The sequence below is a fragment of the Kosakonia sp. WA-90 genome, from assembly GCF_039871955.1.
Taxonomy (GTDB): domain Bacteria; phylum Pseudomonadota; class Gammaproteobacteria; order Enterobacterales; family Enterobacteriaceae; genus Kosakonia; species Kosakonia oryzendophytica.
Window position 1 is genome coordinate 57,672 of the sequence record NZ_JBDPLJ010000007.1, and the last position, 115,343, is coordinate 173,014.

Sequence of the window (115,343 nt, forward strand, 5' to 3'; positions counted from 1 at the left end):
AACCCGCTGAATTTATCCCCTCAGCGCCGGATGCTGATTATTACCGGGCCGAATATGGGCGGTAAAAGTACCTATATGCGTCAGACTGCATTGATTGCACTGCTGGCGTATATCGGTAGCTATGTTCCGGCACAGAAGGTCGAGATTGGTCCCATTGATCGTATCTTTACCCGAGTCGGCGCGGCGGATGATCTGGCCAGCGGGCGCTCGACTTTTATGGTGGAGATGACCGAGACCGCCAACATTCTGCACAATGCCACCGAAAACAGCCTGGTGTTGATGGATGAGATTGGTCGCGGGACATCCACCTATGATGGTCTGTCGCTGGCCTGGGCTTGCGCAGAAAATCTGGCGAATAAAATCAAGGCACTGACGCTGTTTGCCACTCACTACTTTGAGCTGACGCAACTGCCCGAGAAAATGGAAGGCGTGGCAAATGTGCATCTGGACGCACTGGAGCATGGCGATACCATTGCCTTTATGCACAGCGTGCAGGATGGTGCGGCCAGTAAGAGCTACGGGCTGGCGGTTGCCGCACTGGCTGGCGTGCCGAAAGAGGTGATCAAGCGGGCGCGTGGTAAGCTGCGCGAACTGGAAAGCCTGTCGCCGAATGCAGCAGCTACGCAAGTCGATGGTACGCAGATGTCGCTGCTGGCGGCTCAGGAAGAGACCAGCCCGGCTGTTGAAGCGCTGGAAAATCTTGACCCGGACGCGTTAACACCGCGTCAGGCGCTGGAGTGGATTTATCGACTGAAAAGTCTGGTCTAGGTTGCCCTCACCCCGGCCCTCTCCCCCAGGGAGAGGGAGAAAACCGAGCACTGACCCCGCCCCTCTCCCACAGGGAGAGGGAGAAAACCGAGCACTCACCCCGCCCCTCTCCCCCAGGGAGAGGGAGAAAACCGAGCACTCACCCCGCCCCTCTCCCCCAGGGAGAGGGAGAAAACCGAGCACTCACCCCGGCCCTCCCCCCAAGGAGGGAGAAAACCGAGCATTCACCCCGGCCCTCCCCCCAAGGAGGGAGAAAACCGAGCATTCACGCAGGTTTTCTCACACTGGGAGAAGGGCCCCCTCATTCCTCCTGGAGGAAATGAGGGGAACGACTCATTTCGTCAACAGTGGTGGAATGGTCGGGACTTGCGGCGCGTTATCAATATCCTGTTGCGTCATCCGAAACGCTTCCGGGTAGTGTTCACGGCTGGTGCGGCGCAGTGGCTCAGTATCTCGCCAGGTATATAAACAGTGCTGGCACTGATAAACCGTCCAGACCCCTTTGACTGGCGAGGTCGCCATCACTTCAATCTGCTCATCGGCACAACGTGGGCATATCATCATTCGCTCCTTATCGACGATTCGCCAGCATGGCGGTTAGTTTTTCGGTCCAGGCTTTGGTCTCCGGCAGATCGCGCACCGGCTGGCTATAGTGACCGCGGTTATCCGGTGCGACTGGCGTGGTTGCATCGATAATCAGTTTGTCGGTGATCCCTGCCGGGCTGGATCCCGGATCCAGCTCCAGTACCGACATATTCGGCAACTGAACCAGATCGCCTGCCGGGTTCACTTTTGACGACAGTGCCCACATCACCTGCGGCAAGTTAAACGGATCGACATCTTCATCCACCATGATCACCATCTTCACATAGCCCAACCCGTGCGGCGTGGTCATGGCGCGCAACCCAACGGCGCGGGCAAAACCACCGTAGCGTTTTTTTGTTGAGATGATGGCCAGCAACCCGTGCGTATACATGGCGTTCACCGCCTGGACTTCCGGAAACTCGGCTTTGAGTTGCTGATACAGAGGAACACAGGTGGCAGGCCCAATCAGATAATCAATCTCTGTCCAGGGCATGCCAAGATAGAGTGATTCAAAAATCGGCTGGTTGCGGTAAGAGACTTTATCAATGCGCACCACCGTCATATTGCGCCCGCCGGAATAGTGCCCGGTGAACTCACCAAATGGCCCTTCGATTTCACGCTTACGCCCTTCTATCACCCCTTCGAGGATCACTTCAGACCCCCACGGCACATCGAAACCAGTCAGCGGCGCGGTGGCAATCGGATACGCTTTTTCGCGCAGCGCTCCCGCCATTTCATATTCCGATTGATCGTATTTCAGCGGCGTTGCGCCCATTAGCGTGATGATCGGTTCATTACCCAGCGAAATCACTATGGGTAAATCTTCACCGCGCTCTTCCGCTTTATGCAGGTGCAGCGCGATGTCATGCATCGGCACCGGTTGCAGGCCCAACTTGCGTTTACCTTTGACTTCCATGCGGTAGATACCGACATTCTGTTTACCAAAATGGTCGGGATCGGTCGGGTCGCGAGAAACCACGCAGGCTTTATCGAGGTAAAATCCGCCATCGCCATCGTTGAGGCGGAACAGCGGCAGAATGTCGAATAAGTTGATGTCGTCACCGTCAACGCAGTTCTCCGCCCATGGGGGATTGTCGCGGCGTTCTGGCGCAACCGGGAAGGTATCCCAACGGCGAATAAATTCATCAATCTGCTGCTTCACGGGGGTATTGGGTGGTAGTCCCATGGAAATCGCATGGTTTTGCCACGAACCGATGGTATTCATGGCTACGCGGGCATCCACAAAGCCGCGAATATTATCGAACCACAGTGCGGGCGCGCCTTCACCGATGCGGCCTGTCGCGTTCGCAGCGGCGGCCAGGTCCGGCTCGGCATTGACCTCTTCACTGATCCTGAGCAGTTGTCCCTGGTCTTCCAGCGCGTTTAAAAAACCACGCAAATCATCAAAAGCCATTATGCATTCTCCTGTGAAAAATTCTGTGCCGCCTGCAAGCCGGCCCAACGTTTGGCCTGCGGCAGCGACAGACCAAACTGATCCAGCACGCGCGCAACAATATGCAGCGTGATGTCTTCAACCGTCTGCGGATGGTTGTAATACGCGGGCATCGGCGGCACCATGGCGACGCCAAGTCGGGACAGCGCTAGCATGTTTTCCAGATGGATGGCGCTCAGTGGCATTTCGCGCGGGACCAGCACTAACTTACGTCCCTCTTTCAGCACCACATCGGCGGCGCGTCCTACCAGCCCTTCAGCATAACCCGCGCGAATACCAGCCAGTGTTTTCATACTGCAGGGGATAATGATCATGCCGTCGGTATGGAAAGATCCAGATGAGATCGTGGCTGCCTGATCCGCCGGGTTATGGCAGTAATCCGCCAGCGCGGCGACATCGCGGGCGCGAAAAGGCGTTTCCAGCTCAATGGTGGTTTTTGCCCATTTCGACATCACCAGATGGCTTTCGACGTCTGGCATCGCTTGCAATGCCTGCAATAGCGCCACCGCTAATGGCGCGCCCGTTGCGCCGGTCATTCCTACAATCAGTTTCATCTGGCACCTTATTTTGTTCGTACACGAACATTGTGCCAATAACTTACGCTTGCCCCAAAAGAGTGACAAGAGAGTCACGGCGTTAGTCGCATAAAAGGTTAAAAACAGAGGCGTTATAAAGCGGCGCGGAAGCCGCTATGATAAAAGGAAGATCATGATGTGGAGTGCACATGGAATTAAGAAACGAAGCGTTTCACCTGTTACGCCAGCTCTTTCAGCAGCACACAGCGCAATGGCAGCAAGCGTTGCCAACGCTGACAAAGCCGCAGTATTCGGTGTTACGCTCCATTGCCGAACATCCGGGGATTGAACAGGTGATATTGACGGAAGCGGCGGTCAGCACGAAAGCAACGCTGGCGGAGATGCTCAGCCGCATGGAGAGCCGTGGGCTGGTGCGTCGGGAAAGCGATCCTGCGGATAAGCGTCGACGGTTTGTTTATCTGACGAAAGAAGGCGAAACATTGCTGGCGGCGAGCATTCCTGTTGGCAACGACGTGGACGAAGCGTTTTTAGGCCGACTTACCGCTGAGGAACGACAGGCGTTTTCGCTGCTCATCAGGAAGATGATGGCAAAAGCGTAATGCCAGAAATGAAAAAGGCCGGGTCATCTGCGACCGGCCTTTTTGGCTTGAATGGGTGCTTATTCGCGGAACAGCGCTTCGATATTCAGCCCTTGCGTTTGCAGGATTTCGCGCAAACGACGCAGACCTTCAACCTGAATCTGGCGAACACGTTCACGAGTGAGGCCAATTTCGCGGCCCACATCTTCGAGCGTCGCAGCTTCATAACCCAGCAGACCGAAACGACGCGCCAGCACTTCACGCTGTTTGGCATTCAGTTCGAACAGCCATTTGACGATGCTCTGTTTCATATCATCGTCCTGCGTGGTGTCTTCCGGGCCGTTATCTTTCTCATCGGCCAGGATATCCAGCAGCGCTTTTTCAGAATCACCGCCCAGCGGTGTATCAACTGAGGTAATGCGCTCGTTGAGACGCAGCATACGGCTGACATCATCAACAGGTTTATCAAGCTGTTCGGCTATCTCTTCCGCACTCGGTTCATGGTCCAGCTTATGGGACAACTCACGCGCGGTGCGCAGATAAACGTTCAGCTCTTTCACAATGTGAATCGGCAAACGAATGGTACGGGTTTGATTCATGATCGCCCGTTCAATGGTCTGACGGATCCACCAGGTGGCGTAAGTCGAGAAACGGAACCCACGTTCCGGGTCAAACTTCTCAACGGCGCGGATTAACCCCAGGTTGCCCTCTTCAATCAGATCCAGCAGCGCCAGACCACGATTGCTGTAACGACGGGCAATCTTCACCACCAGACGCAGGTTACTTTCAATCATGCGACGGCGTGAGGCTACGTCACCTCGTAATGCACGGCGTGCGAAATAGACTTCTTCTTCGGCCGTCAATAGTGGGGAATACCCGATTTCCCCAAGGTATAGCTGAGTTGCGTCTAAAACACGCTGGGTAGCACCCTGCGATAACAGCTCTTCTTCCGCCAGGTCGTTATCACTGGGTTCCTCTTCTACTAAGGCTTTTTCGTCAAAAACCTCTGCTCCGTTCTCATCAAATTCCGCATCTTCATTTAGATCATGAACTTTCAGCGTATTCTGACTCATAAGGTGGCTCCTACCCGTGATCCCTGGGCAAAGCACCGGAACACTCATCACTGTGCTCATTGCAGCGGCATCTGCGCACGCTGCAATGGCTCAAATGGGGAGTGCTTCAACCACTTTGCACCGATTTATCGCTGCGGCAAATAACGCAGCGGGTTTACGGATTTCCCCTTGTAACGAATTTCAAAATGCAAGCGTGTAGAACTGGTGCCGGTGCTACCCATGGTAGCTATTTTCTGCCCCGCCTTAACTTCTTGTTGTTCCCGGACCAGCATCGTATCGTTATGGGCGTAGGCACTCAGGTAATCATCGTTATGTTTAATGATGATGAGATTCCCGTAACCGCGCAGCGCATTACCGGCATAAACGACGCGCCCATCTGCGGTCGCGACAATAGCCTGTCCTTTGCTACCCGAGATATCGACCCCTTTATTGCCACCTTCGGTAGCAGAGAAGTTGTCGATAACTTTGCCGTCAGTCGGCCAGCGCCATGCTGAGATTGGCGAGCTGGTTGATGTACTGCTGACAGTCGGTTCGGTCGTGCTGACAGAAGGTGCCGTAACAGGCGCTGTGACCACGGTCGCAGGCTTGTTGTTAGGCAACATTTTATTAGCACTTTGTTCACCTGAATCTTCAGAATACGTAATTGTCGGTTTCGAAGCAACCACCACGGTTGAATTTTGTGCAGGTTTTGAGACGATTCCTTGCGCAGATGCATCAGCCTGAGTTATTGCATTACCACCTGTGATTGGCGCACCAGATGCATTACCCACCTGGAGCGTTTGTCCGACTTCCAGACTATACGGCGCAGCGACATGATTGCGTTGCGCTAAATCACGGAAATCGTTCCCGGTGATCCACGCAATATAAAACAGCGTGTCACCACGTTTAACGGTGTAAGTACTGCCGCCGGCATAGCTGCCTTTTGGAATATTGCCGTACTGGCGGTTATAGACAATGCGCCCGTTCACGGTCTGCACAGGCTGCTGGGCGACCGGTTGGATTTGCGCAGGCTGAACGCTGTGGCGCTGAACCGGCTGGATTGCCGGTTGCTGCTGCGATGCCGAGCCAATTTTGGGCGGCGGTGTGATGAGCATTCCTGAACCGGAATGGGAACTTGTACCGGCGTTACCGCCAACCGAGCTCACTGGCGCAGGCGCGTTAGTGGAATTTGAACACCCTGCCAGCCAAAGTGAAACCAGCGACAATGCCGCAATACGACTTACGGTGAATTTAGGGCTTCCCGTGCTCATTTTTCCCCCAACAATATGTATGATACCAATGACTTAATAATTACCGTGTACGTCAGCGGCAAATTTGCCCACCATACGCTGTTATCGCCTGAAAAACCCAGGAAAACTCTGTTTCTCAGGCCAGTTCGCCCCGCACCAGCGGGACAAAACGTACGGCTTCCACGGTATCGATAATAAATTCGCTGCCCCGCCGACGAACACGCTTCAGTTGTTGGTGTTCGTCGCCCACGGGCAAAACGAGAATTCCGCCTTCATCCAGTTGCGCCATCAGCGCAGCCGGAATCTCCGGCGGTGCGGCGGTCACGATGATGGCATCAAACGGCGCACGGGCCTGCCACCCTTGCCAGCCATCGCCGTGACGTGTAGAAACATTATGTAAATCAAGCTGTTTCAGGCGGCGACGCGCCTGCCACTGTAGCCCTTTGATGCGTTCAACTGAACAGACGTGGTGCACCAGTTGCGCCAGAATCGCCGTCTGGTAGCCGGATCCGGTGCCAATCTCCAGCACGCGGGAGGCGGGCGTCAACTCCAGCAGCTCCGTCATACGCGCCACCATGTAAGGCTGGGAAATGGTTTGCCCCTGGCCAATCGGCAGCGCAACGTTATCCCACGCTTTGTGTTCAAACGCTTCATCGATAAATTTCTCGCGCGGCACGCGCGACAAGGCCTCAAGCACTTGCTCGTTTTTAATGCCCTGCGCACGTAATTGCGTGAGAAGATCCTGAACGCGTTTGCTTACCATTGCCTGTTCACCCCGGCTCGCTCCAACCAGCCCGAGACCACATCATGCGCGCTGTAAGCGGTTAAATCCACATGCAGCGGCGTCACCGACACATACCCCTCGTCGATGGCAGCAAAATCGGTGTCCGGTCCGGCGTCACATTTTTCCCCCGGAGGGCCAATCCAGTACAGCGTGTTGCCACGCGGATCCTGCTGCGGAATCACCTGATCGGCGGGATGACGGCTGCCGCAGCGGGTCACGCGAATGCCTTTGATCTCCTCAAGCGGAAGATCCGGCACATTGATATTCAGGATACGACCGGTACGCAGCGGCTCACGGTTAAGTGCACGCAGAATTGAGCAGGTGACGGCCGCCGCCGTTGCATAATGGGTATGCCCGTTGAGCGACACAGCCAGCGCCGGGAATCCCAAATGACGACCTTCCATTGCAGCAGCAACGGTGCCGGAGTAGATAACATCATCGCCAAGATTCGGCCCGGCATTAATACCGGAGACAACCACATCCGGACGCGGGCGCATCAGCGCATTCACGCCCAGATAGACACAATCCGTTGGCGTGCCCATCTGTACGGCGATATCGCCGTTATCAAACGTGAAGGTGCGAAGTGAAGATTCAAGCGTAAGCGAATTAGACGCGCCGCTGCGGTTACGATCGGGTGCGACAACTTGTACGTCGGCAAACTCCCGGAGAGCCTTTGCCAGCGTCTGAATGCCCGGCGCATGGATCCCGTCATCGTTACTCAGCAATATTCGCATAATCACCCGATGTGTTGATAAGTTCCCTGACCACACTGGTGGCAAAACTTCCCGCCGGGAGCCAGAAACGTAACTCGACGGTAACGTCATCCCACCAGTTCCAGCGAAGCGACTGCGGGTAAAGCAGCATCGCGCGGCGCGCCGCCTCGACTTTTTCCCGCACCAGCAGCGCCTGTAATTCCGGCGCGTCGGCGATAGCGTGTTGCTCAAAGGCCAGCGCCTCACGCTGCGCTCCCCATTCGCCGCAGCCAGGCAGCGATGCGGTGATCATTAACGCTTTGGCATCCACGCGAGCCTGCACGTCAGCGCGTTCGTCCTCGGTTGCGACGAACCAGCTTCCGCGCCCCGCTAATTGTAGCGCATCGCCGTCAACAACTTGATTAAAGTCCGGTTTTTTCAGACGCTCGCTAACCATTTGATTAAACAACGCACTGCGGGCCGCCGACAACCAAAAACTGCGTTTGTTGCGATCGCGCACCGGGGCATTGCTTTGCGCCCAGCGCAACGCGCCCTGGACGTTGCTGCCGCCAATGCCAAAGCGCTGAGCGCCGAAATAGTTCGGCACACCGCGCTCCGCAATGGCCTGCAAACGTGATTCGACATCCGCGCGATCGCTCACCTCACGCAATACCACCGTAAACGCATTACCCTGCAAAGCACCGAGGCGCAACTTACGTTTATGACGGGCATACTCCAGCACTTTGCACCCTTCCAGCTCAAAGGCGCTGAGATCCGGCATGGCATTCCCCGGCACACGAGCGCACAACCACTGCTCTGTGACAGCATGCTTATCTTTCTGCCCGGCAAAACTCACTTCCCGCGCGGGAATTTTAAGGAATTTTGCCAGCGCATCCGCAACAAAACGCGTGTTACAGCCGTTTTTCAGAATACGTACAAGAATATGCTCGCCCTCGCCGTCTGGCTCGAAACCGAGATCTTCCACCACCACAAAATCTTCCGGGTTGGCTTTTAAAATGCCCGTCGCTGTCGGTTTGCCATGCAACCAGGTCAGATTCTCAAAATCGATCATTTTGCCGCCTTCACCAGCAACACCACCGCTTCACAGGCAATGCCTTCGCCACGACCGGTAAAGCCAAGCTTTTCGGTGGTCGTGGCTTTCACGTTGACGTCATCCATGTGGCAGCCAAGATCTTCGGCAATAAACACGCGCATCTGCGGAATGTGCGGTAACATTTTCGGCGCCTGGGCGATGATCGTCACATCGACGTTGCCAAGTGTATAGCCTTTGGCCTGGATGCGACGCCACGCTTCACGCAGCAGCCCGCGGCTATCCGCGCCCTTAAACGCCGGATCGGTATCCGGAAACAGTTTACCGATGTCGCCCAACGCCGCTGCGCCAAGCAGGGCGTCCGTGAGCGCATGTAGCGCGACGTCACCATCGGAATGCGCCAACAGGCCTTTTTCGTAAGGAATGCGCACGCCGCCGATGATTATCGGGCCTTCGCCGCCAAACGCGTGTACGTCAAAACCGTGTCCAATGCGCATTTATGCTTTCTCCTGGAGGTCTGAATGGGTCAGATAGAATTCTGCGAGTCGTAAATCTTCAGGTCGGGTGACTTTAATATTATCCGCACGCCCGGCAACCAATTCCGGGTGAAAGCCACAATGTTCCAGCGCGGAGGCCTCATCGGTGATGATAGCCCCTTCATTCATCGCCCGAATCAGGCAATCGTGAAGGAGTTCCAGCGGGAAAAACTGCGGCGTCAGCGCATGCCATAAATCATTACGTTCAACCGTATGGGCAATGGCGGTTTTACCTGGCTCGGCACGCTTCATGGTGTCGCGTACGGGGGAGGCAAGAATACCGCCGACGCGGCTGGTTTCGCGCAGTTGCAGCAGGCGGTTTAAATCATCCTGACACAGGCAAGGACGCGCGGCATCATGCACCAGCACCCACTGCGCGCCCACGGCGGCTTTCAAACCAGCGAGCACGGAATCGGCGCGTTCAGCGCCACCGTCCACGACGGTGATCTGTGGATGACGGGCGAGCGGTAAGCGGGCAAAACGTTCGTCGCCAGGGCTGACGGCGATGATCACCCGGCCAACGCGCGGGTTAACGAGCAGCGCGGAAACCGCATGCTCAAGGATCGTTTTATCGCCAATGGAGAGATATTGCTTAGGACATTCCGTTTGCATGCGGCGGCCGAATCCGGCTGCCGGCACCACGGCACAGACGTCCGGTATCATTGCTGACATGTCGTAAACCCGGGACTGTTAAGGTCTGTTTTGTGTATTTTGTGAATTCTGCGTGTTTTGCGTTGACCCCGGCGCGCGTTTCGATGCGTCCGGCACCAGACGATAGAATGTTTCGCCCGGTTTGGTCATGGTCAATTCGTTGCGTGCGCGTTCCTCAATCGCTTCCTGACCGCCGTTGAGATCGTCAATTTCGGCGAAAAGCTGATCGTTGCGCGCTTTTAATTTGGCGTTAGTCGCCTGTTGTGCCGCTACATCTTCGCTGACGCGGCCGTAATCGTGCAGACCATTCTTGCCAAACCACAGTGAGTACTGTAGCCAGACCAGCAAAGCCAGCAATAGCAGCGTTAGTTTACCCATCCTGCCCCCTGAAAAACGGCATCATCATCCCATAACTTTTCGTCAGACTCCACTCCGGGGTCTGGTGATACCGCACAAGCGCCAGACTTTAGCATATTTCACTGCCGAACCGTAGCCCACCCCGTATCCCGGATACATTGTCTTAACATGCGTTACGGTTTGACGTATGCATGCCCTCAGCCGAGCAGCCACATAAACAGCACGCCGAACATGGCGATCACGGTCAGCAATGTCGCCACGCTACTGTACAGCAACTTACCGTCGAGCAGTGAATGCAACGCAATGCCAACCACCACCGAAACGGGCATCAGCGCAAGGAAGAAGGGCCAGGTGTAGAGAAAGAAAAAGAGCGTGTTGGGGCCGTAAATCATAAACGGGATCGCCAGCGCCACCAGCCATGCAACGAACCCCACAACGGCCCCAGGGAGCGACCATGTGGTTTCGTCGGCGGTCGTCGTAGAAAGCGACTCCGACCTGGAGAGGGTGATGTTCTGACTATTACGCATATCTGATCCTGTTACCTTAACGACCGGCAAAGGGGGGATACGCGCAATCATCAGGCAACGTGGAAATTAATGCCGGGTCACCTGATGACGACGGGTATCGCCAGTACCGTCTCAGGATCTGATAATATCGCCCTGTCGGAGGAGATCTAATAATTGGCTTACCAAATTTGTTACCAATTGTTCACCATCGAGATGAACCTCCGCAGAGAGCGGCGCTTCATAAACCGAGTCTATACCGGTGAAGTTACGCAGCTCGCCAGCACGCGCTTTTTTATATAATCCCTTAGGATCGCGTGCCTCGCAAATTGCCAATGGCGTATCGACAAACACTTCGATAAAACGCCCTTCCCCAAGCCGCTCGCGCACCATCTGGCGCTCCGCGCGGTGTGGAGAGATAAACGCCGTCAACACCACCAGCCCTGCGTCGACCATCACTCTGGCGACTTCACCCACCCGGCGGATATTCTCTTTACGATCGGCATCGCTAAAGCCCAGGTCGCTGCACAACCCATGGCGAACGTTGTCGCCATCCAGCAAATAGGTGCTCACGCCCGCGCGGTGCAGCGCCTCTTCCAGCGCCCCGGCGACGGTTGATTTACCCGAGCCGGAGAGCCCGGTAAACCACAGTACAACACCACGGTGACCGTGGAGTTGTTCGCGCTGCTCAGCCGTAACCGGATGTGCATGCCAGACGACATTTTCGTCATGCTGCGCCATTACTGACCTCCCAGCAGATCGCGTGCGCCCCAGTGCGGGAAGTGCTTGCGGATAAGCTGGTTCAGCTCCAGCTCAAAGGCGCTGAATTCAGAAGTGCGGGTCTGTTGCCCGGCATGAACTTCACGCACCATGCCAGCCCCAACGGTTACATTACTTAGACGGTCAATAAAGATAACGCCACCGGTAACCGGGTTCTGCTGGTATGCATCGAGCGTTAGCGGCTCATCAAAGGTGACATCGACAAGCCCAATGCCGTTCAACGGCAGGCTTTCCACCTGGCGCTGAGTGAGGTTATTGATGTCAACCTGATACTGGATGTTATCCACGCGCGCGCGGGTCTTTTTACCGGCGACTTTAATGTCGTAGCTTTGACCCGGTTGCAGCGGTTTTTCTGCCATCCACACCACATCGAGCGAAGCACTCTGCACTGCTGGCAGGGTTTCCTGCGCATCGAGGATCAGATCGCCGCGGCTGATATCAATTTCGTCTTTCAGCACCAGCGTAATCGCTTCACCGGCGGCCGCTTCCGGTAAATCGCCATCGAAAGTGACGATACGGGCAACTGACGACTCCACGCCAGACGGCAGGACTTTAATGCGCTGACCCACTTTCACAATACCGGACGCCAGCGTACCGGAAAAACCACGGAAATCGAGGTTCGGGCGATTCACATACTGCACCGGGAAGCGCATCGGCTGCGTATCCACCACGCGCTGGATCTCAACCGTTTCCAGCACTTCCAGCAGCGTCGGACCGCTGTACCATGGCATTTGCGGACTCTGGCTTGCGACGTTGTCACCCTCCAGCGCCGAGAGCGGCACAAAACGGATATCCAGATTCCCTGGCAGTTGTTCTGCAAAGGTCAAATAGTCCTGACGGATGTTCTCGAAGGTCTCTTCGCTAAATGCCACCAGGTCCATTTTGTTGACCGCCACCACCAGGTGCTTAATACCCAGCAGCGTGGAGATAAAGCTGTGACGGCGCGTCTGATCCAGCACGCCTTTACGGGCATCGATCAGCAGGATCGCCAGATCACAGGTCGAGGCCCCGGTCGCCATATTACGGGTGTACTGTTCATGCCCTGGGGTATCGGCAATGATAAATTTGCGTTTTTCGGTGGAGAAATAGCGATAGGCCACGTCAATGGTGATGCCCTGTTCACGCTCTGCTTGCAGGCCATCCACCAGCAAGGCCAGATCGAGCTTCTCACCCTGCGTACCGTGACGTTTGCTGTCGTTGTGCAGCGTAGAGAGCTGATCTTCATAAATCTGGCGGGTGTCATGCAACAAGCGGCCAATCAGGGTGCTTTTCCCGTCATCGACGCTGCCACAGGTCAGAAAGCGCAGCAGGCTTTTGTGCTGCTGAGCATGCAGATACGCTTCGACGCCGCCTTCATTAGCAATTTGTTGTGCGATTGTGGTGTTCATGGCGGCTCCTTAGAAATATCCCTGACGTTTTTTCAGCTCCATGGAGCCGGCCTGGTCGCGGTCAATCACGCGGCCCTGACGTTCACTGGTGGTGGAAACCAGCATCTCTTCGATGATCTCAGGCAGCGTTTGCGCATCCGACTCCACGGCACCGGTGAGAGGCCAGCAACCCAGCGTACGGAAACGTACCATTCGTTGTTCGATCACTTCGCCCGGTTGCAGATCGATTCGGTCGTCATCGATCATCATCAGCATGCCATCACGCTCAAGCACCGGACGTTCCGCCGCCAGATACAGAGGAACAATCTCGATATTTTCCAGGTAGATGTACTGCCAGATATCCAGTTCGGTCCAGTTTGACAGCGGGAACACGCGAATGCTTTCGCCCTTGTTAATCTGGCCATTGTAATTATGCCACAGCTCCGGGCGCTGGTTTTTCGGGTCCCAACGGTGGAAACGGTCACGGAACGAGTAAATACGCTCTTTGGCGCGGGATTTTTCTTCGTCGCGACGCGCGCCACCGAACGCAGCATCAAAACCGTATTTGTTCAGCGCCTGCTTCAGCCCTTCGGTTTTCATGATATCAGTATGTTTCGCACTGCCGTGCACGAACGGGTTAATGCCCATTGCCACCCCTTCCGGGTTCTTATGCACCAGCAGCTCACAGCCGTAGGCTTTCGCGGTACGGTCACGGAATTCATACATCTCACGGAATTTCCAGCCGGTATCTACATGCAGCAGTGGGAACGGCAGCGTGCCCGGATAGAAGGCTTTACGCGCAAGATGCAGCATCACACTGGAATCTTTGCCGATGGAATACATCATCACCGGGTTGGAAAATTCGGCGGCCACTTCGCGGATGATATGGATGCTTTCCGCCTCCAGTTGTCGCAGGTGGGTGAGTCGTTTTTGGTCCATAACCATTCCTTAAGCCAGATTAATCACAGAAGCGTCAAACGCGTCCGTTCCTGTCGTATGCCGGAACCAGGCGAGTTCGCGATGAAGCCCAACCACCTCGCCCACCACTAACAAGGCGGGCATTGGGGCGGCTTTCGCCAGTTCCTCAAGTTGTTCTAATGTGCCAGTAGCCACATGCTGATCCGTGCGCGTACCGCGGGAGATGACCGCCACTGGCGTAGTGTTATCACGACCGTGGGCGATCAGTTGCGTGCTGATTTCCGCGGCCTTCATCGTCCCCATATAGATAGCCAGCGTCTGGCGGCTTTGCGCCAACAGCGACCAGTCGAAGGGGGTGCTATCGGCTTTATAATGCCCGGTAACGAACGTCACGCTCTGCGCGAAGTCCCGGTGCGTCAGTGGAATACCCGCATAGGCGGTCGCACCGGATGCAGCCGTCACGCCCGGCACCACCTGAAAAGGAATTCCCGCTTCCGCTGCGGCCTGTAACTCTTCTCCACCGCGACCAAAAATAAACGGATCGCCTCCCTTCAGGCGCACTACCGTTTTGCCCTCGCGGGCGGCATCCACCAGCATGCGATTGGTTTCATGTTGTGCAACCGCATGTGCCCCGGCGCGTTTACCTACACAAATTTTTTCCGCATCCCGGCGGGTCAGCTCCAGCACCGCATCGCTGACCAGATGATCGTAAAACACCACATCGGCTTGCTGAATCACCTGCAAGCCGCGCAACGTCAGCAAGCCTGCGTCGCCCGGCCCCGCGCCGACCAGAATAATTTCCCCACTCGCTGAGCCCGGCTGCGTCAGTTCCGCTTCCAGCGCTTTCTCCGCTGCGGGTTCATCACCTGCGGCCATCAGGCTGGCAAAACGCCCGCGAAAGGCGCTTTCCCAAAAACGGCGACGTTCATCGGTGGTCCGACGAAATGCTTTAATACGTGTGCGCCAGCGCCCGGCGACGTCCGCCATGCGCCCCAGATTGCCGGGTAACAACGCTTCAATCTTTTCACGCAACAGGCGCGCCAATACCGGTGCGTTACCGCCGGAGGAGATCGCCACCAGTAGCGGTGAACGATCAACAATCGACGGGAAAATAAAGGAGCACAGCGGCTGATCGTCAACCACATTGACCAGCCGGTGGCGCGCGTTGGCGGCATCAAATACCCGGCGGTTCAGCGCGGCATCATTGGTGGCGGCAATCACCAGAAAAACGCTGTCCAGTTGTGACTCGTCAAAGGTTGTCGCCACCCAGTGAATAGCCTGCCGTTCAGCAAGCTGTTGCAGCGACGCATCCAGGTGTTGCGCCACAACCTTTACCTGTGCGCCTGCACGACGCAAAAAAGCGATTTTGCGCGCGGCAATTTCGCCACCGCCAATCACCAGAACGGGGCGGTCTTTTACAGCAGCAAACAGCGGAAGGTAATCCACAACGCAACAACTCACTCGTAGCCAGCAATACAGGGACTATAGGGGGCGGTTTAGAACGAATGAAATTACGAATTGGAATGAGTAGTTCCGCAAAGGAATAACGCCTGTGCAAAGCAAATATCAAAAAGTGCTTAACGCGTGTCTTTTCGCACGGTTAAGAAGAAATGAAATTGTGTAAACCCGGTCACAGTTTCATACTAAGCGCGTCAAAATTTTTGCTGCATAAAGGACTCTCTATGTTTTCCGCATTGCGCCACCGTACCGCTGCCCTGGCGCTCGGCGTATGCTTTATCCTTCCGGCGCATGCCCGCCCTTCCCAACCCGGTGAGTTTGCTAATGAGCAGGCACGCCATATTGCCACTCTGTTTCCAGGCCGAATGACCGGTACACCTGCGGAAATGCTCTCTGCCGACTATTTGCAGCAGCAGTTCATGCAGATGGGTTATGAGAGCAATATCCGTAAATTTAAAACCCGTTACAGCTATACGGCGAAAGATAAGCAGCAGAGCTGGCAAAACGTTACCGGCAGTACGGTGATCGCCGCGCATGAAGGCAAATCGCCGCTGCAAATTATTATTATGGCGCATCTCGACACCTACGCGCCGCGCAGCGACGCCGATGTGGATAACAATCTGGGCGGCTTAACCTTACAAGGAATCGATGATAACGCCGCCAGTCTGGGCGTCATGCTGGAGCTGGCGCAGGCGCTCAAACAGGTGCCGACGCAGTACAGCATTCGTTTTATCGCTACCAGCGGTGAAGAAGAGGGCAAGCTCGGCGCACAAAACCTCCTCGATCGCATGAGTGAAGCTGAGAAGAAACACACCCTGCTTCTGATCAATCTGAACAACCTGATCGTCGGCGATAAACTCTATTTTAATAGCGGTAAAAACACCCCGGCTTCGGTGCGTAAACTGACGCGGGATCGTGCGCTGGCGCTTGCCCGTACGCAGGGTATTCTCGCCATGAGCAACCCAGGGCTTAACGCCAGTTATCCTAAAGGCACCAGTTGCTGCAACGATGCAGAAGTGTTTGATAAAGCGGGGATCCCGGTGCTGTCGGTGGAGGCCACGAACTGGTCGCTGGGCAATAAAGATGGTGAACAACAACGCGCAAAATCGAAAACTTTTCCCGACGGCGTCAGCCATCACAATCCGCGACTGGATAACCAGCAATATATTGACCGGGCGCTGCCAGGACGCATAGAACGCCGCAGTCGTGATGTTATGCGCATCATGCTGCCGTTAGTGAAAGAACTGGCCAAAGCCGGCAAATAACACGGACAAAAACGCCTGCCTATGCAGGCGTTTTTTCAGACTGTTCAGGCAACAAGCGCACCTGATGATGTGAGACTAACGCTCGTCGCGTCGCCCGCCGACCGCGGCCCACATCCGGCGTACATGTACCGTCACTTCTTCACGATCGTGGTACAGCTGTCGCGCCTGAATCTGCGCGGCGACACCGTGTTCATCAAGCTGCGCCTGAATATACGCCAGGTTGTTGGAGACCTCTTCGTAGCGTTTTTTCATCGGCAGTTTAAGGTTAAAAATGGTTTCGCGGCACCAGCCTTCAGTCAACCATTGCGCCATCAGCGCAGCGACTTTCGCCGGTTTCTCCACCATATCGCACACCATCCATGAGATGTTGTTGCGATTGGGGCGATAGCGGAAGCCATCTTCCCGCAGCCAGGTCACCTGACCGGTATCCATCAGACTTTGCGCCATCGGGCCGTTATCCACTGAGTAAACCCACATGTTGCGTTTTACCAGCTGATAGGTCCAACCGCCAGGGCATGCGCCAAGATCGACAGCATACATTCCATTGGCCAGGCGCTCGTCCCACTCATCCTCAGGGATAAAGACGTGGAACGCCTCTTCCAGCTTTAACGTTGAGCGGCTCGGCGCGTCGGATGGAAATTTCAGACGCGGGATGCCCATATAGAACGGTGAGTTATTAAAAGAGTAAGAATACCCGGTATAGCAGCAGCCAGGCGCAATAAAAAAGACATGCACCACCGGACGTTTTGGCGAATCACTGCGCGCCAGCACGCCCGCTTCACGCAACGCTGAACGCAGCGGCACGGTGAATTTGCGACAGAACTTCATCAGCTCTTTGCTTTCGTTGGTGTCAGCCACTTCAACCCGCAGATCGCCGCCTTTCTCCACCACACCTTGCAGCATACCGACAATCGGCGTAATACGATCCTCTGGCGGCAAGTCCTTCAGTAATTCCCCCACCACAAACATCTGACGGGCGAAAATCAGGCTATTAAACGGCAGTTCGCGCGCCAGCTTATCTGCATCGCTTTCCTGATAACATTCAAAAACAACATAGCCCGCGTTTTCTTTTACGCGCGCAAAACCGAACACCTCAAGACGCCCGGCCTTATCGGTAATTTCTGCTGCGCACTCTTTCTCAAAACCCGGGCGGCACAGCAACACCACTTTATTCATGAACAACGCCCTTACGTTTCAGACGGATCGCGCCAGTAAACATCAATGCCCAGCCGATTAAAAAGCAAACGCCACCGACTGGCGTAACAAACACCCACAGGCGTAAGTGAGAGAGCGCCAGGCAATAAAGGCTGCCGCTAAACAGCACGGTACCCAATGCCAGGAAAACGCTGCTCCAGTAGAACCAGATGCTAATACGGCGCTGCATGGCAACCGCCAATCCCAGCACCGCAAGCGTATGAAATGCCTGATAGTCGAGGCCGGTCTGGATCCAGCTCATATCCACCGACCCCAAAGATTTACTCAAAACATGTGCGCCGAATGCGCCCAGCGCGACATAGACAAAACCGCTCACCGCGGCGAAAATCAGCATAAAACGGCTGGTCATGAGATTACCCTAAAAGTCATACGCGCCGTTGCGCGCGAATTATTGTTCGTAACGGAAACGAAATTTTTCCTGTTCGTTTGCCGCTTTTGCCAGTATCCACTGTCGAAAGGCGGCTATTTTACCCAGTTCTGCCTGACTGTCATGACAAACCAGATAAAACGCATTTTTACTGACCAAAACATCGTTAAAAGGACAAACCAGCCGGCCTGCCTCAATTTCGGACTGCGCCATCACATTATTCGCCAGCGCGATCCCCTGTCCGTGGATAGCCGCCTGCAGCACCATCGAGCTGTGGCTGAATATCGGCCCTTGCTGGACATTAAGATTAAGACCTAACTGGCGCGTATAAGTTTGCCAGTCGCGACGGGATGCGTCGTGTAATAACGTGTGCTGCGCCAAATCATCTGGCTTTTTCAAGGGCTTATCGCCTGTAAGTAACAGCGGAGAACAGACCGGAAGCAGATATTCGGCGTACAATTTTTCCACGCGCAGCCCTGGCCAGTTGCCGCGACCGTAAAAAATGGCTACGTCGACATCGTCAGCCAGTTTATCTTCTTCACGATCCACAGCCTGAATACGCACATCGATTCCCGGATAAGCTGAGTTAAAGCTGGAGAGTCTTGGCACCAACCATTGAATGGCAAAACTGGGTAACAAACTGACCGTCAGCGCACCTTTGGCGCTGCGCGCCTGAAGCTTACGCGTCGCCTCATTAAGCTGTGAAAATATCTCTTTGATGTCCTGAAAATAACTCTGCCCCTCTTCAGTAAGCAGCAGAGAACGGTTACGTCGGCGGAAGAGTTTCAGCCCGAGAAAATCCTCAAGAGACTTGATTTGATGGCTTACTGCGGCCTGCGTCACAAAAAGCTCATCGGCAGCGCGAGTAAAACTCAAATGGCGTGCAGCGGCATCGAAAACGCGTAATGCATTTAGTGGTGGTAATCGCTTTGACATGGTTATCAGGCTTAGATGTTAACTCAATTTAACAAACAGGAAACAAGGGTTAACCTATTAGTTTTTTTTATCTGAGCCATTATAAATTGTCCGTTGAGCTTCTACCAGCAAATACCTATAGTGGCGGCACTTCCTGAGCCGGAACGAGAAGCTTTTTTTGGAATGCGTGTTCTGAAGGGCTTTTGGCTTACGGTTGTGATGTTGTGTTGTTGTGTTTGCAATTGGTCTGCGATTCAGACCCCGGTAGCAACGCTACCCCTTTTTCACTTCCTGTACATTTACCCTGTCTGTCCATAGTGATTAATGTAGCACCGCAAAATTGCGGTGCTTTTTTTTACCCAAAATCCGGCCTATTTTTTCTCCAGAGCGACCATCTCTTTCACGTCTGAACGGTTAATCTGCTGCTCATTACCATTCGCATCTTTATAGGAAATCATCCCGGTCTGATCATCTGTTTTCGGTTTCCCTTCCGAGACGATGGTGCGTCCATCATTGGTGTGTAACGCGTAATTCGGACCAGAACAGGCGCTCAGGGTAAAAGCAAACATACATGCAGATATAATTGCGGCAGTCTTTTTCATGTTCTTCTCCTTCTGGCAATTAATGCTGTGAAAACCTCTTTCAGGAAGAGGCCAAAACATTTACCTAACACTATTCAGCATAACCTGCTTCTCCGGCCCTGCCAGGACAAACAGACTATTCCGATGGAGCGCAACGTTCTTGCTACGCCGGACAAATTGCGCGACGATCCGGCTATTGGTATGAGGAGTCCCATGAACGCATTTAACCCATCGCTATTTCGCGCCCAGTTTCCGGCGCTGGCTGACGCTGGCGTCTATCTGGACAGCGCCGCCACCGCTTTAAAACCGCAGGCAGTGATCGATGCCACACAGCAGTTCTACAGCCTGAGCGCGGGGAATGTGCACCGTAGCCAGTTCGCGCAAGCACAGCAGTTAACCGCCCGCTATGAAGCCGCCCGCGATCAGGTCGCCGCGCTGGTGAATGCACCATCCGGTAAGAACATTGTCTGGACGCGCGGTACAACGGAATCCATCAATATGGTCGCTCAGTGTTACGCCCGCCCACGCCTGCAACCGGGCGATGAGATCATCGTCAGCGAGGCCGAGCACCACGCCAATCTGGTGCCATGGCTGATGGTGGCGCAGCAAACCGGCGCACGGGTCGTCAAACTGCCGCTGGGCGCTGATCATCTGCCGGATATCGCGCAACTGCCGCAATACATCACCTCACGCAGCCGTATCCTCGCACTGGGACAGATGTCGAACGTCACGGGCGGCTGCCCGGATCTGGCGAAAGCCATCACGCTTGCTCATGCGGCTGACATGGTGGTCATGGTCGATGGCGCACAAGGCGTGGTGCATTTCCCGGCGAATGTGCAGAGCCTGGATATCGATTTTTATGCGTTTTCCGGCCACAAGCTCTATGGCCCCAACGGCATTGGCGTGCTCTACGGAAAAACCGAACTGCTGGATGCCATGTCACCGTGGCTCGGTGGCGGCAAGATGATCACCGAAGTGACCTTTGACGGTTTCACAACCCAGCCAGTCCCTTACAAACTGGAAGCGGGCACGCCTAACGTCGCCGGGGTAATTGGCCTGAGCGCGGCACTGGAATGGCTGAAGACGCATGATATCGCGCAGGCGGAAAGCTACAGCCGCGGGCTGGCAACCCTTGCAGAAGAGCGCCTGGCGCAGCGCCCTGGGTTCCGTTCCTTCCGTTGTCAGGACGCCAGTCTGCTGGCCTTCGACTTTGCTGGTGTGCATCACAGCGATATGGTGACATTGCTTGCGGGGTACGGCATTGCGCTGCGCGCCGGTCAACATTGCGCTCAGCCGCTTCTGGCGGCGCTTGGCGTCAATGGCACATTGCGGGCATCTTTCGCTCCTTATAATACGCAACACGATGTGGATGCGCTGGTGAACGCCGTTGACCGCGCCCTGGACATACTGGTGGATTAATGACAAACCCCGTTTTTGCCGGACATCCGTTCGGCACTGTGATCACCGAAGCAACGCTGCGCCAGACCTTTGGCGTGCTGACCCAGTGGGAAGATAAATACCGGCAATTAATCTTGCTCGGAAAGCAGTTACCTGCGGCAACGGACGCGCTGAAAGCACAGGCGCGGGAGATCCCCGGTTGCGAAAATCGTGTCTGGCTGGGAGCAATGCCCACGGCAGATGGCACCCTGCATTTCTTTGGCGACAGTGAAGGCCGAATCGTACGCGGGCTGCTGGCGGTATTACTGACCGCCGTAGAAGGTAAGCGCCCGGCGGAGTTGCTGGAACAGGATCCGCTGGCGTTTTTTGATGAACTCGGCTTGCGCGCCCAGCTTAGCGCTTCACGCAGTCAGGGGCTGGCGGCGTTGGCTGCCGCCGTACAGGATGCTGCCCGTCAGGCGTTGGCCTGACGTTCTGCTTTTGCCATCAGTTTTTTCAGTGCGTGGGACACCGCAACAAAACCAAAGCTGGCGGTAACCATTGTCGCCGCGCCAAAACCGGATGCGCAATCCATGCGTTTTGGCCCTTCTGCCGTGCTTTTCATCGCGCATACGGAACCATCCGCCTGCGGATAAACCAGCGCTTCAGTGGAAAAAACGCAGTCCACACCAAGCTTGCCTTTGCTGTTTTTTACCACGCCGAAATCGCTTTTCAGCCGCTCACGGAGTTTCGCCGCAAGCGGATCCTGGATGGTTTTCGCCAGATCGCTTACCTGGATCTGTGTTGGATCGATCTGCCCACCCGCACCGCCGGTGGTGACCAGTGGGATCTTGTTTCGACGACAATATGCGATCAATGCGGCTTTCGGACGCACGCTATCGATAGCGTCAATCACGTAGCTGAAGCCCTGATCCAGCAGTTGCGCCACGTTGTCGGCAGTGACGAAATCATCGACGACCGTCACCACGCACTCCGGATTGATTTGGCGGATGCGATCAGCCATCACTTCCGCTTTTGCCAGACCCACATTGTCGCGCAAGGCATGAATCTGACGGTTGGTATTGGTCACGCACACATCGTCCATATCAATCAACGTAATCGCACCGATTCCGGTTCTCGCCAGCGCTTCCGCGGCCCAGGAGCCGACACCGCCAATGCCCACCACACAAATATGTGCGTCGGCAAACCATTGCAGTGCATTTTCACCGTACAAACGCGCCGTACCGCCAAAGCGCTGGCGCCAGGCATCGCTGATGACTACAGACATAAGACCTCAGAAATGAAGAATAAAGACAGGAGTTCCCCTCTCCCGGAATCGGGAGAGGGGGAAGTTTATCACACTCAGCCGCTGAACACGCCGCCAGCGCCCGGTGCATTTTTCAGCACCCAGACGCGGCCATAATGGTTATACCATCCGGCACGGTGACCGGCATCCGGGCCAATGCCCTGATAAATATCAAAATGCTGCCCTTTAATCGCACCGCCAACATCCAGCGCCACCATCAGGCGCAGCTCATACTGGCCATTAAATTTGCCGTTGTTATCAAGCTGCGGCACTTCCGCCAGTAGCGTCGTACCCGGAGGGATCACGCTACGATCGGAAGCCACAGAGGCACGGCCAACCAGCGGCACTGCACTGGCACCTTTCACCGGTGCCCAGGATTGCGGCTTAAAGAACACGAATGAGGCGTTCTCTTCCAACAGTGCACGCACTTCTGATTCACTGTGCTTCGCCCCCCATTCCCGGATGGCCTGCATCGACATGTCTTCTTTCTTCACTTCACCACGGTCGATCAACACCTTACCGATACTGCGGTAGGGATGACCGTTTTTACCGCCATAGCTGAAGAAGTTAAGTGGGCTACCGTCGCCAAAATCGATATAGCCGCTGCCCTGCACGTCCATAATAAAGTTGTCCATCAGCGAGTTGCTGTAAGCCAGCACATAGCTGTCACTCAGCGCACCGGCATAGATTTCGGCACGGGACGGCAACCGTCCGCGTTTGGACGGCATACGATAGATAGGGTACTGGAATTCGCCCTGGCGCGTGTGTCGCGCCTGTATCACAGGGGTGTAATAACCGGTGAACTGCACGTTGCCGTAGTTATCCGTGCCTTCCATCTGCCAGGCGTCGAGGCCGTATTGACTTAAAGTGCGAGTATCGCCTCCGGCTCGCAGCCACTCCTGGATAGCGTTATACACGTTGCTTTGGCTGCTATAGAGGCGCGGCGCGGCGCTGCGGATCTGGCTCACCTGCTCGGAGAAATCACCGGCATTGATTGGCGCGCCAACGGCGTCAGGCTGGTTGACCAGGGAAAACGGCTGGGAAAATTTCCCGTCTTTATACTGCTGACCGCGATCGGTCGGTTTAGAAGTACAGGCTGCGAGGATAGCAACCATCGCTCCCGTGAGTGCATACTTAACCCAACGTCCTTTCATTCTCTCTCATCTTCTGAATTAACCCGGAGCGAAGTGAAGATAACAAACCCCACTCGCTAATGAAATGCGCCAGCGCAACCCAACACAAATTTCGTTCAAAAAACGAACTGATTGTATTGTTTTTACGCATAATCTCCGCAAATTACGTATTGGGGCAAAAAAAAGGTTGCATCAAAAAGTTTGCAGCGTATAGTGCGCATCCACGGACGCGGGGTGGAGCAGCCTGGTAGCTCGTCGGGCTCATAACCCGAAGGTCGTCGGTTCAAATCCGGCCCCCGCAACCAATTAAAATGTGAAGAAAAACGTTTACATGATGGAAGTGTAAACAGACGGACGCGGGGTGGAGCAGCCTGGTAGCTCGTCGGGCTCATAACCCGAAGGTCGTCGGTTCAAATCCGGCCCCCGCAACCAACACAATAAACACCTTAACGGGTGTTTTTTTGTTTCTGCGTTGCAGTAAACGAAACATGGCACGCTGCGGTGCCATTTTGTTGTCGCGTTGCTCACCTTTCGTGCATCAGGACGTCTTATTTCCCTTTACTCTACCCCTCTTACGTGGCGACACTCGCTTTGCATCCTTTTCCGTCGCTAGTCTGGGACGCAAATCAACTCCCTTAACCTTGAGCTGCATTCCATAGCCCAGCTTTTCAACCAGACGCATTGCCTCATCATTCAACCATTCGATCAGCTGCGCGAAATCCATTTTCTTGCCGTCCTCGGGTTTTTTCCAGTTTTTGTCGCTGGCAATGGTAATCATCAAACACCCTGCCCGACACTCCTCCGAAGCCATGTACTTATTGACGAGTTGATCCGACAAGGCGGCACGTAAGTCATTTGCGGAACGGGGCTTTTCACCAATTTTAAGTTCAATAACAGCCTGTGGCCCAGCAAGCGATCGCAAGCGAATGTCGGTCTCTTTCTCATCCGCAGTTGCTGATTCTTGATCGACGGTATAGCTATTTCTTGCACTATTACGCAATTCACGCGCAATTTCGCGTCGCATAACGCGCTCATCACGGATGCCAGCCCAGCTTTCACGTGGAGAAACATCTGACAGCAAAAGTTCATCCAGATCATCCAGACGATCGCATAGCAGAGCAAACATACTTTCACTGCTGGCTGGAGGGAGGTCGTGGCCGCCATAAATCCCGGCAATATCACCTTCGCTTAACACGTCGCTATCCGCTTCCTGGGCAGCCTTCTCCAGTGCGATAGCTAATGCTCTTGCGCTAAAATCAGCAAACAAAGGATCCTGACTCAACGCGATGCGGGCTGACCATGCAGATGACCCCGTGGTATTGAGTAAGGCAGACAGGATCACACCCCTACCACTTTGCGCGTAATCACGACGATCGGGTGTCCAGCTTCCTTCGTGCCAGGGATCATCCTCCCGGCGGATATGTGTATACGCGAGTCGGACCAGGCGCAGTAATAACTCCGGTGTGAACCCCGGCTGCGACAGATTCACCGGAGCATTGAGATGATGCGTGTCGAAGAGTTCGCCAAACCAATCAAGCGCAGCAGAATCTTTGCTCACAGGGATCTTAGCCAGAATACGTTCCAGCTTTTCCACCCCGGTAGTCGGTTCCAACTGCAATAACGCAGCCACCCAGACGCTTTCAAACCTGACACCAGTGCGTCGAAGCCGTTTACGCGCCAGTAAACGGATTTGCTCAACCACCTCTGGATCACCATGTTGGATCAATACGTCAAGAACGCGCTTTAAGCGTTGTTTTGCCCGCGTCGGGTCTTCTTTATTACCCGTACTGCTGGCATTCTGCTCAAGCCACTGGCGTAAACAAGGCACAAAAATCGCGGCGATTGCTGGCGTCGCATATTCGAGTCCGTGAAGAATGTGCGAGGGCGAAGGTAGCGTTAATTCGAACGTCAGCTGAGCCCCTAACGTACTGCTGACCGCCGTTGGATGGGCAATCACCAGCGCCTCAAGCCATGAGGGAAAGCTGCCATACCCAATCGGCACATAACGCGCGGCGTTTTCGGCTTCAGCAGGCGAAAGCTTTCGTGCCCAGTCGGGGTCTTCGGATTCAGCAAAAATGGCGGCGAAACCCAATTGCCACCGTCTGTAGACCACATTTCTGTCTTCGGGTTTAACCTCCATACCCAAACCGAGCCGTTCTCGTCGCCAACACGGTATCAGCGCAGCCCGAACCCGATCGGCTGTCTCTTTACCAAAATGATTTTCCAGAAAAGCACGGTTCCACCCGGTTGCCCGTCCATGACTTTCAGTGCTTTCCATAACATGCCACAGTTTTTTTATTGTGGTATCGACGCAATCCTGGCTAAACGCCCGGTCCGGGTTATCGCTGATCTCATTCCACAGATCAATCCAGCTCGCCATCGCTTGTGCTTTGCGATCATTGCGTTGCTGCTCATCAAGGGCAGATTGTCGTTCAGACTCGGCAAATACAGGATCAAACACATGCCTTCGTTGTAACACCTTGTCGAGATCAGCAACAAGGGCTGGCGTATCGGCGACGCAGGACTTGAGGTGTTCCACATATTCATGAAAAGAGAGTGCCGTTGGGTATAAAAAGCGGATTGCCACTTCCAGCAGCATCTCCCGATCTTCTAACGGGCGTTGCTTGTCTGTCAGGCAGGCGATAATCCACTCGCTATCCCGTTCAGGCTCTGGTGTGATTGCCCCCCCACTCGTCGCAGCCAGCATCCGTTGAAAAGCGTCTTCTTCTGGGTGAAAAACCTGACTTAAGGCATCACTGGCCCAGAAAAGGGATTCGCGCTCGCGACCGGAAAGCGTATCAATAGCCGCTCGCAGGTTTTGATAAGCGTCATTGCGATAGCGATATTCGTCCCGCAAGTAGAACGCCACCGCGACGGAACGAAAAATATGTTCTTTACGTTCACCGTTCTCAAGCAGCCGGGAGCAGACTTGTGCCAGTGCAGCAACCAGGTGCACACGCGGTACCACCTTACGCCGGGCTGTTTTGTCCCATAAAGCGCCATCAAGGATACATTCGGTCAAACGTTCACGTAGAGGCTCCAGTATTGACTCCGGAAAATCTTTTGCCGAAACAATGCCCGGCAGACGCCAACTGAGATCGCTAACGACATGTGCGCTTGACTCGGTTCGCATCAATAACGGAAGGAGTTGGTCCATATCCATATGACCGGGGAACAAACGGCAAATCATATGCTGGAGCATATGGCCATTCCAGATATCAGGCCGTGTCTCCAGCCTTAAGACGACAGGCTGCAAGGCGGGTGAATTAAGCGCAACCAGCGCATCGACTGCGTCATAACGCTCGTCTATGGCCGTTTCATCCGCCAGTGCGACTTCCCGGGGAATATGTTCGCACGCCGGGAGCGGCCCAGCTTCAATCAGCTTCAGTAAAAAGACCCGAATCTCTTTATTTTCAATGCCTCGTTGCCAAAGTTTATTAATCAGCTCACTCAAATCGGTAGAGACAAAACGGCGGGCGTTGATTTCAGGAACCTCAAGCCCACGCCATCCGCCACAACCGTAACGATCAACATAAGCTTGTAGCGCTTTTTGTCGCTGATGAGGATCGAGCTGTTGCGGATCGGCAGAATTCAGTAAGACTTCAGGCTCACGTCGAACCACTTCATCAAAAAAGCGAGGATCACAACCGGCCAACCATGCCGCAACAGGACGCATTGTAGGGCGTATAATTTCATTACCCTGCATCGTTCTCGTGAACAGCAACCGTTTTGCCGCTTTCACCGTTAGCCCTTTTTCAAGCAGGACGCGAATCTGTTCTGCCGCAAGGTATTCGATCACTGAACGATGATGAAAACGTACCCGCCCATAACTGGCGAAGCCAAATAATGGGCGCTCAAGCAATACCTGCCGCTCATCCTTTGTCCAGTCGGAGAGAAGAGTGTTCACATCCAGCGCTTGTTCTCCCGCATCTCCCAAATTTGATTCAGCGCTGTGACGGAGGGTCAACTTCCGGCTAAGCAGGGCTGCCAGTGCCAATTTGCGCGCGCCTTCCAGTGCCTTGTCGTCTGATAACGCAACGTGTTCAGAACGGTCTGGATTAGGCCGTAGTTTTATCGCAATGTCATGTGCAACCTGTTCCCGATGTGTCCGGATACGCCGGGACTCAGCCCAGCTGCTGCAAAGTTCAATTAAGTCCTGCGGGCGCCGTGCAAACTCCTCAGCGTTTCTCCGCTGAATATCCTCCATGAAGCCCTCAACATCGACAACGCGCTGTCTGATGGCCATCTCGCGTATTTGAAGGTTATTCAAAGGCATTAAACCAACATGCAACCAAGTGGATACCTCTTCCTTCTCCTCCCTGATTTGATGCGGGTCGATAGCAATGGCTGCAAAAGTGCTGGCGTTATATTCAGCCGCGCTTTTTGGCACCGGCAAATATTTTTCGATGAGTTGTTGTTCAATACGAATCGGACGCGTCGTGATGACTATTCTGGCCCGCGCAAGTTGCCCTTTCAACGCCCGGTTTAGCCGACGTAATGCCTGTTCGAAAGAACCAAGGGTAAGTTTTAACTCGTCAATCGCATCCAGAAAGAAAGTGGCGATAGCCGATTCTGAACTCAGCCAGGTCTCAAACTGTTGATGCCCTTCATGATCAAACATCTCCAGCAGTTCTGTTTGTGCAAGAACAGCAAGCTCAAGAAAAAAGGCCGGCTCTCCTGCCGCTTTTAACGCCTCTTGTTGCTGTTGGCACTCATAGGTTTTTCCTGCTCCGGCTTCGGCAATGATAAGAATACGCGGGGACTGAAGAAGCACTGACCATGTCATCACACCAGGCATGCCAGGAGATAACAGTGCCGCGAGGCGATGGATATCCGTCGCATCCTCGGCGGAAAGTTTACGGAAAGTGCGTTGAATGGCTTGCTGGTTACCTTTTTTATTATCGCTACGCATAGTGGCGGGTTCCTGCTTAATCCTTTCGTTGCCGGGTCACTTATTGTTATAAACACGTTGTTATAAAAATGGCGCCTTAGGGCGCCTGTTTTTTTATTGCCTTCTTGCCAGCGTCGCGCCATCCGCGAAATAGGCCTTTATCCCCGCCAGAATCGACTCTGCCACTTCCTGCTGGAACTTCGCGGTCTTGAGCTTACGCTCCTCTTCCACGTTACTGATAAACGCGGTTTCGACCAGAATCGACGGAATGTCCGGCGCTTTCAGCACCGCAAAGCCTGCCTGTTCCACCTGGTTCTTATGCAGGTTATTGACCGTGCCAAGACGGTTAAGCACCGCTTTGCCAAACTTCAGACTGTCGTTAATGGTCAGTGATTGCACCATATCAAACATGGTGTGGTCCAGATAGCGATCGCCGCTCTTACTGACGCCGCCTATCAGGTCAGCCGCGTTTTGCGTATCGGCGAGGTACTTCGCGGCGGTACTGGTCGCTCCTTTGGTGGAGAGCGCAAACACCGATGAACCGCTTGGCTGTCGGCTACTGAATGCATCTGCATGTATCGAAACAAACAGATCCGCGCGCTGTTTCTGCGCTTTGGCAACACGCACCTTCAACGGAATAAACACATCCTCGTTGCGCGTCATGTAGGCCTTCATATTGCTTTCTTTTTCGATCAGCGCATGCAGACGACGAGCGATTTGCAGCACCACGTCTTTTTCGCGGGTGTGATATTTGCCCGTTGCGCCCGGATCTTCGCCACCGTGTCCTGGATCGAGCATGATCACAATCGGACGATCGCGTCCGGCTTTGCCCGGCTGCGGACCGCTTTCCGCTGGTGGGACCTGGTTATCAAGATCGCCTTTGTTGTACTCTTCCAGCAAGGCCAGCAGCGGATCCTGTACATCTTTCGCATTCGCCGGATAAAGGTCCATCACCAGGCGCTCTTTAAATCCGGCAACCGGTGCCAGCGCAAACAGCTGCGGAGTGATGTTTTGCTTCAATTCAAACACCATCCGCACTGTTTGTGGATCGAACTGACCAACGCGAGCCGATTTAATATAGGGATCGTCACTGCGAATTTGCGCGCCCATGCCTTTCAACACGGAATTAAGATGCACGCCTTCGAGATCCACCACCAGCCGGTCAGGATTACTCAGCGCAAACTGCTTATATTTAATGACCTGGTTAGACTCCACCGTCACGCGTGTGTAGGTCGAGGCGGGCCACACGCGAACCGCCACTACCTGGCTGACTGCGGCCAGACTGACCTGGCTCAGGCTTAATAACCACATGGCCCCCGCCCCTTTTAATAATCTGCGGCGGCTCAGCGCTGATTGACTTCCCGACATGCTTCTCCCGAGCAATTAAACTGAAATAGTAATGAACGTCAGAATTGACCGAAAACTTTAACGAATGACGCATAAACTGTCATCTATTAAAGGGTAAACATATGTCTGGCTAATGGCTTTGTGGGCGTAGGTTTATTGTTTACTGAAAAATTTTGCACTTGCGCGCGGCACCAGAAAAGAATAAAAATACACAAATTACGAATAATCATGCAGTGAGGGTAGGCCGTGGTAAAGGAACGCAGAACCGAACTGGTACAGGGATTCCGCCATTCAGTTCCCTATATTAATGCTCATCGGGGAAAAACGTTTGTCATTATGCTTGGCGGTGAAGCGATTGAGCATGAAAACTTTTCCAGCATTGTCAATGACATCGGTCTACTGCACAGCCTGGGTATCCGGTTGGTGGTGGTCTACGGCGCACGCCCGCAAATCGACGCGAATCTCGCCGAACACCATCATGAACCGATTTATCATAAAAATACCCGTGTTACCGACGCCAAAACGCTGGAACTGGTGAAACAGGCTGCCGGCCTGTTGCAACTGGATATTACTGCCCGCCTTTCTATGAGCCTCAACAACACGCCGTTGCAGGGGGCGCATATAAATGTGGTAAGCGGCAACTTCATCATCGCGCAGCCGCTGGGCGTGGATGACGGTGTGGATTATTGCCACAGCGGACGTATTCGCCGTATTGATGAAGAAGCGATCCACCGCCAGCTCGATAGTGGCGCGATTGTTCTGATGGGCCCGGTCGCCGTTTCGGTCACTGGAGAGAGCTTTAACCTCACCTCTGAAGAGATCGCCACTCAGCTTGCCATCAAACTGAAAGCGGAAAAAATGATCGGTTTTTGCTCCTCGCAGGGCGTGATGAACGACGAAGGCGAAATCGTCTCTGAATTGTTCCCAAACGAAGCCCAGGCACGCGTGGACGTGCTGGAAGAGCGTGGAGATTACTACTCCGGCACCGTGCGCTTCCTGCGCGGCGCGGTGAAAGCCTGCCGTAGTGGTGTGCGGCGTAGCCACTTAATCAGCTATCAGGAAGACGGCGCCTTGTTGCAAGAGCTCTTCTCGCGCGACGGTATTGGTACGCAGATCGTGATGGAGAGTGCCGAGCAAATCCGTCGTGCAACCATTAACGACATTGGCGGTATTCTCGAGCTGATCCGTCCGCTGGAGCAACAAGGCATCCTAGTACGCCGCTCCCGCGAACAGCTGGAAATGGAGATCGACAAGTTCACCATTATTGAGCGCGATAACCTGACCATCGCCTGCGCGGCACTTTATCCGTTCCCGGAAGAGAAGATTGGCGAAATGGCCTGTGTGGCGGTGCATCCGGACTACCGCAGTTCTTCACGCGGCGAGATGCTACTGGAGCGCGTGGCGGCACAGGCGAAACAAATGGGACTGGCGAAACTGTTTGTCCTGACTACCCGCAGCATTCACTGGTTCCAGGAGCGCGGGTTTACGCCGGTGGATATCGACTCCCTGCCGGAAAGTAAAAAACAGATGTACAACTATCAGCGTCGCTCAAAAGTGCTGATGGCCGATCTAACCTGAACCTCGCCCCCGCGTCATGCGGGGGTTACATCATCCGACGAAATAACGCCTCCAGGCCGCTGCGCCTCTCCGTACGGGAGGTGATGGCCTGCATCAACACACGCTCGTCCGCATACAGCGATAAGCGCTTGCGCGCGCGGGTAATCGCGGTATAGACCAGCTCACGCGTCACTACCGGTACGATCTGCTGCGGCAGGATCAGCGCGGCGTGATCGAACTCTGATCCCTGCGATTTATGCACGGTCATCGCCCACGCAGTGTCGTGCTCCGGTAAACGCCCTGGCTGCACCGATTTAATGGTGCCATCCGGCAGCGGAAACCAGACGCGGATCCCCTGCCCCTGCTCAAGCGCAATGCCGATGTCACCGTTAAACAGCCCCAGCGATGAGTCATTACGCGCGATCATTACCGGTCGCCCGTGATACCAACGGGAGTGCGGCAATCGCGTAATCTGCCGCTGGCGTAATAACGCTTGCTCAAGTCGCTCATTCAAGCCGCTTACGCCGAATGGCCCTTCCCGCAATGCGCACAGCAACTGGTATTCGCCAAACGCTGCGATCACCTCTGCAGGCGCCGCATTGCTGTGTACCAGCGAGAGATAACGGGCATAACCGGCAAGGGCATCATCCAGCATCTGCTGATACTCTTCCGTCGACTGTAACGGCTTACGCTCAATATCGCTAAACCCCTGCCCGAACACGTCCCGGGTGGCGGATTTATCCCCCCGGTTTACCGCAGCAGCAAGCTGACCAATGCCGGAATCACTGCCGAAGCGATAGCTTTTTTGCAGCAGACACAAACTGTCACGCAGTGCGCTGGCCGCGCTCCCGTCTCCCGCCGGTACCGCACAGCCGGTCAGGCGCGTCAATTGTGCTGCGCGTTCCGCCGTGTAACCAGCATTAACCCAGGCGCAGATATCCCCCAGCACAGCGCCGGCCTCCACCGACGCCAGTTGATCGCGATCGCCAAGGAAAATCACCCGGGCATGCGGCGGTAGCGCCTCAATCAACCGCGACATCATCGGCAAATCGATCATAGAGGCTTCGTCAACGACCAGCACATCCAGATGCAGCGGGTTACCCGCATGATGGCGCATGCGCTGGCTCCCCGGCTGAGCGCCCAATAATCGGTGCAGTGTGCTGGCCTCATCGGGCAGCATCGCTTTTTGTTGCTCATTCAACGACAGCTGACGCAGCGCATTACCCAGCGACTCGGTTAATCGTGCGGCGGCTTTACCGGTTGGCGCCGCGAGGCGGATACGACACTTGTCGCCATCAACCATCTGCACCAGCGCAGCAAGCAGTTTCGCCACGGTGGTGGTTTTGCCGGTCCCGGGCCCTCCGGAAATCACCGAAATCCGCCGGGTTAACGCAACGGCGGCGGCCACTTTCTGCCAGTTGACGTCATCGGTAGCCGGAAATAGTGATGTAAGGGCCTGCGTCAGGCGCACCTCGTCAACCGCCAGGGGCGTGTTCTCTTGCGCAAAGAATGCAGCGACCTGCCGTTCGTTGCACCACATTCGGTTCAGGTAGAGACGCCCGTCGGAGAGGATCAATGGCGTGGGGGCATCTCCCTCACTCACAGCGGGAGAGGCCAGTAGAGTTGCCTGCCAGTCATCCGGTTGCCCGGCGCATTCAAACAATTGCGCTAATAGCGTCGAGGGGTGAGCGAACGCCTCAGGCGTAAGACGCGCCAGCGGCAGGCAGACATGCCCTTCCCCCGCTTCATGGCTGAGCAGTGCAGCCGCCAGCATGACGGCTGGCTCATCTTCGGTGGTCACAGTAAGGGCGAACTGAACGTCCAACGGACGCAGCAACTTCTGCTGCGCCGCTTCACGTAATAAGGTCGTCATGCTCATGGCGTCATCTCCTGCTCCAGCCCGGCAAATAACGCATCCATTTGCGCAATCAGCGCGCCATCAGGACGGGTAGCAAAAATGCCCTGCTGCGGGTTTTGGGCTTCCACACCGCGTAAAAAGAGATAAATCACGCCGCCGAAATGGCGTTCATAGTCATACCCTGGAATGCGATGGCGCAAATAACGGTGCAGTGCGAGCGTATAGAGCTGGTATTGCAAATCGTAACGATGCGACTGCATCGCCGCCGCCATCGCCTCTTGCGTGTAGGCCTCTGCGCTCTCACCCAGCCAGTTAGATTTATAATCCAGCAGGTAGTAGCGCCCGTTATGGCGAAACACCAGGTCGATAAAGCCTTTCAGCATGCCGCGAACATCGCGAAAATCAAGCGGCGGGCAGCCTGCCGATAGCGGGTCGTAGCGGCGTATCAATGCATCCAGTGCAGGCGCGGTTAATGTCTCGCTGATGGGGAGATAAAACTCCATCTCCACCTGTTTATCTTTGCCGCTCAACTGGCGCAGACACACGCCGGACTGTGCCAACGGCGCGCGCAATACCGTCTCCAGCCAGTCGCTGAATACCGGTTGCCAGTGCTCTTCATAGCCGCCCGTAAGCAATTTTTCCGTTACCCACGGCGCAGAAACCGGTTGGGTAAAATCCATCTCTTCAAACAGACTGTGCAAAAACGTTCCCGGCGAAGCGCCACGAGGAAACTGGTGCGGTGTTAACATCGGCTCTGCTTGTGGCTCCCGCTCTCCGGCTGCATCCATATCCAGACGCGGCAGTAAATCCAGAGCGATGCCGTGAGCACGCTGCTGTAACCCGGAGTAGCTGGTGACGCGCCAGTCATCGGCAATACGCCGCTGCATGTCACGCGCACTCAATGCGGGTGGTCGCACCTGCGGCATCTGCCAGGGTTCACCGTCCGGCGTTTGCGGCACACAGACGGCAATATCGTCATTGCACAGTTGCTGCAATGCGTTTTGCAGGGCGGTGGCATCCAGCGCCTCGCCTTTTTGCAGTAACCGGCCAAGCGCGCTTAAGTGGAAATCCGACGCCCCGGCTTTCTCGCCACGCCGACGGAACAGCGGCGCAATGCCTAGGCTGCAATGCCATATGGAACGCGTCAGTGCGACATACAGTAACCGCAGATCTTCCGCCAGCCGTTCCTCCTCCGCCAGCGCAACGCTGTCATCAGCATGGCTAAGGTCAAGCACAGCCTGAAAAGCGTCGCGATCGTGATAAAACCCCTGATCCTGCACACGGAAATTCGCAATAAATGGCAGCCATACCAGGGAATATTCCAGGCCTTTCGATTTATGGATCGTGACAATTTGCACCAGATGTTTATCGCTCTCCAGACGGAGTTGCTCGCTGGCGGCGTTGGTGTTTGGCTCGGCTATGCGTTGCGTTAACCAGCGCGTAAGCGCGTGCTCACTCTCCAGTTGCGTCCCCGCTTCCTGTAGCAGTTCACTCATGTGCAAAATGTCGGTCAAACGGCGCTCGCCGCCTGGCGTCGCCAGCAAGTTTTCCGCGATATGGCGTGCGCTCATCAGGGTGCGTAGCATCGGCATGACACCCCGTTTTTGCCACAGCTCCCGATAGCGGGAAAACTCTTCCACTACCGCATCCCACGCCAGCTCATCGAGATTCAGCGCTTCAATGTCCTGCGCCGTCAGTCCCAGCATCGATGTTGCCAGCGCGCTGCGGAGCGTACTTTCACGCTCCGGCGCCAACACCGCCTGCAACAGCCACAACAGCTCCTGTGCTTCAGGTGTTTCAAACACGCTGTCGCGGTTGGAAAGGTAAACAGAAGGAATATTCAGCAGCGTTAGCGCATCGCGGATCAATGACGCTTCGTGGCGGCTGCGCACCAACACTGTAATATCCGAGGCTTTGACCGGACGGGCTTTTTCCCCTTGCTGCAACAGCGCCTCCCCCTGCTGTCCGGCGCTTAACCAGTCACGGATCTGCGTTGCGCACAGTTGCGCCATAAAGCTTTGGTAATCCCCAACGCCGACGCCGTCACCCTCCATCAGCCACAGCTTCATCGCGGGCTGCGTTTCGCCCCGAAGCGTAAAACGCAGAGACGCATTTTTAGCGGCGGATTTGACCGGCAAAAAGGGGATCTGCCGGAACATAAAAGCATCATCCATCTGGCTGAACAGCCGGTTAACGCTGGCTACCATCCCCGGCGCCGAGCGCCAGTTAGTATCCAGCGTATAGCGGGCGCTCACTTCGTCCCGCGCTTTCATATAGGTGAAAATATCCGCCCCGCGAAATGCGTAAATCGCCTGTTTCGGATCGCCAATCAGCAGCAAACCACACGCTGGTTGCCCCAGCCAGATACGGCTGAAAATACGATACTGTTGCGGGTCGGTATCCTGGAATTCATCAATCATCGCCACCGGGAAGCGGTTGCGAATAGCAGCGGCCAGCGCTTCACCGTTCGGGCTTTGCAGCGCGCTATCCAGCCGACTCAGCATATCGTCAAAACCCAACTCGCCGCGACGGCGCTTCTCTTTGGCTACCGTTTCACGAATTTCACGCATAGCGGAGATCAGCACCAAATCGTTAAGCGTCAGAGGCTGTGCCAGGAGATCGTCGATGGCGACAAACAGAGCATGCTCCGGCACCACGCCACCGGCTTTGGTACGCTGGGCCAGAAACGACTGGGCAAACTTTTCCAGTGCGTCCGGTAGCAGATAACTTGTTGTCTCTTCCTGCGCCCAGGCGGTGATCTTCTCTGTCCATTTCGCCTGGTTGCCACGGTTGAACTTACGCCTGTCGATGCCGGAGTTTTCGAGCAGCGGATCCAGCTCATCCAACGCGGCATTCCACTGGCGCTTTACGGCTTCGATTTGCGCAATGATTTTCTGATGGCGAGAGGCCAGCGTTTCATCTGCAGCTGGCAGAACTTTGATTTGCGGTGCTTCGCCTTGCAGATAACGATCAATCGACTTCAGCAGGTCCTGAGGGCCTTGCCACACCGCGTGGATTGCCTGGGCAATGTCGCGCGGCAACGGGTAGCAATGGCGTCGCCAAAAATCCGCACAGGCCTGATAGCGCAACAGTGACTCGTCTTCCACCAGTTGCTGCTCAAACAACATGCCGGATTCAAAAGCATTCAAGCTCAGCATCCGCTGGCAAAAACCATGGATAGTGAAGACAGCCGCTTCGTCCATCTGGCGTTCAGCCAGTAGCAGCCATTGCGCCGCCTGCTGTTTATCGTCGATCTCATCCAGCAAACGGGCATACAGAGGGTTGTCGGTGGATTCCCGCAGGCAGGCAATGCGCAGCTCGTGAATATTGCTGCGAATGCGGCCACGCAGCTCTTCTGTGGCCGCTTCGGTGAATGTCACCACCAGCAGTTCTTCAACGCTAAGCGGACGCGGGAAGGCGGCACTGCCGCCCAGCCCTAATAACAGCCGCAGGTAAAGCGCGGCAATGGTGAAGGTTTTACCGGTTCCCGCCGAGGCTTCAATCAGGCGCTCGCCAGTAAGCGGCAAGCGCAGGGGATCAAGGGGCTCAGCGGTGGCTTCATTCATCTTTCTCGACCATCATGGGTAAGGATTGCTGCAACGCGCTGACGCTGTCCCAGACCTTCCAGCCCTGCGGTCGGGCGTATTCGACTTTCCCGCTCTGGCTACCGGAGATCTGCGACAAAATCGCCATACCTTGCGGCTCAACCACCGCCTGATGGAAGAAGTCGGCAAGTTTTTGCGGCGTCAGCTGTTTTATCTGGGCCACTACTTTATCACGTGAATCGAAACGCATATTACCGCGATCGAAATCTTTGCTCAGTTTGGAAGCCTCTTCACCTAACGTCTGCGGCGCTTGTTCAATTTGCGCAATCACACCCTGCTGAATTTGCGCGAACTCTTCCGGCTTCATGGCGCGCAGCCGCGTTTCCGCCGTCGGGAAGAATGCCTTATAGCGATCCCAGAGATACGCAGGCTGTTTACCGTTGCTTTGCAGCAGGAAACCCATTCCCCACTGGCGGCCAACACTCATCGGGAAGGCGAAAACCGCATAACCCAGTTGTTCTTCAGTACGCAGTTGGTTATAGAACCACGGCTGGACAATCTGCCCCAGCATCGTGCTATATGCAGAACTGCTGTATTCATCGAAACCAGGAGGAACAAATACAGCCGCGAGTGCGGAGTCAGTGCTGTTACCCGCTTTTTCAAAGCTTACATTCTGCTGTTTATCCACCAGCACGTCTTTATTACGACACCATTCCGTGCCTTTTGCGCCGAGCTGTTTCTGCACGTTATGAGCCAGATCTTTCGCCTGCTGCTCGCCGAGATTACCGATGACCAGGAACTCAGGACGTGCGTTGGTTTTCAACGTTTCGCGGTAGTTCAGAATGTCCTGCAGGGTAATGGAAGGCAGCAGGTCACGACGGGTTTCACGCTGAAAATAGGGCACCTGTGAGAGCATCTGGACCGGCATAATCGCCAGATCGAAGGCTTTGCCCTTCTCTGCCGAATCCATCATCTGCGTGTACCAGGATTTCGCCTGTGCCAGTTGTTCTTCCGTCGGCGTATAGCTGAAATACCCCGTTAACAGCGCCTGGAAGAGCTGAGGTAAACGTTGCGTGTAGCCATTGGCATTCAGCATCAACCCGTTGTTAGCATTGGTGGAGAAACTAATACCGCCGACCGACGCCTGATTACTGAGCTGATCGAGAGCCAGCCCGGCCAGGTAGTCATTGAGTGCAAACAGCACCTGATTTTTCGCGCTATCCATGGCTTGCGGGTTGCGCAGCACGACGCTGACATCAGCCTTCGGTTCGCTGGCGAAATAATGGCTTGGCATATACACCACGCGTAACGTGGGCTCATCGACAATCAGTTCCGGATGCGCATACTGCTTCTCAGGTTTGATCAACGAGAAGTCATCGGGAATATAGGGATTCAGCTCCGGAAATTTCAACGCTATCGCACTGGCACGTTGTTGCCAGTCAGCGAAGGTTTGCGGGGTGATTTTATTCACCTGATAGGGCGCCTCAACGAAATAGGCGGTCTTATCGTGGGGTTCGTCCGGGCTGATGTACCAGATGCGGGCGTTTTGCGGCGTCATTTCATCAAGGCGCGCCTGCACCGCTTTCGCATCGAACTGGTCAGCAATATTCACCGAATCAAGGGTGTGCGCGACCGGGACACGGATCATGGTGTCCGCCAGCCACTCAACATAATCCATATCGCGGGTAATGGACGGGTAGCGAAAATCAAGATCCAGAATATGGGACAGCTCGTCGAAATAGCGCTTATCCACGCCTTTATCACGCAGCAGTTGTAAGTAACTGAAGATCGCCGCCACCACCTGATCGCGGTTTGCCTGCCCTTTGTCAGTGAGTGTGGCGGAAATGGCCAGCACGCCACTGTTACCGTTGACCACCGGGTCAGAATCACCGCGAATGCTTTCCACCAGCCCCTGGCTCTGCAACCAGTCAGAGAGCGTCCCTGGACTGCGGTTGCCGATAAGATACGTGATCAGTTCATCCGTTTTGCTGCGAAACGCAGCGGTGTTGTTATCAATACGGAACTCGACGCGCACAACTTTGCGCGGCACCGCCGGGACATAATGGATGATGATCCCTTTTTGCGCATCGGTCACCACCGGCGTGGAAATCTCCGGCTTACTGATATTTTTATTCGGCACGCGACCGTAGGTTTCTACGGCGATCTTCGCCAGATCCGCCAGCGGACGATTACTGTAGACCACGGCCTTCATCAGATTGGCAGAGTAGTATTTATCGCGAAACGCCAGCAGCGCATCATGTACGGGGCTGCCGGGTTTGTCACTGAGGGTTTCAAGGTTGCCGCCAGAGAAGCGGGCTCCCGGGTGAGCCGGGTTGATGGTTTCTGCGCTCACCTGCGCCATCCGCATCCCGTCGCGGGTACGCGCCATCGTCAGTTCGGCATTCACGGCATTACGCTCGCGCTCCGCGTATTTTTTGTCCAGCATCGGTTCGGCAATGGCATCCGCCAGACGGTCAACGGCACCTTCCAGCGCATTATTTTCCACTTCCAGGTAGTACGCCGTGCGATAAGGAGCCGTACTGGCGTTATGACTGCCGCCGTGCAATTTGAGGAATTCGGCGAGACTGTCCGGCTGCGGGTATTTTTTCGACCCCATCAGCGTCATATGCTCAAGATAGTGAGCAAGACCAGGATGGGTATCGGGATCTTCCAGCGAACCCACCGGCACGACCAGGGCAGAGAGCGACTTCACCGCCTGAGGATCGGACACCAGCAACACGACCATACCGTTATCAAGGCGAATGGCCTGATACTGTCGGGTATCTTTGTCGCTCTTACGGATAGTTTCCTGAACAGGTTGCCAACCATTATCTGCCTGACTGAATGGCGCCCAGAGGGCAAAAAACAGTACGAAAGCTTTTAACCAGGTGCTGCAGGGCATTCACGAACCTCATCATTAACGATCCCGGAGATACCAGGAGCTGCGGATATCGCCGGGTAAAACATGTGCTGACTGTGCCAGCACTCTTGTTATATCAGTCCGTGATCGTCGCGCATAATAATAGAAGCCTTCATGTTGCGCAATTTTTATACAATCAACCAGACTGATTATGCCGATAAAGCGGTAACAGGAAACGCTGCGCCTGTTCAGTGATTTCTGCATAATATTCAGGTTCAAGGGTGCGCCACAGACGCTGATACCAGAGATCATCGCCTTCGCCGCGAACCATCATATTGCCTTCGTACGCCTGCAGAAATTTGCCCTGCGCTTTTTGTAACGTTTCGTCATCCATTACCATGGCATCATTTGCCGCGTCATAACAGACTTTTATCCATGCACCGCCGCTTTCCGGCAGCAGTAATAACGGTTTTGCCATGCCTTCCCGGTATCCGTCAATCATCAGGGCCAGATAATGCATTGCATGGTCAGGCTCCAGGGGCGGGAAGCGCCACTCGCCATCTTTGCGCACAAACAGTCGGCTCTCGCCGGTTCCCCCGCTGGCACAGTAGACAAGATGCTCCAGCCAAAGTTGCACCCCTTGAGAAACGCTCAATAGCGAGGGCCGCCAGCGTAGCAGGCCATCTGCCTGTACGCGCGGCAACCAGCCGGTTAAATGTACACCGGCACAATGTAAGTCGATTTCGAGGCTATCGGCAGGCTGGCGCAACTCGCTGACACGGCTGGCCAGTGCCTGCATCTCCTGGCATTGCGTCTCCCAGAAGATCTCGCCAAAGGCGCCATAAGGCAGTGCACCCGCTGCCCGGTAACGCCGGAACAATTTTTCCGCATCCTGCTGTTCAACCAGCGCGTTAAGCAGTTCATTATTCAGTTGATAACGACTTAGCCCATCCAGCACAAAAGGTTCCGCATCCGGAATTTCACTCTCTTCCGGGCGGAAGTTAACCTGTAACCGCATCTGGAAAAAGGCGCGTACCGGGTGCGCCCAGAAACGCTGAAGCTGGTCAAAGGCCAGCGTCTGCAGCGGTAGTGGTGCCAGCGGCTGAATAAAAGCAGGATGTGTTTCGCCCTGCTGGTTTGCGGCCGGCAACCAGTCGCGTGCATAGCTCTGCCACTCATCAGCAACATAATTCGCGGGGTCGAACGGCATACGGGTATGCAGATGAGTGATATGCGCCTTCACCCGCGCTTCACTCTCATCGCAGTTCGCGGCCTCATCACCGGGCAGATAGTGACTTTGACCGATGTAGTCCACCAGTTCCTGCACCAGCACCGAAGGGAAACGTTCTTTGTTATCCTGAATGGCACGACCGATATAGCTGATATAGAGCTGCTGTTGTGCGGAAATCAGCGCTTCAAGGAACAGATAGCGGTCATCATCACGACGACTACGATCGCCACGCTGGGGTTTCTGACTCATTAAATCAAACCCCAGCGGCGGCAGCGTTCGCGGATAAACGCCATCGTTCATCCCCAGTAAGCAGACCACCTTAAAAGGGATCGAACGCATCGGCATCAGAGTGCAGATATTAACTGGTCCTGCAAGAAAACGCTGACTGATACGCTCCTGATCCAGGCGCTGCGCCAGTTCATCACGCAACAAAGAAAGGGGGATTGCTTCACCGTAGTTTGCTCCCACGCCCTTGGCGATGATCTCCTGCCACTGCTGTTCGATCAGCGCAAGCGCCGCTTCGGTGTCCGGATCCGGCAAGAAAAAATCGTTCAGCATTTCACGGCAAACCGGCAACCACTCCTCCAGCGGGCGTTCCTGCGCAAGCCCACGGCGCCAGATATTCAGTTGCATCAGCAGTGACGCCAGGTGACCCACCAGTTCTGCGATCAGCCCGCTGGATTCATCGTAAGGCAGAACAGACTGCCACTCGCCTTGACGACTCTCCATGGCGTAACCCAGAAGCATACGCGTGAGACCAAACTGCCAGGTGTGCTGACCGGTTGGCGGCAACGCCAGTTCGCGCACATTATCGTCATCCATCCCCCAGCGAATGCCCGACTCGTTTACCCACAGGCGCAAATAGCGCAGCCCCTCTTCGTTGATGTTGAAACGTGCAGCCAGTACCGGCACATCCAACAACGCCAGCACATCTTCTGACACGAAACGGCTGTCTGGCAACGACAGCAGGCTAATAAACGCCTGCAACGCCGGGTGCGCCTGGCGGGCGCGACGGTCGGAAATGGCATAAGGCACATAGCGTTCACCGCTGGCGCTGCCAAACACCGACTGAATATAAGGACTGTAGCTATCAATATCCGCCACCATCACCACGATATCGCGCGGGGTCAGATCGGGATCGGCGTCCAGCATCGCCAGTAAACGATCGTGCAAGATCTCAACTTCCCGCTGTGGGCTGTGACAGACATGTACCGTAACGCTACGATCGCCCGGTTGTAGCCTGCGTTTTTTATCGCTGCGGGAAAACTCTTCTGCGGTCACCCCGGCTACAGCGGCGTTTTTTAATTCAAGAATGTCGTATTTAATATTTTGTAGCAGTGTACCAGGCGTTATATCGACAAACGCATCCAGTTCCTCGTAGCGTTCCATTCCCGCCAACAAAAAGATATTGTCACGACCCAGTTTGCCCCATGAGCCAAGCAGCGGGTTACTGACATCCTGTTCTCCCTCGTCGTTGAATAAACTGCCGGCAGTTTGCGAATCCCGAAACAGCGGAAACTGCCGGGCTTCCCGGTGATGTCGACGCTGGCGGGTGATAAGTTTCGCCAAAAATGCGGGATCTTTGATGTCGCCCCAGTAGTAGCGACAAGGGTTAGTGAATAGCAGGTGAACATCGATATGCTTACCCAATGCCTGTAATGCTTGCAGGTAAACCGGCGGCAGAGCGGAAATCCCACAAATAAAAACCCGGGAGGGAAGTCCTGCGGGACGCGCCTGGGCTGATTCGAGTTTATCGATAAAACGTTGATACAGATTAGCGCGATGCCAGTGTGGCTGACCGAGAGCGGCAGTGTGCTCCACCAACGCACGCCATAACGGTGCTTGCCAGCGTTGCGCCTCATCCAGACCATCTACGCTCTGCCCCGCCTCCCAGCGAGTTAGCCACTCCGGGCGGTAAACAAGGTATTGGTCATAGAGATCCGCCACACGGGAAGAGAGCTGAAAGAGCTTTCGCTTATCATCATCGTCACTCAGGTAATGATGCAGCATCGCGAACTCTTCGCGCTGCAACATGCCTGGCAGCAGCGACATCAGTTTCCAGCTCATACTTTGTTTGTTAAACGCACTCTCTTTCGGAATATCGTCCAGCACACTGACAAACATGTCCCAGATAAAGCTCGCCGGAAGAGGAAACGTGATATTGGCGGCAATGCCAAATTTCTGCGCCAGCGTCATTTGCAGCCATTGCGCCATACCGGTGCTCTGCACCAGGACGACCTCAGGCTCAAAGGGATCGTCAAGCGGATCGCGCTCAACAATAAACTCCATCAATGCTTCCAGCACATCCAGACGATTGGAGTGATAAACCCTTAACATAAACGCTCCTGACTACTGACTAAGTGGGCAAAATAACCGTGTCATTTGTCCCTGCCTGCCCCCTGGCGAGATGACGGTAACCTGGATGCTGACACATCCCTCTGCCGTTGTCTGCAGTCGCTGGACCCGCCAACCAGGAGGCAACGGCGGCGGTGTTGGTTGCGCCTGCTGCCACGCGCAACGCCATAGCTGCCGCCACTGACTGGCGCTGGCAAAGCCCGACGCCAGAGCACGATGATAACCGCCAAGGGCGGTGACCACCATCACCATTAATACCATGGACAGCAGCACTTCCGTCAGGCTAAAGCCTGCCTGCTTATTTACGGGAGCTGGCATTGCGCAGACTCCTTTAACGGGCAAAAATCACTCCAGCCATGTGGCGAAAAAATCACGCGTTGCTGGCTCACCTGCCCGCGTCGCCACAATTGCACCTCGTCATACGCCGCAATCAATAATGCTGTCTCATCAGCAAAAATACGCAAACAAGCTCGCCATTGCCGCTCAACCTGCCCGAAACACTGCAACGCAGGCGTCGTTGTCCAGGGTTGAACCCGCGCCCATTCCATTGCCGAATGGCTCTGTGCAAGGCGGCGCAACATTTTGCTTTCATGGTTGACCTGCCAGATATGACTGGTTAACTGTTGGTTCAGGCCATTTAGCATCAGGCTACCCAGCAACAGTAATAACAGGACCAGCGCCAACGATGACATCCCTCGTTGACGGTTCATAAGTTGTACCCCATCACGTCGAGAGCAGCGACCATCTCTCGCCCGTGTTGTCCGGACACACGCGCCGCCAGCGTCACTGTGATGATGGGAGCAAAACCCGCTGTACGACGTAGCGCGACGTTAAATCGCTGTACCGTCATCTGAGCCGGATCGGTGGTCTTTTCCCAACCGCGTCCTGTACAAGTGGTTGCGCCACGTAGCGTTTCCAGTGCGCCTTTTTGCAGACGAAACCCGGTCTGCTCCGATTCGCTATGCCCTGACGGCTCCCAGCGTCCATTACTGTTCGCATCCCATTGCACAATCACACACTCCCCGGCATTGCGAATCAACAGTGGTTCACCGCTACAATGCCCGTTGCAATATCCTGCGCGTTGCAGATGTTTCGCCACAGTCCACGTACGCAGCCACAGTTCATTCTCAGCCGCTTGCATGCGGTAGTGCTGTAGCACGCCCGTTTGCAACGCCGGTAAAAAACGCGCCGAAGCGAGCAGTAGCACGCTGCTTATCGCCATCGCCAGCAATGTCTCCAGCAAAGAAAATCCTCGTGTCCGGCTTAACATAGTGACTCCACGGCTTGTTGGCACATTCTGATCCTTCCCCAGGCGGATATCACAATTCGCCACTCCCCGGCGTGACTGCGCAGGTGAATATGCCCCGGCCACGCGCTATTGCGCAGACCATAAAAACCCAATGAAGGCGTGACCTCCACTAAGGCTACTTCCGGCCAGTCAGGGGTCAACACAAAAGACCCTGCGGCCTCGCAGGTCTGTACGGGTGTGTTTGCCAGACACCAGCGTCCCCCTTCATGCACGCCATAAACGCGCTGCGAGCGGTTTAGTCCGTTCGCATCATCGCGCAAGCGTTCCAGAAAATGACGCGCCTGCAATGCGGTTTGCCACAATCGTTGCTGTGCCTGCCAGCGCTGCCAACCGGAGAGCCCCGTTCCGCAGAGGATAACGATCAGCCCTATCGCCACAAGGGTTTCCATCAGGGTAAAGCCATGTTCACGTTTCATGGCGAAAGTCTGCGATGCACGAGACCAGGTTGCGAGCAAGGAAAATGGCTTTTACGAGGTGCTACGAAGGAAAGATTCGTTGTTGCAAGGCGTTGCAAATTAGCCGGAAGCGACACCGAACATGCAGTTTTTGGGCAAAAAAAACCGGCGCATCACCGCACCGGTTGTGTCATGTTGAATACGATCAGATAGCGACCGGCGCTTTGATCCCGGGATGGGGATCGTAGCCTTCAATCTCGAAATCGTCGAAGCGGTAATCGAACAGCGATGCGGGCTTACGTTTGATAACCAGTTTCGGCAAAGCGCGAGGTTCACGGCTCAGTTGCAGCCGGGTCTGTTCCAGATGGTTACTGTACAAGTGGGTATCGCCACCGGTCCAGACAAAATCCCCCGGCTCCAGGTCGCACTGCTGAGCCATCATATGCACCAGAAGCGCATAGCTGGCGATATTGAACGGCAGGCCGAGGAAAATGTCGCAGGAGCGCTGATAGAGCTGACAGGAGAGCTTGCCACCTGCCACATAGAACTGGAAGAAAGCGTGGCATGGGGCCAGCGCCATTTTATCCAGTTCGCCGACGTTCCACGCGGAAACGATAATGCGGCGCGAGTCCGGGTCGTTTTTCAGTTGATTGAGGACAGTGGTGATCTGGTCAATATGGCGACCATCTGGCGTTGGCCATGCGCGCCACTGTTTGCCATATACCGGGCCAAGATTGCCCTGCTCATCAGCCCACTCGTCCCAGATGGAGACATTGTTTTCATGTAAATAGGCAATATTGGTATCACCCTGCAGAAACCACAGCAGCTCATGAATAATTGAACGCAAATGGCAGCGCTTGGTGGTCACCAGCGGGAAGCCATCCTGCAGGTTAAAGCGCATCTGATGGCCAAAAATAGACAACGTGCCTGTCCCGGTGCGGTCGTTTTTCGGGGTGCCTTCATTCAGCACCTTTTGCATCAATTCTAAATACTGTTTCATGGTTCCTCAGGAAACTTGTTGCTGCGGACGACGGTAAGCCCAAATCATCATAATGAGGCCCGCGACGATCATCGGAATGGACAGGATCTGCCCCATGCTGATGTATTGTACCCATGCACCGGTAAATTGCGCATCCGGCTGGCGGAAGAACTCAACGATAATACGGAACGCACCATAGCCAATCAGGAACAGGCCGGAGACTGAGCCGGTCGGGCGAGGTTTACGGATAAACAGGTTGAGGATAATAAACAGCACGATGCCTTCCAGCGCCAGTTCGTACAACTGCGACATATGGCGCGGCAACATACCGTAGGTATCAAAGATGGATTGCCATTCGGGATGTGACGGCAGCAGCGCCATGTCTTCCGTGCGCGAACCGGGGAATAGCATGGTGAAAGGGAAACTCGGATCAACGCGGCCCCATAGCTCACCATTAATAAAGTTGCCTAAGCGACCCGCGCCCAGACCGAAGGGGATCAGCGGCGCAATAAAGTCAGAGACCTGGAAGAACGTACGCCCGGAACGTTTGGCAAAAATAATCATCACCACGATCACGCCAATCAAACCACCGTGGAAGGACATGCCCCCATCCCATACGCGGAAAAGGTAAAGCGGATCGTTAAGGAACAGCGGGAAATTGTAGAACAGAACATAGCCGAGACGGCCACCGAGGAATACGCCAAGAAAACCCGCGTAGAGCAGGTTCTCAACTTCGTTTTTCGTCCAGCCACTGCCCGGACGGTTTGCCCTGCGCGTAGCCAGCCACATAGCAAAAACGAAGCCCACCAGATACATCAAGCCGTACCAGTGGAGGGAAACCGGCCCAATGGAAAAAATCACCGGATCAAAGTCCGGAAAATGCAGATAGCCACTGTTCATGTGTCACCACAACTTGTTGTTATTCCGCCCGAAAAGCCCAGCGGTTCACACGCGAGACCGCAACCGGCGGCCGCTCCAAAGCTGCGAATCATAACATAAGGCGAAGGCGCGGGTGGCGGTGAAGTGTAAAAGATATGTATAAGGCCTGCCAGCAGAGCACTGCCTGGCAGCGCCTCCACCGCCGCATAACGCTAACGCTTATTCGGGCCACACCTAATTAACAATCAGGTGATTAAATACCGCCGCGAATCAACCCGCCCAGGCCGCGTCGCTCCATAAAGGCCGCAATCTGATGGCGGACTTCTGTCGCCAGTTGCGCCTCCAGAGCACGCCTTGCCAGCGTCTGCGCCTCTTCACAATCGATGCGGCGCAGCAGGTATTTGATACGCGCCACAGAGCGCCCGTTCATCGACAAATGGCGATACCCCAGGCCAATCAGCACCGCAACACACATGGGATCGCCAGCCATTTCACCGCACAAGCGGATATCAATACCTAAACGTTCAGCCTCATCTGCCACCATCGCCAGCGCACGCAGCACCGCCGGGTGCAGGCTGTCGTACATATTCGCCACGCGGGTATTGTTGCGATCGACAGCCAGAATGTACTGCGTCAGATCGTTCGTCCCCACCGAGATAAAATCGACGCGGGTCGCCAGGTGAGACAACATAAATACCATCGACGGGACTTCAAGCATCACGCCAATACGCGGTTTGGGAATGGCGTAGCCGATCATCTCTTCCACTTCGCGCCCCGCGCGCTCAATCAACCGCCTTGCTTCATCCACTTCGTCAATACTGGTAACCATTGGTAGCAGAATACTGAGGTTGCCGGTTGCCGCATTGGCACGCAACATCGCCCGCACCTGCACCAGGAAAATTTCCGGTTGGTCGAGCGTAATACGGATGCCGCGCCAGCCCAGACACGGGTTCTCTTCGCTGATCGGCATGTAAGGAAGTTGTTTGTCGGCACCAATATCCAGTGTACGCAACGTAACGGGCTTATCGTTGAACATCTGCAACATGCCCTGGTATTGCGCCACCTGCTCCTCTTCCGAAGGAAAACCGCTTTGCAGCATAAACGGTATTTCGGTGCGATACAGCCCGATACCGTCGATGCGGCTACCGAGCTTCTCTTCATGCTCCGGGCTTAACCCCGCATTGAGCATCACTTTTACCCGCTCGCCGCTTTTTAGCTGGGCGGCAAGGTTCACATCATCTTCGGCCAGACGGCTTAATTCGTTCTCTTCCGTGATAAGCCGCTGATATTCCTGCAACAGTACCGGTTCAGGATCCACCAGCAATTCACCACGGTAGCCATCCACCACCAGCGTGCGACGTTGCAGCAACGAAGGCTGAATATCGGCCCCCATGACCGTCGGAATGCCCAGCGCGCGCACCATGATCGCCGCATGTGAGTTGGCAGCGCCATCGCGCACTACCACCCCGACAAGCCGGTCGTGCGGCAACTCAGCAAGCGTCGTAGCGGACAGTTCATCCGCCACAAGAATGAAGCGTTCCGGCCAGCTATTCGGCCCGGAAATTGAATCATCAAGATGGAACAGCAGCCGCTGCCCCAGGGTGCGTAAATCTCCCGAGCGCTCTTTCAGGTAGCCGTCGGTAAGTGCAGCAAACTGCTCAGCGAAACGTTCAATCACCGTTTTCACCGCCCACTCTGCGACCACGCCCCGGTCGACTTCCTCAAACAGTTCGCGGCGCAGACGCGCATCGGAAAGCAAGTGCGAGTAGAGGTCGAAAATCGCCGCCGTTTCTTTCTGCGCACCAGCGGAGAAACGTTTGCTATAACGACGGAACTCGTTAGCGGCTTCTTCAAGCGCAGCAGTCAGCCTTTCCCTTTCAAGGGTAGTGTCCAGCGTTGAGGCCTGATAGACCTGCTCCATCAGCGGCAACGTTTCATCCACCCACCCTTCGGCGATTGCCACACCAGGAGAGGCAGGGAGCGCACGAATGCGCGTCTGGCGATATTGACCAAACAACGCGTTTAATTGGGACTGGGAGAGAATTGCCGCCACCTGCGTGGCGAGCGTCACCAGAAAGGACTCTTCACTTTCATCGTACTGGCGCAGCTCACGCTGCTGAACCACCAGTACACCAAGCAACTGACGGCGCTGAATAATAGGTACACCAAGAAAGGCGCGAAAACGCTCCTCTTTCACAGCGGGAATATATTTAAAGCTGGGGTGTTTCTGCGCATCGGCAAGGTTGATAGGTTCCGCCAGCCTGCCGACCAGACCGACAATCCCTTGATCAAATGCGAGTGTGACAGTACGACCACGCGGTTTTTTCAAACCGCGCGTCGCCATCAGGTAAAAGCAACGTCTGTCGTGATCTGCGAGATAGACCGAGCACACCTCGGTTTCCATCGCCAGGCAAACGTCGGTAACCAGTATTTCCAGCGCTTCGTTAAGGCGCGGCGCGCTGGCGACTTTCTCAACTATTTCTCGCAGTCGGGTGAGCATGATGTGGGTGGCTTAACCTCGTTTACGTCGCCATGCAGGCGCATTCTGCGGCTTAGGAGGCGTTTCCTGAAGCAGCATGACCGCGCTTGCGAATTCTTTCATCACCCGCCGGTAGACGTCGCGTTTAAACGACACTACCTGACGAACAGGATACCAATAGCTTACCCAGCGCCAGCCATCAAATTCAGGCGTACTACTGGCTTGCATATTGATGTCGGCATCGTTACCGACCAATTGCAGAAGAAACCACTTTTGTTTCTGGCCGATACATACCGGCTTTGTGTCCCAACGCACCAAACGTTTCGGCAACTTGTAACGCAACCAGTTACGGGTAGAAGCAAGGATACGAACATCTTTACGACTTAAGCCCACTTCCTCGAACAGTTCCCGGTACATTGCCTGTTCCGGGGATTCTCCAGGGTTGATCCCCCCCTGGGGGAATTGCCATGAATGTTGTCCAAAGCGCCTGGCCCACATCACCTGGCCCTGGCGGTTACAGATTACGATTCCAACATTTGGGCGGTAGCCATCGTCATCAATCACCGGACTACCTCAAAATAAATCTGAATGAAGCGATTGTTTCACACTCGTGCATAACGGTAAACCACTCTATTACAGGGACACGGACGGATAACAATTGAATAACTCACAGTTATCGTCAGAGTTATAAACAGCGCTCGCCTCCGCCAACGGGTTTTATTCACCTTTTCTGTGGATAGAGTTGTGAAGAAGTGTGGAATTACCCAGGGAAAACCCGGAACAGTCTGAATAACTCGTGATTGACCTGTAAAAATAAAATACAGTAATTCATTGAGTTAAAGTGTTTATCAACCTTTTCCTCGGACGTAGTGTGATGATCATCACTCTTCGGATCCTGTCGCTGATGAAAGATCGAACAGAGCCGTTTTTATCCACAGATTATGCCAATAAGTTAGGCACATTTTGTGCAGAAATTCGATTTTCGTCGCACGTCAAGGCTGTAAATTGAAACAGTAGTGGGGCTTTTCCCCAGTTATCCCACTTTTCTGTGGATAACAGGGTGTAAGATCCTGTTTATTGTCAGTGACCAGATTTGGAAAACCGATCACACTGTTGCGCAACGCCTGATCGATGAAAATAAATTACCTTATAAATCATCGCATTGCTTAGCCAGCATGGAAAAAGGTAAACTGCACAGATGCAGTGCAAAACTGCCGTCTGTTTTTTAACCAAAAGGTTTTTAGCATGTCTGCGTTAGCTCCACTGACAACACCTCCGGAAACAGAAGCTCAGTTGCTGGCTCAGGCGCAGCGCCTGGCAGGCTACTCACTGGGAGAACTGGCGGCAAAGGCAGGGTTGCCCGTTCCCCGCGATCTCAAACGAGATAAAGGGTGGACGGGTGTGTTGCTCGAGCTGTGGTTAGGCGCAAGCGCAGGCAGCAAACCGGAACAGGACTTTGCAGCGTTGGGCGTCGAATTGAAAACGATCCCTGTAGACAGTCAGGGACGCCCGCTGGAAACAACGTTTGTTTGCGTCGCGCCGTTGACCGGCAACAGTGGCGTGGTGTGGGAAACCAGTCACGTTCGCCATAAACTCAAGCGTGTCTTATGGATCCCTATCGAAGGATCGCGGGAAATACCGGTGGCAGAACGCCGGGTTGGCTCGCCCCTGCTCTGGAGCCCGAACGAAGACGAAGAACGGCAGTTACGTCTCGACTGGGAAGAGTTGATGGACCTGATCGTGTTAGGGAGAGTCACCCGTATTACCGCGCGTCACGGCGAAGTGATGCAGTTACGCCCGAAGGCGGCCAACAGCAAAGCACTCACCGAAGCGATCGGCGAGCATGGCGAACGGATCCTCACCTTACCCCGCGGTTTTTATCTGAAAAAGAACTTCACCAGTGCCCTGCTGGCTCGTCATTTTTTACTCTCCGGATATTAAATTTTTGCCACAGCAACGCTGACGCTTATAATTAGCGCTTCTTTTTTTTGGCAGGACTTTGCTTAAATGTTATTTGCATGGATAACCGACCCCAACGCCTGGCTGGCGCTCGGAACATTGACGCTGCTGGAGATCGTTCTCGGGATCGACAATATTATTTTCCTCTCTCTGGTCGTCGCCAAACTTCCCACTGCACAACGTAATCACGCACGTCGCCTTGGGCTTGCAGCGGCAATGATCATGCGCCTGTTACTGCTGGCGTCTATTGCCTGGGTGACCAGGCTGACGCACCCACTGTTCAGCGTGTTTGATCACAACGTTTCCGCCCGCGATTTGATTCTTTTTCTCGGCGGCTTGTTCCTGATCTGGAAAGCAAGCAAAGAGATCCACGAATCGATCGAGGGGGAAGAAGAAGGGTTGAAAACCAATGTGCACTCTTTCCTTGGCGCTATCGTGCAAATCATGCTGCTGGATATCATTTTCAGCCTTGATTCCGTGATCACCGCCGTGGGCCTGTCGGATCATCTGTTCATCATGATGGCCGCCGTGGTGATTGCCGTTGGCGTAATGATGTTTGCTGCGCGGCCGATCGGCGAATTTGTTGATCGCCATCCGTCGGTCAAAATGCTGGCATTGTCGTTTCTGATCCTTGTTGGCTTTACGCTGATCCTGGAAAGCGTCTCTATACATGTGCCGAAAGGCTATATCTACTTTGCAATGTTCTTCTCCATCGCCGTTGAAACGCTCAACCTGATGCGTAACAAGAAGAATCCGCTGTAATGTTCACGCTTCCTCTTCGGAGGAAGCGTTCTTCGCTGTTCCTCTCTCCTCATCCTCTCTTTTCAGATAATCCCGCTTTTTCATCACCCGATCGCACGTTATTACTAGACTTGTGTATGACAGGCCGTGAGAGGGGCAGGATGATGAAAAAATGGGCAGTACTGATTTCCGCAGTGGGACTGGCTTTTGCTGTTTCCGGATGCAGCAGCGATTATGTTATGGCGACAAAAGACGGCAGGATGATCCTGACGCAAGGTAAACCGGAAATTGATGATGAAACCGGGCTGGTCAGCTATCACGATCAGCAAGGTAATAAAATGCAGATTAACCGTGATGACATATCCCAGATTATCGAACGCTAAGAAATCCCTATAAAGGTCAGTAACCTGCTGGCCTTTTTTTGAATTTCCGCTTTCCCTTTCGCTTCCCCTCTGCCATGGTTATATTCCTTTGTCAGGAGCTCTGACGTTGTTTGATTGAGGAAGCCGGCTATGCACTATCACCGTATCCCCCACAGTTCGCTTGAAATCAGCACCCTGGGGCTGGGCACAATGACGTTTGGTGAACAAAACAGCGAAGCCGACGCCCACGCACAGCTCGACTATGCCGTCAGTCAGGGCATTAACCTGATTGATGTCGCAGAGATGTACCCTGTACCGCCGCGCCCGGAAACACAAGGGCTGACTGAAACCTACGTCGGCAACTGGCTGGCGAAACGCGGCAACCGCGAAAAACTGGTGATCGCCTCTAAAGTCAGCGGCCCGAGCCGCAACAATGACAGCGGCATCCGCCCCAATCAGGCGCTGGATCGCAAAAACATCCGCAGCGCGCTGGATGCGAGTTTAAAGCGTCTGCAAACCGATTATCTCGACCTGTACCAGGTGCACTGGCCGCAGCGCGCCACCAACTGCTTCGGCAAACTGGGTTATAGCTGGGTAGAGAGCGCACCGGTCATCACGCTGTTGGAAACGTTGGAAGCGCTGACCGAATTTCAACGCGCCGGGAAAATCCGTTATATCGGCGTCTCAAACGAGACCGCCTTTGGCGTGATGCGTTATCTTCACCTGGCAGAAAAACATGAACTGCCGCGCATTGTGACCATTCAAAACCCGTATAGCCTGCTAAACCGCAGCTATGAAGTGGGCCTGGCGGAAGTGAGCCAGTATGAAGGCGTTGAGCTGCTGGCCTACTCCTCCCTGGCGTTTGGCACGTTGACCGGCAAATACCTCAACGGCGCGAAACCCGCAGGCGCGCGCAATACCTTGTTCAGCCGCTTCACGCGTTACAGTGGGGAGCAGGCGCAAAAAGCCGTGGCGGCCTATGTGGATATTGCTAAACGGCATAACCTCGATCCGGCGCAAATGGCGCTGGCTTTCGTGCGCCGTCAACCCTTCGTCGCCAGCACCCTGCTGGGCGCAACGACGATGGAACAACTGAAGACCAATGTGGAGAGCCTGCACCTGGAGCTCAGCGAAGCGGTGCTGGCGGAAATTGAAGCGGTGCACCAGGTGTATACCTACCCCGCTCCGTAACCTGCTAACGGCGGCGCTGCCAGATCCACAGCGCCGCAATCGCCAACGCAAACAGCGTCCCGAAGCCAACGCCCACGCCAACCACCGGCGCCCCCGCTTTTACCGCCAGCGAATAGAGCCCCAGCATCAGCAACATCGCCATATTTTCGCCGAGGTTTTGCACCGCGATGGCGTTGCCCGCGCCCACAGATGCTTTACCGATTGCCTGCAATAGCGCATTTAAAGGCACGACGAAGAAGCCGCCCAGCGCACCAATCAGCAGCAAAACGCCATACGCAGGCAGTAATGCATGTTGTAACGAAAACAGCGTCACCGCCACACCAATCAGGATCCCGGCAGGCATACAGCGGGCAACGGTATCCAGCGTCACCAGTTTTGCCGCCAGGCCCGCTCCCGCCACAATACCCACGGCCACCATTGCATTCAGATAGGTTGGCGTGGCGTTATCGGAAATGCCCAGCGCCACCGGCACCCACAGCACCAGTAAAAAACGCAGCGTCACGCCCGCCCCCCAAAACAGACTGGTACCCACCAGTGAAAAGCGCGTCTCACCGTTGCGCCACAGGCTTTTGCAGGCGCTGAAAAAGCTGTGGGTCATCGGCGTAAAGCGCCAGGATTGCCCCGGCCGCGCAGCAGGCAGTTTAGGGATCATCAGGTTGGCGACCACAGCAGCGCCATATACCACCGCACACACGCCCAGCGCCGCCAGCACATGCCAGTCGGCCAGCACGCCACCAGCCACCGAACCCAGCAGGATCGCCGCAATGGTGGAAGACTCCATCAGGCCATTGGCTTTCACCAGCTTATCACCAGTGGTAATTTCACCCAGAATGCCGTATTTCGCCGGGGAGTAGGCCGCTGCGCCAATACCCACCAGCAGATATCCCACAAACGGGTTCACGCCGATACAGATACTCACCGCGCCCAACAGTTTTAACCCGTTGGCCACCATCATTACTCGCCCTTTGGCATAGCTGTCGGCGACCTGACCGACAAAAGGAGCAAAAAGAATGTAAGCGCCCACAAACACCATCTGCAATACCGGCTGGCTCCAGTCAGGGTAAAACTCCGCTTTCAGCAGCGCCAGGGTGGCAAACAGCAGCGCGTTATCGCCAAACGCCGAGAGAAACTGAGCGGCAATCACCGCCATCATCCCCCGCGACCACAGCGAAGTGTTAGTGCTTACTGACTCACGCATGCGTGGATTCATCCTCTTCAACCATACCTTTCAGTGTAACGAAATCGGGTTTGCCGCTACCAAGCAGCGGAAGTTGCTTCAGGAAACGAATATCGCGCGGCACGGCCAGTTCCGGGATGCCATGCGCACGCGCCTGCTGGAGCAGTTTGTCGCGCGTCAGCGCATCATCGGTGGTAAACATCACCAGCGCCTCGCCTTTGCTGGCATCGCTTTTGATTACCGTAGCATGCAGTTTGTCAGGCGAGGTCATCAGCGCCAGCTGTTCCACCGTCTCCAGCGACACCATCTCACCCGCGATTTTGGCAAAGCGTTTCGCGCGCCCCTGAATCTGAACAAAGCCTTGCTCATCAAAACGCACGATATCGCCCGTGTCATACCAGCCTGGCTCCAGCTCACCGTGGATATTTTCCGCGGCGGGCGTTTCCAGCACACCGGGGTTTTCTACCCGCAGGTAGCCGGTCATCACATTAGGCCCTTTAAGTTGCAGACGACCGCCCTCTTCAATGCCCGGCACCGCCAGCAAGCGGGCATCCATCCCCGGCAGGATCCGCCCGACAGTACCCGGTTTGGCGGCCATCGGCACATTGATCGATACCACCGGCGCGCACTCCGTTACGCCATACCCTTCGAGAATGCGCAAACCGAACTTGTCCTGCCAGAGCTGGCGGGTGCTCTCCTGCAATTTCTCTGCGCCTGCCACCACATAGCGCAGACGGTAAAAATCATAGGGATTGGCAAAACGGGCGTAATTCCCAAGGAACGTCGATGTGCCGAACAGCACCGTACAGTTCCGGTCGTACACCAACTCCGGCACAATGCGATAGTGCAGCGGGCTGGGGTAGAGAAACACCTGGGCGCCAGTCAGCAATGGGGTCAACAACCCAACCGTCAGGCCAAAGGAGTGGAACAACGGCAGCGCCGACATAAAACGATCATTGGCGGTAAAGTCGGCGATGGTCTTAATCTGCTCGACATTCGCCAGAAGACTCTTGTGGCTATGCACCACGCCTTTAGGATGGCCTTCAGAACCGGAGGTAAAGAGGATCAGCGCCGGATCTTCCGGCTTTTGCGCAACCTGCGCTTTTAATGGTGTCAGCAAATGGCGGAAGATCCACAGCTTATCTTCCAGTTTGACGTCGCTTTTCAAATCTTCGAGGTAAACCCAGCGCACCTGGGTCAGTTGCTCCGGCAGATGCCACAGCTTGCCTTTCTCCATAAAGGTGCGCGAGGTAAAAATGGTCTTGATTTGTGCTGCGGTAATGGCGCTGCTCAGCCCTTTCACCCCGGCGGTGTAGTTCATCATCGCCGGAATTCGCCCACGGGCGATAGCGCCGAAAATGACCGCCGCGCTGATCCCGGCATTCGGTAACATCAGGCCGATTTTCTCTCCCTGCGCCGTGTATTTATCCAGAATACGCGCCACAAACAACGTTTTGGTCAACAACTTACGGTAACTGTCGGGGGTGAAGTTGATATCTTCTACGCAGGGCTTCTTTTCACCATAGCGGTACTGCGCCGAGAGCAACGCTTCGAACAGCGTTTCACGCGGGCGCACCGCCATGCGGGCTTCCATCATGATTTGATGCAACATCTCGCCCGCCAGTTTACGGCGATCGCGCGCACGTGGGGCATCCGGCATCGGTAATTGCGTTGGCGGCAGAATATGCAGCGTAATGCGCGGGAACAGGCGCTGTTTAACCAGCCCTTTCAGGCGGCTGAAATACGTAAGCTCCGCGCCATCAATGCGCAGTGGAACCACTGTCGCGCCGGACTTTGCCGCCACAAACCCAGCGCCATCGTAAATTTTCATTAGCGAACCAGAAACGGAAATACGCCCTTCCGGAAATATCACCACCGGCCGTCCCTGCTCTACCAGTCGCACCAGATGCTTAATGGACATCGGTTTGGTGGGGTCGAGCGGCACAAAATCAATGATTGAGCTTATCCAGCGCATATACCACTGGGTACTGATTGAGGTGTAAACAGCGAAAACCGGGCGCACAGGCAGGAACAACGCCAGCAGAATGCCATCAATAAAAGAGACGTGGTTAGGGGTGATTAATACACGCTCGCCATGCAGCGCCTCTGTTTTTCCGGTCAGTTGCACCCGGAACAACACCTGAAACAGGCTGCGGAAAAAGCCCAATAGCATTTCAACTCCTTTTGCCAGTCAATTAAGCACAATGTCTTCAAATTGTGGCAGATTACACGAGAAGCGCAGGAGGGAAAACGCGGGCAAAAAAAAACCTGCGCGTCCGCGCAGGTTGGTGCAATAAATAAGTACGAAGAGTGTACCGAATACTTCACCAATCAATACCTCTGGGAACTTGATTGTGGCGTGGGGTATCGCGCGTTACCAGCGGGAAAAAGCAAGAGAATGAGCCGAAGTGAAACCAGGTATGTCTATCATTGATTCCTGTTACACCCCGGAAAACCGCAAAAAAAAACCTGCGCATCTGCGCAGGTTGGTGTAATTCGAGTGTGCAACCCCGAGGGTTGCCTTCACCTATCAATACCTCTGGGATCCCTACTTTGTCACGCGGGGTATAGCGCCACCAGCGGACAATCGAAACAGCCTTTCGCAAAGTGTAACTAAAGGTTTTCGCTGTATTAATCGGTAAAACTTTTATGTGTAACGTTTTCACCTGCTTGCCACGCGTCACTTCACGTTTGCACGTTCCCGTCCGGCAACCTCCTTGATTAGCCCTCCCTTTTCCGTAACACTAGCTGGTGTGTAAACGCTTACCTCTAAGGACGGTGCATCATGGCGACCATCAAAGATGTCGCACGGCTGGCGGGCGTCTCCGTAGCAACGGTTTCCCGCGTCATTAACGACTCGCCAAAAGCGAGCGAAGCCTCGCGTTTGGCGGTGCAAAATGCAATGGATACCCTCAATTACCATCCCAACGCGAATGCCCGTGCGCTGGCGCAACAGTCGACAGAAACCGTCGGTCTGGTTGTGGGCGATGTGTCCGATCCCTTTTTTGGCGCTATGGTGAAAGCAGTCGAACAGGTGGCCTCCGCCACCGGCAATTTTCTGCTGATTGGCAACGGCTACCATAACGAAGAGAAAGAGCGTAAAGCGATTGAACAGTTGATCCGTCATCGCTGCGCCGCGCTGGTGGTACACGCCAAGATGATTCCTGATGACGAACTGGCGTCGTTGATGAAGCAGATGCCTGGTATGGTGTTAATTAACCGTATCCTGCCGGGTTTTGAGCAGCGTTGTGTCGCGCTGGATGATCGCTACGGCGCCTGGCTGGCAACCCGCCACCTGATCCAACAGGGTCATACGCGCATTGGCTACATCTGTTCGAACCACGCCATTTCAGATGCGGAGGATCGGTTGCAAGGTTACTACGACGCACTGAAGGAGCACGGGCTGCCCTGCAACGACAGACTGGTGACCTTTGCTGAACCCGATGAGAGTGGTGGTGAACAGGCGATGACCGAACTGTTGGGGCGCGGCAGAAACTTTACCGCTGTCGCCTGTTATAACGATTCGATGGCAGCAGGGGCGATGGGGGTGCTGAACGATAACGGCATTGACGTGCCGCGCGAAATTTCCCTGATTGGATTTGATGACGTGCTGGTGTCGCGCTATGTGCGCCCGCGCCTGACGACCGTGCGCTACCCGATTATCACAATGGCGACGCAGGCCGCTGAATTAGCGCTGGCGCTGGCGTCCAGTCAGCCATTACCCGATGTCACCCATCTGTTTAACCCGACGCTGGTGCGTCGCCACTCGGTGATGACGCCGCAGGAAAGCTAACTCTGGTGTTAATGGTGTGCTACCCAGCCTGCAAATCCGGCAAACAGCACAACGCAATGCGGTAAAGATGAACGGTGGTGTTGGGGTAGTCGAGCGCATCACCAATGTAGTGCCAGCCGTAACGCTCGTAAAAATCGCGGCAGGCGGAGTAAAGATGCAACTGGCTGAAGCCCATGGCTCTGGCCTGTTGCATGACATGTCGCTGTAGCTGCCCCGCCAGCCCCTGCCCGCGCGCGCTCTCTTTCACGTACAGCGCCGCCAGCCACGGGTACAGATCCTGTCGGCTAATCAGATCGCAGCGCCACAATCCCACCGTAGCCAGCAACGCATCCCCGTCGAGCAACACAAAGGTCAACGGTAACTGCCCCGGCGTCTGGCTGTGCTGGATAATACTGGCGAAAAAATCACGCGGCAGCGAATCACCAAACTCACGCCACAGCCATTCGGTGACCTGCTCCGCATGGTGCGGGGCGTCGTACAATGGAACGATCGTCACATTAATTTTCCCTGAAAAATCGGCACGGATTCAAAAAGATAGCCGTCAAAATCCGGCGCATCCTCGTCGGACAGCTCCAGCAGACTCTTTTTTACGTTTTCCAGATGTTGCCACATTGCCTGCCACGCCCCCATCACATCGCGGCGGCGCAGCGCCGCCAGCAGCGTCTGGCGATCGCCAAGCCATTTCAGGCGATACGGGCGACTGGCAATATGCACATTAAATTGCTGCCACAGCGGACTACTGTCCATGTGGTGCCAGATGCTTTCCACCGTCGCCAGCAGCATCTGGTTTTGCGATGCACCCGCCAGCACCAGATGGAACATTTTGCTGTTATCCTGCGAGGTGTCATTCATAGCGATGGCGCGCTGCTCTTGCTCGAGAATGCGCCGCAGATTATCGATATCCGCCCGGGTGGCCATTTTCGCGGCAAAAGCGGCGATATTACTTTCCAACAGCTGGCGCGCCTGCAAAATTTCAAACGGGCCAACATCGCTACTTAAAAAGCGCTCTTCCTCATTTTCATGCTCCTGCGGAATGCGCATCACATACACGCCCGATCCCTGGCGAATATCCACCGTGCCTTGCAGTTCCAGCATCAGCAAGGCTTCGCGAACTATCGTGCGGCTGACGCCATACTTTTCGGCGATATTGCGCTCCGGCGGCAAACGCGAGCCAACAGGGTAATGCCCGTTGATGATTTGCTCACGTAAATCTTCGCCAATCTCCTGGTACTGTTTTTTTTCCGGCGGGACGACGGCCTTCTCCACAATATCACCTGCGCTTTTCAGTCATTGCGTTCTATTTTACGTCATCATCGAGGGTGAGGGTCAACTGACGCTCATCGCTTAGCTGGCGATACCATGACAAGGACTTCTTCGCCCGGCGATCGCGGTTGTTTTGCAGATCAATCTCTACCAACCCGTAACGGTTCTTGAAAGCGTTCATTGGCGAGACATTATCGGTGAATGCCCACAGCATGTAGCCCTGGCAGTTTGCGCCCGCTTCCCGTGCGCGCAGGGTTTGCCACAGATGCTCGCTGATAAACGCAATACGGTAATCATCCTCGATCATCCCTTGCGCATTGCGAAACCGCCCTTCGTTCTCCACGCCCATACCGCTTTCGGCAACAAACCACGGAATATTGCCGTACGCGTTTTTAATGCGCATCGCCATGTCGTAAATAATGGAAGGCAGGATCTCCCAGCCACGGGATGTGTTCATTCGCCGCCCCGGCAATTCAAACGGCTCATAATAATATGCCGGGTGGAAAGGGGTGTCCGGGTGCCAGGCGCGAGATGGGGCTTTGACCCGGTGCGGATAGTAGAGATTAATCCCCAGCTCATCGACGGTGTTATCACGAATGATCGCCAGCTCATCTTCGCTGTAGTCCCAGGCGACCTGGTGTTTCTCCAGCAGCGCAAACAGCTCCGGCGGGTAGTGCCCTTTCACCATCGGATCGAGGAAGACGCGGTTATAGAACAGATCGTAACGCTCAGCGGCCAGCACGTCGTGCGGCGCACGGGAGCGCGGATAGGTCACTTCCGGGTTGAGAATGCAGCCCACCGTACCGGTGTAGCCCTTTTCGCGGAACAGCTTCACCACCTTTGCCGTCGCCAGGTTTTTGTGGTGATTCCACTGCATCCAGGTACCGGTGTTCTGTTCATAAGGCCAGCGTAGCGCATCAAGGTAAACGCGGGTTTGCACCACGATCGGCTCATTAAAGGTAAACCAGCGCGTCACTTTATGATGAAAACGCTCAAACACCTTTTCGGCATACAGCAGATACAGCTCCACGACCTTTTTCGATGCCCAACCGCCATACGTTTCCAGCAGATAACCGGGCAGTTCGTAATGCTCAAGGCAGATCATCGGCACAATGCCGTTGCGCTGCATCTCATCGAACAGGGCGTCGTAATAAGCCGCGTAGGTTTCATCCACCACACCTTGCTCGTAATCGATCAGAAAGCGCGCCCAGTTGATCGAGGTGCGGTAGTGGGTTAACCCCGCTTGCTTCATCAATTGCACATCTTCGCGAAAACGCTGGTAAAAGTTGGTTGCTACCGCCGGACCATACCCCTCATGCCAGACATGACGATCGTTTTTGTACCAGAGATCGGGCCAGGAATCCTGCCCCTCCCGTTTATCGATCCAGCCTTCTGTTTGCCAGGCCGACGCGGCAGCACCGAGGATAAATGACGGTGGTATGGCGATGGTTTTCGTACTCATGGTTTCCTCAGGCGTTAGACGGCGTTTCTGCCTGCAACTGCGCCTGCTCTGCGCGGCGGGAGGCAATTTTCACAAACGGCAGGTAGATAACGACGGCAGTAATAATGCAGATCAGTTGCGTCACCACCGCGCCCATCGAACCGGCGGTAGAGAGCCAGGCATTGATCAGCGGCGGTGTCGTCCAGGGCACCATCACCACGGCTTTTCCGGCAAACCCCGTCACGGTGGCGAAGTAGCCAATCGAGCCGGTCACCAACGGCGTGATAATAAACGGGATGGCAAGGATCGGGTTCAGCATGATCGGCATCCCGAATATCACCGGTTCGTTAATATTGAAGATCCCCGGCCCGATGGAGAGCTTCGCGATCTCTTTCATCTCTTTGCGTTTGGTGGCAATCATCACCGCAATCAGCAGACCGATGGTCAACCCGGAGCCGCCGATGCTCATATACACGTCCCAGAATGGCATAGTGATGATATTCGGCACCTCTTTACCCTGCTCAAAGGCGCTCATATTGACGGTGATCGCCCCCAGCAGCAGCGGCTCGCGAATCGGTTTGATCATCTGGTTGCCGTGGATACCGATGACCCAGAACAACTGTGCGACAAACATCAGCAACAGGATCCCCGGCAGGCTCTGCACGACGCGCTCCAGCGGCTGTTGCACTACCTGGTAAACGGCATCGTACAGATACATGCCGGTCACTTTCTGAAAGGCAAAACCGAAAGTGGCAATCACCGTGGTGGTGATAATCGCCGGGATCAGCGCCGAGAACGATGCGGAGACATTTGGCGGTACCGTGTCCGGCATTTTGATCTTCAGCCCTTCACGGTTTTCCAGCCAGCAGTAGATCTCCACCGACAAAATGGCGATAAACATGCCAAGGAACAGGCTACGGGTGTCGGAGAACTGACGCAGCAGCACATCTTTCACCACGTGCATCTGCCCGTCCACCAGCATCTCAACGGTGGTTGGCGTGACGCAAATAAAGCAGATCACCGCCAGCAGGCCAGGAAACAGCGACTTGATGCCGTTTATGCGCCCCAGTTCAATACCGATTAAAAACACCGCGCCAATGTTGAGGAAGTTGAGCGTGGCGTAGTTGATGGCGCTGGTTATGGGTTTCAGCGCCGCCAGAAATGACAGTGCCTGAAAACTGGCAAGTCCGTTTTTCGGATCCAGCACCATATTGGAGATCAGCACGGAAAACGCGCCGACGATGATCACCGGCATCAGAGTAATAAACGAAGATTTGATCGCCATAATATAGCGATAGCTGTTGAATTTTGTGGCAAAACTACCCAGAGAATCGATGAGTTTGTCTTGTAGGGCCATGAGTTAACACCTCAGTAAAGGGGTTTTTTTATTGAAACCGGGATACAGCTCAATCCCATTTGGCATACCAAAAATAGTCATGGATGGAGAAAAGTTCTGTGACTCGCCTCGCAACGCTGCTTCTGGTATTCCAAAACGAAACGACAGCCCACATTGGCATACCACCTTGCATTGATCAGGGCTTTTTCGTGAGTGTGGTAAACTGCGTTTGATTACGCGAAACGAGAGCCCGTTATGGTCACAATGCTGGAAGTCTCACTGCGCGCGGGTGTGTCGAAAGCGACGGTGTCCCGCGTTCTCAACAACACAGGCCAGGTGAAAGAAAGCACCCGCAACCTGGTCTTTAAGGCGATGGAAGAGCTGGGCTACCGGCCTAATTTCCTTGCCCGCTCGCTGGCGAACCGCACCAGCAATAGCATCGGTCTGGTGGTCTCCAGCTTTGACGGCTTCTATTTTGGCCGACTGTTGCAGCAGGCCTCCCGCCAGGCTGAACGGCATGGCAAACAGTTGATCGTGACCGACGGGCACGACACGCCGGAGCGGGAAGAGCTGGCGGTGCAGATGCTGGCCGATCGTCGCTGCGACGCCATTATTCTCTACACCCGCTTTATGAGTGAAAACGCGATCCTGCAACTGATCGACAGCGTATCGATGCCGCTTGTCGTCATTAACCGCGAGGTGGTGCAGGCGCACGATAAATGTGTGTTCTTTGAGCAACAGGACGCAGCTTTTCAGGCGGTGGATTACCTGATACGCCAGGGGCACCGCGAAATAGCCTGCATTACTGTTCCGATGCATACTCCCACCGGTAAAGCCCGGTTGATGGGCTATCGCAAGGCGCTGGAACACCATGGGATCGACTGGGATCCGGCAAAAGTAAAATACGGTGACTCCACCATGACGCGCGGCTATGAACTGTGCCGGGAAATGTTGCAGGAAGGTGCCAGCATCAGCGCCCTGTTCGCCTGTAATGACGATATGGCGCTGGGCGCTTCTAAGGCTATCTGGCAGGCGGGTTTACGCATTCCGCAGGATATTTCCCTGTTCGGCTTCGATGACGCCCCCAGCGCACGCTGGCTGGAGCCGGGTCTGTCAACGGTCTATCTGCCTATTGATACCATGATCACCACAGCGATTGACCAGGCGATCAGGTTGGCCAATAAGACGGCTGTCGATGCGATCCCACCGTTTACCGGCACGCTGGTGTTGCGCGAGTCGGTGGCGGCGGGACCGTATAGTGCGGTTTAGCACTGCTCCAGCGCGAGCAGTTCTTCAATGGTCTGACGACGGCGAATCAGCCGCGCCACACCCTTATCAAACAGCACTTCCGGCAGTAGCGGGCGGCTATTGTAGTTCGACGACATTGATGCACCGTAGGCGCCGGTATCATGCAACACCAGATAATCACCCGGCGCAACCTCCGGCAGCGCGCGGGTTTCAACTTTGCCCCCCTCCTGCTGGGTAAAGACATCGCCGGATTCGCACAACGGCCCCGCCACCACAGTGTCAATCAGGGCGGCATTTCGCAGATCCCGGCCATCCGCCGCCAGCGCGGTAATGTGGTGATAGCTGCCATACATCGCCGGACGCATCAGGTCGTTAAAACCGGCATCAATCAGCACAAAGTGGCGGCTGCCCATATTTTTCACGCTGCGCACCTGCGAAACCAGCACACCGGACTCCGCCACCAGGAAACGTCCCGGTTCGATCTCCAGTTTCACGGCATGACCAAGATGCCGGGCGATCTGCTCACGCGCGGCATTCCACAAACCGAAATAGTGTGCGGTATCAACCTGCGCTTCCCCTTCATGATACGGAATTGAGAGGCCTCCCCCTGCGGAAATCGCCGGCAGATCCTGGCCGAAATCCACCACCTGGCGCACCATCGCGCCGCATACCTGCTCCAGATGACCATAATCCACACCGGAACCGATGTGCATATGAATGCCCGCCAGTTGCAACTGGTAACGCTGCATGACCGCCAGCGCCGCCCCCAGATCGCTGTACCAGATGCCGTGTTTACTGTTTTCGCCGCCGGTGTTGGTTTTCTGGCTGTGACCGTGACCAAACCCCGGGTTAACACGCAGCCAGACACGATGACCCGGCGATACCGCCCCCAGTTGTTCCAGCATATCCACCGAACCGGCATTGACCGCGATACCCAGCTCACTGACACACGCCAGTGTCGCGTCATCAATCACGTCAGCGGTGAAAACAATATCATCCGGATGCGTTTTAGGATCGTAGCCCGCCGCCAGCGCACGCTCGATTTCGCCCAGCGATACCGAATCCACTTTGACGCCCTGCTCACGCATTAACCGCAGAATATGGATGTTCGAGCAGGCTTTCTGCGCGAAGCGTACCACGTCGAAGTCGCGCAGTTTGGCGATTTGCGCGCGGATGATTTGTGCGTCGTAAACCCATACCGGGCAACCAAATTCGGCAGGCAGTCTCAGCAGGTTGGCAGCGTTAAGGTCAGTCTCAGTCTGGTGTAATGGGCGTGGCATGATGGGCTCCGTCGATATTTTTCATCATTACGCCACACGGTGAAGAGAATAAAAAATATCGTTTTATCGCGAGTCTATGCAAAAATGATATGGAACACCTTTAACAACCGGATACCGCCATGCCCGCTGTTAACCTGCGCCATATCGAAATTTTTCATGCAGTGATGACCACCGGCAACCTCACCGAGGCCGCCGCACTGCTACATACCTCGCAACCGACGGTAAGCCGGGAGCTGGCGCGGTTTGAAAAAGTGCTGGGATTAACGCTGTTTGAGCGCACACGTGGACGCCTGCATCCCACAGTGCAGGGGCTGCGGCTATTTGAAGAGGTACAGCGTTCCTGGTACGGGCTGGACAGGATCATCAGCGCCGCCGAAAGCCTGCGCGAATTCCGCCAGGGCGAATTGTCGGTCGCCTGCTTGCCGGTCTTCTCACAATCCTTTTTACCGTTGCTGTTACAGCCCTTTCTCACCCGCTATCCGGACGTCAGCCTGAATATCGTGCCGCAGGAGTCGCCATTGCTGGAAGAGTGGTTGTCGGCACAACGCCACGATCTGGGGTTAACGGAAACACTGACCACACCTGCCGGTACGGAACGTACACCGCTGCTAACCTGCAATGAAGTATGCGTGATGCCGCAGGATCATCCGCTGGCGCGTAAAAGCGTGCTGACACCAGCGGATTTTCATGCCGAGAACTACATCAGTTTGTCGCGCACCGACAGTTACCGGCAACTGTTGGATACGCTGTTCAACGAACATCAGGTGAAGCGCCGCATGGTGCTGGAGACCCACAGCGCCGCATCGGTTTGCGCGATGGTGCGCGCCGGGGTTGGCATTTCGGTCGTGAACCCGTTAACAGCGCTGGATTACGCCGCCAGCGGCGTTGCCGTCCGTCGCTTCAGTATCGATGTTCCTTTTACGGTCAGCCTGATCCGCCCTCTGCACCGCCCCGCTTCCGCGCTGGTCAACGCCTTTACACAGCACTTGCAAGCCGCCATGCCGCGGGTAACCCAACCGCTGGCGGCGATGCTCGGGACCGTTTAAGAGAGCATAAACTCCACGGCGTCGGCGGCATGGAGCGCCGCGGTGTCAAAGACCCTGATCGGGCAGTGTGTCTCCGGCAGCAGCAGACCGATTTCGGTACAGCCAAAAATCACGCCTTCAGCCCCTTCCGCCGCCAACTGTTTGATCAAATTCAAAAAGTAGTAGCGCGACTCATCGGTGAAGGTGCCGAGGCACAGTTGATCGAAGATGATTTCATTGACGCGTACGCGATCTTCCGGACCCGGTACGCGGGTTTTGATGCCGAACTGTTTTTCCAGACGCCCGCGATAAAAATCCTGCTCCATGGTGTAGCGCGTACCGAGCAGCGCGACGTTACTCAGTCCGGCGTTTTCAATCGCCCGGCCAGTGGCATCGGCAATGTGCAGAAAGGGAATATGGCAGCGCTCCTCGATTTGCCCCGCCACTTTGTGCATGGTGTTGGTGCACAGCACAATCGCCTGTGCGCCCGCCTGCTCCAGCCCAGCCGCCGCCTGGGCAAGAATTTCCCCGGCTTTGTGCCATTGCGCCGTGGCCTGACAGGCTTCAATCTCATGAAAATCCACGCTGTGCAGAAGTATGCTCGCGGAGTGCAAACCACCCAGGCGGGCTTTGACACCCTCATTAATCAGGCGGTAGTAGGGAACGGTCGATTCCCAGCTCATTCCGCCCAGCAGTCCTATCGTTTTCATCGTTTGTCTCCGTGGGTTAGTGCACTCAGTCAATCAAAGTTGTGATCGACTTTCAACTTCTCTGGCCTCACATTTATTTTTGCCTGCCGCTGAGATAAATTATTTTGAAACATCGTTTCATCTTATTACTCAACCACAGGACAGCCAGATGTTTATCTTTCATAAAGACACTCAGCTTGACGATCTGGGCAATGGTGTTACCCGCCGCATTCTGGCCCATGACGGCAAAATGATGGCCGTCGAGGTCATGTTTGAACAAGGCGCCATTGGCCCGATGCATAACCATCCTCATGAACAACTCACTTATGTCTTATCCGGTGAATTCGAATTTACCATCGGTGATGAGAAACATATCGTCACGGCAGGCGATACTCTTTATAAGCAACCGCACATTATGCACGGCTGCGTGTGCCTGAAAGCCGGTACGCTGCTGGACACCTTCACGCCGGTGCGAGAAGACTTTTTGAAAGCGTGATCCTGAGCACGTTATTACGCCCCCTGTTAACGCCCTCTTCATTGCGGGCGTTTTCATTTTATTTCTTTGATGATTTTCTCTAAAAAACACTTCGCCGGGTAATCGTTTAAATATTGAATGATTTCATTCGGCGATATTTCCGCTGTTCTGACAGATCGCGTCAGCCTTTTTATTTCCGGCGAAACCTGTGTTTTTTCGGCAAAAACGTCATCCACCTCACCTTATTGAAACATCGTTTCGACTTTGATCACATTTCACGAATTAATCGAATGACGGCAAATCAAAACGCAATAAAATATTTTAAAACGATGTTTTACAAATCAAGAACGCAGGTTGAAAGGATTTTAAAACCCGGAAGATTGCTAATGATTTCGGGAAGTTAAAGACTCACATCACATTGATTACGCTAAATATTGTGATCAGGCGCACGCACAGAACCTGTTTTTACCCCCCAACGCCCAGGCGCCGGGGGAAAGAAGTTAATCTCCGAATCCGTATTACACCATTGTTCGCCAGGTAGGTATGTATGAATGAAAACAGACTACTGGGATTGGCCTGGATATCACCCTACGTTATTGGGTTGATCGTCTTTACGGCATTCCCGTTTATCTCATCGTTCTTTCTCAGTTTTACTGAGTATGACCTGATGAGCCCGCCAGTATTTAACGGCATCGAAAACTATCGCTACATGTTTACTGAAGATACCCTCTTCTGGAAATCAATGGGCGTAACGTTCGCGTACGTATTTTTAACCATCCCGCTGAAACTCGCTTTCGCGCTGGGTATTGCCTTTGTACTGAACTTTAAATTACGCGGTATCGGCTTTTTCCGTACTGCTTACTATATTCCCTCGATTCTCGGGAGCTCAGTGGCTATCGCCGTGCTGTGGCGCGCGCTGTTTGCCATTGATGGTCTGCTGAACAGCTTTATCGGCGTATTTGGCCTTGATCCGGTTAACTGGCTGGGCGAACCCTCGCTGGCGCTGATGTCGGTGACATTACTGCGCGTGTGGCAGTTTGGTTCGGCAATGGTTATTTTCCTGGCTGCGCTGCAAAACGTACCGCAGTCACAATACGAAGCGGCAATGATCGACGGCGCCAGCAAATGGCAGATGTTTATGAAAGTCACCGTGCCGCTGATCACGCCGGTTATTTTCTTCAACTTCATAATGCAAACCACCCAGGCGTTCCAGGAATTCACCGGCCCGTATGTCATCACAGGCGGCGGCCCGACCTATTACACCTACCTGTTCTCGCTCTATATCTACGACACGGCCTTCAAGTATTTCGATATGGGTTACGGCGCGGCGCTGGCCTGGGTTCTGTTCCTGGTGGTAGCGGTCTTTGCCTCTATCGCCTTTAAATCGTCGAAATACTGGGTGTTCTACTCTGCTGATAAGGGAGGCAAAAATGGCTGATATCCAACACGTCACGCCGGGCATGCAGGAAGCAGAGCGCGAAGTGGCGCGTACCCTGCGCCGTGAGAAAGTGAGCGCGTGGATCCGCTATGTGATCCTGCTGTTTGTCGGCCTGCTGATGCTCTACCCGCTGGCGTGGATGTTCTCAGCGTCGTTCAAACCGAACCACGAGATCTTCACCACGCTGGGTTTGTGGCCGCAGCACGCCACCTGGGATGGCTTCATCAACGGCTGGAAAACCGGCACGGAATACACCTTCGGTCATTACATGCTGAATACCTTTAAGTATGTGATCCCGAAAGTGATCCTGACCATTATCTCCTCCACCATTGTGGCTTACGGCTTTGCCCGCTTTGAGATCCCGTGGAAGAACTTCTGGTTTGGTACGCTTATCGCCACCATGCTGCTGCCGAGCACCGTGCTGCTGATCCCGCAGTACCTGATGTTCCGTGAAATGGGCATGCTCAACAGCTATATGCCGCTGTATCTGCCAACGGCGTTCGCCACCCACGGGTTCTTCGTCTTTATGCTGATTCAGTTCCTGCGCGGTGTGCCGCGCGACATGGAAGAAGCCGCGCAAATCGACGGCTGTAATTCCTGGCAGGTGTTGTGGTACGTGGTGGTGCCGATCCTGAAACCGGCGATTATCTCGGTAGCGCTGTTCCAGTTTATGTGGTCGATGAACGACTTTATCGGTCCGCTGATTTATGTCTACAGCGTGGATAAGTACCCCATCGCACTGGCGCTGAAAATGTCCATTGACGTGACCGAAGGCGCACCGTGGAACGAAATTCTGGCAATGGCGAGTATCTCCATTCTGCCGTCCATCATTGTCTTCTTCCTGGCACAGCGCTACTTCGTACAGGGCGTGACCAGCAGCGGAATTAAAGGTTAAGAGGGAAGTATCATGGCTGAAGTTATTTTCAACAAACTGGAAAAAGTTTACTCCAACGGCTTCAAAGCGGTACATGGTATCGACCTGAAAATCGCCGACGGTGAATTTATGGTGATTGTCGGCCCGTCCGGCTGCGCCAAGTCCACGACTTTGCGTATGCTCGCCGGTCTGGAAACCATCAGCGGCGGCGAAGTGCGCATCGGTGAGAAGATCGTCAACAACCTCGCGCCAAAATCGCGCGGTATTGCGATGGTGTTCCAGAACTATGCGCTCTATCCGCATATGACCGTGCGCGAAAACCTCGCGTTTGGTCTCAAACTCAGCAAGATGCCGAAAGACGAAATCACCAAACAAGTGGATGAAGCGGCAAAAATCCTTGAACTGGAAGAGTTGATGGACAGGCTGCCGCGCCAGCTTTCTGGTGGTCAGGCGCAGCGCGTGGCGGTAGGCCGCGCGATTGTGAAAAAACCGGACGTGTTCCTGTTTGACGAACCGCTGTCGAACCTCGACGCCAAACTGCGCGCTTCCATGCGTATCCGTATTTCCGACCTGCACAAGCAGCTCAAGAAGTCCGGTAAACCGGCCACCACCGTCTACGTGACCCACGATCAGACGGAAGCGATGACCATGGGCGACCGTATCTGCGTGATGAAACTCGGTCACATCATGCAGGTGGATACCCCGGACAATCTCTATCACTTCCCGAAAAACATGTTCGTGGCGGGCTTTATCGGCGCGCCAGAGATGAACATCAAACCGGCAAAAATTGTGAGAAAAGACGACCAGTTACATATCACGGTTGGTCACGACACGCTGGCACTGAATGCCCGCCAGCAGGAAAAAGTCGCCGATTATGAAGGCAAAGAGGTGTTCTTTGGCGTGCGTCCGGAGTTTGTCTCCGTCGCCGATCAGCCTTTTGCCGATGACTACGGCTCCGGCGACCTGGTGCGCGTAGAAAACATGGGACACGAGTTCTTTGTTTATCTGAAAGTCGGTGACTACGAGCTGACCGCCCGAATTCCGTCCGATGAAGCTAAGCCTCTGATTGAAAAGGGTCTTCACCGGAAGGTGTACTTTAAGTTTGATATGAATAAGTGTCATGTTTTTGACGCAAAAACGGAACAGAACATCTCTCTGTAAATGAAAACTGGAGTATAAAAATGAAAAAAGTGCTAACAGGCGCCGTTATCTCCGCAACTCTGGGCATGTGCGCTGTACCCGCTATGGCCGCTGATAATGTTGACCTGCGTATGTCCTGGTGGGGGGGCAACGGTCGTCATCAGGTCACATTGAAAGCGTTGGAAGAATTTCATCAACAGCATCCGAATATTACCGTTAAATCGGAGTACACCGGCTGGGACGGCCACCTTTCCCGTCTGACCACACAAATCGCGGGCGGCACTGAGCCGGACGTGATGCAGACCAACTGGAACTGGCTGCCGATCTTCTCAAAATCCGGTGACGGTTTTTACGACCTGAACCAGGTGAAAGACATTATCGATTTGAGCCAGTTCGACGCCAAAGAGCTGAAATCCACCACCGTGGACGGCAAGCTGAACGGTATTCCGATCTCCGTCACCGCGCGCGTATTCTACTTTAACGATGAACAGTGGAAAAAAGCGGGCGTCGCCTTCCCGAAAACCTGGGAGGAGCTGTTAGCGGCGGGCAAAACGTTTGAAAGCAAACTGGGTAAGCAGTACTACCCGGTGGTGCTTGAGCACCAGGACACGCTGGCGCTGCTGAACTCGTACATGGTGCAGAAATACAATATTCCTGCCGTTGACGAGAAAGCGAAGAAATTCAGCTATACCAATGAGCAGTGGGTGGAATTCTTCCAGATGTATAAAAAACTGGTCGACAGCCACGTGATGCCGGACGCGAAGTACTATGCATCGTTCGGTAAGAGCAACATGTATGAAATGAAGCCGTGGATCGAAGGTGAATGGGCCGGTACCTACATGTGGAACTCCACCATCACCAAATACTCCGACAACCTGAAGCCGCCAGCCAAACTGGTGTTGGGTGAATACCCGATGCTGCCAGGCGCAACAGACGCAGGCCTGTTCTTCAAACCGGCGCAAATGCTGTCGATTGGTAAATCCACCAAACACCCGAAAGAAGCCGCACAGGTGATTAACTTCCTGCTGAACAGCAAAGAAGGCGTGGAAACCCTCGGTCTGGAACGTGGTGTACCGTTGAGCAAAGCCGCAGTCCAGACACTGACCGCCAATGGTGCAATCAAAGCGGAGGATCCGGCCGTTGCGGGTCTGCGTCTGGCGCAGTCGCTGCCTGCCAAACTCACTGTGTCGCCCTATTTTGACGATCCGCAGATTGTTGCCCAGTTCGGCACGGCGATTCAGTACATCGACTATGGTCAGAAAACAGTGGAAGAGACCGCCGCTGACTTCCAACGCCAGGCTGAGCGTATCCTGAAACGCGCCATGCGCTAAGGTTTTACCGTCATCCCCTACCCTGCCGGATCCGGCAGGGTATTTTTTTATCAATGGAGAGAGGATCAGGAGAGAAGATCATGGCAAAAGGCAAAATCATCCCGCTGACATACCGTCGCCAGAAGGATCCGCATACCGGGCACGAGGTTATCCGGATGACGCCTCCGCACATTATTTGTCACCGTAACTACTTCTACCAAAAATGCTTTACCTGCGATGGTGGGAAACTGATCTTTGGCGGCGCATTCGAAGGCCACTGGAACTATTACTTGCTGGATATCGCCCGCTGCGAGGCAACCCAGCTAACCGAAGGGGCCGGGGATAATACCTTTGGCGGTTTTTTGTCTGCCGACGATCGCGCCCTGTGGTATGTAAAAAATACCCGAGAATTACGCCGCGTCGATCTGAGCACGCTGGAAGAGTATGTCGTTTATGAGGTGGACGATGACTGGGTGGCTTACGGCACCTGGGTCGCCAATTCCGACTGCACCAAGCTGGTGGGCATCGAGATTAAAAAAAGTGACTGGCAGCCGTTAACGGACTGGCAAAAATTCCGCGATTTCTATTTCACCCACCCGGAATGCCGGCTGATCTGCATTGATCTGCAAAGCGGTGAGCGCAGCACGTTGTTGCAAGAAAAACGCTGGCTGGGGCACCCCCTCTACCGCCCGTTTGACGATAAAACCGTGGCGTTTTGCCATGAAGGTCCGCGCGATGCGATCGATGCGCGCATGTGGTTGATCAACGAAGATGGTAGCAACCTGCGCAAGGTGCGCCAGCATGAGGCTGGTGAAAGTTTTACCCATGAATTTTGGGTACCGGATGGCTCCGCGCTCTACTACGTGGCACACCGGGAAAATGACGCCCGGCGCTATCTGTTCAGCGCCGATCCACAGACGCTGGAAAACCGCCAGCTCATGGCGATCCCTCCCTGTTCTCACTTGATGAGCAACAATGACGGCAGTCTGGTGGTCGGTGACGGCGCGCCCCATCACACCGGAGATATTCATCTTAACGACCCCTTTATTTGGGTGTTTGATGTGCAAAGCGGCGAACAAACGGCTATCTGCCAGCATAACAGTAGCTGGAAAGTACTGGACGGCGACCGCCAGGTCACCCACCCGCACCCGTCATTCTCCCCGGATAACCAGTGGGTACTCTATACCTCAGACGCCGACGGCATGCCTGCGCTCTATTTAGCCAAAGTTTGAGTGTTCCCCTCCGCCCTCTTCGCTGCGTTGAGGGCTTCTTTTCTGATGCTTTTTCGCACGCTTTTCGCCCCCCATTTCATGCGTTTTTCCAGCCTTTTATGTTTACTCAAAAACAATACAACTCATTGTTATTATTATAATTTTTATTTAATCAGGCCTATTGACGGGGTGAATATCTCAGGCGTAGCATCGCCCTCGCTGTAGCAAAAAACCTGTTTTTATATACAGCACTTTCGGTGTAACAGAACGTCTCTGGTCTTCAAAAAGATGCGCACCGGATTTCCGCAATCCAACTCAAAAATGACAAAAGAGGAAAACAGTATGCCTGGATTTAACTATGGTGGTGGTGTAGGTGATGGTACCAACTGGAGTTCTGAACGTGGTTCAGAGCCGTCGCCTGGCGGTGGTTCGAACGGACATGGCGGCGATCGTGATAACGGCGGTTCAGTGAACGCGACGCCGGCGCAAAAACAGTTGGCGGCGATCCAGAACGATCAGGCGCTCCGCCAAAAGCTGGCTAACCTGATTCTGGCTGCCCATACCATTAACCCGTTAACGAAATTGAAAATTGAGCAAGTGAAACCCAATGGCATGCTCAGCATTTCCGCCGAAGGGTTGACGGCCGATCAAGCGACGGACATTGGCCTGTCTGGTCTGGTAATGGGGCTTCGCGGTAATGGCGTAACCATTGCGATTGGCGATTTCAACTCCGGTCATCCGCTGGAAGGCAAGCAACCGAATAACGGGAAAGGCGGTCTCAACGCCGACACGATCGCCGCCTCATCGGTTGGCCAGTTTGTGACTGTATTGCAGGGCGTATTGCCTTCCGGCTACTGGCTGAGTAATGGCAAAGTGATGACCAAAGTTCGCCGGGAGATCACCTCCGGTGGCGGCGGGAAAAACGGCAACGAGCATACCCGCATCGTGACCGTTGAACAGGAAGTGCCTGCGCTGACCCAGGCGTATAAGCAGGGTGAGACGCAACGCGCGGACGTGAAAGATGCCGTGAAATTTACGGCTGATTTCTACAAAGAGGTAACGGCGAAATTCAGTGAACAATCGGCGAAAGTTGCCCAGGAACTGGCTGCAGCCGCCAAAGGCAAGAAGATCCGCAACGTTGAACAGGCGCTGGCCGCTTTCGATCGCTTTCAAACCGTACTGGATAAAAAATACAGCGTGGCCGATCGCGAGGCAATTGCAAAAGCCCTGGAGTCCGTGAACCGTACCAACATGGCCAGCAGCCTGGCGAAGTTCAGTAAAGGGTTTGGCTATGTGGGTAAAGCCATTGATGCGTATGATGCGATCCTGGTCGAACTGCCGAAGGCGATCCGCACCAAAAACTGGCGTCCGTTCTTTGTGAAAGTGGAAGCCATCGCGGCGGGTAACGCGGCAACGGCATTGACGGCTTTCGTGTTCAGCGCCATCACCGGCAGCGCCCTGGGCATCCTCGGGTTTGCATTGATGATGGCTATCGTCGGCGCACTGGTAGACGAGGCTTTTATCACCAAAGTGAATGCTCTGTTAGGCGTGTAATGGCAAACCAAAGGCCGGTATTAACCGGCCTTTTTCATCAGCAACAGATAGAGCAAATACGCCAATCCAAGCGGCACGGCGAACAAAAAGCAAGCGCCATAATACAAGGCATAAAGCCCGTTTTTGCCCGGAGTCTCTTTAAAATAGCCTCGTTGCCAGAAGGCTCGCGTCGTAAACCTCAGCGCCAGGGTTTCAACCCCTTTTTTGGCTAACGGATAGAGCGGGCAACTAAAGAGCGATAACACAAAGAAGTATTGGGAGACGCGATCCTGCATATCCTGGCTCCATGCCCAGGCAAAACCGGACAGAAAAAACATCCCCCAGAAAATATTCTTGAAGTAGTATTTCGCGGTCATAACGCGCCCATTCCTTATGATTTATCAACCGTAACTGATTAATATCATCATAAAAAGCAGCGACGTTGCACGCGCTTTTCACCCGCATTGTGAACGTGACGCCCATAAGCGCCACGCGTTGTGGTTATACCCCAATATTACGCAGCTTCTCGCCCGCCATCAGTCGACGTTCAATATGCTCAAGCGTAACGTTTTTGGTTTCCGGAATCAGCCAGAAGGTAATGCCGACAAACACCAGGTTCAGCGCGGTATATAACCAGAAGGTGCCCGCCGCGCCAATCGCATCCAGAAGCGTCAGGAAGGTCGCGCCAATGATCATGTTCGACACCCAGTTGGTGGTGGTCGAACAGGTAATGCCGAAATCACGGCATTTCAGCGGCTGGATCTCTGAACAGAGGATCCATACCACCGGCGCAGCGCTCATTGCATACCCAGCGATGCAGATCATGGTCATCCCGACTGACAACCAGGACAACCCGCTCGATGCGGTGCCGTTATCAAACTGCATCAGGCAGTAGCCGAGGATCAGCGTACCCAGCGCCATCACGCTAAAACCGATTTTCAGCGCGGGTTTGCGCCCGGCTTTATCGACCGTGAATACCGCAATAAACGTGGCGAACATAAAGGTCAGTCCGACCACCAGCGTGGCAATCATCTGCTGCTCAGTGGTGGTGAATCCCGCCATTTTAAAAATACGCGGCGCGTAATACATGATGATATTCATCCCGGTGAATTGCTGCATTGCCTGCAACAACATGCCGAGGAATACCGCACGACGCACATTGCGGTTAGCTTTAAACAGGTGAAATCCCCCCTGTTTCAGCTTCAAGCTTTCGCGAATTTCATTCAGCTCTTCGCGGGCTTTTTCAGACGTGTCACGCAGCATGCGCAACACCTCTTCCGCTTCGATATGTCGTCCTTTTTGCGCCAGCCAGCGCGGGCTATTGGGCAGGAACACCACCAGAACAATCAGCAATACCGCTGGCAGCGCCAGCACGCCGAGCATTGCCCGCCAGTTGCCGCTGTAGCTGAACGCGGTATCAGAGAGGAATGCCAGCACAATGCCCAGCGTCACCATCAGTTGATACATGCTGATCATCTTGCCGCGCACATTTTCGCTGGCCATTTCCGACAGATAGAGTGGCGCGGTGTAGGAGGCAATCCCCACCGCCACGCCCAGCACCACGCGGGACACCAGCAACAGTTCCACGTTACCGGCGAAAGCCGATCCCAGCGATCCGGCTACAAACAATACAGCCCCCGCCATCAGGCTGTATTTACGGCCGAGACGGAAAGAGAGCCAGCCATTGAAGAGTGCGCCAAGCGCCGCGCCGAGCATCATGCTGCTGACGACCCACTCCTGCAATCGGCTGCTTAAAGTGAAATGATCGGTGATAAACGGCAACGCACCGGCAATCACGCCGATATCCAGGCCGAACAGCAGCCCGGCGACCGCCGCAGAGACAGAGACAAACAGGTTCATACGCCGGGTATCACGCAGCGCACGCGGTAAAACTACAGACTCATTACTGATAGATGTCATTTTTTTCCTGCCTGCACAGAAGAAGATGTCTTATGAAAGTAAGTCAGCAGCGTGAGCGAGCGTCAGTCTATAAAACGCGAAGATATGGATAAATTCGCTGTGGCATGATGTTTTGTGATGGAGTTTACAATTTTGAAAATATAGTTTAAGCCATAAACTATTTTTAACTCATTTATTTGTAATAATTTTTAAAACAAAGCCTGCTAATTAAGATAAAAGGATATGGATTTTTTAAGCAGCATCATATGGACAAATAATATGCAGAGATAAAAAAACCTGCCACAGGCAGGTTTTTATCGAATGCTGGCGAATACTTAACGCGCCAGCCAGCCGCCATCCACGGCAATGGTGTAACCGTTGATATAATCCGATGCCTGGGATGCGAGGAACACGACCGGCCCCATCAGGTCACTTGGCAGCCCCCAACGGCCAGCCGGAATGCGGTCAAGGATCTCCGCGCTACGTTGTTCGTCGGCGCGCAGTTGCTGGGTGTTGTTGGTAGCCATATAGCCCGGCGCAATGGCGTTGACGTTGATATTGTGCTTCGCCCATTCATTCGCCAGCAGACGGGTCACACCCATTACGCCGCTTTTCGACGCGGTGTAAGACGGAACACGGATGCCCCCCTGAAAGGAGAGCATGGAAGCGATGTTGATGATCTTGCCGCCGTGCCCCTGCGCGATAAAGTGTTTCGCCGCGGCCTGAGACATAAAGAACACGCTTTTAATGTTCAGGTTCATAACGTCATCCCAGTCTTTCTCGCTGAAGTTGATCGCGTCTTCGCGGCGGATCAAACCAGCGTTATTGACCAGAATATCGATTTTGCCGAATTCCGCTACCGCGCGCTTCAGCAGTGCCGGAATGCCATCAATCTGACGCAGATCGGCCGTCAGGCTGAGAAAACGACGACCCAGCGCAGTGACACGCTCAATGGTTTCCGTCGGTTCAACAATGTTGATACCAACGATGTCGCAGCCTGCTTCCGCCAAACCCAGCGCCATCCCCTGACCGAGACCGGTATCGCAACCGCTCACTACCGCAACCTTACCTTGAAGAGAAAATGCATCCAGAATCATGTTTGTTCCTTAATCTATCAGCGCCTGTACCGGACAGGCATGGTTTTATGCTGCCCGCGACTAGCGCAGATCTTTTACAGCGACGTGGTCCATGTCATCAAAGACCTGGTTCTCCCCCACCATCCCCCAGATGAAGGTGTACGCGCGCGTACCCACACCCGAATGGATTGACCAGCTTGGAGAAATTACCGCTTGTTCGTTATGCATCACGAGATGACGCGTTTCCTGCGGCTGGCCCATCATATGGAATACGCAGGCGTCCTCTTCCATATTGAAGTAGAAGTAGACCTCCATCCGGCGTTCGTGCGTATGGCACGGCATGGTGTTCCACAGGTTGCCCGGCTCCAGCTCAGTCAGCCCCATGCTCAACTGGCAGGTTTCGAGTACGTCCGGCACGAAGTACTTATTGATAGTGCGACGATTGCTGGTCAGCGGATCGCCCAGGGTGACCGGCGCGACATCGGCTGGCGTCACTTTTTTCGTCGGGAACGTCATGTGTGCAGGCGCGCAGTTGTAGTAGAACTTCGCTGGTTTTGCGCTATCGATGCTGGCGAAAACCACCTCTTTCGCCCCTTTACCCACATACAGCGCATCGCGGTGACCGATTTCAAAGCACTGTCCGTCAACCGTAATGGTGCCGGGTCCACCGATGTTGATCACGCCCAGTTCGCGACGTTCAAGGAAATAGCTGACGCCGAGTTGTTTGCCCACTTCGCCGCCCACGGAGACGGTTTTCATCACCGGTTTGATACCGCCAACAATGATGCGATCGATGTGACTATAGACCATGGTGTATTCGTCATCGACGAAGACTTTTTCGACTAAAAACTCATTGCGCAGGCCCTGGGTGTCCAGCGTTTTTGCGTGCGCACTGTGGATGCTTTGTCTGACTTCCACAATAACCTCCGAAGTAAATTTTGACCGAAACGTCACCAATCAGAAGAGAAACAATGTTCCGTTTCTTATATTAGTGCATCTTATCCCGGCTAAAACACGTTTTCAATTGTAAATAAAACAACGTTTCACTTTTTCTGTTAATTCTTTCAAGATCTGTAAGTCCGATCACGAATGTTCAGCGTTGACATCGCCGCCACGTTGCGTCGCATGCAAATTTGACGAAAAATTAATCTTAAAAAACAATAAGTTAATAGCGTCTTTGAGTTTTGACAGTCGAAGGACAGTTTTTCAGTTAAAAATCAAAGTTGCGCCTTTCCCGTTGCCTTATTGCATTTTGCTTTGCTCTTTTCTTAGAAAGTGCGTCAGCAATCACACATATTGAAACGTTGTTTTGATAAATTATTACCCAGTTTTTAAACTTAAAAGCATCTGTGGTCACAGCAGGGCGCATGATTGCCCACCGGACCCTTTAAAGGAGCGAGATATGGCAAAAGGCATGCGGGTAAAACTGCAATACGCAGTCAGCCGCGATCCGGACACCGGCGCGGAAATCACCCGCTTAACCCCGCCGGAAGTGACCTGCCACCGGAACTACTTTTATCAGAAGTGTTTTTTTAACGATGGCAGTCATCTGTTGTTTGCCGGTGAATTTGACGGCAACTGGAACTACTACCTGCTTGATATCGCTAATGCAGAAGCCGTACAACTGACGGAAGGCGCTGGCGATAACACCTTTGGCGGCTTTCTCTCACCCGACGATAGCACGCTCTATTACGTGAAGAATGACCGTACGCTGCGCGAAGTGAATTTGCAGACGCTGGCCGAACGTGAGATCTACCGCGTACCGGATGAGTGGGTAGGTTACGGTACATGGGTTGCCAACAGCGACTGCACCAAACTGGTGGGTATTGAGATTGCCGCCAGCGACTGGACGCCGCTGAACAGCTGGCAATTGTTCCACGATTTCTTCCATAAAGGCCCGCACTGCCGTCTGTTACGCGTTGATCTGCAAAACGGCCAAAGCAGCGTCATCCATGAAGAGAAAAACTGGCTTGGTCACCCGATTTACCGCCCGTTCGATGACAATACCGTGGCGTTTTGTCATGAAGGTCCTCATGACCTGGTGGACGCGCGGATGTGGCTGGTCAACGAAGATGGCAGCCATGTGCGTAAAGTGAAAGATCACGCGGAAGGCGAAAGCTGCACGCATGAATTTTGGGTGCCGAACGGCTCCGCGCTGGTGTATGTCTCGTACCTGAAAGGCAAACAAGGGCGCACGATTTACCGCTTTAATCCGGATAGTGGCGTAAACGAAGCCGTGATGCCGATGCCGGCCTGCTCTCACCTGATGAGTAACGTTGACGGTACGCTGCTGGTTGGCGACGGTTCCGGTACGCCGGTGGATGTGAAAGACACCAGCGGCTACACCATTGATAACGATCCCTATTTGTATGTGTTTGACGTGGCGCAAAAAGCCTATTTCCGCGTGGCCCGTCATGACACCTCATGGGCGACCGTGGCAAACAGCCGCCAGGTAACGCATCCGCATCCGTCGTTTACTCCGGATGACAGCGCCATTTTGTACAGCTCTGATAAAGACGGCAAACCGGCGCTCTATATCGCAAAACTTCCCGCGCAGCGCGTCATGCTGCAGGCATAAAATTTTAGTCGTGTTTCTGTAACTGGCCTTGCCCTCCTCCTGGGGGGCTTTTTTTTACCCGTCGATGCCAGGATAAATTTTCGCGTTCCCAGACCTGCGTTTCCCTTCATCCGCCGATGCCCTATTGCCAACGCAAGCGCTGTTTAAAACGACAGAACTGGGTGGGTGCCCTGTGAACCCGGCAATATTCGAACCCCGATAAATCAACTATTGAACTGAGCGGCGACGCAACGGCGGTTCAAAAACAGAGCAAACAAAAATCCCCGGCCAACGGCTCCGGGGAATGTTTTTGAGGGTAATGCAGACAATCAGAAAGAATAGGCTACGCCGAGACGGAAACGGGTCTGGCGTTCGTCGGTGTTTTTCACGCCCACGTTGCCCAATTCAACATACGGAGACCAGTTCTGATCGAGTTTATAAGCCACTTTAGCGTTATATTCGTTTGAATAGGTTTTGTTGTTATCGCGGATAACGTCTTCAGTGCTCTTGGCATAAACGTAGTTCAGCTCAAAACGGAAATCGCCCAGCGCCCAACCCACCCAGGTATCGAATTTGTTGACTTTATTATCAACGGTATTGGAATCCGGGTTACGTGTGTATTCATAACGATAGCGGCCTGCAATATAAACGCCGTTATCAAAGCTGTATTGCACATGCAGATACGGTTTATAAATGGAGTTCGTATCTTTACTTTCGATATTAAAGCCCGGTGTCAGCGCAAAATTCTTGGTCGCAGCCCAGCGCCAGTTGATCGATTCTTCGTGACCATTCCCCACAATTTCAGTTAAGGGTTTATCGGCATCATCGCCGCCGGATTTCCATTTCGCTTCAACACCAAAACCCACACCGTTATCAAAACGGTGAGAGACCGCAACACGATCGGCGTTAGAACCGCTGTCGATGTATTCATGACGTAAGTCGACGGTAACAGCTTGTGATGCGAAGGAAGCGCCAAGGAGTGAAGCAAGAGCCAGAGTTTTCTTAAACATGAGTCACCTCAATAATTAAAATTATGTTCCATTTTTATGGAATTACATTTTATTTTTTCGGTAACTTTATTTTAGTGATCTCGATCGTAAATAATTACACGGAACTGAACTATCTATAACGACGTGATGAATATCAATTTATTTGCCACTTTTCCGATAAAAAACAAGGTCAAGATCACACCAGTTTTTTATTAACCGAGAAGTTACAATTGGAAATACAACTTAAAAACACAATCAAAAACAGCCATATACAAAATGAATTATATAATAATAAGCATGCTTACCTTGTACAATGACAATGGTAACGGTGGCAACAATACAATTGCGGTAAATTTAAAGCGTGTTTTTTAATTAGGGGAAATGATTATTAGAGGCAGCCGAAAAGGTTTTAATTTAATTGAAACACCGCCTGAGATCACCATCACAAATAATAAAGCCTTCCCGGAGGAAGGCTTTATTTGACTTAAAAGAGGAGATCAGTCGCGTTCAATAGCCAGCGCCACGCCCTGACCACCGCCAATGCATAATGTCGCCAGCCCTTTGCGCGCGTTGCGCTTTTGCATCTCGTGCACCAGGGAAACCAGAATACGGCAACCGGATGCGCCAATCGGATGACCCAACGCGATCGCGCCACCGTTGACATTGACGCGTTTCTCGTCCCATTCGAGGACCTTCCCCACCGACAACGCCTGCGCCGCGTAGGCTTCGTTCGCTTCAATCAGGTCAACATCATTTAACTGCCAGCCTGCACGATCCAGACAACGTCGCATCGCATAGACGGGCGCGATCCCCATCAACGCCGGATCAACGCCAACGCTGGCAAATGCCCGAATACGCGCCAGCACCGGCAGATTCATCGCCTGCGCTTTGTTCTCGCTCATCATCAATACTGCCGCTGCGCCATCATTCAATGGCGAAGCGTTACCGGCGGTGACCGAGCCGCTCACGCCAAAAGCCGGAGACAATCTTGCCAGCGCTTCGGCACTGGGATCGGTACGCGGCTGTTCATCAGTATCAACAATCACCGCCCGACCATCTGCGGCAATCGCGTTCACCGGTACAATCTCAGCACGAAAGCGACCTGAATCAATGGCCGCGCGTGCTTTATGCTGGGAACGGAGTGCCCATTCATCCTGATGTTCGCGGCTGATGCCATACTCGCGCGCCAGATTTTCCGCCGTCATTCCCATATGGTAATCGTTGAACGCATCCCACAGCCCGTCGTGCACCAGACTATCAATCAGTTGGCTATTGCCCAGCGGCGCACCGGTTCGGCTGTCGGTGAGCACATGCGGCGCACGACTCATATTTTCCTGGCCGCCTGCAATCACCACATCTGCCTCGCCACACTGAATAGCCTGCGAGGCCAGATGCAGGGCTTTTAGCCCTGAACCGCAAACATCGTTAATGGTGATGGCGGAAACGGTATTCGGTAACCCACCTTTAATAGCCGACTGGCGCGCAGGATTTTGCCCGGCTCCGGCAGTTAACACCTGGCCCAGGATCACTTCATCAATATCCTGTGGCTGCACACCGCTGCGTTCCACCAACGCCTGCACTACCAGACTACCGAGCTCAACGGCGGAGTGGCGCGACAAGGCCCCCTGAAAACAGCCGATTGGCGTGCGGACAGCCCCCACGATCACGACATCTTTCATCTCTACCTCCGCCCTGGAATGAACCTGGCAATAGTAGTGCATTGTTAATGAGTGTTAACAAGGTTGTTTAAAATTGGTGATATTAATCACAAGGAAATAATGGACCAGAAACGGTGGAAATAAAGAAGGAGGAGGAGAAAACGGAGCTACAGGCGCGCGGCCAGAACAGCCGCGCGCCAGAAGGATCAATTATTAACCGGGATCACCGCACCTTTATATTTGGTGCGGATCCACTCCTGAATCTCTTTGGAGTGCAGCACGTTCACCAGCGCAACGATATCCTTCTTCTTCTCATCACCACGATGAACGGTAATGATGTTCGCGTACGGGTTGTTTTCACCGCTCTCTACCGCAATCGGATCGTGTACCGGATCCAGGCCAGCATCGATCGCGTAGTTGGCGTTGATCACTACCGCGTCGCCTTCATCGTTGTTGTACATCTGCGGCAGCAGCGCCGCTTCAACGTTCGGCAGGAATTTCAGTTTTTTCGGGTTATCCACGATGTCGTCAATACGGGCAGTAACTTTATCCACACCCGGTTTCAGCTTGATCACGCCCGCTTTTTCAAAGATGGACAGAATACGCCCCTCTTCGGAGACCGCATCACGCATGATGATCTTGCCGCCTTGCGGCAGATCTTTCAGCGACTTGTATTTTTTAGAGTAAATACCAATCGGCTCAATATGAATCGCGCCCGCACTCACAAAATCATAGGTCTTGTCGCCTGCATGGTCTTTGATCACGCTGTTCAGGTACGGGATGTGCTGGAAGTAGTTGGCATCCAGTTCACGGCTGGCCAGCGCAGTGTTCGGCAGGATGTAATCCTGGAACGGTTTAATTTCCAGATCGATGCCCTGTTTCGCCAGAATCGGTTTCGCCTGCTCCAGAATTTCAGCATGCGGCACATTAGATGCGCCAACGATCAGCGTGTCCGCCCAGGAAGAGAAGCTCAGAACGCTCAGGGTGGCTGCGGCAATCAGTGTCAGTGTTTTTTTCATGATGGTGGTTTCCAATAATTATCGTTTATCTAACAGAGAAGTCATCACGTCGCCGCAGAACTGGATGATGAAGACGATGATCAGGATAGTCACCGTCGCCACCAGCGTGACGTCGTTGTGGTTTCGCTGGAATCCTTCCAGATAAGCAAGGTTGCCCAACCCGCCTGCGCCAATAACTCCGGCCATGGCGCTGTAGCTCACCAGCGCTATCAGCGTCACGGTAATACCGGACACCAGCGCAGGTGATGATTCAGGTAATAACACCCGAAAGATCAGTGTGCTCAGACGCGCGCCCATTGAACGCGTCGCCTCAATCACCCCTTTATCCACTTCGCGTAGCGCAATCTCGACCAGACGCGCATAAAACGGCGCAGCACCGACAATCAATGCGGGCAGTGCCGCATTAGCGCCGAGAATGGTGCCAACCAGCGCCTTGGTAAACGGGATCAATAACACAATCAAAATGATAAACGGGATCGAGCGGAAGACGTTCACCAGAATCGAGATGATGCTGTACAACGCACGGTTCTGAAACAGACCGCCACGCGCAGTCAGAAACAGCGCCAAACCAAGCACAATCCCCAGCACAAACGTCGCCGCGCCTGACAGTGCCGTCATATATAACGTCTCTTGCGTGGCGGCCCAGAGTTGCTCCCATTTCAGATGGGGGAAAAATGACTCAGCCATGCGTTACCACCTCGCTTTCAATCTCGCTGTTGCGTAAGTCGGCGAGGATATTGTTCAGTTGTTCCGGGGTCGCCACCACGTGCACCCATAATTGTCCAAACACACCGTGCGCTGTTTGCGACATTTTGCCGTGCAGAATATTGAACGGCAGGCCATAGCGCAGGGTCAGTTCTCCCACAATCGGCTGGTGCGTATTGTGGCCAGTAAAGGTCAACTTAATGACGGCACCGCCCAGGTCGCTGCTCAGTTCCGGATTAAACGCCTCGTCTTCTTTATACTGGCTGACCTGACGTACAAACTGCCGGGTGATCGGTTTTTGCGGGTGAGTAAAAACACTTAACACATCGCCCTCTTCCACCACCTGACCATTCTCCATCACCGCCACGCGGTCGCAGATTTTGCGTACCACATGCATTTCATGGGTGATCAATACAATGGTCAGTTTGAAGCGACGATTAATATCCAGCAGCAGATCGAGAATCTGATCGGTCGTCTGCGGATCCAGCGCCGACGTTGCTTCATCACACAACAGCACATCCGGATTGTTCGCCAGTGCACGAGCAATACCGACGCGCTGTTTCTGCCCACCGCTCAATTGCGACGGATAGGCGTTTTCGCGACCTTTCAGCCCCACCAGCTCAATCAGTTCCGCTACACGTGCGGTGATTTTCGCTTTCGGCGCACCGGCAATCTGCATAGAAAAGGCGATATTTTCGCTGACCGTGCGCGACCACAATAAATTGAAGTGCTGGAACACCATGCTGATCTTCAGACGCGCCTGGCGCAGCGCTTCGCCCCGCGCGGCGGCGATATCCTGCCCATTGATCACGACGCTGCCGGAGGTGGGCTTTTCCAGCCCGTTCAGTAAACGGATCAGCGTACTTTTCCCGGCGCCGCTGTAGCCGATAATCCCGTAAATTTGCCCCTGCTCAACGGTCAGATTGACGCTGTCGACAGCAGTAATCGATGCCTTTCCCTGGCCGAAAATCTTAGAAATATTCCTGAGAACGATCATGCGTTGGTGTTTCCGTCTGGCAGTTTAGCAGTATGGATGTCCAGACGATAATAATCACCCGTAGTGATATTTCAAATAACCAAATGGACATTATTTATAACTAAAAGCGCTAAACGGCAGAAAAAGCGGGATTTTTCGAAAAGGATTTATTTCGCATTACATTGCCAAAAAACGCATAACTCCAGCGAAAAGAACGAAAAAAGTGCATGAAATCAGCGCTAAAACACCTTTTTTGGCTATCAACACATCCGGACGACTATACGGCTCTCCGTCCCGACGGCCAAACAGAGCTTTATATTTCCGTTTGTTCTAAACGACAAATAAAGATTCTTTAAAAGAGAAAAATGGCAGACCTATCATCCGCCCATCACGATTTTCTACGGGTGAACACACAATGTCTGTCTTCCATTCAGTAACCGAATTGATCGGCCAAACACCGCTGCTGCAACTGCATAAACTCGACAGTGGCCCATGCGAATTATTTCTCAAACTCGAAAACCAAAACCCAGGCGGATCGATCAAAGATCGGGTCGCTCTGTCGATGATCAATGAAGCCGAACGGTTAGGTCTGCTCTCGCCTGGCGGCACCATTATTGAAGCCACTGCGGGAAATACGGGGCTCGGGCTGGCGTTGATTGCGGCGCAAAAAGGGTACTCGCTGGTGCTGGTCGTGCCGGACAAAATGAGCCGTGAGAAGATTTTTCATCTGCGCGCATTGGGTGCAAATGTGGTGCTCACCCGCTCTGACGTCAACAAAGGGCACCCGGCCTATTATCAGGACTATGCCCAACGTCTGGCGCTCGAAACACCGGGCGCATTTTATATTGATCAGTTTAATAACCCGGCCAATCCCCAGGCGCACACTACCACCACCGCGCCGGAGATTTACCACCAGCTTGACGGCAATATCGACGCCATCGTCGTGGGCGTGGGTTCCGGCGGCACGTTGGGTGGGTTACAAGCCTGGTTTGCCAAACACTCGCCGCACACCGAATTTGTGCTGGCGGATCCGGCAGGTTCCATTCTGGCCGACCAGGTCGAAAGCGGTCATTACGGTGAACCCGGCTCATGGTTGGTTGAAGGGATTGGCGAAGATTTTATTCCGCCGCTGGCGCATATCGATGGCGTGAAACAGGCATTTCGCGTCACCGACCGCGAGGCCTTCGCCACCGCACGGGATCTCCTGCAACAGGAGGGCATTCTGGCAGGATCGTCTACCGGCACGCTGCTGAACGCGGCACTGCGTTACTGCCGGGCGCAAACCACGCCAAAGCGCGTGGTCACGTTCGCCTGTGACAGCGGCAATAAATACCTGTCGAAAATGTTCAATGACGACTGGATGCGCCAGCAAGGTCTGCTCACCCGCCCATCGAGCGGTGACCTGACCGATTTTATCGCGCTGCGTCACGATGAAGGCGCGACGGTCACCGCCGCACCGCAAGACAGCCTTGCCGCAGTACTGGCACGCATGCGTTTGTATGACATTTCGCAGTTACCGGTGCTGGAAAAAGGTCACGTGGTCGGGATTGTTGATGAGTGGGATTTGATAAGCCATGTGCGTGGCGACAGTGCGCGTTTTTCCCTGCCGGTGAAAGAAGCGATGACCCGCAACGTTGAAATTCTTGATAAGCATGCTCCGGAGAGCGCGCTGTATGCCATTTTCGATCGCGGCCTGGTGGCGGTGATCGCTGACAACGGCCGTTTTGTCGGCCTTGTCACCCGCAGCGACGTCCTCACCACCTGGCGCAACCGCCTTGAACAATAAAGAACAAAAGGAAAAGAGAGTGAAAACACTGGCAACGCAGAGTGTCCATAGCGGCACATTCAACGACCAACACGGCGCAGTCATGCCGCCAATTTACGCCACGTCAACCTTCGCCCAACCCGCGCCAGGTCAGCACACCGGGTATGAATATTCGCGCAGCGGCAACCCGACGCGCCATGCGCTGGAAACCGCCATTGCCGAACTGGAAGGCGGCACGCGCGGTTATGCCTTTGCATCTGGCCTCGCCAGTATTTCAACCGTGCTTGAACTGCTGGATAAAGAGAGTCACCTGGTGGCTGTCGATGATGTCTACGGCGGCACCTACCGCCTGATTGAAAATGTTCGCCGCCGGAGCGCCGGGTTACGGGTCAGTTGGGTAAAGCCCGACGATCTCGCCGGGCTGGAAGCCGCCATCCGACCGGACACGCGCATGATTTGGGTGGAAACGCCCACGAATCCGCTGCTAAAACTGGCGGATCTGGCGGCCATTGCCACTATCGCCAAACGGCATAATGTGCTGAGCGTGGCGGATAACACGTTTGCGTCCCCGGTGATCCACCGCCCACTGGAGTTGGGGTTCGATATTGTGGTGCACTCCGCCACGAAATACCTGAACGGACACTCCGATGTGGTGGCCGGGCTGGCGGTGGTGGGTGACAACCCGGCGCTTGCCGAGAAACTGGGCTATTTGCAAAACGCCATCGGCGGCGTACTCGATCCCTTCAGTAGCTTCCTGACGCTGCGTGGGATCCGAACTCTGGCGCTGCGCGTGGAACGACACAGCAGCAACGCGTTAGCGCTCGCACGCTGGCTGGAGCAACAGCCGCAGGTGGAAAAAGTGTGGTTCCCGTGGCTGGAGTCACACCCGCAGTACGCGCTTGCGCGTCAGCAGATGGCGCTACCGGGCGGCATGATATCGGTGGTGATCAAAGGCGATGATGCGCGGGCGACGACCATCATCAACAAATTGACGTTATTTACCCTGGCGGAAAGCCTTGGCGGTGTGGAAAGCCTGGTAAGTCAGCCTTTTAGCATGACCCATGCCTCCATTCCGCTGGAACAACGGCTGGCCAACGGTATTACGCCGCAACTGATCCGTCTGTCGGTAGGCATTGAAGACGAAAACGATCTGATTGCAGACTGGCGGCAGGCATTGCTGTAAACCGGAGAGCCCCACCGCGTCAGCACATCGGCGCAAGCGCGGTGGGGCGTTGCCACCACGGACGATGTGCGAATTCAGGGAACGGTGTAGGCATCCCGCGCGGAAACCACCTGATTGCGACCCTGTTTTTTAGCCGCATAGAGCGCGGTATCAGCCAGGTGGATCAACCCACTGGCAATCATATGCAGCGGTTTATCCTCAATAGAGATTTGCTTGCCATGCAGGGTTGCCACGCCGATGCTGATGGTCAAATAACCGGTCGGACTGGCATGGTGCGGTAACGCCAGCGCATTAATATTGCTGCGCACCACTTCTGCCACGCCCAGCGCCTGCACCAGATCGGTACCGGGCAAAATAATCAGAAACTCCTCACCGCCGTAACGGCTCACATTATCGCCGCTACGCAGGCGCGACGACGTAAGAGTTTTGGCAACAATGCGCAAACAGTCGTCCCCCGCCTGATGACCGTGGGTATCGTTGTAGTTTTTGAAGTAATCAATATCCGCCAGACAGACTGACAGCGGGAAATCGTCCTGCATGGCGCGAGTGATCTCCGCCACCAGGCACTCATCCATATAGCGGCGATTAAACAACCCGGTCAGATGATCGTGCTGCGCATATTGTTGCAGCACTTTGTTGGCACTCGCCAGTTTCTGTTCGGCGTGACGGCGCTCGGTAATATCCACCCAGGTCACCGACAGACCGATAACATTGTCCATCGCATCGCGAACCGGCACCGATTGAATGTCGTAGCAGCGATCAAACCAGCCCAGTTCTCGTGAAGGCAACGTTTCTCCGCCATCCGCCAGTTCAAAGTCCGTACGAAAGAAGTGCCAGTACTCTGGCATCAGGCTCTGGAAATGGATCTCCGCACCGTGCGGCGCGCGTTCTCCCAACAGCTTTGCCATCGCTTTATTGGACATCACCAGCCGCCCCTGGCGATCGATCATGCAGAGCGCCACCGGGGTGGTTTCATAGATTGTCTCCAGTTGCAGGACGCGCTCGCCAAGCGTGGAAATGTTGCGGTCGATCCCACGGTACCCGCACAGTTCACCGTTATCGTCAAACAGCGGAATACCGCTGGTTTCCAGCACCACAATGGTTCCATCAGCACGCTGGTTACGGTTTACCAGCCCGGAAAACGCGCGCTTCTCCATCACGATAGCGCCAAAAGCGCCGGCAACGCGTTCGGCTTCGCCCGGTGGCATAAAATCAAAGGGGGTTTTGCCAATCACCTCTTCCGGTGGCACACCCAGCAGCTCCGTCACCACATCGGAAGACCAGGTATAACGCCCCTGAGCATCCACTTCCCAAACCCAATCTGAATTATTATTGAGCAACTCAAAGAGATGCTTAACGTCTTCATCCCTGTGGTCTGTCCGTCTTTTTTCACTCATGATTTTTGTTCCGCATGACCCGCTATGCGCTTAACAACAGCCTGGTGATAGGGTGAAAGGCGAAAAGCATACCTGGCCGCTAAAATCGCACGCCTTGCCAGAATGACCTTCAGCCGCAAACAATTCACCACAAATAGATAACTTCGCGTCATGCCTAAGCTGCAGGCTAACCCTGTGAAAGTGAATCAGATTTGCACTCATTTTGCATAATTATTGTTAAGTGCTTTCTACTTACCAGGATCTGCTCTGGCCCTGTCGCGCCCCACATCCATTACGATAAGTCATGATAGCCTTGCCGGGACGCAATGCATCAGGCTTTTTCGTTATCCCTGTGCACGCCAGCACAATACCGCTTCCCTTTCCCAGCCCAATGTTGCCCAGGATAAATACCCAATCACCGTTATTTATTTGTTCTCCAGCCCAACCAAACCGGTAATTATAGAGTCAACCTATCTTAATAAATTTATTATCCCAAACGCAAATTTCCGCATGGATTTTTATTTTTTTCCAGGTAATATAAATTTTCTTCGCTTATTATCGTCGTGCACGCATAAGAAAAAAAGGTAATCATCGCGACCTGTCTATATATATAAGCGAATTAATTAAAAGCATCTATAAAACAAAAAAGAGCCTTCCTGCATTTATTGCAGCGGCTTGCTATACCTATGTTCGCTCCTGTGAAGCGCCGTGCCACAAGGCCTGGCGTGGGCTATCATTAACGTCGGGTATTGTAAATTTATGCGTATTAACAATAGCGAAAATAAAACAACCAGTACTAATCCGGCCCGTCAGGCGCACCGTCACATGTCATGGGGGATGCTAGGGTTTTGCTTATTACTTATCATATTGAAGTGTTTTAGTTAATTCGGCGAGAAATCTTTCTTATAAAAACAAGGCGGGAATAATGTATACCCATTATTCGGATTGCCTGAGTGGGCAAATCGTAAAAGAGTAGAAACTTATCTGACTCCGTTGCTGAAGGGGAAACAAAAAATAATCCCCCGGCACTGGACGCGCACCGGGGGGATTATTCCGGCCTGATTATCCTTTCAAGCCTGGGCCACTGCTACCGTGCAAACTCACTCTTAAATCATTTCACTTTGCGGCCTGCTTTGCAGCCAACCGGCCAGCGCTGCCGCCGTGAGCGCGCGGGAGTAAAGATAACCCTGCGCAATATCACACTGCAGATCGCGTAACTGATTACGCTGCTGTTCCGTTTCCACACCTTCGGCAACCACCGTCTGATGCAGACTCTGACCAATTTTGACCACCGTGGTGGCGATGGCTTTCATCTTGCTGCCTTCGCTCAAATCACGCATAAAGCTCTGATCGATTTTCAGTTCAGTCATCGGTAAATGCGCCAGTCGGGACAGGCAAGAGAAACCGGTGCCAAAATCATCCATCGACAACCCAACACCTAACTCCCGCACGGCGCAAATCACTTCCATCGTTTCCGGTCGCTTGTCCATCATCACCCCTTCGGTGATCTCGATGGTCAGACAACTGGCCGGAATACGGTACTGCCGGAGCAGATACGAAATGTAATTAGGCAGGCTGCTGTTATAGAAGTTGATCGGCGACAGATTAACCGACACCACGGGTACATCAATACCGTTATTGCGCCATTCCGCCATCTGGCGGCAAGCTTCATGGAGCGTCCAGCGACCAATGGCCTCGATCTCGCCGGTCTCTTCGGCCAGGGCGATAAATTTTCCGGGGGGAATATCGCCAAGAACCGGATCGGTCCAGCGTGCCAGCGCTTCGACCCCATAAAGCTCGCCATTTTTAAGCCAAACCTGCGGCTGATAGTGCAAATGCAGCAGATTGCTGGCGATTGCCAGTTTCAACGCCGCCGCCAGTTTTAGCCGTTCCTGATCCACCTGGTTCATCTCAGTGCTGAAGAACAGGTAACCGCCGGAGGCCGCCGCTTTCGCCAGATGTGACGCGTGGTTAGCATGCTTAAGCAAACCATCCCGTGAAACGCCATGATCCGGATACAGACTGATACCGGTGCTGACGGTCACATTTAACGCCAGATCGGCAATTTTAAACGGCATGCGGAACAGCGCCTGAATTTTCTGCGCGATACTGGTTGCCCGAGTGCTATCGCAATCCGGGATCACCAGCACAAACGCGTCGCTGTCGGCGTGGCTGACAAACCCCTGGCGGGAAAACTCAGTGCGCAGGCGCTGCGCGATGGCCACCAGCACGTTATCCCCTGCGGCGTAGCCGAGCGCATCGTTAACGTCTTTAAAATGATCCAGGTCGAGAAAGAAGAACGCCGCGCGGGCATGCTCGCTACTGGTCATCATCTGATCGATATACTGATGCAACGCGCTACGATTCGGCAGCCCGGTCAGACGGTCAAAGGTTGAAAGTTTAGTGACACGCTCCTGGTCAATGTGCACCACAACACGACAAGGTGCGCCCGTATTTTCTGGTCCGTCATAACTGATGGTTGCCGCCAGCGACGTCTCTTCGCCGGTTGCAGTAATGACGGTCAGTGCCTGCTCATTTTCTGCTTCGCAGGACAGCACATCGATAGCGCCAAACAACGGAATGGTTGACGCCTTACAGCCGAGGACCGAAATCCGCGGATAGCCCCATAATTGCTCAGCTGCGCGATTAAAAAAAAACACGGTTTCCGTACTATCAAGTAGTACGACAGCATCGTGAACATTTTCGAGTGCGGCAAGCATATTCTGAGAGCCGAAAATATCATTTTCAGAATGCATAATCGTTTTTCTTAAAGAAGTGTTCGGGTACATCCTAATTGAAAGTATTAAAGGGTTCAATATCACTCAGCAGCTATATTAATAGAGAATGATGATTTATAGATGGTCTCAATATATAAACATTAATTAATCGCTAAAGAATCCAAAATAATTTCCGATAAAGACAGTGCGCACAAAAATCGAGAAATTATGAATAAATTGTGAAGAATTGATGTCGGGTAATTATTAATAAAAAGTTTAACTAACAATCCATGTGATAAATTTTACCTCTCACACCCCGCAACGCCGTGCTACCTGCGGCTTTGTCTCGACGCACAGTAATAAATAAAGCCAGCATTCATAGAAAACCCTAATAAGTGCATCCTAATTTATTGATATCGTCACTTGACCTTAACCGCTCCCCACCGACAGTATATGAGGAAATTCTCAAATAAACCGAATGTCTGAAATTTATCTTAACGAAAGACCTGGTTTATTACGTTTCCGCTGAATAACCCGGAAAATAGAGAAGACAACCTTGCTTATTATAGCTCGTATTCAACACATCGGGGTCAGGCAAATACTATGTATGATGATTTAGGTTCTTTGGCTGGAAAACTAAAAATGTCCGGTGTCTCTTTCCAGGAAATGAATGAAGAAGATGGTGCTACTATGCAAGCAGTAACCACAACGGCAGTCACCTCCGACGCCAGCGACGAAAAACACGAAGCGGCAATCACTGAAATCCCGGCTGTCAGCCGCAAAGAAGTGAGCCCTGCCAGTGCGCCAGCAGACGTACCGGCTAACACTATCTCCTGGCCGAAAAGCAAACCGGCACCGGTCGCTGCACCAAACGCGTTCAGCACACCGGCAAATACGATTATGGAAAGCGTTGCGGCCATCAGCCGTCCGGCGGAATTTGAAGTCCGTGAACGTAATCCGGTGCGGCTGGATATGTTATTTACGGTAATTGGCAAATAATACCGTTCAGCCATGTGGGATCCACACATGGTAATAATCAGCACAATTTTTCATGACCTGCTGCAGGTGATGCTATCGGTCTATGACTAATTTGATGGCCAGCAGAATGCGTCATGATTTTTAACAGGTAACCGGAAACATTGTTATGCCGGGGTACCTTTATTATTTTCTGTGCAAGATGATACAAACATGAAAAAAATCATCGGAATTATATTCACGCTGATGTTGTTAGCATTATCCCTGCTGGTGATCATCACCCCAATGGGCAGCGATAAGCAATACCTCTTCGGTCTTAGCGTGATGGCAGCCGTGCTCATTCTTGGTCGAATAAAGGGTAAGAAAGCCGTACTGGCAATGCTCACACTTTCATTGCTGATGTCAACGCGTTATATCTGGTGGCGTGCAACTACGACGCTGCATTTTGACTCCACGCTGGAAATGTTGCTGGGTAGTTTACTGTTTGCTGCTGAAATTTATTCGTGGACGATTTTGCTGTTGGGTTATATTCAAATGGCCTGGCCATTAGAACGCCCTATTGCTCCGTTACCTCAGGATAAATCGACATGGCCGACCGTCGATATTTATGTTCCTTCTTATAATGAAAGTCTCGAGGTCGTTCGCGATACCGTTCTTGCTGCGCAGTGCATCGAATATCCACAAGATAAAGTCAAAGTGTATATTCTCGACGACGGCAAGCGCGATGAGTTCCGTGACTTTGCTGCTGAAGCTGGGGTCGGCTATATCACGCGCCCGGATAACAGCCACGCTAAAGCCGGTAACCTCAACCATGCGATGACAGTGACCAATGGCGAGCTGATTTGCGTGTTCGACTGCGACCACGTGGCGACCCGCGTATTCCTGCAGGCTACCATTGGCGAGTTCTTCCGCGATGACAAACTGGCCCTCATCCAGACTCCGCACCACTTCTACTCCCAGGATCCGTTTGAACGTAACCTGACGGCGGCGAAACGCGTTCCGCACGAAGGTGCGCTGTTCTATGGCCCGGTGCAAAAGGGTAACGACAACTGGAACGCCACCTTCTTCTGCGGCTCCTGTGCGGTGATCCGCCGTGCTGCACTGAACGAAGTGGGGGGATTTGCAGTAGAAACCGTGACCGAAGATGCGCACACCGCGCTCAAATTGCAGCGTCGCGGCTGGAACACCGCGTTCCTGGATATTCCTCTGGCTGCCGGCCTTGCCACAGAACGTCTGGCGCTGCATGTGAACCAGCGTATTCGCTGGGCGCGTGGTATGACGCAGATCTTCCGTATTGATAACCCATTGCTGGGCCGTGGCCTGAAGCTGACGCAGCGCCTCTGTTATCTCAATGCGATGCTGCACTTCCAGTATGGTCTGCCACGCGTGATATTCCTGACGTCGCCGCTGGTGTTCATGTTGTTTAACCTCAACATTATCTCCTCGTCGGCAACATTGATTTTTGCCTATGTGCTGCCGCACCTGGTGCTTTCCACGATGGTCAACTCGCGGATCACCGGGCGTTATCGTTATGCGTTCTGGGGCGAAATCTACGAGACGGTGATGGCGTTCCACCTGATCCTGCCAACGTTGTTAAGCCTGATTTCACCACGTTTGGGTAAGTTCAACGTGACGGATAAAGGCGATCTGACCGACAAAAACTACTTTGACGCCCATACCGTTCGTCCGCTGATCATCACGACCATTCTGATGGTCGGCAGCATGATCTGGGTTGGCGTACGCTACTTTATGCATGACTACGCCGGTATCGACCCGCGCGTGATCCTGTTCAACATCGCATGGGGTACCTTCAGTACCATTATTCTGCTGGCCTCTATTGCCGTTGCAAAAGAGACCAAGCAAATCCGCAAAACCATCCGAATCTTCGCCCGTCTGCCGGTAACGATCCATTTTACCGACGGCTCACAGATGCAAACCCGCACCTTCGACATCTCCATGGGCGGCGCACGCGTGGCGCTGGTGAAAGGGGAAGATATGACGCGCAAAACCCCGGTGCAAATCGAACTGGGCCTCAGTGGTGAAATTGCCCATGTGCCAATCCGTGCAGCAGGTATGGGCGTGGGGGATATTCGCCTTGAGTTTGACACGCTGCCGCTGAGTGAACGCCGTAAGTTGGTGCGCGTCGTACTCTCCCGCGCCGATGCCTGGTACCGTCCACCGCATGCGCCTGATCGCCCGCTGATCTCCTTTATCGGTATTTTGCAGTGCGTATATGAACTGTTCTTTGGCCCGAAAAAACGCACCAATGGGTTTAACAGCCAGATGGCCACGGTCGCGAAGAAACAGAAAGAGGTTAACAATGCGCTTTAACCCCATCGCACTTGCCACTCTGCTGGTGTGCTCAGTAAACGGCACGGCCTTTGCGCTCTCGACGGACAGCGATGCGCTGCCTGAGCTGCCGCTGCCGGTTACGTTGCAAGGTTCAACCTCGGCGCAGACACCGCCGCCTGCGCCAGCGAATGCCAGTAATCAGAACATCGCCAGCACGCTCAGTTTTGGTGATATGGGCGCAACCGGTGGGCTGACGCTCTCCGGTATGCAACTGCAAAACGGCGTCTCCTTTAACCTGCCCGGCGATCTGGTGATCACCGATGCGCATATCAGCCTTAATGTGCAGGTCAACCGTAGCGATGTGAACGGTGAAAACCTGCAACTGATGCTCAACGGTCAACCGCTGGGGGCGATCCCGCTGGATCAGTTACAACAGGATAAAGGCTTCTGGAATCTGGATGTGCCAGCGTCGATGATCGCCTCCAGTAACAACCTGAGCTTCCAGTTGAAAACCGGCGACGACATTATCAATAACGTCTGGAGCTGCCAGCGCCCGCTGCCTGCGGATTACAAAGTCACACTGCAACCGGAATCGACCCTAAATTATCAGGGGCTCTGGCTGAATGTGCGTAAAACGCTGGGGACGTTCCCACGTCCGTTCTTTGACGTGAAGCAAACCAAAGACCAGGCGGTCAGCATCGCTTATCCGGAAAGCCCGGATGCCGACGTGCTGATGGCATCTGCCATTGTCGCCTCACAATTTGGCACACTGAGCAACGGTCGGCCAAGCCGTTTCGAAGTGCAGTACAACGCGCTACCTGCGGGCAACGGCATTTTGATTGGTAAACCGGGTCAAATGATTGGCGGTGTAACGATCCCACAAAGCAATGGTGCAGCGTTGCAGGTTATCGACAACCCGCAAAACCCGGCCTACAAACTGCTGGTGGTGAGTGGACATAACGAAATGCAACTCCGCCAGGCCGCCTGGCGTCTGACGCAACCTGCCCTGCCAGATAGTGACACACTGGATGTTCCGGCGCTGAAAATCGCACAACGCGAAGCGTATGACGCTCCTCGCTGGATCAACACCGATCGCCCGGTGACGGTTCGCTCATTACTCAATGATGACGGCGCGTTGATCGCACACGGCGTCTGGCACGGCGAAAATCGTTTGCCGTTCCGCACCGCACCGGACCTGTTTATGTGGGATGGCTCCGCCATACCGCTGCGCCTTAATTACAGCTTTGCGCAGAAAAACTGGATTGACGACGACGAGTCTTTCCTGAACGTCAGCCTGAATGGCGAGTTCCTGAAACGACTGCCGGTAAGCAAAGAAGGTCTACTGGCGCCGGTGATGTCAATGCTGGGTTTATCGCAACGTCAACAAAGCGCCGTGGTGAATATCGATCCGCGCGCCATTCTCGGCAGCAACCAACTGGGCTTCTGGTTTGGTCTGAAAGCACAGAAAAATGCACCCTGTAACGCCATGGCGGATGAAAACATCCAGAGCCGTATTGATGGGGACTCGACCCTTGATTTCAGCCGCTCCTGGCACTACGGCAAGCTGCCGAATCTGGCCTGGTTCAGCGGCGCGATGTTCCCGTTCACGCGTAACGCCGACCTGGCCCACACAACGGTGTTGATGGCTGCGCATCCCACAGTGGAAGAAGCGACAGTGCTGCTCAATCTGATGGCGCAGTCCGGCCGTAATACCGGCGTCACCGCCAATTTCCTGCACCTCTATACCGGCATGCCGGGGCACGATGACGCCCAGCAACAACTGACCGATAGCGATGTGCTGGCGATTGGCAACCTGAGCAATAACGAGCAGCTCAACCCGCTTTTACAAGGCAGCGCGTTTACGCTCAATGGCAACAATCTTGAGGTCAACACCACCAGTGCAGTGGGACGTGTGCTGTCGCTGCTGAGCGGCAATCAGCCGCTGACGGACAGGGAAGCCGCGGAATACCTCAGCGACAACAACCAGTGGCGCGGCCTGTTGAGCATGCGCTCTCCGTGGAACCCGCAACGCGTGGTGGTCGTGGCGACGGCCACGGACAACCACCAACTGGCGCAACTGTCTGAGGATATGACTAAACCGGCATTCCAGTCTGCGGCCGGCGGCGATTTTACCGCGGTCAGCAATACGGGTGATGTCCACAGTTGGCGTGTTGGTGAACAGTTCGTCAGCGGCAATCTGCCTGGCTATCTGCGCGTACTGTGGTTCACGAGCGAGCATGTTGTCTGGTTGGTGGTTCTTGCCTGCCTGATTGCCGCCGTGTCCGGTCCAATGTTGTTTCACTCGCTTCAGCGCCATGCGCGTCAACGCTTGCAGGATAAAACGAAGAAATGAATACGCGTAAACAACTGACGCACGCTTTTTACCTGCTGTGTCTGATGGGAGCCAGCCACCCGGCTGCGGCGGCTGATAGCGCCGATGCGACGGGGAATGACACAGCCGTAAAAAAACTGTTGGCGCAAGCCAGTTACTGGCACAGCAAAGCCCATGACGATATGGCGATGGAAGCGCTGCAAAAAGTGCTGGCCGCCGATGATAAAAATATCGACGCTATGTACCTGATGGCGCTCTATCACTTGCAACAGGGCAACGTTCAGCAGTCTGAGATTTGGCGTAAAAAAATCGCTGATATCTCACCACAGGATCCGCGCCTGAATGCGTTGACCAGCGCCAACACCCTGCGCAACATTCCGCAGGACAAACTCAACGCCGCGCGCCAACTGGCGCGTCGTGGACAAATTAAAGAGTCGATTGCCGCATGGCGTGCGCTCTTTAACGGCAACCCACCGCCAGATGACGTGGCACTGGAGTATTACCAGACGATGGCGGGTGACAGCGCCACCTGGCCAGAAGCCGTGGCGGCTATGCGCCAGCGCGCCAGCATTATGCCGGATGATGTGCCAACCAAAACGGCGCTGGCGATGGCGTTGACCTACCAGGAGCAAACGCGTCGGGAAGGGATCAATCAGCTCAGCAGCCTGGCGGCGGAGGATAAAAACGCCGATAAGGCTCTGCAACAGGCCCTGTTGTGGTTGGATGCGAAATCGTCCGATCTTCCGGCGTATACCGCATGGGCACAGCGTCACCCGGAAGACAGCGCGCCGATGGACCACTACCGCAAAAGCGTGGAAGGCGATGCCACCAAAGCGGGCTTCGATGCACTGAATGGCGGTGACTTAGGCAATGCGAAGGATAAGTTTGCCGAAGCGCTGCAAAACCGCGCTAACAACGGCAATGCGCTGGCCGGGATGGGTTACGTGGCATTACGGCAGAATAACTATGCCGATGCGGAAAAATATCTGCGCCGCGCCTCGCAAGAGGACACCAATAACACAAACAGCGTGCAGTGGGCGAAAGATGCTGACAACGCCCGTTACTACGGTGCGCTGGCGCAGGCCAAAAACCTGAGCCAGAAAGGCAGCTACGATCAGGCCCTGGCCAGTCTCGACAGCAGCGCCACTAACGACGCCAGTCAACAGCAAGCAGCCGATATGCTGCGCGCCGACATCCTGCGCCGTCAGGGCAAATTGCCGCAGTCGGAAGAGGTCTACCGCCGGTTACTGGAGCGACACCCACAGAATACCGACATCCGTACCGGATTGTGGTGGGTACTGAAACAGCAAAACAAACAGGCGGAAGCCGACGCCATGCTGCGCACCCTGCCCGCTAACCTGCGTACCCGTTATGCCTCGGTCGGGGACAATGGCGATAACGAACGGAAAGCGGCACAGGCGGCATTGCAGGAGGGGAACAGCTCACGCGCCATGCAAATCCTGCAAGCGGCATCCGCTAAATATCCGCAAAACGTCTGGCTGCAACTGGATTATGCCCGGGCGTTGCGTAAAGCCGGGCAGAAGCAACAAGCCAGCACGTTGATGTCTGGCGTGGTGCAACGTGGCGGCAGCAACAAAGAAGCCCTGTACGCCGCAGCCGTTTATGCCGCTGAAGATAGCGACTGGTCACGCGCACAGAGCCTGCTGGCTCGTCTGCCGCGCAGCAGCTATAGCGCCGATATGACGGCACTGAGCACCCGTGTACAGCTCAACCAGCAACTGGATGTTGCGCGTAACTACCTGCGTCTGGGTAATACCACGGCAGCACGCAACTCTTTGCAAGCGCTGAAACGCAACCCGCCGCAAACACCGGTGGATGTGGGTCGTCTTGCAGAGATGTTGATGCAGAGTGGTGATAACGCAGGCGCGCTACAACTGGTGCGTGATAGTCAGGCGCAAGGGCTGCACGGCTCCGTAGTGGACTATGCAGGACAGATCCGCGTGCTAAACCAGGCCGGTCAGTTTGCCGAAGCGGAGAGTATTCTCAATGCACCGGCGCTGCAAAATGGCGCCAGCCAGCAAGAGATCAATGCGATTCGTACCGGCAACCTGATTGCTCGCGCGGATCGTCTGCGAGAGAAAGGCCAGATTGGCAAAGCGTGGAACCTGCTGATGCCGGAGCTACAGGCCAATCCGACCAATACCGATCTGCTGTTATCCGTCGCGCGCATTTATCAGGCCGATCACATGGATGAGAAAGCCACGGAGATCTACCAGTACGTGCTGCGTAAATCCCCGCGCGATAAGCAGGCACTGACCGGGATTGTTAACCTGGCGCTGGCGCGAGGTGATAACGACGATGCCCGTAAAGCATTCGCTTCACTGGAACCCAGTCAGGATGCGGATTATATGCTGCTTGCCGCACGTGTAGCGGCAGCCAACGGCGAGAACCAGCGTGCCATGTCGCTGCTGCGCACCGCGCAGTGGCGTCTGCAACAAGGCGGTGAGGAGGACAGCGATGAACTGAGCTCAGTCATGTCGCTGCCTTCGCCGACTCGCCAGGCGCAACAAACCGCCATGAGCGGCATCAATACGATGATGCGCGACTTGCAAGAGAAGAGCGCCACCTGGACCAGCGCGGGTATCTCGCTGCGCAGTCGTGATGGTGAATCAGGCCTGAGCGCATTAGATGAGATCCAGTCGCCGCTGATCCTTTCCGGCGCGGTGGGCGACAGCACGCGCATCAACCTGAACGTCACGCCAACGGCACTGAACGCAGGCGAGATGTCGGGAGAGTCCGCCAACCGCTTTGGTTCCGGCGCGCTGGAGCACGCGGCAAAACTGGCGGAAGCCGCAGCCAGCACCAGCACCACGACGACCTCGACCAATGCCTCCAGCCAGGGTAGCCAGCAGGCCAACGGCGTGGCGGCAAACCTCAGTCTGAGCGGCGACAACTACAAGCTGGATGTTGGCAGCACGCCGACCGGTGGCGAGTTTACCCGCTTAGTCGGCGGCGTGGAGTGGACACCGAAACTGACACAATACAGCTCGCTGAACCTGAAAGCGGAACGCCGCGCGGTCACCGACAGCCTGCTCTCTTACGTGGGTGTGAAAGATAAAAGTACCGGGGAAAGTTGGGGGGGCATTACCCGTAACGGCGTGTCCGCGCAGTTTGCGTGGGATAACGACCTGGTTGGTCTCTATACCCGCCTGGGTTTTGATACCTGGGTTGGTACTAACGTGCCGACGAACCACTCGATCAACATGCTGGCGGGCAGTTACCTGCGCCCGTGGCGCACCAACGACAGCGAGATGAAGGTCGGGGTCAACGTCAACTACATGAACTTTGACCGTAACCTCAGCTATTACACGCTCGGCCAGGGCGGCTATTTCAGCCCGCAGGATTTTATGGCGGTCTCGTTGCCGGTGTCACTGACTCGCCATATCAACGACTGGGATATGACGCTGAGCGGCTCCGTGGGTTACCAATCCTATAAACAGGATAAGAGTAACTACTTCCCGGGCCACAACACGCTGCAATCGCAGTTAAACAGTTACGCCAGTTCCGATGACGACGTGGATGCAGTTTACAAAGCCACGTCAAAAAACGGCATTGGTTACACATTGGGCGTGGATGCGCGCTACCACCTCAGCGACAACCTGGCTCTGGGTGCAAACCTGGGGTATGACACCTTCGGCAGTTATAACGAAGGTAAAGCGTTGTTTTATTTCAAATATTACGTCGATCAAAACAAATAAACCGTGGGATACATGATGTTTAGCAATCAGGACACTTATTTACAACGCAACTATCAGGCTGGCTGGCACGATCTGGTGTATCTGTTCTTCAACGAATACACCGAAGGTCGTGGCGATAAAGATCCCGACGCCTTGAGACGTATTGGTCAGATGATGGCCCAGTGGTATCCCATTGATAACGCAGCCACCGTCAGCGAACTGGAAGCGAGCATCAACCGGGTGCTGGAGCTGTTTAACTGGGGCTTCGTGAAGATGGCGCCCGCCCAGCGCGAGCTGATTCTGCTGCATTGCGCCTGGCCGCATGCACCGGAATACCGTGATGAAGCGGGCTGGCGTCGTGCCAGCGCCTATGTGCTGGAAGGTGCCTATTCCCAGTGGTTGGTGTCGCAGGGCGCAGGCAATCAGGTGCCCGTGCGCTGGAAAGACAACGCCACTGAAGATGTGCTGATTTTCCGTTACGCCATTGGCGAATAATTTCGCAAGGGCATTTCCACCATATATCAACAATCAGGTGACCATAATGTTTAATGAGATCGTGGTTTCAGGAAGAACACTGGAAATCGAAACAGTTAACCATATGGAGGACAATGCCTTTGTTTCACTGGTTCTCGATACATACGGGCGAATTATTTACGCCAGCCCGTTTTTCTACCAGCTCACCGGTTTTAGCCATGACGAAGTGATTGGCCAGGTTTTGTTTCAGTCCGAAGATGAGACAACCGTCATCTCTCTGGCGATGGCCATTAAACTCGCACAGCAAACCGGTGATAACTGGCAGGGGGAAATATCGCAGAAGAAAAAGAACGGCGAGAGGCTATGGCTCGACACCAGACTAATGCCGCGCCGTGATGATAACGGTGAAATATTCGCATTTATTCTGTTGGGTTTTGATATTACCCGACATATGACGATTCGTGAAAAATTGCATTTCCGTGCGCATAACGATGCATTAACCAAGACCCTGAACCGCCAGGGTTATTATATTCGCAGCCGTAAGAAAATTCGTGCAGCGAATGCGCGTGGCGCGCAGATTGTCGTGGCGATCCTCGATCTCGACAATTTTAAAACCATTAATGACGAACTGGGGCATGCGGCGGGAGATGAGGTGTTACGTTGCTTTATAAGCCGGGTGAAGCAATGTATTTCCCGCACGACGTTACTCGGACGGTTGGGCGGCGATGAGTTTGCCCTGACCTATATTGATGGTGTGGATGAACCAATGGGTCGTGGCGTGTTGCAATCCATTGTTGAGGCCACTCGTCAGCCAATGTATTTGCAGTACCTGCAACAAACTGTGGAATTATCGGTCAGTATTGGCGTTGCCAGTTATCCTGAACACGGACCGAATTTTTCATCAATATTAAAAGCTGCCGACACCGCCCTTTATCGGGTTAAGGCGAGCGGCGGTGATGATTTTATTAATTATCAGGTTCCAGGCATTAATGAGCCTGGTAGCATTATTAACACCGTTGTGTGTTGATATTTTAACGACTACAAACAGCAATAGTTTTTTCCCAGAGGAAATAAGTATGTTAAAGGCTGTAATCCCAGTGGCAGGCCTCGGTACACGTATGCTCCCGGCTACCAAGGCTATTCCCAAAGAGATGTTACCGATTGTGGATAAACCGCTTATCCAGTATATCGTGCAGGAATGCTACGCTTGCGGGATCCGTGAAATTGTGCTGGTGACCCACTCGTCCAAAAATGCCATCGAAAACCACTTCGATACCTCTTTTGAACTGGAGTCATTGCTGGAATCTCGCGTGAAAAACCAGCTTCTGGAAGAAGTTCGTACGATTTGCCCGGCAGGCATGAACATTATGCATGTGCGTCAGGGTCACTCAAAAGGCCTGGGTCATGCGGTACTGTGCGCAGAACCGCTGATTGGCGATAACGACTTTGTCGTGTTGCTGCCGGATGTGCTGATCGACGATAGCCAGTGCGACCTCTCTTCAGATAACCTGGCGGCGATGATCAACCGCTTTACCACAACCGGCGCCAGCCAGTTGATGATCGAGCGCGTTAACCATGAAGACGTCTCCCGCTACGGCGTGGTGGATTGCGGCGGTGTAAACGTAGCGGAAGGCCGCTTCGGTCAGGTGCAGGGAATGGTAGAAAAACCGGCCGTCGATGAGGCTCCGTCAGACATGGCGGTGGTTGGGCGTTACGTACTTTCCAAAGAAATTTGGCCGTTGTTGCGCAAAACCCCTATCGGCGCGGGTGGCGAAATCCAACTGACCGATGCCATTGCGATGTTGCTTGAACGCTCGCCTGTTGAGGCTTATGCCCTGACCGGTAAGTCTCACGACTGCGGCGACAAAATCGGTTATATGAAAGCGTTTGTGGAGTACGGCCTGCGTCATGACGCTACCGGTCCGGCGTTCCGCCACTGGTTGCAGCATGAACTGACGTTATCGCCGGTGGCTGAAGTCGTTGACCGCATTGCAGAAGTGGTTTAACGCCTGACGGCGTTTTACCCGGTTAACTGCCATATCTTCACAACAGGAAATCTCATGTTAAGGACCACCTGGCTCATGTCGTGCTTATTGCTTTCGCTGGCCATGACCTCTTTTTCAGCCCGCAGTCAGGACGGCAACTGGGTGCTATTTAAACAGAACTACCTGAGCCAGGATGGCCGCATAGTTGACCATGAAAATGGCGATATCAGCCATTCGGAAGGTCAGGGATATGGCATGTTATTGGCGGTGATGAACGATGATCCCGCCAGTTTTGAGAAAATATGGCGCTGGACGCGTAATACATTATTACGTCCTTCACTTTGGTTATTTGCCTGGCGTTATGATCCGCAACAACACAAAGTGACTGACGATAATAATGCCAGCGACGGCGATACACTTATTGCCTGGGCATTATTACTGGCCGGGAATAAGTGGCATGACCAGAGTTATCTGACCGCCTCTGAAAATATTCAAGAAGCGCTAATCAATTGTTTGATTATTGAACAAGATACACACACTTTACTGCTGCCAGGTTTGAGTGGATTTACTAAAGATGATGGCTATATTATTAATCCTTCATACTTTATCTTTCCAGCCTGGGATAGTTTCTGGCAACATCAGCATAATGATATTTGGCTGAAGCTGAAAAAATCGAGCCTGAATTTACTCGATAAAGCGCGTTTTGGTAAAACGCAACTGCCCAGCGACTGGATTTTTGTCAAGAATAATGGTGAAGTCATACCTGCCGATAACTGGCCGGCACGTTTTAGTTATGACGCAATTCGCATCCCGCTGTACTTAAGCTTGAGCGAAACGCAACAACATTCGACGGATAATTTCCGTCATTTTTGGGCAAATTATGCCCGAAGCGAAACGCCCGCGTGGGTGGATGTCTCCGGGGAAGGACATGCGAATTACTCGATGTCTGGCGGCATCCTGGCGGTGCGTGATTTAACGATGGGCGATTACCAGCATATGGATAAGTCCGTTCGTCCGGGAGAGGGATATTATTTGTCCGTACTGCATATGCTGTCGTTATTTGCCGTCACATTAAAAAAAGAGTAACGGCGCTTCGTCGCCAGCAATACGCAGTTTTGCGCCGGTTACGTTGGCCCGCGCACCTTAGTGATGTTTTAGCAGTGCAGACTCTGACGCAGGAATGCGCAGAAAACAGGCAGGATGCCTTTTAGAATTGACCGATAACCGGCCTGGCAATACAGGAACACCGGTTCGTTATGTCGTTTCCGTCTCTACAGGCTGCGGCGCGAACCGGATGACAATGAATAATAAAAATCACACATCTCATGTCCAAGCATGAGGGAGAGACTTGATGACAGAGTTGAAAATTATAACACGTCATTTACACAGCACGTTGTTACACGCGGATCGTCAACCAAGCGGAAACTTGCGCCCCGGGGATCACAATGAACATCCGTAATCTTGAATATCTCGTCGCGCTGGCCAAGCATCGACATTTTCAACGTGCAGCGGAGGCCTGTAATGTCAGCCAGCCAACGCTGAGCGCACAGTTGCGTAAACTGGAAAATGAGCTTGGTTTGCAGCTACTGGAGCGTACGACACGCAGGATCCGCTTCACGCAGACCGGCCTGCGTCTGGTCGAACAAACCCAGGTGGTGTTGCGGGAGATCGAAGCGCTGAAAAACATGGCCAGCAGCAGTCACTATCAGAGCCTGATGCAGACGCTCGATGTGGGCATTATCCCTACACTTGCGCCGTATATCTTTTCTCATCTGAATTCGGTATGTCACGAGAACTTCCCGGAAATCGAACTGGAAATTCACGAAGCGCAAACCAATCAGTTGCTGAACATGCTGGAGTCCGACGCCATTAAATGCGCGATCATGACCTCTAACAAAGATACCAGCAAATACGTTGAGCTACCGCTGTTCGATGAACCACTCGTACTGGGCGTAAGCCAACAGCATCCGTGGGCGCGAATGGGTGAAATCGATATGGGGCATCTGAAAAACAGTAAGATCCTGATGATTGATGACGGCAACTGCCTGCACAGCCAGGTGCTGCGTTATTGCTATCAGTTCGAGCTGGAACCCGATCCGCGTTTTGTCGCCATGCACCTTGAAACGCTGCGCCGTGGCGTGGCGTTTAACCGTGGCGTTTCATTCTTCCCGCTGCTTTCTACCCAGCAACAGGGGGGCAATGAAAACATTCGCTATTTGCGCTGTGTGAGTCCGGAGCCAAAACGCAAAGTGGTGCTGATTTTCCACCGCAGCGACCCGATGCGTAAGAAATATGAGATCCTGCGCAACGCCATTGCCCGCTATATGGAACGATACATTATCGATAACAACGTACTGGCGTGATCCATCAGCGCTGCTCATCAGTACAGGCAGCAGACTCTTTCTCATCTTTACGACAATCATGCGCCGGTATGGTTGTCGTTTTTTGCATTAAGCCGCGCATGATATCGTCCGGCAACACCGTTCCGCGATGGTACATCTCTTCAATCAACAACCAGACCGTCACCAGCGAAATCGTATAATCGGCAATCGCCGTTGGCGCACGTAAAGCAGCCATAAACGGGAAACGTGCGCACAGCTGGGCACGGTCATCTTCAGTGACTTCATCATGGTAATAAGGTAAGGAAAGCAGACGGTAAGCCTCAGCTTCATCCACAGAAGACGCCCAGCACAAGCGAACGGCGATGGTTTTCACAAACGGTGGAACCAGCACATTGCGCTCCGATAGCGGATCCAAATGCAAAGGAAGACGACTATGGTGCGACTCTGCTTTCATTTTTTCCTCAATACCTGGCGACCAGGGGGGCTGTTCCGTATTCGGAGCTATATCCATATCCATCGACCGCGTAGAAATTTTCTTTAGGGTTAATGTTTAAAATAGAGAATAAAATGAAATTGATCCATACGGAATGTCTTAAAATCATAAAAAAGTTCATATAAAGCAAAAGGTTAATTCATGTGCAGTTATTGATGCTATCGATCCTAATCTGTTATTTTCATTTATCCCATATATTAAAACCGGGAAACGTCTTACTGTTGTTGAATAATTTTGTCAGTAACCCGCCAGTAACGTGAAAATATATCACCGATGACACGGGACATTCGGTCAGCGTCTGCATACCTTTACTGACCGCACACCACCCATTCGATATGCATTAATTTATACAGCGACCCTCTTTTATATTGTCATACAAATTGGAATGATAACGACCCTCTTCCGGTACGACAAGGCTCCCGCACATGGCGTGATGCGTGAAATACAATTCCCCCTGTCAGTGGACGTCTGAGGATGAAGCCGCACGCATGCTGCGCGGACAGCTTCCTGCGTGATCAACACCGCAACTTTCAGCTTTAACCGCCGCCCTTCCGGTGAAGCCGGTTGTTTTTGGCACAAATACCGCTTTTTATCTTGTTTGTTCGTATGATCGACATGGGCTGGCCCATGCTCTGATAAAGCACAAAATCCGGCTTAACGCGCACAACAGGAAAAGTGAACCATGCACCCGTTTCAGCAAATTTTGAATTCGACGCTCGCTCGCACGGAAGGCCAGCCTCAGCCGGCAACGCCGCATAACCCGCTGGATCTGGAGTTGCGCACCCTGCCGGTCAGCGCCACACCGGAGGATTTTCTTGCCCTTGCCAAAGCGCGCAGAACCATTTACCTGCTGGGTAAAGCGCTACCGCTCGATGAAGAGAAGGTGGAGGCGATAATCAAAGAAGCGATTCGTCAGGCGCCGTCGGCATTTAACTCACAAAGTTCGCGGGCATTGATTTTGATGGGTAAAGAACACGATCGTTTTTGGGCGCTGGTACGAGGGCAGTTGCGCAATGTGATCCCGGCGGAGAGTTTCCATGCCACCTCCGATAAGCTCGACGGGTTTGCTGCTGCCGCCGGATCGGTACTGTTTTTTGAAGATCAGGAGACGATCTCGCATTTACAGAAGCAGTACATTGCTTATGCCGATAACTTTCCCGTCTGGTCGGAACAAAGCAGTGGAATGGCCCAGTATGCGGTGTGGCTGGCGCTGGCGGAAAAAAACATTGGCGCTAACCTGCAACATTATAACCCACTGATTGACGAGGAAGTTCGCCAGACATGGGCGATCCCGGAGAGCTGGAAACTGCGCGCAGAGATGAATTTTGGCAATATCGTCGCCGCCGCCGATGAGAAAACCTTTATCGACGACGACAAACGCTTTATTGTCGCCCGCTAATTGCACGTTCCGAAACGTCAACGCCACCTGGCAACCGTGCCAGATGGCGGCTTCACCTTCTCAGGCCCGCAGCGAACATTTTACTCGTCGAAGTACCAATATCCCTGGTTTACCAGCGCAGTCAGCTCGGCGGCAAATGCCGGGTTATCCAGAGCGTCACCCAGTTCCTGCTGACCGATAATGGTATAGCGACACAGCGCATCAGCGGCGCGCGCGTCGGCGGTCTCCAGACACTCGCTGTTAATAAAAAAGCTGTCGCCGATGTGCAGCACGCGCAGCCCACTCAGGCGGGTAAGCACCTGCCCCTCTTTCAACGCAGCCACAATCTCTTCCACAGGATAGTCATCCGGCTCCGGAGCAATATCCAGTTCATGCCGCGGCGTGGTGATAAAGCTGCCGAACCACTGTTTGAAATGCTCCGGTTGGCTGATCATCTCGATCATCATCCCGCGCACGCGCTCCAGCTCGTAATCTTCCACTCTGCCCGGATGTTCACGGCAGGTGAGATCGGGATCGCTGTAATGCTCGCCACCAAGATCGTTTTCCAGCGCGTAATCTGCAAAACTGCTGATCAGGTCGCGACCGTTCGGCCCGCGGAAGCCGATGGAGTAGTTAAACGCGGTCTCATGCGTGAAGCCGTCATGCGGGAATCCCGGCGGAATATAGAGGATATCGCCCGGTTCCAGATCTTCATCAATGATCGGCGGGAAAGGATCGACATGCAGCAATGCCGGATGCGGGCAGAACTGCTTCATCGGCAATTTGTCGCCCACGCGCCAGCGGCGGCTGCCCATCCCCTGAATGATAAACACATCGTATTGATCGATATGCGGGCCCACGCCGCCGCCCGGCACGGAATAGGAAATCATCAGATCGTCAAAACGCCACTCCGGTAACACGCGGAACGGTTTAACCAGTTCGGCGGAGGGTGCATGCCAGTGGTTCACTGCCTGTGCCAGCAATGACCAGTCGGTTTCCCCTAAATGATCAAACTGCTCAAACGGGCCGTTCCATGCCTGCCACTGACCATTGACGTGGCTGACAATGCGGCTGTCCACTTCCGGCTCCATAGCAAGGCCTGCCAGCTCATCGGGCGAAATCGGATCGACAAAGTCCGCGAACGCGCGCTTCAGGACAACGGGTTTCTTTTGCCAGTATTTCTCAAGAAATTCCGGCCAGTTAAGGTTTAGTTGGTAAGCCATAGGTCCACACCAGTGAGAAGGGAAACGCGGGAGATTATAAAGAGAGTCGCCCCCTGCCCGCCTTGTCATTGGTCAAGAGCGTGCACGCTGACAGTCAGAGCGTCCGGCCGTTTCGTCTACCGGGCGCGTAAACCACTGTGCTATCAGTTAAGTTTGAGCGTGGCCTGCGGCCCCTGCTCTACCGCCGCGCCGTACTGTGTTTTAATCTGCACGTCTTGGCCCTGCCCGTTCACGTAGCGCGCCTGAATACCATATTTCGCTGCAATATCAATGTTTTTTAACGATACATTCTGCACGACCGACTCCGGCAATCCGCTAAAAATCATGGCATGGTTGGCATTGGTTGCGGTGAGCCCGGAGATATTCACCCCGGAAATTTTCGGCGTCGAGGGCGTAACGGCTGCGTTTTCAATTGCCGAAATCAAGGTGTTGCCCTGCGCACCCGACTGGCCGCTATAGCTGTTGGTTATCAGAATCGGCGTCGCCACGTTGGTCATTGTCAGATGGTCGGCCACCAGCGGACCTATCGTATTCCCGCGATCGCGGGCCGATTTGATGCGAATACCGTTTTCCGTATTGAGGAACGTGACATGGCTGACTGTCACCCGCCCGATGCCGTTGGCGGTTTCGCTGCCAACAGAGATGCCGTGTCCATCGCGCATGATGGAGTCGCGAATGGCAATATCCTGCGATGGCGCTGCCGTACCGGGCACCAGACCGGACTTGATGGCAATGTTGTCATCACCGGTGTGAATGTCCATTTTCGACACGGTAACATTGCGTGAAGAGACAATATCCAGACCGTCTGTATTCGGTGAAGTGGTTGGGTTGCTGATGCTGACCTGGTGAACAGCAATCTTGTCGCTATTGCGGATAACGATATTCCACATCGGGGAGTTAGTCAGGTGAAGCTGTTCGATCTTCCCGTTGGTGACCTGGTTAAACTCTACAAGCCACGGGCGCGGAGCACCATTTGCCAACGGAACGCCAGGAAAGCGGTCGGTAAAAGCTTTGGTATTGCCGCTGCGCACCTGTGCACGGATCTGCAGCGCCTCGGGCCACCAGCTCTTTTCGCCATCGCCATCAAGCGTTCCGCTGCCGGTGATGGCGACATTCTGCGCCTGGCTGGCAAAAATAAAGGCTTCGTTGGCGCGGGACGGCTGACCAATAAATGCGGCTACAAACTTCCCTTCCGCATTACTGGCCTTTAATGTCGCACCCTTGCCAACCTCCAGGGTGATATTGCTTTGTAGCTGTACAGGGCCGCTTAACCAGACGCCAGGCGATAACACCACCGTGCCGCCGCCGCGCTGGCTGCACTGTTGGATCGCTTGTTGGATAGCGTGTGTATTAAGGGTTTTGGCATCTGCTTTGCCGCCAAAGTCTTCGGGTATGCAGTGGGAAGGCGCGGCCTGCGCCGTAAACGATGAAAATGCGCCACAGCACATCAGCGCCAGCAGTGATTTATTCATACGTCCTCTGTTCCTGCGTAAATTGTCAAAAGCCACCTATGTGAAATTGACTTTAGGGCAGAAAATGCACGAGAACTATTGTGCAAAAGCACTTATTTACCGCTGGTTTATTAAAAAGTGACGTTGAGATACCCCGGCAGTCAGCACAGCCGGGGGGAGTGGCGGGCGCGCTCAGGCTTGCGTCTGAAACATCAGCGTGTCGGACGTAAACGAGCCATCTTCGCGGATCCGGAAATGCTGTTTTACCTCGTCGGAGGTGTGGTTTTGCAGATAACGGATGGCGGCACGCAATACCTCCGGTGTTTTCATGCGCTCTACCCATGAGTTGTACTCCAGCGCCAGTCTGTCCGTCGCCATTTTTTGCACCGTCATGCCGCTTTGCTGAGTCATATGCAGCCACTCAGCCGGCGAGTAGTTACGCACATGCGAAGGATCGCGCAGCACTTCGATGGTTTGCAGCCAGATGTCCAGCACCGGCTGACCGGGTGAGGCAATATCCATCAAGATAAATTTCCCACCCGGCTTGAGCACGCGTTTCACCTCGCGCAGAGCCTGCGCCACATCATGCCAGTGGTGGGCGGAGTAGCGGCTGATCACCACGTCAAAGCTGCTATCGGCAAAGGGCAATTTTTCTGCTGCCCCCTGGGAGGTGGTGATATTTGCAAGATGACGTTCGTGAGCGGCCTGGCGCACTACATCGAGCATCTTTTCCGACAAGTCATAGGCGGTGACCGCCCGGGCAATGCCTGCGGCAACAAAGCTCGCGTGGCCCGCACCACAACCCAAATCCAGTATGGCTGCACTGGTATCGTCTGCCAGCCACTGTGCCAGTCTGACTAAATCCGCCCCCTGGGCATGAACCTGACTCTGCAAATAGGCCTGCGCCTGATCGCCAAATTGCTGTTCCGTTAACTGATGATGATTAACCGCCATTCTTCTTTCCTTCTGTTAGCACGACAAAGCCTTTTTTGGCGACTATAAGACGCTCTTTATAGTGGTACAATATGAGCACTTATACTGGTATTAATGAGTACCCCCCAATGGAAAATACCCTCTTTGCCGGCCCTAAAGCCCTGGGCGCTTTTTTGCGCTCGCAGCGGGAAAACACCGCGCCTGCGGATATTGGCTTGCCTGCCCTTGGGCGACGTCGCACCCGTGGATTACGCCGGGAGGAAGTGGCGCAGCTCAGCGGTATCAGTACCACCTGGTACACCTGGATTGAACAGGGGCGTGACATCGTGGTGTCGCCGCAAACCCTGTCGAATATCGCCAACGTGCTGAAGATGAAACCCACCGAGCGCAGCTACTTGTTTCATCTGGCCATGCAAAACGATCCGCAGGAAGAACAGGTCGTCACGGTAGAAAAAGAGGTGTTGGCAACCGTCACTCAGATGACCTGTCCCTGTTATCTGCTGGATTTAACCTGGAATATGCTGGCATGGAATGCGCCTGCCGAAGCGCTGTTCAGCGGTTGGCTGGACGAAGATCCACAGCCGAATATGATGAGTTTTATGTTCCGCCACCCACTGTCCCGCCAGCTGGTTGCTGACTGGGAGAGCCGCGCAAGCCGCATCGTGGCGGAACTGCGTGCAGACGCGATGCACTATCCGCACGATCGGGAGCTCAATAACTTTGTGCAGGGTCTCAGTCATGACAGTGAGTTATTCCGCGACTTCTGGTCGCGCCAGCAGGTGGTAGTGCGCGAAGGGGGCGAGCGCGTGTTTCATCATCCGCAGCAGGGAGAAGTGCACTATCGCCAGATGACCTGGCAATTGACCAGCAATCGCTCGATAAAAATGATTATGTTAATGGCAGGATCAGTCGTGCAGAAATAAAAAAATCAGGCCAGTAAACTGGCCTGATTTTTATTATTTGCGAAAATCCAGTGGTGCCTGAGAGGACTGAACCCACGCGGTGAAATTATTAAATGCAATCATTGTAGATTTGCAAAAAATACATTTCGCGCCAGCCGGGTTCTTTTCAGTTACATCAAAACTGGAAATCCGGTATTGCGACCCGCTACAGCACGGGCAGCGAAAATGAATACGGTTCGTAATTTCTAAATCCTTAGCGAACCACAACGACATTTGCAGCCGCCGGGCCTTTCGCACCATTTTCAATGGCGAATTCAACTTCTTGATTTTCTTCAAGAGTACGGTAGTTATCGCTCTGGATCGCAGAGAAGTGTACGAATACATCTTTGCTGCCATCTTTCGGCGTGATAAAACCGAAGCCTTTCTCAGCGTTGAACCATTTTACGATACCAGTCATTTTAGCAGACATTCTTGTTACCTTCTGTTTTTTTTAGCCTTTTCGGCAGTAATGGTCTGAAGCATTATTTTATTCAGAGTGTAAAGCGAAGACCCAAAAAGAAGTAGCAAGGAGGTACTTAGAGATGAGAAAGACTTTAGTGAACTGCTGGAGATAATGGTTATCAAACCGACGGTGCATTAACGCATGGCTGAAGAAGGGATGCAAGCATTAATTAAAAAATATTTTATTGTTGCCTGCCGCATTGATGGTGCCATCGTGTGAAAAGAAAACGCACCGGCTCATGCCGGTGCAGATGATTACGCGCGGATATCGTCATATTCGCGTGTATTATCAAACTCATGTTTGGCGAAAGGACACAGCGGAATAATTTTGCGGTGCTCTGCACGCATTTTTTCTACCACTTTCGCCACCAACTGTTTACCGACACCTTGCCCTTTCAGGCTTTCATCAACATCGGTATGTTCGATAATGCTTAGGTGCTCGCCGGTGGGAACAAAAACGATTTCCGCTACCTGATTGCCTGCGGCGTCGTTCACGTAAAACTTGTTATGACCTTCCAGAATGTCCATGCGTTGTCTCACTCAGTTATGGCGGTACTTCAAGGCACCGCTCGGGCAGGTATCAATGACGTTCACTACCGTTGCGACATCCACTTCATCGGGGATGATCCACGGCTTGCGCTTCAGGTTGAACAGCTTCGAACTGCCACGTACGCAATTACCGGCGTGCTGGCAAATGTGGGTATTGAAGTACACATCAATCTTCTCGCCGGTGTATACGCGGTAACCCGCATCCAGTAGTTCCTTATCCATGACATTGCCTCAATTATTATGTGTGTTGCACAAGTAAGCATAGCCCGGTCATCAGACTACAAGGTTGTACAGCCTTTCAGCAATATCGGCGAATCTGAAACCCTTCCGCCTCGGTGGGTTCCACAAAGTAGCGCGTGATCTGTTCGAACTGCTCGTCAGTGGCGGCAAAATCATGCTCACCTGTGGCATTGCGTGCGCGCAGTCGCGCTTTGCAAACGTCATCGCTGACTTGCAAGTAGTGCAACAAATGGTGGGCACCAGACTGATCAATAATCTCTTTAAGCCACTGTCGGCTGGTCAACGTATTGGCCGGAAAATCCAGCACCACATTGACGCCCGCCTGGAGTAAAGCAACGACATGCGGCCTGATGGCCAGTTTTAGCTTTGCAGAATAGTGGACATAATCCTGAACACTGTGCAAAACATCGTGAAAAAGAAGCGATAACCAACGATCTTCGCTCAACATCACGGTACCAGGCGCTGTCATCAGTTCAGCGGCAAGGGTTGATTTGCCAGAGGCAATCTTGCCGCACAGGATATGCAACATCGGGCGAGCAACGGAAACGGGAGCTGTCATACTGAGTCACCTCACAGGTTGTCACCAGTAAGGCTCCCGCCGTACTGGCGGGAAACAGAGATGAACGCTATCCCACCACACTATTTGTGGTGCGAATAATGCTCATTGCAAACATCAATACGGAATATCTTTTGTTCATGATTTCAACGTAACAGCAATGTCGCCGGGTTGCCAGTATTGCGTTATCTCGGCGGCGTTTAGCCCGGCCCGTCGCTGCCGGCAGCCAGCAGGGGCACAATCACATCACTGAATGGCGTGGGGATACCGTGTTTGTTGCCGTACCGCTGTACCACACCATTACGGATGTCCCATTCCAGAGGGCGACCCGCCAGGCGGTCTGCAAGAATCGAGGTGCCCAGATCGGCAGGCGCACGCTGAAAACCGGCCACAATCTCCTGCGGCACAGCATCCCCTAACGTAGCCCCTTCCGCACGGGCAACCGCGAGG

At 53.9% G+C, this 115,343-nt stretch carries 99 protein-coding genes, 2 tRNA genes and 1 pseudogene (2 of these 102 cut by a window edge); 37 read left to right on the forward strand and 65 right to left on the reverse strand.

The features are described 5' to 3' along the window. Positions 1-768, forward strand: partial view of a DNA mismatch repair protein MutS gene (mutS, locus tag ABGA49_RS13360; protein ID WP_347665664.1) — the 3' portion only. Its footprint begins 1,794 nt before the window's first position; 768 of the gene's 2,562 nt are visible here — the last part of the coding sequence; the start codon falls outside the window, past its left edge; it ends in the stop codon at positions 766-768. Positions 769-1,101: 333 nt separating this feature from the next. Here the strand turns inward: mutS and ABGA49_RS13365 are convergent, their stop codons facing one another. From ABGA49_RS13365 to ABGA49_RS13375, 3 genes are read right to left on the reverse strand one after another with little or no spacing between them, the layout of a single operon-like run. Continuing rightward, positions 1,102-1,329 (reverse strand): non-oxidative hydroxyarylic acid decarboxylases subunit D, encoded by a 228-nt coding sequence (locus ABGA49_RS13365; protein WP_061493364.1) that lies wholly within the window; start codon positions 1,327-1,329, stop codon positions 1,102-1,104. A 10-nt stretch (positions 1,330-1,339) separates the two neighbouring features. Further along, positions 1,340-2,767, reverse strand: coding sequence for a non-oxidative hydroxyarylic acid decarboxylases subunit C (locus ABGA49_RS13370; protein WP_088237797.1), 1,428 nt, complete (start codon positions 2,765-2,767; stop codon positions 1,340-1,342). After that, positions 2,767-3,360 carry a non-oxidative hydroxyarylic acid decarboxylases subunit B gene (locus ABGA49_RS13375; protein ID WP_061493362.1) on the reverse strand — a complete coding sequence of 198 codons (594 nt, stop codon included), beginning with the start codon at positions 3,358-3,360 and terminating at the stop codon, positions 2,767-2,769. Before ABGA49_RS13375 ends, ABGA49_RS13370 begins: the two co-directional genes overlap by 1 nt. Positions 3,361-3,530: 170 nt before the next feature. Between ABGA49_RS13375 and ABGA49_RS13380 the strand changes: the two genes are divergently transcribed. Then, positions 3,531-3,941 carry a MarR family transcriptional regulator gene (locus ABGA49_RS13380; RefSeq protein ID WP_061493361.1) on the forward strand — a complete coding sequence of 137 codons (411 nt, stop codon included), beginning with the start codon at positions 3,531-3,533 and terminating at the stop codon, positions 3,939-3,941. A gap of 59 nt (positions 3,942-4,000) precedes the next feature. Here ABGA49_RS13380 and rpoS read toward each other — a convergent pair whose 3' ends face one another. The 13 genes from rpoS to cysG all read right to left on the reverse strand — a co-directional run bounded on the left by rpoS (position 4,001) and on the right by cysG (position 15,307). Continuing rightward, complete coding sequence (gene rpoS, locus ABGA49_RS13385) at positions 4,001-4,993, reverse strand: RNA polymerase sigma factor RpoS (protein WP_061493360.1); 993 nt, start codon at positions 4,991-4,993, stop codon at positions 4,001-4,003. Between the two features lie 125 nt (positions 4,994-5,118). After that, positions 5,119-6,243 carry a murein hydrolase activator NlpD gene (nlpD, locus tag ABGA49_RS13390; RefSeq protein WP_061493359.1) on the reverse strand — a complete coding sequence of 375 codons (1,125 nt, stop codon included), beginning with the start codon at positions 6,241-6,243 and terminating at the stop codon, positions 5,119-5,121. 115 nt (positions 6,244-6,358) lie between these two features. Next, positions 6,359-6,985, reverse strand: coding sequence for a protein-L-isoaspartate(D-aspartate) O-methyltransferase (locus ABGA49_RS13395; RefSeq protein WP_061493358.1), 627 nt, complete (start codon positions 6,983-6,985; stop codon positions 6,359-6,361). Next, a complete protein-coding gene (gene surE / locus ABGA49_RS13400; RefSeq protein WP_061493357.1) occupies positions 6,979-7,740 on the reverse strand; it encodes a 5'/3'-nucleotidase SurE in 762 nt (253 codons plus the stop codon). Before surE ends, ABGA49_RS13395 begins: the two co-directional genes overlap by 7 nt. Further along, entirely contained in the window at positions 7,721-8,770 is a 1,050-nt protein-coding gene (truD, locus tag ABGA49_RS13405) for a tRNA pseudouridine(13) synthase TruD (protein WP_061493356.1), read from the reverse strand. The genes surE and truD overlap by 20 nt, the downstream gene beginning before the upstream one ends. Then, the gene (gene ispF / locus ABGA49_RS13410; protein WP_061493355.1) at positions 8,767-9,246 is read right to left on the reverse strand and encodes a 2-C-methyl-D-erythritol 2,4-cyclodiphosphate synthase; all 480 of its coding nucleotides are present in this window, start codon (positions 9,244-9,246) and stop codon (positions 8,767-8,769) included. The genes truD and ispF overlap by 4 nt, the downstream gene beginning before the upstream one ends. Next, positions 9,247-9,957, reverse strand: a complete 711-nt coding sequence (gene ispD / locus ABGA49_RS13415; protein ID WP_061493354.1) for a 2-C-methyl-D-erythritol 4-phosphate cytidylyltransferase — start codon at positions 9,955-9,957, stop codon at positions 9,247-9,249. An 18-nt stretch (positions 9,958-9,975) separates the two neighbouring features. Then, positions 9,976-10,314 carry a cell division protein FtsB gene (gene ftsB, locus ABGA49_RS13420; protein WP_061493353.1) on the reverse strand — a complete coding sequence of 113 codons (339 nt, stop codon included), beginning with the start codon at positions 10,312-10,314 and terminating at the stop codon, positions 9,976-9,978. Positions 10,315-10,490: 176 nt separating this feature from the next. Beyond that, positions 10,491-10,820, reverse strand: a complete 330-nt coding sequence (locus ABGA49_RS13425) for a DUF3561 family protein (protein ID WP_061493352.1) — start codon at positions 10,818-10,820, stop codon at positions 10,491-10,493. Between the two features lie 111 nt (positions 10,821-10,931). Further along, positions 10,932-11,537 (reverse strand): adenylyl-sulfate kinase, encoded by a 606-nt coding sequence (cysC, locus tag ABGA49_RS13430; RefSeq protein ID WP_061493351.1) that lies wholly within the window; start codon positions 11,535-11,537, stop codon positions 10,932-10,934. Beyond that, the gene (cysN, locus tag ABGA49_RS13435; protein WP_061493350.1) at positions 11,537-12,964 is read right to left on the reverse strand and encodes a sulfate adenylyltransferase subunit CysN; all 1,428 of its coding nucleotides are present in this window, start codon (positions 12,962-12,964) and stop codon (positions 11,537-11,539) included. Before cysN ends, cysC begins: the two co-directional genes overlap by 1 nt. 9 nt (positions 12,965-12,973) lie before the next feature. After that, positions 12,974-13,882: a sulfate adenylyltransferase subunit CysD gene (gene cysD / locus ABGA49_RS13440; protein ID WP_061493349.1), complete on the reverse strand. Its 909-nt coding sequence runs from the start codon at positions 13,880-13,882 to the stop codon at positions 12,974-12,976. A gap of 9 nt (positions 13,883-13,891) precedes the next feature. Continuing rightward, entirely contained in the window at positions 13,892-15,307 is a 1,416-nt protein-coding gene (gene cysG / locus ABGA49_RS13445) for a siroheme synthase CysG (RefSeq protein ID WP_061493348.1), read from the reverse strand. A gap of 236 nt (positions 15,308-15,543) precedes the next feature. Here cysG and ABGA49_RS13450 point away from each other — a divergent pair, with 236 nt between their 5' ends. Continuing rightward, positions 15,544-16,584, forward strand: a complete 1,041-nt coding sequence (locus ABGA49_RS13450; RefSeq protein ID WP_347665665.1) for an aminopeptidase — start codon at positions 15,544-15,546, stop codon at positions 16,582-16,584. Positions 16,585-16,659: 75 nt separating this feature from the next. Here ABGA49_RS13450 and rlmM read toward each other — a convergent pair whose 3' ends face one another. The 4 genes from rlmM to ABGA49_RS13470 all read right to left on the reverse strand — a co-directional run bounded on the left by rlmM (position 16,660) and on the right by ABGA49_RS13470 (position 19,683). Beyond that, a complete protein-coding gene (gene rlmM / locus ABGA49_RS13455) occupies positions 16,660-17,760 on the reverse strand; it encodes a 23S rRNA (cytidine(2498)-2'-O)-methyltransferase RlmM (RefSeq protein ID WP_061493346.1) in 1,101 nt (366 codons plus the stop codon). Further along, positions 17,753-18,148: a DUF423 domain-containing protein gene (locus ABGA49_RS13460; RefSeq protein ID WP_061493345.1), complete on the reverse strand. Its 396-nt coding sequence runs from the start codon at positions 18,146-18,148 to the stop codon at positions 17,753-17,755. The genes rlmM and ABGA49_RS13460 overlap by 8 nt, the downstream gene beginning before the upstream one ends. A 39-nt stretch (positions 18,149-18,187) precedes the next feature. Then, a complete protein-coding gene (gene gcvA, locus ABGA49_RS13465) occupies positions 18,188-19,102 on the reverse strand; it encodes a glycine cleavage system transcriptional regulator GcvA (RefSeq protein WP_061493344.1) in 915 nt (304 codons plus the stop codon). Positions 19,103-19,452: 350 nt separating this feature from the next. After that, positions 19,453-19,683 (reverse strand): YgdI/YgdR family lipoprotein, encoded by a 231-nt coding sequence (locus ABGA49_RS13470; RefSeq protein ID WP_061493343.1) that lies wholly within the window; start codon positions 19,681-19,683, stop codon positions 19,453-19,455. 192 nt (positions 19,684-19,875) lie between these two features. On the opposite strand from ABGA49_RS13470, the gene csdA reads away from it, so the two are divergent. Together csdA and csdE are read left to right on the forward strand one after the other, a co-directional pair. Continuing rightward, on the forward strand, positions 19,876-21,081 hold the full coding sequence (gene csdA / locus ABGA49_RS13475) for a cysteine desulfurase CsdA (RefSeq protein WP_061493342.1): 1,206 nt from the start codon (positions 19,876-19,878) through the stop codon (positions 21,079-21,081). After that, positions 21,081-21,530 (forward strand): cysteine desulfurase sulfur acceptor subunit CsdE, encoded by a 450-nt coding sequence (gene csdE / locus ABGA49_RS13480; protein ID WP_061493341.1) that lies wholly within the window; start codon positions 21,081-21,083, stop codon positions 21,528-21,530. The genes csdA and csdE overlap by 1 nt, the downstream gene beginning before the upstream one ends. Here the strand turns inward: csdE and tcdA are convergent. Together tcdA and mltA are read right to left on the reverse strand one after the other, a co-directional pair. Then, complete coding sequence (tcdA, locus tag ABGA49_RS13485) at positions 21,515-22,327, reverse strand: tRNA cyclic N6-threonylcarbamoyladenosine(37) synthase TcdA (protein WP_347665666.1); 813 nt, start codon at positions 22,325-22,327, stop codon at positions 21,515-21,517. The two genes, csdE and tcdA, sit on opposite strands and share 16 nt — an antisense overlap. A 74-nt stretch (positions 22,328-22,401) precedes the next feature. Next, complete coding sequence (mltA, locus tag ABGA49_RS13490; RefSeq protein ID WP_347665667.1) at positions 22,402-23,499, reverse strand: murein transglycosylase A; 1,098 nt, start codon at positions 23,497-23,499, stop codon at positions 22,402-22,404. A 207-nt stretch (positions 23,500-23,706) separates the two neighbouring features. Between mltA and ABGA49_RS13495 the strand changes: the two genes are divergently transcribed. After that, positions 23,707-23,783: transfer RNA gene (locus ABGA49_RS13495), tRNA-Met, on the forward strand. A 50-nt stretch (positions 23,784-23,833) separates the two neighbouring features. Then, positions 23,834-23,910 (forward strand) — tRNA-Met (locus tag ABGA49_RS13500). A gap of 106 nt (positions 23,911-24,016) precedes the next feature. Here the strand turns inward: ABGA49_RS13500 and ABGA49_RS13505 are convergent. After that, positions 24,017-28,390: a hypothetical protein gene (locus ABGA49_RS13505; protein ID WP_347665668.1), complete on the reverse strand. Its 4,374-nt coding sequence runs from the start codon at positions 28,388-28,390 to the stop codon at positions 24,017-24,019. A gap of 93 nt (positions 28,391-28,483) precedes the next feature. Then, positions 28,484-29,737: an N-acetylmuramoyl-L-alanine amidase AmiC gene (gene amiC, locus ABGA49_RS13510; protein ID WP_134318737.1), complete on the reverse strand. Its 1,254-nt coding sequence runs from the start codon at positions 29,735-29,737 to the stop codon at positions 28,484-28,486. A gap of 225 nt (positions 29,738-29,962) precedes the next feature. On the opposite strand from amiC, the gene argA reads away from it, so the two are divergent. Continuing rightward, on the forward strand, positions 29,963-31,294 hold the full coding sequence (argA, locus tag ABGA49_RS13515) for an amino-acid N-acetyltransferase (protein WP_061493336.1): 1,332 nt from the start codon (positions 29,963-29,965) through the stop codon (positions 31,292-31,294). A gap of 25 nt (positions 31,295-31,319) precedes the next feature. Here argA and recD read toward each other — a convergent pair whose 3' ends face one another. From recD to rppH, 12 genes are all read right to left on the reverse strand, one after another. Then, positions 31,320-33,152 carry an exodeoxyribonuclease V subunit alpha gene (recD, locus tag ABGA49_RS13520; RefSeq protein ID WP_088237791.1) on the reverse strand — a complete coding sequence of 611 codons (1,833 nt, stop codon included), beginning with the start codon at positions 33,150-33,152 and terminating at the stop codon, positions 31,320-31,322. After that, complete coding sequence (gene recB, locus ABGA49_RS13525; protein WP_347665669.1) at positions 33,149-36,697, reverse strand: exodeoxyribonuclease V subunit beta; 3,549 nt, start codon at positions 36,695-36,697, stop codon at positions 33,149-33,151. Before recB ends, recD begins: the two co-directional genes overlap by 4 nt. Further along, positions 36,690-39,578: a pitrilysin gene (gene ptrA / locus ABGA49_RS13530; protein WP_347665670.1), complete on the reverse strand. Its 2,889-nt coding sequence runs from the start codon at positions 39,576-39,578 to the stop codon at positions 36,690-36,692. Before ptrA ends, recB begins: the two co-directional genes overlap by 8 nt. A 154-nt stretch (positions 39,579-39,732) precedes the next feature. Then, positions 39,733-43,104, reverse strand: coding sequence for an exodeoxyribonuclease V subunit gamma (gene recC, locus ABGA49_RS13535; RefSeq protein ID WP_061493332.1), 3,372 nt, complete (start codon positions 43,102-43,104; stop codon positions 39,733-39,735). Positions 43,105-43,116: 12 nt separating this feature from the next. Beyond that, positions 43,117-43,440 (reverse strand): prepilin-type N-terminal cleavage/methylation domain-containing protein, encoded by a 324-nt coding sequence (locus tag ABGA49_RS13540; RefSeq protein WP_061493331.1) that lies wholly within the window; start codon positions 43,438-43,440, stop codon positions 43,117-43,119. Further along, positions 43,425-43,832 (reverse strand): DUF2509 family protein, encoded by a 408-nt coding sequence (locus ABGA49_RS13545; protein ID WP_061493330.1) that lies wholly within the window; start codon positions 43,830-43,832, stop codon positions 43,425-43,427. Before ABGA49_RS13545 ends, ABGA49_RS13540 begins: the two co-directional genes overlap by 16 nt. Continuing rightward, positions 43,829-44,392 (reverse strand): prepilin peptidase-dependent protein, encoded by a 564-nt coding sequence (locus tag ABGA49_RS13550; RefSeq protein ID WP_347665671.1) that lies wholly within the window; start codon positions 44,390-44,392, stop codon positions 43,829-43,831. Before ABGA49_RS13550 ends, ABGA49_RS13545 begins: the two co-directional genes overlap by 4 nt. Then, positions 44,386-44,847, reverse strand: coding sequence for a prepilin peptidase-dependent protein (locus ABGA49_RS13555; protein ID WP_061493328.1), 462 nt, complete (start codon positions 44,845-44,847; stop codon positions 44,386-44,388). Before ABGA49_RS13555 ends, ABGA49_RS13550 begins: the two co-directional genes overlap by 7 nt. A 184-nt stretch (positions 44,848-45,031) precedes the next feature. Next, positions 45,032-45,826, reverse strand: coding sequence for a thymidylate synthase (thyA, locus tag ABGA49_RS13560; protein WP_347665672.1), 795 nt, complete (start codon positions 45,824-45,826; stop codon positions 45,032-45,034). 6 nt (positions 45,827-45,832) lie between these two features. After that, positions 45,833-46,705 carry a prolipoprotein diacylglyceryl transferase gene (lgt, locus tag ABGA49_RS13565; RefSeq protein ID WP_347665673.1) on the reverse strand — a complete coding sequence of 291 codons (873 nt, stop codon included), beginning with the start codon at positions 46,703-46,705 and terminating at the stop codon, positions 45,833-45,835. A gap of 232 nt (positions 46,706-46,937) precedes the next feature. Beyond that, positions 46,938-49,184, reverse strand: coding sequence for a phosphoenolpyruvate--protein phosphotransferase (gene ptsP / locus ABGA49_RS13570; protein ID WP_061493325.1), 2,247 nt, complete (start codon positions 49,182-49,184; stop codon positions 46,938-46,940). Positions 49,185-49,196: 12 nt separating this feature from the next. After that, positions 49,197-49,727, reverse strand: coding sequence for an RNA pyrophosphohydrolase (rppH, locus tag ABGA49_RS13575; protein ID WP_061493324.1), 531 nt, complete (start codon positions 49,725-49,727; stop codon positions 49,197-49,199). 452 nt (positions 49,728-50,179) lie between these two features. Between rppH and ABGA49_RS13580 the strand changes: the two are divergent. The 5 genes and pseudogenes from ABGA49_RS13580 to ABGA49_RS13600 form a co-directional block, all read left to right on the forward strand. Next, positions 50,180-50,266, forward strand: a pseudogene (locus ABGA49_RS13580) (hypothetical protein); the annotation flags it as partial. 142 nt (positions 50,267-50,408) lie between these two features. After that, positions 50,409-51,104 (forward strand): DNA mismatch repair endonuclease MutH, encoded by a 696-nt coding sequence (mutH, locus tag ABGA49_RS13585; RefSeq protein WP_061493322.1) that lies wholly within the window; start codon positions 50,409-50,411, stop codon positions 51,102-51,104. Between the two features lie 66 nt (positions 51,105-51,170). Further along, entirely contained in the window at positions 51,171-51,884 is a 714-nt protein-coding gene (locus ABGA49_RS13590) for a TerC family protein (RefSeq protein ID WP_061493321.1), read from the forward strand. 143 nt (positions 51,885-52,027) lie between these two features. Continuing rightward, positions 52,028-52,246: a YgdI/YgdR family lipoprotein gene (locus ABGA49_RS13595; RefSeq protein ID WP_134318733.1), complete on the forward strand. Its 219-nt coding sequence runs from the start codon at positions 52,028-52,030 to the stop codon at positions 52,244-52,246. 129 nt (positions 52,247-52,375) lie between these two features. Continuing rightward, positions 52,376-53,416, forward strand: a complete 1,041-nt coding sequence (locus tag ABGA49_RS13600) for an NADP(H)-dependent aldo-keto reductase (protein WP_134318732.1) — start codon at positions 52,376-52,378, stop codon at positions 53,414-53,416. Positions 53,417-53,420: 4 nt separating this feature from the next. On the opposite strand, the gene lplT is transcribed toward ABGA49_RS13600, so the two are convergent. Further along, entirely contained in the window at positions 53,421-54,614 is a 1,194-nt protein-coding gene (lplT, locus tag ABGA49_RS13605) for a lysophospholipid transporter LplT (protein ID WP_347665674.1), read from the reverse strand. Next, positions 54,607-56,766, reverse strand: a complete 2,160-nt coding sequence (aas, locus tag ABGA49_RS13610; RefSeq protein ID WP_347665675.1) for a bifunctional acyl-ACP--phospholipid O-acyltransferase/long-chain-fatty-acid--ACP ligase — start codon at positions 56,764-56,766, stop codon at positions 54,607-54,609. Before aas ends, lplT begins: the two co-directional genes overlap by 8 nt. A gap of 612 nt (positions 56,767-57,378) precedes the next feature. Between aas and galR the strand changes: the two genes are divergently transcribed. Beyond that, on the forward strand, positions 57,379-58,386 hold the full coding sequence (galR, locus tag ABGA49_RS13615; protein WP_061493316.1) for an HTH-type transcriptional regulator GalR: 1,008 nt from the start codon (positions 57,379-57,381) through the stop codon (positions 58,384-58,386). A gap of 19 nt (positions 58,387-58,405) precedes the next feature. On the opposite strand, the gene ABGA49_RS13620 is transcribed toward galR, so the two are convergent. The 4 genes from ABGA49_RS13620 to ABGA49_RS13635 are packed head-to-tail and all read right to left on the reverse strand — an operon-like array spanning position 58,406 to position 62,447. Next, positions 58,406-58,882: a GNAT family N-acetyltransferase gene (locus tag ABGA49_RS13620; RefSeq protein WP_088237783.1), complete on the reverse strand. Its 477-nt coding sequence runs from the start codon at positions 58,880-58,882 to the stop codon at positions 58,406-58,408. Beyond that, positions 58,879-59,652: a GntR family transcriptional regulator gene (locus tag ABGA49_RS13625; protein WP_088237782.1), complete on the reverse strand. Its 774-nt coding sequence runs from the start codon at positions 59,650-59,652 to the stop codon at positions 58,879-58,881. Before ABGA49_RS13625 ends, ABGA49_RS13620 begins: the two co-directional genes overlap by 4 nt. 31 nt (positions 59,653-59,683) lie before the next feature. Further along, positions 59,684-61,111 (reverse strand): glycoside hydrolase family 1 protein, encoded by a 1,428-nt coding sequence (locus ABGA49_RS13630; RefSeq protein ID WP_061493313.1) that lies wholly within the window; start codon positions 61,109-61,111, stop codon positions 59,684-59,686. 7 nt (positions 61,112-61,118) lie between these two features. Beyond that, positions 61,119-62,447: a PTS transporter subunit EIIC gene (locus ABGA49_RS13635; protein WP_061493312.1), complete on the reverse strand. Its 1,329-nt coding sequence runs from the start codon at positions 62,445-62,447 to the stop codon at positions 61,119-61,121. A 243-nt stretch (positions 62,448-62,690) separates the two neighbouring features. Here ABGA49_RS13635 and ABGA49_RS13640 point away from each other — a divergent pair, with 243 nt between their 5' ends. Beyond that, positions 62,691-63,695, forward strand: coding sequence for a LacI family DNA-binding transcriptional regulator (locus ABGA49_RS13640; RefSeq protein ID WP_167352657.1), 1,005 nt, complete (start codon positions 62,691-62,693; stop codon positions 63,693-63,695). Here the strand turns inward: ABGA49_RS13640 and lysA are convergent. Then, positions 63,692-64,954, reverse strand: a complete 1,263-nt coding sequence (lysA, locus tag ABGA49_RS13645; RefSeq protein ID WP_347665676.1) for a diaminopimelate decarboxylase — start codon at positions 64,952-64,954, stop codon at positions 63,692-63,694. The genes ABGA49_RS13640 and lysA overlap by 4 nt on opposite strands. A gap of 119 nt (positions 64,955-65,073) precedes the next feature. Here lysA and ABGA49_RS13650 point away from each other — a divergent pair, with 119 nt between their 5' ends. Beyond that, positions 65,074-66,000, forward strand: a complete 927-nt coding sequence (locus tag ABGA49_RS13650) for a LysR family transcriptional regulator (protein ID WP_347665677.1) — start codon at positions 65,074-65,076, stop codon at positions 65,998-66,000. Here the strand turns inward: ABGA49_RS13650 and ABGA49_RS13655 are convergent. Then, the gene (locus ABGA49_RS13655; RefSeq protein ID WP_061493308.1) at positions 65,997-66,689 is read right to left on the reverse strand and encodes an aspartate/glutamate racemase; all 693 of its coding nucleotides are present in this window, start codon (positions 66,687-66,689) and stop codon (positions 65,997-65,999) included. The two genes, ABGA49_RS13650 and ABGA49_RS13655, sit on opposite strands and share 4 nt — an antisense overlap. Before the next feature lie 148 nt (positions 66,690-66,837). On the opposite strand from ABGA49_RS13655, the gene ABGA49_RS13660 reads away from it, so the two are divergent. From ABGA49_RS13660 to ABGA49_RS13690, 7 genes are all read left to right on the forward strand, one after another. Continuing rightward, positions 66,838-67,164: a cupin domain-containing protein gene (locus ABGA49_RS13660; protein WP_061493307.1), complete on the forward strand. Its 327-nt coding sequence runs from the start codon at positions 66,838-66,840 to the stop codon at positions 67,162-67,164. 526 nt (positions 67,165-67,690) lie between these two features. Next, a complete protein-coding gene (locus tag ABGA49_RS13665; RefSeq protein ID WP_061493306.1) occupies positions 67,691-68,581 on the forward strand; it encodes a sugar ABC transporter permease in 891 nt (296 codons plus the stop codon). Then, positions 68,574-69,476 (forward strand): carbohydrate ABC transporter permease, encoded by a 903-nt coding sequence (locus ABGA49_RS13670; RefSeq protein ID WP_061493305.1) that lies wholly within the window; start codon positions 68,574-68,576, stop codon positions 69,474-69,476. Before ABGA49_RS13665 ends, ABGA49_RS13670 begins: the two co-directional genes overlap by 8 nt. A 12-nt stretch (positions 69,477-69,488) precedes the next feature. Further along, positions 69,489-70,616: an ABC transporter ATP-binding protein gene (locus ABGA49_RS13675; RefSeq protein ID WP_088237779.1), complete on the forward strand. Its 1,128-nt coding sequence runs from the start codon at positions 69,489-69,491 to the stop codon at positions 70,614-70,616. A 20-nt stretch (positions 70,617-70,636) separates the two neighbouring features. Further along, positions 70,637-71,926 carry an ABC transporter substrate-binding protein gene (locus ABGA49_RS13680; protein WP_347665678.1) on the forward strand — a complete coding sequence of 430 codons (1,290 nt, stop codon included), beginning with the start codon at positions 70,637-70,639 and terminating at the stop codon, positions 71,924-71,926. A gap of 80 nt (positions 71,927-72,006) precedes the next feature. Beyond that, complete coding sequence (locus ABGA49_RS13685; RefSeq protein ID WP_347665679.1) at positions 72,007-73,137, forward strand: oligogalacturonate lyase family protein; 1,131 nt, start codon at positions 72,007-72,009, stop codon at positions 73,135-73,137. Positions 73,138-73,458: 321 nt separating this feature from the next. Further along, positions 73,459-74,670, forward strand: coding sequence for a colicin-like pore-forming protein (locus tag ABGA49_RS13690; protein ID WP_347665680.1), 1,212 nt, complete (start codon positions 73,459-73,461; stop codon positions 74,668-74,670). A 20-nt stretch (positions 74,671-74,690) separates the two neighbouring features. Here the strand turns inward: ABGA49_RS13690 and ABGA49_RS13695 are convergent, their stop codons facing one another. The 4 genes from ABGA49_RS13695 to kduI all read right to left on the reverse strand — a co-directional run bounded on the left by ABGA49_RS13695 (position 74,691) and on the right by kduI (position 78,542). After that, complete coding sequence (locus ABGA49_RS13695; protein ID WP_088237775.1) at positions 74,691-75,026, reverse strand: colicin E1 family microcin immunity protein; 336 nt, start codon at positions 75,024-75,026, stop codon at positions 74,691-74,693. A gap of 124 nt (positions 75,027-75,150) precedes the next feature. Next, on the reverse strand, positions 75,151-76,569 hold the full coding sequence (locus ABGA49_RS13700; protein WP_061493299.1) for a sugar porter family MFS transporter: 1,419 nt from the start codon (positions 76,567-76,569) through the stop codon (positions 75,151-75,153). A 314-nt stretch (positions 76,570-76,883) separates the two neighbouring features. Then, positions 76,884-77,645, reverse strand: coding sequence for a 2-dehydro-3-deoxy-D-gluconate 5-dehydrogenase KduD (kduD, locus tag ABGA49_RS13705; RefSeq protein ID WP_347665681.1), 762 nt, complete (start codon positions 77,643-77,645; stop codon positions 76,884-76,886). 60 nt (positions 77,646-77,705) lie between these two features. Beyond that, positions 77,706-78,542: a 5-dehydro-4-deoxy-D-glucuronate isomerase gene (gene kduI / locus ABGA49_RS13710; protein ID WP_061499771.1), complete on the reverse strand. Its 837-nt coding sequence runs from the start codon at positions 78,540-78,542 to the stop codon at positions 77,706-77,708. Positions 78,543-79,026: 484 nt separating this feature from the next. Here kduI and ABGA49_RS13715 point away from each other — a divergent pair, with 484 nt between their 5' ends. After that, positions 79,027-80,202 (forward strand): oligogalacturonate lyase family protein, encoded by a 1,176-nt coding sequence (locus ABGA49_RS13715; RefSeq protein WP_061493297.1) that lies wholly within the window; start codon positions 79,027-79,029, stop codon positions 80,200-80,202. Between the two features lie 308 nt (positions 80,203-80,510). On the opposite strand, the gene ABGA49_RS13720 is transcribed toward ABGA49_RS13715, so the two are convergent. From ABGA49_RS13720 to ABGA49_RS13740, 5 genes are all read right to left on the reverse strand, one after another. Continuing rightward, positions 80,511-81,191 (reverse strand): oligogalacturonate-specific porin KdgM family protein, encoded by a 681-nt coding sequence (locus tag ABGA49_RS13720; protein ID WP_061493296.1) that lies wholly within the window; start codon positions 81,189-81,191, stop codon positions 80,511-80,513. A 476-nt stretch (positions 81,192-81,667) separates the two neighbouring features. Beyond that, the gene (locus tag ABGA49_RS13725) at positions 81,668-82,849 is read right to left on the reverse strand and encodes an acetyl-CoA C-acetyltransferase (protein WP_061493295.1); all 1,182 of its coding nucleotides are present in this window, start codon (positions 82,847-82,849) and stop codon (positions 81,668-81,670) included. A gap of 185 nt (positions 82,850-83,034) precedes the next feature. After that, positions 83,035-83,847 (reverse strand): MetQ/NlpA family ABC transporter substrate-binding protein, encoded by an 813-nt coding sequence (locus ABGA49_RS13730; RefSeq protein WP_061499767.1) that lies wholly within the window; start codon positions 83,845-83,847, stop codon positions 83,035-83,037. A gap of 18 nt (positions 83,848-83,865) precedes the next feature. Next, positions 83,866-84,534, reverse strand: a complete 669-nt coding sequence (locus tag ABGA49_RS13735) for a methionine ABC transporter permease (protein ID WP_061493294.1) — start codon at positions 84,532-84,534, stop codon at positions 83,866-83,868. Then, entirely contained in the window at positions 84,527-85,549 is a 1,023-nt protein-coding gene (locus tag ABGA49_RS13740) for an ATP-binding cassette domain-containing protein (protein WP_347665682.1), read from the reverse strand. The genes ABGA49_RS13735 and ABGA49_RS13740 overlap by 8 nt, the downstream gene beginning before the upstream one ends. 394 nt (positions 85,550-85,943) lie before the next feature. Here ABGA49_RS13740 and ABGA49_RS13745 point away from each other — a divergent pair, with 394 nt between their 5' ends. Together ABGA49_RS13745 and ABGA49_RS13750 are read left to right on the forward strand one after the other, a co-directional pair. Next, complete coding sequence (locus tag ABGA49_RS13745; RefSeq protein WP_134318721.1) at positions 85,944-87,314, forward strand: cystathionine beta-synthase; 1,371 nt, start codon at positions 85,944-85,946, stop codon at positions 87,312-87,314. A gap of 19 nt (positions 87,315-87,333) precedes the next feature. Then, entirely contained in the window at positions 87,334-88,476 is a 1,143-nt protein-coding gene (locus ABGA49_RS13750; protein ID WP_088237770.1) for a PLP-dependent aspartate aminotransferase family protein, read from the forward strand. A 74-nt stretch (positions 88,477-88,550) separates the two neighbouring features. Here the strand turns inward: ABGA49_RS13750 and ABGA49_RS13755 are convergent, their stop codons facing one another. Continuing rightward, a complete protein-coding gene (locus tag ABGA49_RS13755; RefSeq protein WP_061493290.1) occupies positions 88,551-89,873 on the reverse strand; it encodes a diguanylate cyclase in 1,323 nt (440 codons plus the stop codon). Between the two features lie 1,085 nt (positions 89,874-90,958). Further along, positions 90,959-92,608 (reverse strand): EAL domain-containing protein, encoded by a 1,650-nt coding sequence (locus ABGA49_RS13760; RefSeq protein WP_088237769.1) that lies wholly within the window; start codon positions 92,606-92,608, stop codon positions 90,959-90,961. A 651-nt stretch (positions 92,609-93,259) separates the two neighbouring features. Here ABGA49_RS13760 and ABGA49_RS13765 point away from each other — a divergent pair. From ABGA49_RS13765 to oxyR, 9 genes are all read left to right on the forward strand, one after another. Next, positions 93,260-93,568, forward strand: a complete 309-nt coding sequence (locus ABGA49_RS13765; RefSeq protein ID WP_245191430.1) for a hypothetical protein — start codon at positions 93,260-93,262, stop codon at positions 93,566-93,568. A gap of 189 nt (positions 93,569-93,757) precedes the next feature. After that, entirely contained in the window at positions 93,758-95,875 is a 2,118-nt protein-coding gene (gene bcsA / locus ABGA49_RS13770) for a UDP-forming cellulose synthase catalytic subunit (protein WP_088237768.1), read from the forward strand. Next, positions 95,865-98,189 carry a cellulose biosynthesis cyclic di-GMP-binding regulatory protein BcsB gene (locus ABGA49_RS13775; protein ID WP_134318718.1) on the forward strand — a complete coding sequence of 775 codons (2,325 nt, stop codon included), beginning with the start codon at positions 95,865-95,867 and terminating at the stop codon, positions 98,187-98,189. Before bcsA ends, ABGA49_RS13775 begins: the two co-directional genes overlap by 11 nt. Next, positions 98,186-101,887, forward strand: a complete 3,702-nt coding sequence (locus ABGA49_RS13780; protein ID WP_347665683.1) for a cellulose synthase subunit BcsC-related outer membrane protein — start codon at positions 98,186-98,188, stop codon at positions 101,885-101,887. Before ABGA49_RS13775 ends, ABGA49_RS13780 begins: the two co-directional genes overlap by 4 nt. A gap of 12 nt (positions 101,888-101,899) precedes the next feature. Further along, positions 101,900-102,361, forward strand: coding sequence for a cellulose biosynthesis protein BcsD (bcsD, locus tag ABGA49_RS13785; RefSeq protein WP_061493285.1), 462 nt, complete (start codon positions 101,900-101,902; stop codon positions 102,359-102,361). Positions 102,362-102,407: 46 nt separating this feature from the next. Beyond that, the gene (locus ABGA49_RS13790) at positions 102,408-103,367 is read left to right on the forward strand and encodes a sensor domain-containing diguanylate cyclase (protein ID WP_088237766.1); all 960 of its coding nucleotides are present in this window, start codon (positions 102,408-102,410) and stop codon (positions 103,365-103,367) included. Between the two features lie 49 nt (positions 103,368-103,416). Further along, the gene (gene galU, locus ABGA49_RS13795; protein WP_061493283.1) at positions 103,417-104,346 is read left to right on the forward strand and encodes a UTP--glucose-1-phosphate uridylyltransferase GalU; all 930 of its coding nucleotides are present in this window, start codon (positions 103,417-103,419) and stop codon (positions 104,344-104,346) included. A gap of 54 nt (positions 104,347-104,400) precedes the next feature. After that, the gene (locus ABGA49_RS13800) at positions 104,401-105,411 is read left to right on the forward strand and encodes a glycosyl hydrolase family 8 (RefSeq protein ID WP_347665684.1); all 1,011 of its coding nucleotides are present in this window, start codon (positions 104,401-104,403) and stop codon (positions 105,409-105,411) included. 359 nt (positions 105,412-105,770) lie between these two features. Further along, a complete protein-coding gene (gene oxyR, locus ABGA49_RS13805) occupies positions 105,771-106,688 on the forward strand; it encodes a DNA-binding transcriptional regulator OxyR (RefSeq protein WP_088237763.1) in 918 nt (305 codons plus the stop codon). Between the two features lie 4 nt (positions 106,689-106,692). On the opposite strand, the gene ABGA49_RS13810 is transcribed toward oxyR, so the two are convergent. After that, entirely contained in the window at positions 106,693-107,178 is a 486-nt protein-coding gene (locus ABGA49_RS13810) for a hypothetical protein (RefSeq protein WP_245191431.1), read from the reverse strand. A 664-nt stretch (positions 107,179-107,842) separates the two neighbouring features. Between ABGA49_RS13810 and ABGA49_RS13815 the strand changes: the two genes are divergently transcribed. Then, a complete protein-coding gene (locus tag ABGA49_RS13815) occupies positions 107,843-108,559 on the forward strand; it encodes a nitroreductase family protein (protein ID WP_088237762.1) in 717 nt (238 codons plus the stop codon). Between the two features lie 80 nt (positions 108,560-108,639). Here the strand turns inward: ABGA49_RS13815 and ABGA49_RS13820 are convergent, their stop codons facing one another. The 3 genes from ABGA49_RS13820 to ABGA49_RS13830 all read right to left on the reverse strand — a co-directional run bounded on the left by ABGA49_RS13820 (position 108,640) and on the right by ABGA49_RS13830 (position 112,166). Then, positions 108,640-109,761 carry a cupin domain-containing protein gene (locus ABGA49_RS13820; protein WP_061493279.1) on the reverse strand — a complete coding sequence of 374 codons (1,122 nt, stop codon included), beginning with the start codon at positions 109,759-109,761 and terminating at the stop codon, positions 108,640-108,642. A gap of 143 nt (positions 109,762-109,904) precedes the next feature. Continuing rightward, a complete protein-coding gene (locus ABGA49_RS13825; RefSeq protein WP_347665685.1) occupies positions 109,905-111,233 on the reverse strand; it encodes a glycosyl hydrolase family 28 protein in 1,329 nt (442 codons plus the stop codon). 171 nt (positions 111,234-111,404) lie between these two features. Further along, complete coding sequence (locus tag ABGA49_RS13830) at positions 111,405-112,166, reverse strand: methyltransferase domain-containing protein (protein ID WP_347665686.1); 762 nt, start codon at positions 112,164-112,166, stop codon at positions 111,405-111,407. Between the two features lie 107 nt (positions 112,167-112,273). Between ABGA49_RS13830 and ABGA49_RS13835 the strand changes: the two genes are divergently transcribed. After that, positions 112,274-113,068: a helix-turn-helix transcriptional regulator gene (locus ABGA49_RS13835; RefSeq protein ID WP_088237759.1), complete on the forward strand. Its 795-nt coding sequence runs from the start codon at positions 112,274-112,276 to the stop codon at positions 113,066-113,068. Between the two features lie 33 nt (positions 113,069-113,101). On the opposite strand, the gene ABGA49_RS13840 is transcribed toward ABGA49_RS13835, so the two are convergent. The 6 genes from ABGA49_RS13840 to ABGA49_RS13865 all read right to left on the reverse strand — a co-directional run. Further along, positions 113,102-113,320: a cold-shock protein gene (locus ABGA49_RS13840; RefSeq protein ID WP_245191432.1), complete on the reverse strand. Its 219-nt coding sequence runs from the start codon at positions 113,318-113,320 to the stop codon at positions 113,102-113,104. Next, positions 113,301-113,516: an RNA chaperone/antiterminator CspA gene (gene cspA / locus ABGA49_RS13845; RefSeq protein ID WP_061493275.1), complete on the reverse strand. Its 216-nt coding sequence runs from the start codon at positions 113,514-113,516 to the stop codon at positions 113,301-113,303. Before cspA ends, ABGA49_RS13840 begins: the two co-directional genes overlap by 20 nt. 287 nt (positions 113,517-113,803) lie before the next feature. Further along, positions 113,804-114,076, reverse strand: coding sequence for a GNAT family N-acetyltransferase (locus ABGA49_RS13850; RefSeq protein WP_061493274.1), 273 nt, complete (start codon positions 114,074-114,076; stop codon positions 113,804-113,806). Positions 114,077-114,088: 12 nt separating this feature from the next. Next, entirely contained in the window at positions 114,089-114,319 is a 231-nt protein-coding gene (yjdI, locus tag ABGA49_RS13855; protein WP_061493273.1) for a 4Fe-4S mono-cluster protein YjdI, read from the reverse strand. Between the two features lie 76 nt (positions 114,320-114,395). Beyond that, a complete protein-coding gene (locus tag ABGA49_RS13860; protein ID WP_347665687.1) occupies positions 114,396-114,896 on the reverse strand; it encodes an ATP-binding protein in 501 nt (166 codons plus the stop codon). 197 nt (positions 114,897-115,093) lie between these two features. Then, on the reverse strand, positions 115,094-115,343 hold the 3' end of the coding sequence (locus tag ABGA49_RS13865) for an oxidoreductase (RefSeq protein ID WP_061499759.1). It continues 641 nt past the right edge of the window; only the last 250 of its 891 coding nucleotides appear in the window; its start codon lies off the right edge, out of view; the stop codon is at positions 115,094-115,096.

Excerpts from the sequence above, each read along its gene's own strand:
- ABGA49_RS13665 (WP_061493306.1), top strand. The coding sequence starts at position 67,691 with ATGAATGAAAACAGACTACTGGGATTGGCCTGGATATCACCCTACGTT.
- ABGA49_RS13640 (WP_167352657.1), top strand. The coding sequence starts at position 62,691 with ATGCTGGAAGTCTCACTGCGCGCGGGTGTGTCGAAAGCGACGGTGTCC.
- amiC (WP_134318737.1), bottom strand. The coding sequence starts at position 29,737 with ATGTCGGGAAGTCAATCAGCGCTGAGCCGCCGCAGATTATTAAAAGGG.
- ABGA49_RS13650 (WP_347665677.1), top strand. The coding sequence starts at position 65,074 with ATGCCCGCTGTTAACCTGCGCCATATCGAAATTTTTCATGCAGTGATG.
- ABGA49_RS13755 (WP_061493290.1), bottom strand. The coding sequence starts at position 89,873 with ATGAGTGAAAAAAGACGGACAGACCACAGGGATGAAGACGTTAAGCAT.
- ABGA49_RS13740 (WP_347665682.1), bottom strand. The coding sequence starts at position 85,549 with ATGATCGTTCTCAGGAATATTTCTAAGATTTTCGGCCAGGGAAAGGCA.
- bcsD (WP_061493285.1), top strand. The coding sequence starts at position 101,900 with ATGATGTTTAGCAATCAGGACACTTATTTACAACGCAACTATCAGGCT.
- ABGA49_RS13860 (WP_347665687.1), bottom strand. The coding sequence starts at position 114,896 with ATGACAGCTCCCGTTTCCGTTGCTCGCCCGATGTTGCATATCCTGTGC.
- recD (WP_088237791.1), bottom strand. The coding sequence starts at position 33,152 with ATGAGCATGACGACCTTATTACGTGAAGCGGCGCAGCAGAAGTTGCTG.
- ptsP (WP_061493325.1), bottom strand. The coding sequence starts at position 49,184 with ATGCTCACCCGACTGCGAGAAATAGTTGAGAAAGTCGCCAGCGCGCCG.
- ABGA49_RS13425 (WP_061493352.1), bottom strand. The coding sequence starts at position 10,820 with ATGCGTAATAGTCAGAACATCACCCTCTCCAGGTCGGAGTCGCTTTCT.
- ABGA49_RS13660 (WP_061493307.1), top strand. The coding sequence starts at position 66,838 with ATGTTTATCTTTCATAAAGACACTCAGCTTGACGATCTGGGCAATGGT.
- ptrA (WP_347665670.1), bottom strand. The coding sequence starts at position 39,578 with ATGCCCTGCAGCACCTGGTTAAAAGCTTTCGTACTGTTTTTTGCCCTC.
- ABGA49_RS13760 (WP_088237769.1), bottom strand. The coding sequence starts at position 92,608 with ATGCATTCTGAAAATGATATTTTCGGCTCTCAGAATATGCTTGCCGCA.
- cysC (WP_061493351.1), bottom strand. The coding sequence starts at position 11,537 with ATGGCGCAGCATGACGAAAATGTCGTCTGGCATGCACATCCGGTTACG.
- ABGA49_RS13365 (WP_061493364.1), bottom strand. The coding sequence starts at position 1,329 with ATGATATGCCCACGTTGTGCCGATGAGCAGATTGAAGTGATGGCGACC.
- ABGA49_RS13850 (WP_061493274.1), bottom strand. The coding sequence starts at position 114,076 with ATGGACATTCTGGAAGGTCATAACAAGTTTTACGTGAACGACGCCGCA.
- ABGA49_RS13630 (WP_061493313.1), bottom strand. The coding sequence starts at position 61,111 with ATGAGTACGAAAACCATCGCCATACCACCGTCATTTATCCTCGGTGCT.
- kduD (WP_347665681.1), bottom strand. The coding sequence starts at position 77,645 with ATGATTCTGGATGCATTTTCTCTTCAAGGTAAGGTTGCGGTAGTGAGC.
- ABGA49_RS13540 (WP_061493331.1), bottom strand. The coding sequence starts at position 43,440 with ATGCCAGCTCCCGTAAATAAGCAGGCAGGCTTTAGCCTGACGGAAGTG.
- ABGA49_RS13790 (WP_088237766.1), top strand. The coding sequence starts at position 102,408 with ATGTTTAATGAGATCGTGGTTTCAGGAAGAACACTGGAAATCGAAACA.
- ABGA49_RS13820 (WP_061493279.1), bottom strand. The coding sequence starts at position 109,761 with ATGGCTTACCAACTAAACCTTAACTGGCCGGAATTTCTTGAGAAATAC.
- ABGA49_RS13830 (WP_347665686.1), bottom strand. The coding sequence starts at position 112,166 with ATGGCGGTTAATCATCATCAGTTAACGGAACAGCAATTTGGCGATCAG.
- ABGA49_RS13635 (WP_061493312.1), bottom strand. The coding sequence starts at position 62,447 with ATGGCCCTACAAGACAAACTCATCGATTCTCTGGGTAGTTTTGCCACA.
- ABGA49_RS13825 (WP_347665685.1), bottom strand. The coding sequence starts at position 111,233 with ATGAATAAATCACTGCTGGCGCTGATGTGCTGTGGCGCATTTTCATCG.
- ABGA49_RS13675 (WP_088237779.1), top strand. The coding sequence starts at position 69,489 with ATGGCTGAAGTTATTTTCAACAAACTGGAAAAAGTTTACTCCAACGGC.
- ABGA49_RS13700 (WP_061493299.1), bottom strand. The coding sequence starts at position 76,569 with ATGACATCTATCAGTAATGAGTCTGTAGTTTTACCGCGTGCGCTGCGT.
- mutH (WP_061493322.1), top strand. The coding sequence starts at position 50,409 with ATGTCTGCGTTAGCTCCACTGACAACACCTCCGGAAACAGAAGCTCAG.
- ABGA49_RS13810 (WP_245191431.1), bottom strand. The coding sequence starts at position 107,178 with ATGGATATAGCTCCGAATACGGAACAGCCCCCCTGGTCGCCAGGTATT.
- galR (WP_061493316.1), top strand. The coding sequence starts at position 57,379 with ATGGCGACCATCAAAGATGTCGCACGGCTGGCGGGCGTCTCCGTAGCA.
- ABGA49_RS13375 (WP_061493362.1), bottom strand. The coding sequence starts at position 3,360 with ATGAAACTGATTGTAGGAATGACCGGCGCAACGGGCGCGCCATTAGCG.
- ABGA49_RS13505 (WP_347665668.1), bottom strand. The coding sequence starts at position 28,390 with ATGCGTAGCGATAATAAAAAAGGTAACCAGCAAGCCATTCAACGCACT.
- ABGA49_RS13800 (WP_347665684.1), top strand. The coding sequence starts at position 104,401 with ATGTTAAGGACCACCTGGCTCATGTCGTGCTTATTGCTTTCGCTGGCC.
- ABGA49_RS13550 (WP_347665671.1), bottom strand. The coding sequence starts at position 44,392 with ATGTTAAGCCGGACACGAGGATTTTCTTTGCTGGAGACATTGCTGGCG.
- surE (WP_061493357.1), bottom strand. The coding sequence starts at position 7,740 with ATGCGAATATTGCTGAGTAACGATGACGGGATCCATGCGCCGGGCATT.
- ABGA49_RS13775 (WP_134318718.1), top strand. The coding sequence starts at position 95,865 with ATGCGCTTTAACCCCATCGCACTTGCCACTCTGCTGGTGTGCTCAGTA.
- ABGA49_RS13815 (WP_088237762.1), top strand. The coding sequence starts at position 107,843 with ATGCACCCGTTTCAGCAAATTTTGAATTCGACGCTCGCTCGCACGGAA.
- csdA (WP_061493342.1), top strand. The coding sequence starts at position 19,876 with ATGAACGCATTTAACCCATCGCTATTTCGCGCCCAGTTTCCGGCGCTG.
- ABGA49_RS13745 (WP_134318721.1), top strand. The coding sequence starts at position 85,944 with ATGTCTGTCTTCCATTCAGTAACCGAATTGATCGGCCAAACACCGCTG.
- ABGA49_RS13695 (WP_088237775.1), bottom strand. The coding sequence starts at position 75,026 with ATGACCGCGAAATACTACTTCAAGAATATTTTCTGGGGGATGTTTTTT.
- cysD (WP_061493349.1), bottom strand. The coding sequence starts at position 13,882 with ATGGACCAAAAACGACTCACCCACCTGCGACAACTGGAGGCGGAAAGC.
- lplT (WP_347665674.1), bottom strand. The coding sequence starts at position 54,614 with ATGCGTGAGTCAGTAAGCACTAACACTTCGCTGTGGTCGCGGGGGATG.
- cysN (WP_061493350.1), bottom strand. The coding sequence starts at position 12,964 with ATGAACACCACAATCGCACAACAAATTGCTAATGAAGGCGGCGTCGAA.
- ABGA49_RS13685 (WP_347665679.1), top strand. The coding sequence starts at position 72,007 with ATGGCAAAAGGCAAAATCATCCCGCTGACATACCGTCGCCAGAAGGAT.
- ispF (WP_061493355.1), bottom strand. The coding sequence starts at position 9,246 with ATGCGCATTGGACACGGTTTTGACGTACACGCGTTTGGCGGCGAAGGC.
- ABGA49_RS13380 (WP_061493361.1), top strand. The coding sequence starts at position 3,531 with ATGGAATTAAGAAACGAAGCGTTTCACCTGTTACGCCAGCTCTTTCAG.
- recC (WP_061493332.1), bottom strand. The coding sequence starts at position 43,104 with ATGTTAAGGGTTTATCACTCCAATCGTCTGGATGTGCTGGAAGCATTG.
- ABGA49_RS13730 (WP_061499767.1), bottom strand. The coding sequence starts at position 83,847 with ATGAAAAAAACACTGACACTGATTGCCGCAGCCACCCTGAGCGTTCTG.
- yjdI (WP_061493273.1), bottom strand. The coding sequence starts at position 114,319 with ATGGATAAGGAACTACTGGATGCGGGTTACCGCGTATACACCGGCGAG.
- mltA (WP_347665667.1), bottom strand. The coding sequence starts at position 23,499 with ATGAAAGGACGTTGGGTTAAGTATGCACTCACGGGAGCGATGGTTGCT.
- cspA (WP_061493275.1), bottom strand. The coding sequence starts at position 113,516 with ATGTCTGCTAAAATGACTGGTATCGTAAAATGGTTCAACGCTGAGAAA.
- ABGA49_RS13690 (WP_347665680.1), top strand. The coding sequence starts at position 73,459 with ATGCCTGGATTTAACTATGGTGGTGGTGTAGGTGATGGTACCAACTGG.
- rlmM (WP_061493346.1), bottom strand. The coding sequence starts at position 17,760 with ATGAATAAAGTGGTGTTGCTGTGCCGCCCGGGTTTTGAGAAAGAGTGC.
- ABGA49_RS13835 (WP_088237759.1), top strand. The coding sequence starts at position 112,274 with ATGGAAAATACCCTCTTTGCCGGCCCTAAAGCCCTGGGCGCTTTTTTG.
- ABGA49_RS13670 (WP_061493305.1), top strand. The coding sequence starts at position 68,574 with ATGGCTGATATCCAACACGTCACGCCGGGCATGCAGGAAGCAGAGCGC.
- thyA (WP_347665672.1), bottom strand. The coding sequence starts at position 45,826 with ATGAAACAGTATTTAGAATTGATGCAAAAGGTGCTGAATGAAGGCACC.
- ABGA49_RS13450 (WP_347665665.1), top strand. The coding sequence starts at position 15,544 with ATGTTTTCCGCATTGCGCCACCGTACCGCTGCCCTGGCGCTCGGCGTA.
- ABGA49_RS13590 (WP_061493321.1), top strand. The coding sequence starts at position 51,171 with ATGTTATTTGCATGGATAACCGACCCCAACGCCTGGCTGGCGCTCGGA.
- gcvA (WP_061493344.1), bottom strand. The coding sequence starts at position 19,102 with ATGTCAAAGCGATTACCACCACTAAATGCATTACGCGTTTTCGATGCC.
- ABGA49_RS13395 (WP_061493358.1), bottom strand. The coding sequence starts at position 6,985 with ATGGTAAGCAAACGCGTTCAGGATCTTCTCACGCAATTACGTGCGCAG.
- ABGA49_RS13545 (WP_061493330.1), bottom strand. The coding sequence starts at position 43,832 with ATGAACCGTCAACGAGGGATGTCATCGTTGGCGCTGGTCCTGTTATTA.
- ABGA49_RS13470 (WP_061493343.1), bottom strand. The coding sequence starts at position 19,683 with ATGAAAAAGACTGCCGCAATTATATCTGCATGTATGTTTGCTTTTACC.
- ABGA49_RS13735 (WP_061493294.1), bottom strand. The coding sequence starts at position 84,534 with ATGGCTGAGTCATTTTTCCCCCATCTGAAATGGGAGCAACTCTGGGCC.
- ABGA49_RS13680 (WP_347665678.1), top strand. The coding sequence starts at position 70,637 with ATGAAAAAAGTGCTAACAGGCGCCGTTATCTCCGCAACTCTGGGCATG.
- tcdA (WP_347665666.1), bottom strand. The coding sequence starts at position 22,327 with ATGTCTGTAGTCATCAGCGATGCCTGGCGCCAGCGCTTTGGCGGTACG.
- bcsA (WP_088237768.1), top strand. The coding sequence starts at position 93,758 with ATGAAAAAAATCATCGGAATTATATTCACGCTGATGTTGTTAGCATTA.
- recB (WP_347665669.1), bottom strand. The coding sequence starts at position 36,697 with ATGAATGAAGCCACCGCTGAGCCCCTTGATCCCCTGCGCTTGCCGCTT.
- truD (WP_061493356.1), bottom strand. The coding sequence starts at position 8,770 with ATGATCGATTTTGAGAATCTGACCTGGTTGCATGGCAAACCGACAGCG.
- ABGA49_RS13765 (WP_245191430.1), top strand. The coding sequence starts at position 93,260 with ATGCAAGCAGTAACCACAACGGCAGTCACCTCCGACGCCAGCGACGAA.
- rpoS (WP_061493360.1), bottom strand. The coding sequence starts at position 4,993 with ATGAGTCAGAATACGCTGAAAGTTCATGATCTAAATGAAGATGCGGAA.
- ABGA49_RS13780 (WP_347665683.1), top strand. The coding sequence starts at position 98,186 with ATGAATACGCGTAAACAACTGACGCACGCTTTTTACCTGCTGTGTCTG.
- ABGA49_RS13595 (WP_134318733.1), top strand. The coding sequence starts at position 52,028 with ATGAAAAAATGGGCAGTACTGATTTCCGCAGTGGGACTGGCTTTTGCT.
- ABGA49_RS13840 (WP_245191432.1), bottom strand. The coding sequence starts at position 113,320 with ATGTCGTTGTGGTTCGCTAAGGATTTAGAAATTACGAACCGTATTCAT.
- oxyR (WP_088237763.1), top strand. The coding sequence starts at position 105,771 with ATGAACATCCGTAATCTTGAATATCTCGTCGCGCTGGCCAAGCATCGA.
- csdE (WP_061493341.1), top strand. The coding sequence starts at position 21,081 with ATGACAAACCCCGTTTTTGCCGGACATCCGTTCGGCACTGTGATCACC.
- nlpD (WP_061493359.1), bottom strand. The coding sequence starts at position 6,243 with ATGAGCACGGGAAGCCCTAAATTCACCGTAAGTCGTATTGCGGCATTG.
- ftsB (WP_061493353.1), bottom strand. The coding sequence starts at position 10,314 with ATGGGTAAACTAACGCTGCTATTGCTGGCTTTGCTGGTCTGGCTACAG.
- ABGA49_RS13655 (WP_061493308.1), bottom strand. The coding sequence starts at position 66,689 with ATGAAAACGATAGGACTGCTGGGCGGAATGAGCTGGGAATCGACCGTT.
- galU (WP_061493283.1), top strand. The coding sequence starts at position 103,417 with ATGTTAAAGGCTGTAATCCCAGTGGCAGGCCTCGGTACACGTATGCTC.
- ABGA49_RS13715 (WP_061493297.1), top strand. The coding sequence starts at position 79,027 with ATGGCAAAAGGCATGCGGGTAAAACTGCAATACGCAGTCAGCCGCGAT.
- ABGA49_RS13460 (WP_061493345.1), bottom strand. The coding sequence starts at position 18,148 with ATGACCAGCCGTTTTATGCTGATTTTCGCCGCGGTGAGCGGTTTTGTC.
- ABGA49_RS13725 (WP_061493295.1), bottom strand. The coding sequence starts at position 82,849 with ATGAAAGATGTCGTGATCGTGGGGGCTGTCCGCACGCCAATCGGCTGT.
- ABGA49_RS13370 (WP_088237797.1), bottom strand. The coding sequence starts at position 2,767 with ATGGCTTTTGATGATTTGCGTGGTTTTTTAAACGCGCTGGAAGACCAG.
- ABGA49_RS13600 (WP_134318732.1), top strand. The coding sequence starts at position 52,376 with ATGCACTATCACCGTATCCCCCACAGTTCGCTTGAAATCAGCACCCTG.
- lgt (WP_347665673.1), bottom strand. The coding sequence starts at position 46,705 with ATGAACAGTGGCTATCTGCATTTTCCGGACTTTGATCCGGTGATTTTT.
- ABGA49_RS13720 (WP_061493296.1), bottom strand. The coding sequence starts at position 81,191 with ATGTTTAAGAAAACTCTGGCTCTTGCTTCACTCCTTGGCGCTTCCTTC.
- aas (WP_347665675.1), bottom strand. The coding sequence starts at position 56,766 with ATGCTATTGGGCTTTTTCCGCAGCCTGTTTCAGGTGTTGTTCCGGGTG.
- ABGA49_RS13555 (WP_061493328.1), bottom strand. The coding sequence starts at position 44,847 with ATGAAACGTGAACATGGCTTTACCCTGATGGAAACCCTTGTGGCGATA.
- lysA (WP_347665676.1), bottom strand. The coding sequence starts at position 64,954 with ATGCCACGCCCATTACACCAGACTGAGACTGACCTTAACGCTGCCAAC.
- ispD (WP_061493354.1), bottom strand. The coding sequence starts at position 9,957 with ATGTCAGCAATGATACCGGACGTCTGTGCCGTGGTGCCGGCAGCCGGA.